Below are 114540 nucleotides of genomic sequence, written 5' to 3' on the forward strand. Positions count from 1 at the left end.
AACCTAACGATTGACGAAGAAAAACTTTCTACTACATCAAATCGGCAAGAAAGAGGGGAAGCTGAGACTTAAATCGACAAAAAAGAATTTATTGTTTAATTTATTGAGGATGAGTCGTTTTTGTTCATTTCCTTCGCCCACTCAGCACTTTCGCAATGATCAGCTTCGTTCGTTTTGCCACTTCATGGATGGACGGCGCATCGAGCAAGTTTTCGGCGATTTCCATTGCTTTTGTTTTTCGGCTTGTTTGGTTGCTTGCTTTTTTCATGTATGATCTTGTGGTCTGCTTCCTCTTTTTTCATCTCCTTTTTCAACATGTCTTCTCGTTGTTGCTCGAGCTCTTCGACGAACAGGCAGAACTCTTTGTTCGTTTTGCTCCACTTCTTTCCCTTTTCGGCAGTTGTTGATGGATGAACATGTCGGTGGCCGCCAGAACGTTGGTGATGGTGTACAGCTGTTCCCGTTCGTCATCGATCCGTTTTTTCGCTGATCGTTTACCGGTCAAAGCGGGGGCGAATGAGCGGAATGAGGAGCCGTTTTATCGTCTTTTTTGGAATGAGCCGTTTGCCCTTTTACATGGTTTCCTCGATGGCATCTATCCCGTCGGTTGAACAAGTTTATTCGTCTCATTCATTATGTGATGAAAATCACATAATGCGCCCAGTCATTGCGTTACAATGGAGGCCAAGGAGGGAACTGTATGCGCGACTTCAATGAAAATCCGTTTATCGTGATTTGGGAATTGACGCGAGCGTGCCAATTGAAATGCCTTCATTGCCGCGCTGAGGCGCAATACCACCGCGACCCGCGCGAGTTGACGTTTGAAGAAGGCAAAAAGCTCATTGACGAGATTTATGATATGGATGAGCCGATGCTTGTTTTTACCGGCGGCGACCCGCTCATGCGGCCGGATGTGTACGATTTGGCAAAATATGCGATTGATAAAGGATTGCGCGTGTCGATGACGCCAAGCGCGACGCCTAACGTGACGAAGGAGGCGATCCGCAAAGCGAAAGAAGTTGGCTTGGCGCGTTGGGCGTTCAGCCTTGACGGACCGAACGCCGAGATTCACGACCATTTCCGCGGTACGAGCGGCTCGTTTGATTTGACGATTCGCGCGATTCAATACTTGCATGAGCTTGACATTCCTGTGCAAATCAACACCGTCATTTCACGGTACAACGTTCATGTGCTTGATGAGATGGTGGAATTGGTTGAGAAGTTGAAATGTGTTCTTTGGAGTGTCTTTTTCCTCGTCCCGACAGGGAGAGGGAAAGAGTCGGATATGATTTCCCCCGTCGAGCATGAACAGGTGTTCCGCTGGCTGTATGAAACGAGCAAACGCGTTCCGTTTGACATAAAAACGACGGCCGGCCAACATTACCGTCGCGTTGTGTTGCAGTCGAAAATGCGCGAAGGGAAAACGGCGAAAGATGGCATTCACTACGAAGATGTCTTGAATAAAGGATTAACCGGGCAAGTCGATGGGCTCGGCCGGGCGCCAAGAGGGGTGAATGATGGCAACGGCTTCGTCTTTATTTCCCATATTGGCGACGTTTATCCGAGCGGGCTGTTGCCGGTCAAAGCCGGGAACGTCCGGGAAACGCCGCTCGCTGACATTTACCGAAATTCGCCGATTTTCCAAGACTTGCGAAACCCAGATAAATACAAAGGAAAATGCGGTGTCTGCGAATTCCGCCATGTGTGCGGCGGCTCACGTTCGCGTGCTTATGCTGTAACAGGCGATTATTTGGAAAGCGAACCGTACTGCATCTATATTCCGAAGGCGCTGCGAAACAAAGGAACAAATTGTTGCTAGGCCAACGATTGATCAACATCACATTTGGATGTTAGGTTGTCTTTCTCTTTTCGAAGGGAGCACCCGCTTTGTTTATGTTTGATTTTGCGCTTGACAAAGAAAGACATTCATTATCCAAGAATGAACGAATTGTCATGGTCACACTTGGGCTGGTTGAGCGCTGACACTCGATTAGCACTACAGGTTAGGTATAAATAATCACTAGACACGTTGTAAAAAATGGTAATAAAATCATAATTTACACTATATTAGCTTATGTTACCATTTATACAAAGCATAAGCGGAGAGTGAAGAAAGAATGTCTTACATGTCAAGCGTGTTGGATCATGATTATGAAAGGGTGCAGTGCGGGCAATGATTCATGTAAAGCCAGATGAGCTAGAAACAGTCGCTGGACATATTCCCGATGCGGAAGATGCGTGTCAGCGGGCGCGGATGACGTTATCGTGGGAGCTCTCTTCCCTTGCGATGAATCTCCCCGGCGTCAGCACGCCCGCAATCGAAGAGCTGAGGGATGAACTCGTTCATTGGCTGCGGCGTTATGAAGAAAAGCTTAATGAAGCCGAAGAGCTGTTGTATCGCACCGCCGCAGCGATGCGTCAAGCCGACCAAACGCTGGCCGACAACATGAAGGAATTCGGATTAGAACTGATTGGTTGGTACGACTTGCAACGCGTGTTCGGGGAGTACGACCCAGTCACTGGAGAGCGACTATCGTTTGGTGATCGGCTGTTGGCAGGAGGAATGTTGATTGCGTCGATTGCTCCTCCCGCAAAAGGAGTCGGCATGGCAGGAAAAGCGGCGACCAAGGGAGCGAAAGCGATCGACACCGCCTCTACCCTGTCGAAAGTGAAGCATGTCGTGCGTTATGATAAAGTGAAAGTGTTCTTCCAAAGGATCTACCATCAAGTCATCAAAGCGCCATTGGTGGAAACCGCTCGCCTGTTCAAGACGCAATGGGACCAATTAGTGCAGAGCATCGCTTCCATTTCAATGCAGCCGGTATATGCGGGAGTGGGTTCAGCGCCTCGGATGTTGATGAATGAGGCGAAAGATGTATCTCGCCATATGATTCAGAAAGTCGATAATGTGATTGAGAAGGGGACGACTAATGTTAAACCTAAAGATTTTAGTCCTCTAGCTCCTGGAGGAGGATTAGCTGCACATGAGGCTCGGGGCGGGCATCTAATTGCCAGACATGTTGGGAAGACAGATGAAGAGTTATTACAACGCTTAAAAGATAATCCTAAAATAAAAGGGGCATCGACTTTCAAAGATCGAGCTACGGCTGAAAGAGTAGCCAGCGAAGTTTTAAACGATCCAAATAACCAGAAAATGATCCAAGAATGGTTAAGCAATCCAAAAGCGAAATCGACTTTGGTTCTGTCTTATCAAGGTACAGAAATTATTGGCCGCGGGGTACAAAGAGGTTCGACGACAGTTGAAAATATGACAAATGCTAAGATAGTATTAAAGAAAGATGGGGCAGGGAATTTTATTTTAACTGGTTATCCAACTAAATAACGGAATGGAGGGTAAGATGCTTGCTGATCAAAAATAATCCGGGAGATCCAGTTTTTCAGTTTCTAGCTGGAACGTTTCATCAAGACATTGATTCGCCTGAGGAAGCATTACAAGAATTGTTAACAGAAGAAAGTAAGGAATATCTTGAGTCTGCGATTGCATTTTTAACGGAATTCATTAATAGCGAGTATTCAGATGATGAAAAGAATGAATACATACAACACTGTGCAGACGGGGTATATTTTCCTGCCCTTGGAGTGACTCCAATCCAATGGCTAAAAAGTGTAGTAGAACAATTAAGGGAAGCTGTAAAAACAAAATAGAATAGTAAATGATTAAGGGCCTTGAATGAGTCAAAACTCTTTCAAGGTTTCTTTTTTATATCAGACTTTGAAAGGTAACATTTTCCTCACGCTATGCCCAAAGCGTTGTAGAATCTCTTGAGATGTTCAGAGATGTAATCTCCAAATCGAGTGATCAAATGTTGTATATCATGTTGAGCCTGATGAAATACATTCGCCCTAACCGCATTCTTTAGTCATTTCCACAAACATTCAATCGGGGTGAATTGCGTCGAATACGTGGAAGATAAATAAGATGAAAAAATTATTCTTCCTCTCCCCAAAACGCTTTGACCATGTTTGCATAATAAATGCATGCGTTATCCAACGCCAAGATGATGCGATGAACGGATAATAACTGTTTTTCCCCTTGTTTTACTTGATCATTTGGCCGCAGGCAACCGTCCCCTTATTGGGCTGTTACCTTTATTTGCTTTGCAGCGCCTATCTGCTGTTTATGAGGCAAGAAAGACGCACAAATGAGCGAGCAGAGGTGATGGCGATTCCATAGCCAACGTGATATTTACAGTAAAATGGAATGTCCTTGAAGCAGTTCAAAAAAGCCTTTCACTAGTCGGATGCCCTCGAAGGATGGGGCACTTTTTTCCTCTATACTAGGATAAAAATATGTATATTTTTGTTGATCTTAAGGATAGATGGCCTTTTAGGACATTCCATTTGTTAGTTTTTCTCATACATACAGTGTATGTGTAGCACAAAAATAAAGTTAGGAAGCCAATTTTGACAAAACCATGACATCAATAAAAAATGTGATAAACATCACAAACTTTCCGCCCTCGGTCACGTATGATGAAACTACAAACGATGCCTAGCGTTTGGAAGTAGAGTCCAGGAGGAAAAAGGAGGGCTTTTCATGAATAAACAAAAAGCATTGTTGCCGATTACGACATTAGCCATGACGTTTTCGTTCGCTGTTTGGGCCGTCTTTTCCCCGCTGGCGAGCACGTTCCAAGAAATGTACGGGTTGACATCGACACAAAAAAGTATTTTAGTCGCCATTCCGGTGCTGCTTGGTTCAATCATGCGTCTGCCGCTTGGCATTTGGACGGACCGGATTGGCGGGCGTAGGCTGTTTTCGCTGTTGTTGTTGTTTTTAATCGTGCCACTCATTGGCGCGGGGTTTGCGGATTCATATGCGATGTTAATGTTTTGGGCGTTTTTCATCGGCATGGCCGGGACATCGTTCGCGATCTCGGTAACGTTCGTGTCGCGCTTGACTCCACCGGAAAAGCAAGGGACGGCGCTAGGGATTAACGCGATGGGCAACTTCGGCACAGCAGTGGCCAGCTTTTCCATTCCGTCAATTGCTGCTACTTTCGGTGTTTCGTGGGCGTTTTGGGGAATGATCATCCCGATCGTCATCATGCTTATTCTCGTTTGGTTTTTCACACCGGATATGCCGAAACCAAAGCAACAAAAAACGATGCGCGAATCGCTGTCCGTGCTGAAATATAAACATACGTGGACGTTGTCGCTGTTTTACTTTGTCACATTCGGAGCATTTGTCGCTTTTGGTATTTACTTGCCGTCGCTCCTCGTTGACTTGTATGGGTTGACACCGGTCGATGCAGGGATGCGTGCCGCTGGATTTACCGTACTCGCTACGCTTGCGCGACCAGTTGGCGGCAACCTCGGCGATAAAATTGGCGCCGAGCGGGTGTTGACGTTCGTCTACGCTGGAATGACAATCGGCGCGTTAGTGATCGCGTTTTGGATGGAAAACATTTGGGTGATGACGGCAGCCTGCCTGTTGTTAGCGGTGATGTCTGGCTTAGGAAACGGTGCGGTCTTCAAACTCGTGCCACAGTTGTTTCCGGCAGAAACGGGGGCTGTTACTGGTCTTGTCGGCGCTTGGGGCGGACTGGGCGGCTTTTTCCCGCCGATTTTAATGGGGATCATCAAAGACGTCACTGGTTCTTACGTGCTCGGGTTTATGCTTCTTAGCTTATTTACGTTGATCTGCTTCTTATTGAATCGAATCGTCTTTGGCAAAAAAGCAGGCGAACCGGCAAATCGGTACGCATCGTAACACCTTAAAGAGGTCAAAAGCATGTGCTTTTGGCCTCTTTTTCATTTGGGAAGACGACGGATTTAACGAAAGAAAGACAAGTGACGGAGGCGGAGATGATCAAGAGGCGAAGGAGGGTTTTCCGTTAGCCAACGTGAGAACGCCCATTATCGTTTTCACAGTAGTGATAAAACATATTGCTCACTGTTTCACAAACCCTTCAAATATGCGTGTTCATTGGTGATAAAAATCACTAGGGGGAAAGCGAAAATGGCGTACGCTCAAGGTGTAAACGAATTTCGCTAGAGGGGGGAAGAACGATGAACCGAAATGTATATGCAGTGTTGTCGACCGTGTTAGCCGCCTCACTTTTAGCGGCGTGCAACAGCGGGGGGGAACAGGTGAAGGCAGAAAGCAAGAACAAAACGGCAGCCACGCAACAGTCGGAGCCGAATGTTATAGCGGCGCACAAAGGGGTGAATCAAGCGCCGGTGCCGTTAAAAATGGAGCGGGTCGGCCCTCATGATGTCCACATCGAAATGACAGCGCAAATCACCGACATTGAAATTGACAAAGGGAAAATTTACAAAGCATGGACATTTAACGGTCAAGCTCCCGGACCGCTCGTCGTTGTCAATGAAGGGGATACGATCCATTTTACGTTGAAAAATATGGACCCGGTCGTCCCGCACAGCATGGATTTTCACGCCGTTCACGCTTCACCGTCAAAAGATTTTATTGATGTGATGCCGAACAAATCGGGAACGTTCACCTATCCGGCAAATAAACCAGGTGTGTTTATGTACCATTGCGGTACGAAGCCAGTCTTGCAGCATATCGCCAACGGCATGCACGGCGTGATCATTGTCAAGCCAAAAAACGGTTATCCGACCGACAAGGAAGTAGATCGTGAATATGTGCTCATCCAAAATGAATGGTATAAATACAACGATATGAACGATTTCCAAAACGGTGTGCCAAGCTATGTCGTCTTCTCGTCCAAAGCGCTCAAACCTGGTGATCCAAATACGAACGGGGATACATTTACCCTTAAAGAAAAGCCATTATTGGCGAAAGTCGGCGAGAAAATCCGCTTGTATATCAACAATGTCGGTCCGAACGAAGTAAGCTCATTCCATGTTGTTGGTACAGTATTCGATGATGTGTACCTTGATGGCAACCCGAACAATCATTTGCAAGGGATGCAGACGGTGATGCTTCCGGCGAGCGGCGGTGCCGTTGTCGAATTTACTGTCACTCGACCGGGAACGTATCCGATCGTTACTCATCAGTTTAATCATGCACAAAAAGGAGCCGTCGCCATGCTGAAGGTAACCGAAACCGGCGAAGACGACGGCACAGAAACGAGCGGACATTAATTGATCCCGTTCCCAAACAGGATGGATGCCGCCCAAAGCCTTATATTTCCTATATTATAAAATGGTTAAGAGAAAATGAAGTGACATGCGTCACTTTCAGTCAAAAAAGCGTCCGCAAGCTAGTTGTCGGACGCTTTTTCAATGCAGATAAGTCAATGGGACAAAATGGCTTGCTCGTTGCTTTGCCCTGGAGGGACGATCGGATAGACGTTTTCTTCCTCGGCAATATTGAAATCAAGCAAGACTGGCCCATCATGTTTTAACGCTTTTTTTATGATATCTTCCGCTTCCTCTTCTGAATCGACCGCATATCCTATGGCTCCGTATGCTTCGGCAAGCTTAGCAAAATGGGGGGATGTAATCTTCACTGCTGAATAACGCTTTTGGTAAAACAGTTCCTGCCATTGACGCACCATTCCTAAGTAGCCATTATTCAAAACGGCGATTTTAATTGGAAGTTTGTAGGCGACGGCGGTCATCATCTCTTGTACATTCATTTGAAAGCTGCCATCCCCGCTGATACAAATCACCTTCTTGCCCGGAGAGGCGACAGCGGCGCCAATGGCTGCCGGAAGTCCATACCCCATCGTTCCGAGCCCACCTGACGTTAAAAATGTCCGTGGTTTTGTAAATGTATAGTGGTGGGCCGTCCATATTTGGTGTTGCCCGACATCGGTAACGACAATGGCGTCTTCTTCCGTCAAAGCTGAGAGCAGGCGAATTACGTTTTGAGGCTTTAAGCGGCTCGTCGATGTATCGAAACGGGGCACTGTCCGCTGCCATTTTGTTACCTCTGCCACCCAGTCTTTCGTATGTTCCCGAACGAGCGGGTAACGAAGCCGACCGGCTAAAGAGCGGAAAAATTGTGTTGCATCCCCGACAATCGGAACATCAACATGGATATTTTTATTGATTTCCGCAGCGTCAATATCGACGTGAATTTTTTTCGACTTCGGTGAAAACCCGCTAATTTTCCCCGTTACCCGATCGCTGAAGCGCACGCCGACACAAATCAATACATCACATTGATGAACCGCCTTGTTGGCCGCGTATGTTCCGTGCATCCCCACCATTCCTAAGTAGAGCGGGTTCGTTTTATCGAAGGCACCGATTCCCATCAGGGAACTGACGACAGGGATTTGGCTTTGCGTGGCCACCTCGCGCACCCACTCCGAAGCGCCGGAATGAATGACCCCACCGCCGATAAACAAGACTGGCTTTTTGGCGTTTTCAATGGCGGTGATGGCCGCTTCGAGCGATTTTCTCCGAATGTTTTTCGGCTTCGGAAGTACGGCTTTTTGCATCGGGTACGCCTCCGCCGTTTCCTGGTGGAGGAGATGGGTGGGAATTTCCACCGTCACCGGTCCCGGCCTGCCATCGAGCGCGATTTCGTAAGCGCGCTGAATAGTGGATGGAATATCATTGATCTTGCTTACTTGCAAATGGTATTTCGTCACTGGCGTACAAAGACTCAACATGTCGAGATCGGGAGCGTATAAATGCTCTTCCGGTGAAGGCCGTCCAATAATGGCAAGCAGCGGTATAGAATCGCTTAATGCGGTGGTGATTCCGGTAATGCCGTTTGTGACTCCTGCCCCGATGATTGCCACGCCGAGCTTCCCTGAAGCGCGGGCATAGCCATCAGCGGCATGAACAGCCGCCTGTTCGTGTTTCATTTCGATATATGACAGGCCTGGATGGTGGTTTAGCACATGGCGTACAGGCAGCATGCTTTCATGGCAGCAGCCAAACATATGGGCGATTCCTTGAACGGCTAACGATTCAACAAGTACATCAGCCCCGAGACGTGTGGGAAGATGAACCATGTTTCCACTTCCTTTTTTAATTTTCTTACATTTTAAACAACGGATGTGAGCACTGTATGTGAATATCATCACATTAGGGTATAAGGGATATCTTTTTCTGTTTTTGCATAAGTGATTAGGCGTTTGGAAAATATAGGTGAGAAGAGAAAATCGGTGCAAATAAGGAAGTGAGATGATGAAATGAGTGGGCCGTCACTACGGAAATTGGAAGCGCACCGTTCTATTCATCATGGCGCCTTTGTCGAAGCGAAGCGTCTGACCGAATTGCTGGAAACGTTGTATACGGATGGGCGTTACGAGCATGCGGCTGAAGTGGCTGATGCCCTTGCGGAGCATTGGGAGAAACGGATCATCGCCCACGCTGAAGCGGAAGAAGAGGGCTTTTACCGCGAAAAAGCAGAGGAGAGAAAGGAGTTGTCCGAAACGATCGCGCAGCTCAAACGTGACCATGACATGATGAGAACGTTGATTGCTGAAATTAGGCAGCGGTTGTCAGAACAGATTGACCGCGAGGTGTTGACCCGCTTTCACGCATTGCTTCACATTAACCGCATCCATAGCGCTGATGAAGAGGCATTGCTCTTTTAGTTCAAGGGAAAGAAAGGAGAGGTAAACCAAAATGAACGAAAAACCTGCCCCGCTTTTGCGCAAACTGAAATACTTCGGGCGGTCGGAAAAAATCGCTAGCCATGCCGAGTTGTCGCCATACGGACGGGACGCAGAGAAAACATACCGCCGCCGCTGGCAGCATGATAAAGTGGTTCGCACAACCCATGGGGTCAACTGCACAGGCTCATGCAGTTGGAAAGTGCATGTAAAAGACGGCATTATCGCATGGGAAACGCAGCAAACCGACTATCCGACAACAGGACCCGATATGCCGGAATATGAGCCGCGCGGCTGTCCGAGGGGAGCGAGTTTTTCCTGGTATATATACAGTCCGCTTCGCGTCCGCTATCCGTATGTGCGCGGGGCGCTGTTGAGGCTTTGGAAAGAAGCGCTGCAACAAGAAGGAGACCCTGTGGCTGCGTGGAAGTCGATTGTCGAGGACCCGGAAAAAGCGAAACGGTACAAACGCGCCCGTGGAAAAGGAGGATTCGTACGGGCGAAATGGGATGATGTTTATACGATGATCGCCGCATCGCTTATTTATACGATTCAAAAATACGGGCCGGATCGCATTTTCGGGTTTTCACCGATTCCGGCGATGTCGATGGTCAGCTACGCGGCCGGGGCGCGGTTTTTGAATTTGATCGGCGGAGCATTGCTCAGTTTTTATGACTGGTATGCCGATTTGCCGCCGGCTTCTCCGCAAATATGGGGGGAACAGACGGACGTCCCGGAAAGTTCGGACTGGTTTAACTCGAGCTACATGATTGTCTGGGGATCCAACTTGCCGCAAACACGCACCCCAGATGCCCATTTTTACGTTGAGGTGCGCTACCGGGGGACAAAAGTCGTCGCTATTAGCCCTGACTATGCCGAATTTGTGAAGTTCGCCGATAACTGGCTGCCGGTGCAGCCGGGGATGGACGGAGCGCTGGCGATGGCGATGACCCATGTGATTTTGAAAGAGTTTTATGTCAATCAATCGGCTGATTATTTTACTGACTATGTTAAAAAGTACACCGATTTGCCGTTTTTAGTCATGCTGAAAAAGCACGGGGATCGTTATGCGGCCGGTCGCTTTTTGCGGGCGAGCGATCTTGGCATGCCGCTTCAGTATGCAGAGTGGAAAACGATCGTTTGGGATGAGCAATCACAGACGTTTGCTGTTCCTAATGGGACGATTGGCCATCGTTGGGAGAACAACGGGAACTGGAATTTGCAACTAAACGATATAGACAATAAACGAATGGGAATTCAGCCGGCTTTAACGTTCCTTGGCCAGCAAGACGATACTGTCATCGTGCAGTTTCCACACTTTGAAGCAGGAAACAAAACAGTGCTCGAACGAGGGGTGCCGGTCAAAGCGATCGAGCAAAACGGAGAGACGGTGTACGTCACGACAGTATTTGACTTATTGCTTGCCAAAATGGGCGTCAACCGTGGGCTGCCTGGTGATTATCCGACTGACTACGATGACATGAAGCCATACACGCCGGCATGGCAGGAAGCGATTACTGGCATTGATCGAAAGACGGCGGCGCAAATCGCCCGCGAGTTTGCCCAAAACGCTCTCGATTCAAAAGGCCGTTCCATGATCGTCATGGGATCCGGCATTAATCATTGGTATCACTCCGATACCATCTACCGGGCGATTTTAAACCTTGTCTTGTTAACCGGATCACAAGGAGTCAACGGGGGCGGTTGGGCTCATTATGTCGGCCAAGAAAAAGTACGCCCGCTCGAGGGTTGGCAGACGATTGCCATGGCTCGCGACTGGGGAGGCCCGCCGCGACTGCAAAACGGGACGTCGTTTTTCTACTTTGTCACCGAACAGTGGAAGTATGAAGATCAAAGCATGGATGAACACGTCTCCCCGCTCGTCGACAAGCCGCGTTACGAACATGGTGGTGATTACAACTATTTGGCTGCCCGGCTAGGCTGGCTTCCATCTTATCCGCAGTTTAATGCCAATAGTATTGCGCTAGTGGAACAGGCAAATGCGAAGACGAATGAAGAAGCTGTTCAGTATGTCGTTGAGCAAATTAAAAAAGGAAACATCAAGTTTGCCATTGAAAATCCGTCCGATCCGGTCAATTTTCCACGCGTGATGTTTGTCTGGCGCGGAAACCTCATCGGCAGTTCAGCAAAAGGACACGAATACTTTTTGAAACATTTGCTCGGAACCCATCATGCCAATTTAAGCGAACAAAATGATGACCTGAAAACGAGCGAGATCGTTTGGGATGAGAACGCGCCGGAAGGCAAACTGGATTTAATGGTCAACATTGATTTCCGTATGGCCGGAACCGGGCTATATTCGGACATCGTTCTTCCAGCGGCGACGTGGTATGAGAAATATGATGTCAGCAGCACGGATATGCACCCGTTTGTCCATCCGTTCAATCCCACCATTGCCCCACCGTGGGAAGCAAAATCGGATTGGGACTTTTTTAAAGGCTTGGCCAAAACATTTTCTGAGCTGGCAGCCCACTATTTTTCGAAGCCGGTGTCAGATGTCGTCGCTACCCCGCTGTTGCATGATACACGCGATGAGATCGCGCAGCCGTTTGGGGTGGTAAACGATTGGAAAGATGGAACGACAGAGCCGGTTCCGGGAGTGAATTTTCCGCGCCTGCATATTGTAGAGCGGGATTATAAGGAAATATACAACAAGTTTGTGGCGCTTGGCCCGATCGTCCGTGAACAAATCGGGGCGAAAGGGCTCAGTTGGGATGCCAAGGAAGAATACAAATGGCTGCTTGATACGCTCGGTTCTTCAGCGCTAGAAGGCCCGTATCAAGACTGTCCGAGTTTGTTGACAGACCGGGATGCCGCAGAAGCCATTTTGGCTCTTTCAAGCACAACGAACGGTTCCTTGGCCCTCAAAGCGTGGGGAGAAATGGAGAAAAAGACGATGCAGCCGTTAAAAGATTTAGTCGTTGAACGAGCCGAGGAACATATTACCTTTCAGGCTATCACTGCTCAACCGCGGCAAGTGTTGACGACCCCTGTCTTTAGCGGAAGCGAAACCGGAAATCGTCGCTACTCTCCGTTTACGACGAACGTCGAACGATTGATTCCTTGGCGGACGTTGACAGGTAGGCAGCATTTCTACTTAGACCATGAAATTATGTTTGAGTTTGGGGAAGAATTGCCGACGTTTAAAGCGCCGCTTCGAAAGCTTGCTTTTTACGACCATGACCGGCGTCCGCGTGTCAGTGGCAAAGAAATCACACTTCGTTATTTGACGCCGCACTTTAAATGGTCGTACCACAGCACATATTGGGATACGCTGCCGATGTTGACGATGTTCCGCGGCGGGCCGACTGTCTGGATGAACAAAGAAGATGCCGCAGAAGCCGGCATTGCTGACAACGACTGGATTGAAATGTACAACCGCAATGGGGTGGTCATCGCCCGGGCAGTCGTCAGCCATCGCCTGCCGCGTGGAGTCGCGTTTATGTATCACGTGCAGGAACGCCATATTAACGTGCCCGGCTCGCCAATTAGCAAACTGCGCGGCGGCACATTTAACAGTCCGACCCGCATCCATGTTAAACCGACGCAAATGATTGGAGGCTATGCGCAATTAAGCTACGGCTTCAATTATTATGGGCCGACAGGAAACCAGCGGGACGAGCAAGTGATGATCCGCAAACTTGAAAAAAGGGAAGTGGATTGGCTTGAGAGTTAGAGCGCAGTTTGGGATGGTCATGAATTTGGACAAGTGCATCGGTTGCCACACGTGTAGCATTACATGCAACAATACATGGACGAATCGTCCCGGGGCGGAATATATGTGGTGGAACAACGTGGAAACGAAACCGGGCATCGGCTATCCGAAAGAATGGGAAAACCAAGATGCGCATAAAGGAGGCTGGGTGCTCAAAGACGGGAAGCTCGAGCTACGCGCTGGCGGCCGGGTGAATAAACTGTTAAACATTTTTTACAACCCCGATATGACGGTGATCGACGATTACTATGAGCCTTGGACATACGATTATGAACAGCTGATCAACCGCCCGGAAGGGGAGCACCAGCCTGTCGCCCGGCCTAAGTCGCAGCTGACTGGCGAATACATGGACATCACGTGGGGGCCGAACTGGGAAGACGACTTGGCCGGGGTATATGAAACAGGAAAACGCGACCCGAACGTAAGAGGCATTGAAGAGAAAGTGAAATTTGAGTTCGAACAAACATTTATGATGTATTTGCCGCGCATTTGCGAACATTGTTTAAACCCGCCTTGCGTCTCTTCTTGTCCATCAGGGGCGATTTATAAGCGAGATGAGGACGGCATTGTGCTCGTTGATCATGATGCGTGCCGGAGTTGGCGGTTTTGTGTGACCGGCTGTCCATATAAAAAAGTGTACTTTAATTGGAAAACGCATAAGGCAGAGAAATGTACATTTTGTTTTCCGCGTATTGAAGCAGGATTGCCGACGGTTTGTTCAGAAACGTGCGTCGGCCGTCTCCGTTACATCGGCATTGTGTTTTACGATTTGGATCAAGTTGAGGCGGCCGCTTCGGTCCAAGATGAAAAGGAGCTGTACCACGCCCATTTGCGCATCTTTTTAAATCCGTATGATCCGGACGTGATTGAAGCGGCACGTGAAGCGGGGTATACGGACGATTGGATTGAAGCAGCGCAACGCTCACCGGTTTATAAGCTTGCCGTCGAGCAAAAGATCGCGCTCCCGCTTCATCCGGAATACCGGACGTTGCCGATGGTTTGGTATATTCCACCGCTCAGCCCGATCATGGGGGCGTTTGACGGTGGACTGGACGACATTCATCCGCATGTGATTTTCCCGGCGATTGACCAAATGCGCATCCCGATTGAGTATTTGGCTAATTTGTTGGCTGCCGGCGACACTGAGGTCATCCGCACGGTGTTGAAAAAAATGGTGGCCATGCGCAGCTATATGCGGGCGGTGAACTTAGGAAAAGAACCGGACCGGAGTATTCTCGAGAAAGTCGGAATGGATGAACATACGGTCAAGGAAATGTATAAGCTTTCGGCTGTCGCGAAATATTCCGACCGCTATGTCATTCCATCTTCCCATTGGGAGAAAGCCGGCAATGCGTTTTACAGTCAAGGGACAGCGGGCTATGCGTTTATGGAGTCTTGTTCCGGCTGCTCTGGATATGATGCGGAAAGTTTTTACCAATTTTATTGGGGGGATGAGGATGGAAGAGCATCAGAAACTATTTAAGCTTGCTTCCATTTTGTTGCAATATCCGGAACGAGAATGGCTCGAAGACGACCGGCTGTTTTATGAAATTTCTCAGCTCGCCAACCATACCGCTCGCAAACGGTTTTTACAGTTTCTTGACTACGCGAAAACAAAAGAGATTGACGAGCTATGTGAGCTCTATGTGAGAACGTTTGATTTGAGCGATCGAACGACGATGTATATCACGTACTACTTGTTTGGCGATCAAAAAGAGCGCGGCCAAGCGCTGTTAAAACTAAAAGAAGCATTTCGGCGCGCTGGTTTGGAACTGACAGGGGATGAGCTGCCAGATTATTTGCCGCTCATGCTTGAGTTTGCCGCTGTCGCCCCAGTCAACGATGCGAAAAACGTCCTTCTCGCCCACCAGAAAGCCATCAAGGGGCTGGCGGACAGGTTGCAGGAGGTCGACCACCCGTATTTCTTTGTTTTGGACGGCTGCCTTGCCGGCATGGCTGCTTTCTTTGAGGAAACAAGAGGGGTGGATATTCCAATGAGAGCGGAGGAGGCCACATGACACTGCTTGATCAGTTTCTTTGGGTGATCTATCCGTATATCATGTTGACGTTATTTGTCGCTGGCCACATTTACCGTTACAATACTGATCAATTTGGCTGGTCGGCCAAGTCAAGTGAGTTTCTTGAGAAACGACGGTTGCGTTGGGGAAGCGTTCTTTTTCACTGGGGCATTCTCTTTGTGTTTTTCGGCCATGTCGCCGGCATTTTAGTGCCGAAGACGTTTTATGAATCAATCGGGATTACCGAGGAGATGTATCATTTTGGGGCGGTCTGGTTTGGCGGCGCTGCCGGGGTTGCGACTGTAATTGGGGTAGTATTGCTTTTATGGCGCCGGTTTAGCGTTCGCCGCCTTCTCCGCCATAGCAGCAAAAGCGATCTCGTTGTATTGCTGCTCCTAACGATTGTCATTTTGACAGGGTTTACAAATACGGTCGGATATACAGCGACCGGGGGAACGTTCGATTATCGAGATACGATTGGCCCTTGGTTTCGCGGTCTTTTAACGTTTCGGCCGCTGCCGCAGCTTGTCAGTGATGCGCCGATTGGATTTCAAATTCATATTCTCTCCGCCTTGCTGTTATTTGGCATTTGGCCGTTTACCCGTCTCGTGCATGTGTGGAGTATCCCGCTGACATATTTAAACCGGCATTACGTCGTCTATCGCCGGATGCGGGCGAAAAAAATTTAGGGAAAAAGCAGGGCTGTCCATAAAGGGGGGTAACTCTTTTAGGACAGCCCTCTAAGTTTTGTTCATTTTATTCAATGCAACAAATGTCTGGCGGGCAGTCTTCACATTGGATTTCCGTTTTTAAATAGTTCAAGTCGTGAACAGTAATTTTCCCTCGCTTCATCGAAATAATTCCGTCTTGCTTTAATGCATTGAGCATCCGATTGACGCTTTCACGCGTCGTGCCGCAAAAGTTGGCCAAGTCTTGGTTTTTTAACGTTAAATCAATGAAGATGCTTCCGTCTTCAAGCGGGACGCCATAACTGTTGCATAAGCGAATAAGTGTTGAATAGAGCGCCCCTTTTTTGCCGTTCATAATCAAGTCACGAAACTTTGTTTGCGTCCGTCGGGCATGCTTGCTGATCCAGCGCATATATTCAAGGGTAAGGGTGGGATTGATCAGCAACTGCTCTTCTAATTCATTTTTATTCATTACCGCTGCTTCACCCGGTTCAATCACTTTGGCGGTCAATAAATAACGTGGATCGTCCGTAAACAGCGTCAGTTCGCCGACAATTTCCCCGCTTCCACAAATGCGGAAACACATTTCTTTTCCGTCCGGACAAATTTTGCTTACTTGCACCTTGCCGGACAGAATCAAATACAGCTCATTGGCGGGCATCCCTTCTTGAAATAAAAACGAATGTTTGCGAAGCGGGATCACTTTTTTCGACGATTGCAGCCATGAGCGCAAGAGGGAAAAATCGCGGTTCGCCGCTGTGCGGCTTTGCCGTTCCATGATTGACACCTCCATTTGTTCGGCTAATTCTATTGTAAAAAAAATCACAGCAGAGACAGAGTGAAAAAAATCACCCTTTGCCACTTTTTTTGTGCAGGTTGTCACAAATTTTTCTAAACCGGATTTTCCCACTCCTATGATACAATCATTGTGAGTAGTGTCACAGCGTTTGTCTGCTTGTTTCCGTATAGTAGATGGGGATGTGGCAAAGAGAGGTTGATTCATGACAGCGTTTTGGTCACCAGTTTGGTTATCGATAAAAGTATCGCTTCTCGCCGGCTTGATTGTCGCGGTCTTAGGGACAGCGGCAGCGAGATGGATGGCGCGCCGTCGGTTTCGCGGCAAGACAGTGGTGGAGACGGTATTTATGCTGCCGTTGGTGCTGCCGCCGTCGGTCGTCGGTTTTTTGCTCGTCGTCTTGTTTGGCCGACATAGCCCCATTGGCCAATGGATAGAATCGTCGTTTCACACCACTATACTGTTTACGCCCGGCGCGGCGGTGATGGCCGCCGTGGTTGTGTCATTCCCGCTCATGTATCAGGCGGCCAAAACCGGGCTTGAAGCGGTCGATCCAACCATTGAAGGGGCGGCGCGCATCGATGGGGCGAATGAGCGCCAAGTCTTTTGGCATATTTCGCTGCCGCTTGCCAGACACGCGTTATTATCCGGGGCGGTGCTGTCGTTTGCACGCAGCCTTGGGGAGTTTGGCGCAACGCTCATGTTTGCTGGCAATATTCCGGGAAAAACGCAAACGATCCCGACTGCCGTCTACATGGCCATGGAATCGGGAAGGATGGAGTTAGCATGGGCATGGGTAGCGGTCACGATTGGATTGTCATTTAGTTTATTGGTCTTTGCGACGAAACTTGGTCGTTTACGGGAATAAAAAAAGCCGCCTGACAACATCGTGCGGCGAACGAAACAGAAAGGAGGGAGCGCGATGAGCGAGCGCAACCGGACGGACGTCATGGATCGCCTGTCTCGCCCGCTTCGCGATTTGCGGTTATCGGTGATCGACCAATGTAACTTTCGCTGCATCTATTGCATGCCGGCTGAGGTGTTCGGGCCGAATTTTCGCTTTTTGGCGGAAGGCGAGCTGTTGACGGTCGAGGAAATGGCGCTTCTATCGGAATGTTTTGTTGAGCTTGGCGTCGAAAAAATCCGCCTGACAGGGGGCGAACCGCTCTTAAGGCGCGATTTGGACGCGCTTGTTGCCCGGCTGTCTGCGATTCCCGGCCTGCGCGATATCGGCTTGACGACCAACGGTGTTCATTTAGTGAAATGGGCGCAGCGGTTGAAAGAAGCCGGGTTGAAGCGCGTCAACGTCAGCTTGGATGCGTTAGATGATGATATTTTCCGCAAAATGAACGGCATCGGCGTCGGCGTCGCTCCTGTGTTAAAAGGCATTGAAGCCGCCCGGGCGGCGGGACTCGGCGTCAAAGTGAACATGGTCGTCAAAAAAGGGTGGAACGACTCGCAAATCGTGCCGATGGCGTCGTATTTTAAAGACTTAGGCATTCCGCTCCGCTTGATTGAATTTATGGACGTCGGCACGACCAACGGCTGGGATTACTCCCATGTCGTGACGAAAAAAGAGATGTATGAGCAAATCAACGCCATGCATCCGCTCGAACCGATCGAAAAAGCGTATTTCGGCGAGGTGGCGAGCCGCTACCGCTACGTCGGCACGGAGGTGGAAGTCGGTTTCATCGCCTCAGTGACGGAAACGTTTTGTCGAAGCTGCACAAGAGCGCGCATTTCTGCAGACGGGAAGCTGTATACGTGTTTGTTTGCCTCGAAAGGCGTGTCGTTGAAAGACAAACTGCGCGCTGGGGCAACGAAAGAGGAACTGAAGTCGTTAATCACCGCGGTTTGGAACCAGCGGACAGACCGCTATTCAGAAGAACGGACGGAAGAAACGGCGAAACAACGGGTGAAAATTGAAATGTCGTATATTGGGGGGTAACAAAGAAGCGGGGCTGCTCTTTCCATCGAAGAAGCAGCCCTGCTTTTTATCGCTCGACGCGCCTGCCTTTACCTTAGAAATGGGGGAATGGTTTGGCTTGCTTACGCCTTCACCGCTGCCAACACGCGTGGGAAGAGGACGTTGTTTTCTAAATGGATGTGGGTAAACAAATCTTCTTCGAGTGCCGCGAGTCGGCTGTAAACGAGCCGATATGTGCCGCACGCGTCTTCCGGCGGGGTGAAGTCGTTTGTGATTTCGCGAATTTCTTTGATCAAATCGCCGGCCGCGTCATGTTCATTGACGAGTTCGCGAACGGCCCGCTCGACCGCCTCTCGGTTTTCCGGCGATGGGTTGTCGGCAAATTGTAAAATGAGCGGAAAAGCTCCTGTTTCTTCTTTAATCAAGTGTTGCTCAAGCTCCATTTTTAACTCATGGAACAGTTTATGCACGCGAGAAAGGTGCGGGTGGTGCATGCCGTGTACGCGCAATACTTTTGTGACATATGGGCTGAGCTGCGGCAGTTCTTCGTTCAAATAGCGGTGGTGTGTGCTGACGATATGATCGACCAAGTCGGTCAGCGGCGCTTCGCTCCAGTTTCCAGTCGGCTTGTTTTGTGCCTCTGCATAAAGGGCGTTCAGCTCGCGAAGGAGCGCTTCGCCATCAAGTCCGCGCTCTTCAATGGCTTCTTTTAACGGGCGCTGTCCGCCGCAGCAAAAATCAATGCGTCGTGCTTTAAATAAGTCGGCTGCTTTCGGAAATTGCGTAACAATATCACCAATCAACGATTGTTCGGTAAAACGCTGTTCCATTTCGGATCCCTCCATTGATCAAATCGTTACAGTTTCAGCATAACGTGTTTGCCGCTAAGGTGTTGTGATGGATCTCACATATACGAAAAAAAGTGGACAGTGATGCGTGTGATAAACATCACAACAGCCTTCTTCTTCTTTATCGTACAATAAAGAAAAGCGGACTTTTGCTGACTGCTTATGGAAGGAAGTGTCCGCTTCATAATCGAAAGAATACATGCTCAGTAGGTAACATACAACATTTTGACAAAAGAATGAGTTCCATAAACAGAAAAAGGGGAGACGGGTATGTGGCCGTTGGTGAAAGGACGGCAGTGGGAGGAGGAAAAAGCAAAACTAGAGCAGCAAATCGCCGAGATGAAAGACCAGCTCACTAGACAGAAGGAATCGATTCACGAGACGGTGGCCGGCTTGCTCGGGGAGTTGCAGGAAATCGTTCATCAACATGAGGTGGTCAACGGACAACATCATGAATTAGGCCGACTCGTTGACCGAACGAAAGAAAAAGTCGATAATGTCAGTATGCTCAGCAAGTCATCATACGCGATCTCCGACCGTCTGTGCGAACAAGGAAACTCATTGGCGGAGACAGCTGGCCAGATGGTCGCGGCAGCAAAAGAAGGCATCCGCATGTCAGGGGAAATGGAGAAGGCGATGGGGCAGCTCGGCAGCGAGATGGAGGCGACGTCGGCCGCAATGTATCGGTTGCGCGGCCGTTCGCAAGAGATTGAACAAATTGTGAAAGTGATTAAAGAAATCGCTGGACAGACAAATTTGATTGCATTAAATGCCTCGATCGAAGCCGCCCGTGCCGGGGAGCATGGAAAAGGGTTTTCCGTCGTCGCTGCTGAAGTGAGAAAGTTGGCTGAGCATACGGCGGACAGCACGGAAACGATTCATCAGTTAACCGATGCCGTGCAGCAGGAAATTGAGCGGTCGCTAGAGCAGACGGAAGCTATTTCGTCTCTGATCGAAACGGTTGTCCAAATGAGCATCCATACAGCTCGCAAATGGTCGGCGATGAGGGAGCTGATCGATCAAGTCGAAAATCGGGCCAAGGACGTGCTAAACTATATTCAAGAACAATACCGCTATGCGGATGAAGTGATGCAAGAGCTCGAACAATCGGCCTCTTTGTTCAGCGAAACGCGGGAGATGATTTTGCGACATATTGCCGATGCGAGTGTCGTTGATGAAAAGTTGGCAGAAGGCATCAAACAGCTGCAACAATGGCAACAACGTTAAAAGAATGATATCGTTGCCGCCAGCCGTAGGATCGAAAGGAGAGAGAGACATGGTCGAAAGACGAACCCCGATTCCCGTAGCGGAAGCGATCAATCGGGTGATGTGCTATGCCGGGGTGGGGGAAGAGGAAACGGTGCCGCTTCGGCAGTCGTATGGCCGCTATTTGGCGGAAGATTTGTGCGCCGACCATGACGTGCCACCGTTTGACCGCTCCCCGTATGACGGATTTGCCATTCGCGCCGCTGATTCGCAAGAGGCGGGGCTGAACCATCCAGTAGAGTTTGAGGTGATTGAGGCAATCGGCGCCGGACAAGTCGCCACCAAGACGGTCGGTCCGTTTCAAGCGGTGCGTCTAATGACTGGGGCACAAATTCCGAATGGATGCGATGCGGTCGTCATGTTGGAGCTGACCAAACAGTATGAACGGGATGGAAAAACGTATATGTCGATTAAGCGCCCGTTCCGCCCAAGAGACAACATCTCGTTTCAAGGGGAGGACGCAAAAAAAGGGACGCCGCTTGTCAAAAAAGGAACGCGCATCAATCCGGGAGTGGCGGCGCTGTTGGCGACGTTCGGCTATGCCGAAGTGAAGGTGGCGAAAAAACCGCGGATCGGATTGTTTGCGACCGGCAGCGAGCTGCTTGATGTCTCTGAACCGCTCGTTCCAGGGAAAATCCGTAACAGCAACGCCTACATGATTGAGGCACAGGCACTAAAAAGCGGCGCTGAGCTGATCTATTTTGGCCAGCTGGCCGATGACCTTGACGCATGCTTTCACGCCGTGCGCGAGGCGCTCGACCAAGTGGACATGCTCATTACGACCGGGGGCGTCTCGGTCGGCGATTACGACTATTTGCCCGCCATTTACGAGCGGCTTCAGGCGAACGTTTTGTTTAACAAAATCGCCATGCGCCCGGGAAGCGTGACGACCGTCGCCGAGTGGAATGGCAAGCTGCTGTTTGGGCTATCTGGCAACCCATCGGCATGCTATGTCGGCTATGAACTGTTTGTCCGCCCGGTCGTGCGGACGCGCTTGTTTTCTACCAAGCCGTATTTGAAGAAAGTGAAAGCGACGCTTGGCGCCGATTTTCCAAAGCCGAATCCGTTCACCCGCTTCGTGCGCAGCCGCGTCGAAGCGATCGATGGGCGACTCATCGTCAAACCGGTCGGCATGGATAAGTCGAACATCGTCACCTCGCTCGCGGCGGCCAACGCCTTGATGGTGCTGCCAGGCGGGACGAGAGGGTTCGCTAAGGATGACGAAGTGGACGTATGGCTGCTCGATGATGACGAGGGATCGAGCGAATGAATGTCTGGCAAGTTGTCGGCTATAAACATACGGGCAAGACAACGCTCGTCGAAAAATGGGTGGCGGCCGCTGTCCGGGAAGGATGGCGCGTCGGGACGGTGAAGCATCATGGCCATGGCGGCGAGCCTGCACGGCCGGAAGGCGTCGATTCCGTCCGTCATGAGCGGGCTGGGGCGGTGGCGACAGCGGTGGAAGGGGACGGGCTGTTGCAGCTGCACCTCCGCCGACCGTTGTGGCGGTTGGATGATGTTTTGGCGCTTTATGCTCCGCTTCGGCTGGACCTCGTGCTGGTCGAAGGATATAAGCAGGCGCCGCATCCGAAAGTGGTGCTTGTGCGCTCCGAGGAAGATTGGGCATCGCTTCAGCACCTCGCTAACATCCGCGCCGTCATCGCTTGGGAACCTCTTTCTCGACCGTTGCCGCACCCGGTGTTTTCGATGGCTGATGATGCCCGATATATCCCATGGTTAATGAATGAGGTGAGAATGCGGACATGACCGAATCGTTATTTTCCATCACGTCCGAGCCGATTTCGGTCGAGGCTGTGATGAAAAAAGTGATGCGTCCGGAAGCGGGAGCAGTTGCTGTGTTTGCCGGCACGGTGCGCGAATGGACGAACGGCAAGCGGACGCTCTTTTTACAATATGAAGCGTACGTGTCGATGGCAGAGAAAATGCTGGCGCAAATCGGGGCGGAAATCGCGGAAAAATGGCCGGGAGCAAAAACAGCGATTACCCACCGGATCGGACGCCTCGAGATCGGCGACATCGCCGTCGTCATCGCGGTTTCCTCGCCGCATCGTGCGGAAGCGTATGAAGCGAACCGCTACGCCATCGAACGGATCAAACAAATTGTGCCGATTTGGAAAAAAGAACAATGGGAAGATGGCAGCGCATGGATTGGCGATCAACTGGAAACAAAAGCATATCCGTCCGGAAAACCGGAGGTGAATGAACCATGATCCGTCTCTTGTTTTTTGCCCATTTGGGTGAACAAGTGGGCGAGCGGCAAGTAACATGGCCGCACGTCCCAGAAACGGTAGGGAAGCTGAAAGAAGAAGTGGAAGCGCGTTACAGCTTATCGCTTGAGCGTGTCATGACAGCGGTCAATGAGGAGTATGCGCACGATGATGCACCGCTTCAAACGGGCGACACAGTTGCCTTTATTCCACCAGTGAGCGGGGGGTGAGAGCGATGGCGAACAAAAGCAAATGGGTGATGCCAAAACAGCATGGCGCTTGGGCGATGCTCATCATCCCGTTTTGGCTCGGCGCCTACGCCGGTGGGGTTTCGTGGATTCACGTGCCGTTGTTTATTGCTTGGCTTGCGCTCTATTTGGCGACATACCCGCTGTTGATGGCAGTCAAAACGAAACGAAAAGAGCCGTACGTACCCGCTGCCATCCGCTATGGCGCCATCGCGGCGCCGGCGCTTGCCGTTTCCCTTTGGCAACGGCCGGCCCTTGTTTTCTTCGGATTGGCGATGATCCCGTTTTTCCTAGTAAACACCTATTATAGCCGGAAAAAGAACGAACGCGCTTTCTGGAATGATGTCGCGGCCATCGGGGCGTTTTGTATCGGTGGCCTAGGTGCCTTTTATGTTGGGCGTGGGGAGTTGACGTTAGAAGCGTTCGAATTGGCTGTGTTTTCCTTCCTCTTTTTCATCGGCAGCACGTTCTATGTCAAAACGATGATTCGTGAAAAGAAAAACGAGCGGTACAAATGGCTGTCATGGGGCTATCACGCCTTGTTGGTTGCCGGTTTGATCGCCACCGGCGAGACGTTTGCCGTTTTGGCTTACGCGCCGAGCGTCGTCCGTGCTGTATACTTATACGGCAAAGCGCTGCCGATCATGAAACTAGGAATCTTGGAAATCGCCAACGCGGCATACTTTTTCATCGCGATGATCGTTCTCTATTCTTGAGTGAGCTCCCCAAATGAGAGACAGCAACGACCATTTGGAGGTTTTTCTTTTCGTTAAGAGACGCAACTCTCAGCACGCTTTGTCTTGTCTGGTCATTGATTGGGTGAGAACAATCATTTTTTCAGTAAAAGAACAGGTAAGAAGATACGAATGGATCAAAGAGGATGATAGAGTTGAGTTGGATATATATGAAAAAAGGGCATCGGGAAAAATCTTAGAAGTCATTCAAAACATGAGCAATTGAGGCGGTACGATGGGCGTTTGTTCAAAGGATTGTTCGATTAGGAAAAAATCAAACATCATGAAATAAATGCATGATAAAGAGGGTGTCTCAAAAGCGATGAGACACCCTTTCTCACTACGAACGACTTCGCGATTCTCTAGTCACGTTTTGTTAGGGAGGAGATGTTCTTTTGAGCCAGTCCTTGATTGTTAGCTGTCTCCCGCTCATCAGTCGATGCTGCACAGTTCGGGTGGACAGCCTTCGCAGGCAATTTCATCGCGCAAGTATTGCAAGTTGTGGACACGAATTTTTCCTTTTTGCACGGAGATGACGCCTTTTTTCCGCAAGTCACCGAGCATGCGGTTGACAACCTCGCGGGCGGTGCCGCAAAAGTTGGCGAGCTCTTGGTTGGTGAGCGGAATGTCGATCAAAATGCCATCTTCCTTCATGACGCCATAGCTGTTGCACAAACGGATGAGCGTCGAATAAAGCGCTCCTTTTTTGCCGTGCAAAATGAGATCGCGGAATTTCGTCTGTGTTTTGCGGAAGTGGAGGCTCATCCATTTCATAAACTCGATCGCCAACTTCGGATTGTCAGAGAGCTCTTTTTCAATCACCTCGCGCGGAATAGCGGAAACGACGCTGTCTTCGAGCGCTTTCGCCGTCAGCATATAGCGGGCGCCGGGACAAAAGAGCGTCAGTTCGCCGATCAAATCCCCTTGGCTGCAAATGCGCAACGTCAGCTCCTGTCCATCCATGTTCGTTTTGCTAATTTGAATTTTGCCTGATTGAATATAGTAAAGCTCATCTGCTTTTTCCCCTTCTTGGAACAAGTACATTCCTTTTTTGACCGGAATCGTGCGGTAAATCGCCGAAAGTAACTCCCGCAGTTCTACAGATACATGTTCCATCCCATCACAACCTTCTATATCATATACCGTTATAAAAAATTTTACAGTAAGAAAAAGGGAAGTCAATATAAGGACAGTGGAAAGATTGAAAAATTGTTGAACATTCTCGGAACCGTTTGTGACAAATTGGGCGTCTGAGCGGAGAAAGAGCATAGATGGAAAAGTATGATTTCGCGATTGCTTCTGTTTTCATTGTTTCACCGTTTAGCGAACAAAGGAGAGAAAAAATCTTCAAAAATTATTAAATATACATTTGATTTTATTTTTATGCAGTATTATAATGAGAACTACATGAAGCATACAGGTAGGTGGACGGGATGAAGGTGGCGATTATTGGGGCGACAGGATACAGCGGTGCAGAGCTGTTCCGCCTGTTGCAAGCTCACCCGCACGTTGATCGCTGTGACGTCTACTCGTCGTCACAAGATGGGGTGCATTTATCGGAAAGCTTCCCGCACGTCGGGGCGGTTGACGGGGCGGTATTGCATAAACTTGATATCGAAGCGCTTGCCAAGTATGACGCGGTTTTTTTCGCTACGCCGCCCGGAGTATCGGGAGAGTGGGCGCCAGCGCTTGTTGACCGCGGAGTGAAAGTGATTGATTTGTCGGGAGATTTTCGCTTGAAGGATGGAGCGGTATACGAGCGATGGTACGGGCGTGAGGCGGCGCCGGCTGCGTATTTAAAGCGGGCGGTGTACGGATTGACAGAGTGGAACCGGGATGCGGTGCGCGAGGCCGAGCTTCTATCGAATCCAGGCTGTTATCCGACGGCGACGTTGCTTGGTTTAGCACCGCTTGTAAAAGAAAGACTCATTGAAGAGGACTCGATTATCGTTGACGCCAAGTCGGGTGTATCCGGTGCGGGGCGAAAAGCCGGGCTTGGGACGCATTTTTCGGAAGTAAACGAAAACGTGAAAATTTATAAAGTGAATGCCCACCAACATATTCCAGAAATTGAGCAAATGCTTGGAACGTGGAACGGAGCGATGAAGCCGATTACGTTCAGCACCCACTTGATTCCAATGACAAGGGGCATTATGTCGACGATATACGCGAAGGTGAAGCAGCCGTTTTCGCTGAACGACTTAATAGATTTATATAAAACAAGTTATGAAGATGCATCGTTTGTCCGCATTCGCCAGCCAGGACAGTTCCCGGCGACGAAAGAAGTGTACGGCTCCAACTATTGCGATATTGGCCTCGCTTATGATGAGCGGACAGGACGGGTGACGGTCGTGTCAGTGATCGATAACTTAATGAAAGGCGCTGCTGGGCAGGCAGTGCAAAATTTCAATCTGATGATGGGATGGGATGAGGTCGAGGGCCTATGCTTCCTGCCGACTTATCCGTGAGCGTGAGGGAAGGGGGAACGAAACGATGACGGTAACGAAACAAACGGCGCAAGTGACGGCGCTTGCTGGTGGAACGGTCGTCACGCCGAAAGGGTTTCAGGCGGCTGGGGTGCATGCCGGGTTGCATCATTCCAAAAAAGATATAGGGGTGATCGTTTGCGACGTGCCAGCTTCGGCTGCCGCTGTGTATACACAAAGCCATTTTCAAGCTGCACCGCTGAAAGTGACGCAAGCAAGCCTTGCGGTTGAGCAAAAATTGCGGGCGGTTATCGTCAACAGCTCGTGCGCGAACGCCTGCACCGGTGAACAGGGCCTTCGCGATGCGTATGAGATGCGCGACTTATGTGCGAAACAGTTTGGCTTCGCTCCGCACTATGTGGCGGTAGCATCGACCGGTGTGATCGGTGAACACTTGCCGATGGAAAAAATCCGTGCCGGCATCGAAAAGCTCGCTCCCGGAGCGATGATAGCGAACGCTGAAGCATTTCAAACAGCGATTTTAACGACCGATACGGTGATGAAACACGCGTGCTATGAAACGAAGGTCGATGGCAAAACGGTTATCGTTGGTGGGGCAGCGAAAGGATCGGGGATGATTCACCCGAACATGGCGACGATGCTCGCGTTCATTACGACCGACGCCAACATTTCGTCGCCAGTGCTGCAGGCGGCGCTGCGTTCGATTACCGATGTCTCGTTTAACCAAATTACAGTCGACGGCGATACGTCGACGAACGATATGGTTGTTGTCATGGCGAGCGGTTTGGCCGGAAACGATGAGCTGACGCCGGACCACCCGGACTGGGAAAACTTTTACGAAGCGCTGCGGAAAACGTGCGAAGATTTGGCGAAACAAATTGCCAAAGACGGCGAAGGGGCAACGAAGCTCATTGAAGTGCGCGTTCACGGAGCGAAAACGGATGATGAGGCGAAAAAAATCGCTAAGCAAATCGTCGGGTCCAATTTGGTAAAAACAGCTGTCTACGGTGCGGATGCCAATTGGGGGCGGATCATCGGCGCGATCGGTTATGCTGATGCTGATGTTGATCCTGCAAATGTCGATGTTGCCATCGGGCCGATCGTGATGTTAAAAGGGAGCGAGCCGCAGCCTTTTTCGGAAGAGGAAGCGGTCGCCTACTTGCAAAACGACATGATCGTCATTGATGTCGACCTTCATTTAGGTGAGGGCTTTGGCATTGCATGGGGCTGCGACTTAACATATGATTACGTGAAAATTAACGCCAGTTACCGGACATAAGGGGAGAGGAAAATGGAGAACACGGTCGTGATCAAATGCGGCGGCAGCGTGCTTGATGAGCTATCTCCCGCTTTTTTTGCCAGCGTGAAAACGATGCGCGAACAAGGGATGAATGTCGTCATCGTCCACGGTGGCGGGCCGGAGATTGGAAAGATGCTGAAACAGTTGAACGTGCGAAGCGAATTTGTCAATGGTTTGCGCAAAACGACGAAAGAGGTGCTTGCCGTTGTGGAAATGGTGCTGTCCGGTAAAGTGAACAAGCAGCTCGTCACGATGTTCAAACAGCACGGTTTACCGGCAGTGGGCATTTCAGGGGTAGACGGAGGGCTGCTTGAAGCGGAACCGATTGACGGGATTAAGCTTGGCTACGTCGGCCGCGTCACAGCTGTTCGCGTCGATTTGCTGCAAACGCTACTTGCCGCAAACTACATACCGGTCATTTCACCGCTTGGCGTTGGTCGGAGCGGACAAACGTACAACATTAATGCGGACACGGCAGCAGGGGCGATCGCGGCAGCCATCGGCGCCAATCAGCTCGCGTTTGTGACGAACGTGCCCGGCCTTTTGCAAGACGGGACGCTCATCGGGGAAGCAACAGCGGAAACGGTCGAGCAGCTGCTCAAAGACGGTGTCATCACCGGCGGGATGATCCCGAAAGTGAAAGCGGCGCTCTCCGCCTTATCCGATGCGTTGCCGAAAGTGATGATTGTCAGCGGCAAAACGCCGTTTTATGAGCAAGGAACATGGCACGGGACAACAATCCGTAAAGAAGTGGGGGCATATTTATGAGCGCACTGTTTCCAACCTACAACCGTTGGAAAATTTCTGTTCAATCGGCAGAAGGGACGGTTGTGACTGATGTCAATGGAAAACAATATCTCGATTTCGTGTCTGGCATTGCTGTTTGTAACCTCGGCCATCGTCATCCGCACGTCAAGAAAGCAATTGAAGAGCAGCTGAACCAATATTGGCACGTATCAAACTTGTTTACGATTCCGATTCAAGAAGAAGTCGCCTCCCAGCTTGTTGCCCACAGCGCCGGCAATTACGTCTTTTTCTGCAACAGCGGAGCCGAGGCGAACGAAGCGGCGTTGAAACTGGCACGCAAACATACGGGAAGGCATAAAGTCATCACATTTCATCAGTCGTTTCACGGCCGAACGTTTGCGACGATGGCCGCGACCGGGCAAGAGAAAGTGCATAGCGGATTTGGTCCATTATTGCCGGAATTTATACACTTGACGTTTAACGATGCGAGCGCGCTCGAGAAAGCGATGAACGATGAGATCGCGGCAGTGATGCTCGAGATCGTTCAAGGAGAAGGTGGTGTCCGCCCGATTGATCCAGTGTTTTTGCAAACAGCTGCCGAGCTATGTCAAAAATACGGTGCGCTCTTGATCATTGACGAAGTACAAACCGGCATCGGTCGGACCGGGAAGCCGTTTGCGTATCAACATTTTGGCATTGAGCCGGATATTATGACGGTCGCCAAAGGACTGGGCAGCGGCATTCCGGTCGGTGCAATGATCGGCAAGGCGTTTTTAAAAGATTCATTCGGCCCTGGAGTGCACGGGTCGACGTTTGGCGGCAACCCGATCGCGATGGCCGCCGCCAAGGCGACACTTGAAGTCGTGTTCGATTCGGCATTTTTACAAGAGGTTCAAGAAAAAGGAAGCTACTTGCTTGGGCGGTTAAACGAGGCGCTCTCCCCGCTTGAAATTGTCAAGGACGTGCGCGGACTCGGACTGCTTGTTGGGGTGGAATGTCAAACGGAAATCGCTCCACTGTTGCCTTTGATTCATGAAAGCCGCTTGCTCGTTTTGCCGGCCGGACCGAAGGTGATCCGACTGTTGCCACCGCTTGTCGTGACGAAAGACGAAATCGATCAAGCAGTGGATATTTTAACGGCAACATTGAAGAATGCCAACGCCTCGGCTGTCTTGTAATCAAATCAGGCAGTTGACGGCTTCATTTTTATTCTTGTTTTTGCATAAAAATTCTCTAACGGTTATAAAAATTAAACGATGAGGTGGCGCTAATGAAAGCGTATTTGCATCTGGCCAGTGGAAAAACGTTCAGCGGTAAGCTTGCCACCCCGCTTGAAAAAAAGGTGAGCGGGGAGATCGTTTTTTTTACCGGTATGACTGGGTATCAGGAAGTGCTGACCGACCCGTCGTATAAAAATCAAATCATCGTCTTTACGTACCCACTGATCGGCAATTACGGCATCAATGATGAAGATTTTGAAAGCAAACGCCCGCATGTGGCAGCGGCCGTCGTCTATGAGGCGAGCAACGAAGGGTTTCATTATGGAGTGAAATACAGCTTGGCTGAATATTTGCGGCACTGGAACATTCCGCTGCTTACTCACGTTGATACGCGCGCCCTTGTCAAAGAAATTCGCATGGAAGGAACGATGATGGCAGAACTAAGCTCGTCGCCCATCCCAGCGGTGATGGATGAAGAGACAACATTTCCTGTGTGCGCCGTGTCGACGAAAAAGATGGAGACGTACGGCCAAGGCGGACCGCATATCGTGCTAATCGATTTCGGTTATAAAAAATCGATTTTACAGTCGCTCGTATCACGCGGCTGCCAAGTAACCGTCGTGCCGCACGATACGGCGCCGGAAGCGATCGATGCGCTTAAACCGGATGGCCTTGTCCTCTCAAACGGCCCCGGAGATCCGAAACAGCTAAGCGTTCGGCTTCCAGCCATTCGCCAGCTTATCGACCGGTATCCAACTTTAGCCATTTGCCTCGGCCATCAGCTTGTTGCCTTGGCGTACGGGGCGGATACGGAAAAGCTTCGCTTCGGGCACCGCGGCGCCAACCAGCCAGTGTGGGATGCTGTAAAACAAAAAGTGATGATCACGTCGCAAAACCATAGTTATGTCGTCAAAGAGAAAAGCCTTGAGGGCAAGCCGTTTGCCATTCGTTTCATCAACATCAACGATGGCTCAGTGGAAGGCATGATCCATCGCGATAAACCAATTTTGTCGGTGCAGTATCATCCGGAAGCTCATCCGGGGCCGCAAGATACCGGCTATATTTTCGATGAATTTTTGCAAACCGTCGCAAAGGGAGAGAAAGTATATGCCTAAAGATTCCTCGCTTCAGTCGATTCTCCTGATTGGGTCGGGGCCGATCGTCATCGGCCAGGCCGCTGAGTTTGACTATTCTGGGACGCAGGCATGCATCGCCTTAAAGGAAGAAGGATACCGTGTCATTTTAGTGAACAACAATCCGGCGACGATCATGACCGATGACGTCCATGCTGATGCTGTGTATTTTGAGCCGCTCACCGTCGACGCGATCGAAGCGATCATCGCCAAAGAGCGTCCGGACGGGCTGCTGGCGACGTTTGGAGGCCAGACCGGGCTCAACTTGGCGTTTCAACTGTATGAAGCCGGGGTGCTCGAAAAATACGGGGTGAGACTGCTCGGAACACCGATTGAAGCGATCAAGCGCGGAGAAGACCGCGAAGCGTTCCGCGCGTTGATGCATGAGCTTGGCGAACCAGTGCCGGAAAGCGAAATTGTGACAAACGTCAAAGAAGCGGTCGCGTTTGCTGAACAAATCGGTTTTCCGATCATTATTCGTCCCGCGTATACGCTCGGCGGGACGGGCGGCGGCATCGCAGAGAATATGAAGCAGTTTATTGCATTGGTAGAAAAAGGGCTAGCGGAAAGCCCGATCCGGCAATGTTTAATTGAGCGGAGCGTCGCTGGATTTAAAGAAATTGAATATGAAGTGATGCGAGATCAGTCAAATACGTGCATTACGGTTTGCAATATGGAAAACGTCGATCCGGTCGGTGTCCATACGGGCGACTCGATCGTCGTCGCGCCGTCGCAGACGCTGACGGACGAAGAGTACCAAATGCTCCGCTCTTCAGCAGTGAAAATCATTTCAGCGTTAGGTATCATCGGCGGCTGCAACATTCAGTTCGCCCTTGATCCAAATAGCAAACAATATTACTTAATCGAGGTGAATCCGCGCGTCAGCCGTTCGTCGGCGCTTGCGTCAAAAGCGACCGGCTACCCGATTGCTCGCATCGCAGCCAAGCTGGCTGTTGGCTATACGCTCGCCGAGCTCATCAACCCGGTGACGAAAACAACGTACGCCAGTTTTGAGCCCGCATTGGATTATGTCGTTGTCAAGTTTCCGCGCCTGCCGTTTGACAAGTTTCCGCATGCCGACCGGAAGCTCGGCACGCAGATGAAAGCCACCGGAGAAGTAATGGCGATCGATCGCAATATGGAACGGGCGTTCCAAAAAGCGGTTCAGTCGCTTGAGGGCAAAAATAATGGATTGTTTTTGTCGGAACTTTCGGCAAAAACGAATGACGAACTAAAACAGCTGCTCGTCAATAAAGACGACCGCCGCTTTTTCGCCATTTTAGAACTGCTTCGTCGCGGTGTGACGGTCGAAACCATTCATGAGTGGACGAAAATTGACCGTTTCTTCCTTTGTACATTTGAACGGCTCGTTGCGCTCGAAAAGCAGGCGGCAGCCGTTACGCTCGATACGATCGATGAAACGATGTTCCGTTTCTTAAAAGAAAAAGGGGCAAGCGATGCTTTTTTGGCCGAAACGTGGAGCGTAACCGAGCTTGAGGTGCGCAACAAGCGGAAAGAACTTGGCATCGTGCCATCATACAAAATGGTCGATACGTGCGCAGCCGAGTTCCATTCGGAAACGGATTATTATTATTCCGCGTATTTCGGCGAAGATGAGCGAAAACAAGCAAGTGGCAAAGAAAAAGTGCTGATCATCGGCGCGGGGCCGATTCGTATTGGCCAAGGGATTGAGTTCGATTACAGCTCCGTCCATAGCGTGTTCGCTTTGCAAAAGGAAGGCTATGAGACGATCATGATCAACAACAACCCGGAAACGGTGTCGACCGATTTTGCCATTGCCGACCGCTTGTATTTTGAGCCGTTGACATTAGAGAGTGTCCTCGATGTCATTGAAGCGGAACAAATCCAACATGTGATCGTTCAATTCGGCGGTCAGACGGCGATCAATTTAGTGAAAGGACTCGAAGAAGCAGGGGTACGGCTGCTTGGTGTCACCTACGATATCATCGATCAGCTTGAAGATCGCGACCGCTTTTACCAGCTGCTTGAAGAGCTCGACATTCCGCATGTGCCCGGTCTGATGGCGAACGATGCTGAAGAGCTCGTAGCCAAAGCGGCGGAGATCGGTTACCCGGTGCTGCTTCGTCCATCTTATGTGATCGGCGGTCGCGGCATGTTTATCATCCGGAGCGAGGCGCAGCTCGCCGCATTGATCGAACAAGGTGAGTTGACATACCCGATTTTGATCGATGCGTATTTGGACGGAAAAGAGGCGGAAGCGGATATCGTGACAGACGGGACGGACATTTTGCTTCCGACGATTATCGAACATGTCGAAAAAGCCGGCGTTCATTCCGGTGACAGCTACGCTTGGCTGCCGGCGCAGACGCTCACCGAGGAAGAAAGAGCCAACATCGTCGACTATGCGAGGCGGATCGCCAAAAAGCTTGGTTTTAAAGGAATCATGAATATTCAATACGTTATTGCTGACGGAAACGTATATGTGCTTGAAGTGAATCCACGCGCCAGCCGGACAGTGCCGATCGTCAGTAAAACGACTGGCGTGCCGCTTGCGCAAATTGCGACAAAGTTATTGCTTGGGAAATCACTTGTCGACATTCCAGGCGGAAAAATGAGCGGATTGACGGTTATGCCATACGTCGTCTTGAAATATCCGGTCTTTTCAACTTACAAGCTGCCAGGAGTTGACCCAACGGTTGGGCCGGAGATGAAGTCAACCGGAGAAGGCATCAGCATTGCCATGACGAAAGAAGAAGCAGCGTACAAGGCGTTTTATGCCTATTTGCAAAAGAAAGCGAATGCGAATGAGCTATATGTTATCGGCGACATCGACGCGGAGCTGGCGGCGGAGATTGAAACGAAACAGCTGAATATCGTTACGGATGTTTCATTTGCCGACTGGGTGAAACGCGACGGAGCGCTGGCAGTGATCGACTTGCGCAAGGAGGAAGGCGAGGCGCCGAAACGGATGGCTGCGTTGTCCCAACAATTACTCGTCTTCACGGAGCGTGAAACGCTCGATCTCTTTTTACAGGCGCTCACTGTAGGTCAGCTCGATGTACAGCCGATCAGCGGTTGGATTAAAAAGAAAAAACAGGCAGAACAGGCGGTGATCGCATGAATACAGTGATGTCATTAAAAGGGAGAGACTTTTTAACGCTTCTTGATTTTTCTACAGAAGAGATTTTTGACTTGCTGGCGTTAGCAGGCGACCTAAAAGCAAAGCAAAAAGCCGGCATGCCGTATACGCCGCTTGCCGGCAAAACGATGGCGATGATTTTTGAAAAACCATCGACGCGCACGCGCGTATCGTTTGAAGTCGGCATGATTCAACTTGGCGGCAGTGCGCTTTATTTAAACAGCAACGACTTGCAGCTCGGTCGCGGTGAAACGATCGCCGATACGGCTCGCGTCCTGTCGCAATACGTCGATGTCATTATGATCCGGACATTTGCCCACCAAAAAGTCGAAGAGTTGGCCGAATACGCATCGATTCCGGTCATCAATGGCTTGACGGACGACGATCATCCGTGCCAGGCACTGGCGGATTTGCTGACGATTTATGAAGTGAAGAAAACGTTCCAAGGTATCAAGCTCGCTTATGTCGGGGATGGCAACAATGTTGCCAACGCACTCTTGGCGGCTGCGGCGAAAGTCGGCATGGATGTGGCCATCGCTTGTCCACCGGGTTATGAGCCGAAGGCAGCTTATGTAGAAGCGGCGCGCCAAATCGGGGAAAAAACAGGCGCGGCGGTCACAGTGACGCACGACCCGCTCGAGGCGGTGGCGGGAGCGGATGCGATTTATACGGACGTCTGGACGAGCATGGGACAGGAGAGTGAGAGCGATGAGCGGCTGCAAGTATTTCAGCCATATCAAGTAAATGAAGCGCTCGTTAAAGCAGCGAAACCGGACTATATATTTTTGCATTGCTTACCAGCCCATCGCGGCGAGGAAGTGACGGCCGGTGTCATGGACGGTCCGAATTCGATGGTCTTTGAACAGGCTGGCAATCGCCTTCACGCACAAAAAGCGATTTTAGTGTCGGTTTTATAATGGAAAGAACGATGTCCTGCCAAGTGTGGCGGGACATCTTTTTTATTCGGGGCGGCGCAACTGATGATTTTCGGAGGTAATGGAACGATTACAGGCGAAGCAACCCACTGTGCTTGCTGTCTCCCGGCTAACAAGCCATCATTTTCCTTCTTATGAATCGTGGCGCAACGGGGAATGATAACAAATGCAATCGAAGCAAGGGGGATGAAACAAATGGGCCAACCGCGCCATTTTAAACCTGGGGATAAAGCGCCGAACAACGGTGTTTACATTGAAATCGGCGAAACAGGTGACAATGTAAAAAATCCGAAAAAGCTGAAACTAAAAGCCGGCGATACGTTCCCGGAAACGTCGAATCATAACCGGCATTGGACATATTTGCGCAAACCTTAATGTGCGAAAAAAGCCATTCCGTTTTGGAGTGGCTTTTGATTTGCCGTGCGCCGTGCAATCCGCTATAATGATTTATAGTCAAAGAAGGTCAAATGGAGGGAACGGCATGGACGCAAGCCGTTTGACAGAAAAACTGCAAGAAGCGCTCATGGCGGCGCAGTCGCTCGCCAAAGAACGCCATCATCAACAGCTTGATGTTGAGCATCTTCTGAGCGCGCTGCTTGAACAAGAAGGTGGCTTGGCGCCGCGGCTGTTGGAACTTTCCGGTGCCGATCGGAACAAGGTAGTCGGTTTTCTAAACGAGCAGCTTCGTCATAAGCCGGAAGTGCACGGGACGGAGGGGCAGCTATACATTGCCCCGGCGTTGGCGCGGCTGCTTGACGAAGCAGAAGCCGAAGCGAAACGAATGCAAGATGAATACGTGTCGGTTGAGCATGTGCTGCTCGCTTTGCCGTCCGGTGCTGAGCATATCGCCCGGCGTCTGGCGTCGTTTGGGTTGACACGTGAAGCGCTGTTGACAGCATTGACAAAAGTAAGGGGGAATCAACGCGTGACAAGTCCGCATCCGGAAGCGACGTATGAGGCGTTGACAAAATATGGGCGCGATTTAGTCGCCGAAGTGAAGGCGGGAAAAATCGACCCGGTGATTGGCCGTGACAGTGAAATTCGTCGCGTGATTCGCATTTTGTCACGGAAAACGAAAAACAATCCAGTGCTGATCGGCGAACCGGGCGTTGGGAAAACGGCCATTGTTGAAGGGCTCGCCCAGCGCATCGTCCGCAAAGACGTTCCGGAAGGGCTGAAAGACAAAACGATTTTCGCGCTTGATATGAGCGCGCTTGTTGCCGGGGCGAAGTTTCGCGGCGAATTTGAGGAGCGGCTGAAGGCGGTACTGAACGAAATCAAAAAAAGCGATGGCCGTATCATTTTGTTTATTGATGAGCTACATACGATTGTTGGTGCCGGTAAGGCAGAAGGGGCGATCGACGCCGGCAATATGTTGAAGCCGATGCTCGCCCGCGGCGAACTGCGCTGCATCGGGGCAACGACGCTGGATGAATATCGACAATATATTGAAAAAGACCCAGCGCTCGAGCGCCGTTTCCAGCAAGTGCTCGTCGAAGAGCCGAGCGTTGAAGATACGATTTCGATTTTGCGTGGATTAAAAGAACGGTACGAAGTGCACCATGGCGTGAAAATTCACGACCGTGCGCTCGTCGCGGCCGCAGTATTGTCTGACCGTTACATTTCCGACCGCTTTTTGCCTGATAAAGCGATTGATTTGGTCGATGAAGCGTGCGCAACGATCCGCACGGAAATGGAATCGATGCCGTCCGAGCTCGATGAGGTGATGCGCCGCGTCATGCAGCTTGAAATCGAAGAGGCTGCCTTAAGCAAAGAAACAGATGAGGCAAGTCGGACACGGCTTGAGGCGCTGCAAAATGAACTTGCTAACTTGCGCGAGAGAGCGAACGCCATGAAAGCAAAATGGCAACAAGAAAAAGAGACGCTCGATCGTGTCCGCCGCGTGCGCGAGGAGCTCGAACGGGCCAAGCGCGAGCTTGAAGAAGCAGAAAACGACTACGATTTAAACAAAGCGGCCGAATTGCGCCATGGACGCATCCCGCAGCTTGAGAAACAACTGAAGCAGCTCGAGCAGGAAGCAAGCGGCCAAGGAGAAGGAAAGCTGTTGCGCGAGGAAGTGACGGAAGAAGAAATCGCCGAAATTGTTTCACGTTGGACCGGCATTCCACTCACCCGCCTTGTGGAAGGGGAAAGAGAGAAGCTGCTCCGTCTCCATGAATTGCTGCACGAGCGGGTCATCGGCCAAGACGAGGCGGTCGAACTTGTCGCTGATGCCGTCTTGCGGGCGAGAGCGGGCATTAAAGACCCGAATCGCCCGATCGGTTCGTTTCTTTTTCTCGGCCCGACCGGTGTCGGCAAAACAGAGCTCGCCAAAACGCTCGCCGAAGCGCTGTTTGACAGCGAAGAGCAGCTAATTCGTCTTGACATGTCCGAGTATATGGAAAAGCATGCCGTTTCCCGCCTGATCGGGGCGCCGCCTGGTTATGTCGGCTACGAGGAAGGCGGTCAGCTGACAGAGGCGGTGCGGCGCAAGCCATATTCCGTTTTGCTGCTTGATGAAATCGAAAAAGCGCACCCGGACGTGTTTAATCTTTTGCTGCAGCTGTTGGATGATGGACGGCTCACTGACTCGCAAGGACGGACCGTCGATTTTAAAAACACGGTCGTCATTATGACGTCTAACATCGGCTCGCCGCTCTTATTAGAAAGCCGCAACGGCGAAATCGAAGAAGAGACACGGAAACAGGTGCTTGATCAACTGCGCGCCCATTTCCGCCCCGAGTTTTTAAACCGGATCGATGATGTCGTCTTGTTTAAGCCGCTGTCAACGAATGAGGTCAAAGGCATCGTCGCTAAGTTTGCCCGCGAGTTGTCGCGTCGTTTGGCCGATCGGCATATTGAGCTCGTGCTGACGGAAGAAGCGAAACAGCATATCGCCGAAGCCGGCTTTGATCCGGTATACGGCGCCCGCCCCTTGAAGCGGTTTATGCAAAAGCAGATTGAAACCCCGCTTGCCAAAGAGTTGATCGCCGGGCGGGTGAAAGATTACAGCACTGTCACGGTCGATGTCGAAAACGGCCAGCTTGTGATCCGTCCGTCCGCGTAAAAACGTTTTTAGGCGAAGGGGCTATATCACTGACGGGAGAGATGGTTTCTTTTGACGGCAACGAAAAATGGTGCGGCGGTCCAAAAGGTGTCCCGATATAGTGTTCGGGGCACCTTTCTTTTCTTTCACCGATCGTCAAGGGTATAATGAAAAGAAAAAAGAAAGGAGAGTGCTTGGTTGGCGCGGGAACGAAAAATTTCGCTGAATGAGCTGTTTGCCCAAACGAAACAACTTCTCCTTGAACACGGATATGAAGGATTTACGTTTGGCTTGCTGGCTGAAAGGCTTGGAGTGGCGCGGAGTGCAATTTATAAATATTTTGAGAACAAAGAGGAATTGATTACTACATATATGGTAAATGAAATGGAAGAAGTGTTCATAAAATTAGAACATATACATGTGTATCCTACCTTTGATGAGCAATTTCGTTTTCTGCTCGATTTCATCTTATATCATAATGATCTTCATGAAATGATTTCGATTGGAAAACGAATTCCAGAAAACCATCCAAAAGTGCAGGAAAATAAACAGCGTCTCGCCCAGTTTCACAAGAGAATGTATGAAGAGCTAGAGCATTTAATCAAACGGGGAAAACAGGAAGGGAAAATAAAGCCGCACCTTCCGAACCAAGTAATTCTTGGTTATATTTTTCAGTCAGTCTCTGTTCCTCATTTTCCCGGCATCTCTCTTGCTGAATGGGTGGAAAGCATTAGGGAGATCATTATGTACGGGGTCATGAATAGAAATTGACAGTTATGTCACTTTCCCATTATCATTAAGTTGTATTTAAAGTGACAAGTTTGTCACTTTTGTTGATCAAACGAAATGGAGGATGAGTAATGAATCGATGGTTGCAGACGGTGACAGACCGGGTAACGACGAAAAAAGGAATGTGGTGGACACTAGTCGTATGGTTTATTGTCACTGTTGTGTTGGCCGTTGCGGCGCCGAGTGTAAAAGATTATGAAGTATCGAGCATTGAATCACTGCCGGAAGATGTACAGTCGATGGTGGCGCAAAAGAAAATCGATCAATACTTTGCGAATAGCGACGGCATCCCTGCGATTTTTGTTTTTCGTTCTGATGACGAGCCGATTTCAACAGAAGAATTGCAGCGTTTGTTGGCCGATATTGAGAAAAACCACCAAGAAGCACTTGAACAGCTTGTTCCAATTGCTTCCCTCCCACCGCAAGCCGCAGCACGGTTTTTTGCTGAAGATGGGAAAATCGCGGTTGTTCCAGCGATTTATCAGTCTTCATTGGAATCGAAAGAAATTCGCACGATCAATGACGATATTCAGAAACTCGTCCATAGCGAAAGCGATGTAAAGCTTTATATTACTGGTCCGGCTGGCATCGCGGCGGATACGCTGGAATTGTTTTCGCGCGCCGATGTTGTGCTCATGCTCTCAACAGTTGGACTGATTCTAGTGCTGCTGATCATCATTTACCGCTCACCACTATTGGCGCTCATTCCGCTTGTTGTCGCTGCGTTTGTGTATGAAGTAGTCGTGCAGCTGCTCGGGCTGTTAGGGCGAGGAGGACTTGTCATCTCCAACCAAACGGTTTCGATTATGTCCATTTTGCTGTTCGCTGCGATTACGGATTACTCATTGTTTATCTTTTCCCGCTACCGGGAGGAGCTGAAACGGTACGAGAACAAGTGGGAGGCGATGAAGCAGGCGATGCGCGAGACCGGGCTGCCTGTCCTGTTTTCAGGGGGCACCGTATTGGCAGCGATGCTCGTGTTGTTTTTCGCCAAGCTAGGGGATTATCGAAATTTTGCCCCGACGTTTGCTCTCACGATGGCCATCATCATGATTGCTTCGGTCACGCTGATCCCGGCTTTGTTCACGTTGTTCGGACGTAAAGCGTTTTGGCCGAACATTCCGCGTGTCGGTGATGCCAAAGAGAAAGGAATGCGGACATTTTGGGAAAAAGTTGGTCGGTTTGTCGTTCGCAAGCCGCGTCTGACCGTGGCTCTCATCAGCTTGCTCCTTGTGGTGATGGCTGCTCATACGTCAGCATTGCGCTATGAGTATGATCTAATCAAATCATTCCCGGAAGATATGCCGTCGCGCCAAGGATACGAATTGCTCGAGAAGCATTTTGCTAAAGGAGAGTTGGCGCCAACAACGGTCTTGTTTGAGGGGAAAAATGCCTTGACGCCACAACAAATGAAAGAGTTGCAGGAACAACTCGAGAAACAGCCGCTTGTCAGTGAGGTGCGTCCGGCCGGCACAGCGGATGATGGACGTGTGGTCTCGTTTACACTTACATTTCGGGAAAACCCATACGATGTCAAAACGATTGATGCGTTAGACCGGATCATCGATCGGAAGGAAACGATCATCAAACAAAGCGGGCTTGATGGACGACTTTATTTCGCCGGAGAGACGGCAGCGAAAGTGGATGAGCGGGTCGTAAACAACCGCGATATGGTTGTCATTGTCACGTTGGAGACACTTCTTATTTTCCTTCTGCTCATTGGGTTGACAAAGTCCGTAAAACGATCGCTGTATATGATCGGAACGATTCTCGTTTCGTTCGCGGCGGCACTTGGTCTTGGCATTTGGTTGACGGATTTGTTGTTTGATATCAAAACTGTCAGCGACCGTGTGCCGATTTATGCGTTTGTGTTTTTAGTGGCGCTTGGTATTGACTACAATATTATACTCGTGTCGCGCTTCCAAGAAGAGTGGAGAACTCATTCCGTCAACGGGGCGGTCGAACGAGCGGTAGCCCATACTGGCGGCGTCATTTCTTCCGCTGGCCTCATTTTGGCGGCGACGTTTGCCGTGTTGATGACTCAGCCTGTACAACTGTTGTTTGTGTTCGGTTTCCTCGTGGCCATCGGTATTTTACTTGATACGTTTCTTATTCGCGGGATGCTGCTGCCCGGGCTTATTGTCTGGATAGAGAACGGACGGCAGCGAAACGTTCAAACGGGCAACGAATAATGTACAAAAGAACGGACATAAAAACAACGCCTTGGAGTTTTAACAGCTCCAAGGCGTTGTTATTGATCAAAGGTTTTCTAGATTAATGATGGTGCCCGGCTGGCTCGTCCGGAATCAAGGCTGCTACTACAACGATCAAAATCGTAGCGACGACACTGATGATCGCGCCGGTCGTAAAATCATAGCTAATGCCTTGCATCGAGCCCATAACATAGGTCGCCATTTGCACGAGCAAAAACGTCCAGAAAAATGTCCAAAACAGGCGCATCTTGTTTCCTCCTATCTTCGCATCATTTCTTCCCTTATCTTATCACAATTTGTTCATTTAGGCATATACCCGGACGTTTTTTTTCGTCGGGCATATCGTATACTGTACAATTATGTATCGCCAAACAAGGGTGAATGGAAACGATGGCAGGACAACAACGGTTTTTCCAACTTGATGGGCAATGGTGCATCGTTCACGTGCCGGAGCGCCCGAACGGGTTTGCCCTTTTTTTAATGGGGGACGGCGATCATTTCGTGAACGAACAGACGAGTTTTTGGCTCGAGCATCCGGGGCGGCGCCAGTGGCTGGAGGAGTGGCTTGAACGTGGGTATACGGTGTTTTACTCTCATTTGTACGGCCGGCATTGGGGAAGCCCAAAAGCAGTCCGGCTGGCGCGTCAGCTTATCTACTCAGTACTGAAAAGCGAAATTGTCAACAAGCGCATTTATATCGTTGCCGAAGGAATGGGCGCACTTGTCGCCTCGCAGCTGCTTGGCGCCATGCCAAGGCAAATCCGCGCCGTCGCCATGATCAACCCTTGCCTTGATGTACGTGCGCAGCTCAGCTATGCGCAGGAACATTCGTTGATGTATCGACGGATGGTGAAAGAAATCGCGCTTGCCTATGGCATGAAGGAAGAAGAGGTGCCGGAGGCTGTTCCGTCCCTTTTTCTCAGCCCTCATGATGTTCCGGTGACGATTTGGCAGCTCGCCGGTGTGAGCGAATATCCGTCCGCACTGCACAGCCGCAAATACGAACAATGGATGAAAACGATGAACGATCGAGTGCGCGTCGTTTATCATTTACTGGAAAGGCGGCGCCAGCTGGCAGCGCAAATCGGACAATTTTTTCGCCAGTACAATGAGCTCCCGTAAACAACGAAGGCAGACGCATCGCTTGGTTGCGTCTGCTATTTTTTTATGAAATCGACGAGTGAAGAGATCTTTTTGACAAGCGGTTTTAACTGTTGCAAAGAGTCCGTCAGCACGCTGACATTTTCAAACAGTTTCATAAAATCAATGTTTGGCAGCGGGAGCGGATCTGTCTCCTCCCGCTCTTCCCGCCGGTCGGTTTGGCGTGGGGGGAACGGGCCGAACATGAGGCGAGAGAAGCGATCATGCGGCTCGCGATGCTGTTCTGGTGTTGGATTGTTCGCCATGTAGCGTCCTCCCTTTCGTACCATCTTTACTTGTCATTGTATTGTATGAGCGGAAATGAAAAACGGTTTGGACAAATGCCTTTAAGTACAGAGAAGCGCCTGAATTCTCTTTGCTTTTCTTTCAAGGGGATCTCCGCTTTTCTATTGCGCACATGCGCTCTTTCCGATAAAATTAGTACCAAGTAATAATAATTGGTTATGTGGATTGATTGTATATTGGGAATTACGCTGTATTCAAAAGGATTTTCGGTTATTTTGCAAGGAAAAAGGAGATGAGTAGCATGGGAGCAGGAATTATCGGCGTTGGTTACTATGCACCGGAAAAGGTGTTGACAAACGCTGACTTGGAAAAAATGATGGACACATCAGATGAATGGATTCGAACGCGCACGGGGATTGAAGAACGGCGCATCGCTCCAGATGAGATGGATACATCTGACATGGCGTATTTTGCTGCTGAGAAGGCGCTCGCTCACGCGGGCATTTCCGCGAAAGACATTGATTTGATTTTGGTAGCTACCGTTACTCCGGACCGCCCGTTCCCGTCTGTTGCGTGCATGTTGCAAGAGCGCCTCGGTGCTGTCAACGCTGCAGCGTTGGACATTAGCGCTGCCTGCGCCGGGTTTATGTATGGGGTCGTGACGGCGAGCCAATTCATTGACAATGGTGCATACAAGTATATATTGGTAGTAGGCGCGGAAAAACTATCAAAAATTATTGACTGGACCGACCGGAATACGGCAGTGCTGTTTGGCGATGGCGCCGGGGCGGTCGTCATGGGGCCGGTGTCACCCGGACGCGGCATTTTATCCTTTGAATTAGGCGCTGACGGAACGGGAGGAAAACATTTATATCAAGACGAATATATCATCATGAACGGCCGTGAAGTGTTTAAGTTCGCTGTCCGGCAAATGGGAGAGTCAAGCTTGAATGTGCTCGAAAAAGCTGGCCTATCGAAAAATGATGTTGACTTTCTGATTCCCCACCAGGCGAACATTCGCATTATGGAGGCAGCCAGACAGAGGCTCGAGCTGCCGGAAGAGAAAATGTCAACAACGATTCGCCGATACGGCAATACGTCAGCCGCGTCCATTCCAATTTCACTCGCTGAGGAATTTGAAGCGGGGAAAATTAAAGATGATGATGTCATCGTCATGGTTGGATTCGGCGGCGGGCTGACGTGGGGTGCGATCGCCTTGCGCTGGGGCCGCTAACAACTTTTAGATTATCGGAAAAAGGAGAGACGAAGCGATGGAAAAAAGACGAGTTGTCGTGACCGGGATGGGGGCTGTCACCCCACTCGGCAATGACGTCGAAACAACATGGAAAAACATCATTGCCGGTCAGTCTGGCATCGATATTGTCACTCGTGTCAATCCCGACGATTTTCCAGCGAAAGTGGCGGCGGAAGTCAAAGATTTTGACCCGACGGTGTTTATGGATCGCCGCGAGGCACGGAAGATGGATCGTTTTACACAATACGCCGTGGCCGCAGCGCTTATGGCGGTGAAAGACGCCAATCTGGAAATCAATGAACAAAACGCTGAACGAGTCGGTGTCTGGATCGGATCTGGTATCGGCGGGATGGAGACGTTTGAGCAACAGTTTGAAACTTTCCAGAAACGCGGCTACCGTCGGGTGAGCCCGTTTTTCGTGCCGATGATGATTCCGGATATGGCGGCTGGACAAGTGTCGATCATTCTCGGGGCAAAGGGAATCAATTCGTGCACAGTCACTGCTTGCGCGACTGGAGCCAATTCGATCGGCGACGCGTTTAAAGTCATTCAGCGCGGTGATGCCGACGTGATGATCACTGGCGGAGCCGAAGCGCCGATTACGACAATGTCGTTTGCCGGCTTTTGTGCGAACACAGCGCTCTCGACGAATCCAGATCCGAAAACGGCAAGCCGCCCGTTTGATAAAAACCGTGACGGATTTGTCATGGGCGAAGGAGCAGGCATCATCGTTCTTGAAGAGTTGGAGCACGCGTTGCGTCGCGGAGCGCCGATTTATGCCGAAATTGTTGGCTACGGCGCCACCGGAGATGCTTACCATATTACGGCGCCGGCGCCGGGCGGTGAAGGGGGCGTGCGGGCGATGCGCCAAGCGCTCCATGACGCTGGCTTGCAGCCGGAGGAGATCGACTATATTAATGCCCACGGCACAAGCACAGAGTACAATGATAAGTATGAGACGTTTGCCATTAAAGAAGTGTTCGGTGATCATGCGTATAAGCTCGCCGTCAGCTCAACGAAGTCGATGACCGGCCACTTGCTTGGGGCGACCGGTGCGGTGGAAGCTATTTTCTCGGTGTTGACGATTCGCGATGGTATCATTCCGCCGACGATCAACTACGAAACGCCAGATCCGGAATGCGATCTTGACTATGTGCCGAATGAAGCACGCAAGCAAGAAGTGCGCGCAGTCTTAAGCAACTCATTTGGATTTGGCGGCCATAACGCGACATTGATTTTCAAAAAATATGTGTGACGAACGGAAATGAGAGCCTTCGGTTGAACGAAGCTGCCCCCGTTAGGCATAACTAACGAGCGGCAGTTCGTTCAAAGCGAGGCTCTTTTTTGATTGGCGCATCCCGCTCTGTTTCCGCCTTTGTTCACCGTCTTTTCTTCTCCAACATAATGTAAGAGGGAGGGGAGGAGAGACGATGGGACTGTTCCCAACTGACCGGTGGCTCGAACAAGACCAGGGGGATCCGCTTCGGCTATGCGCACGGTTGGTTCCGTTTTTTGGGGATGCGTCAGCGCGTGATATTCATCAATATTTGCGTCTGTATGGCATGTATCGAAGTGCTCGGCAAGCCGTTCGGCTTTTGCCGGACATGAAGGCACAGCGTCTATGGGAGCGGGTCGGCCGCCAATATGACCGGCAGCGCGCGGCATGGGACGGACCGGACGTTCCGGTGTTTTTGCTGCCGGCGGATGATGAGAACCCGAAACTTGCGCGTGAGTTTCACGGAAAAGGCGGCGTGGCATTTGCCGATAAGCTGTTTTTCTTTTTGCTGTCCGATCATCGTGACGACGAGATTGCTGCGCTCGTAGCGCACGAATACAATCATGTCTGCCGACTGCAAAAACTGCCGGATGGCGGCAAAGAAGCGACGCTGTTGGATGCCGTGATTATGGAAGGGCTGGCAGAACATGCGGTTGCTGAGACGGTCGGTGCCGAGAAGTGCGCAAGCTGGACGGCGTACTATACAGATTGGGAGTTAGAGCGATTTTGGCGCCGCTACATCGCTCCAAACCAAGACGTGGCCGTTTCGCATCCACTTAGCACCCGGATTTTGTACGGGATTGGTTGGTATCCGAAAATGGGCGGCTATGCGGTGGGACACGCCATCGTTCAGCGCTGCCTTGGGCGGGGGCATTCATTGACGAAACTGATGGCGATGGAGGCGAAACAAATCGTTGCTTTAGCTGGTTTTGACATCATCAAATAAACAGGTTGTCCATCGGGGCGGCAAACGAACAGTCATGTTGTCCACCAGGCCGACATATATGTAGAGCAAGGAAGTGGACAAGAAGGAAGGGAAGCCCGATGGTCCGCCTGTTTTTTTATTTGGTCGGTTTCGGTTTTTCGGTCGTGGGCGGTATGGTTATTATCGCGTATTTAAACATTATTACCCCGGAACGAGGCTTCAGTGACTATATGGTTTATATCGCGACAAGAGCAGAATGTTATTTATTGCCGCTTGGTTTGCTTTTGATGTGGGGAAGTTTGTCGTTTCCAGGCCGTAGCTCATAGAGGGGAAAAGAGGGCGAAATGGAATAAAATTCTGCCCCTCTGCCTATACTGATGGACAAACACGTCTGGAAGTGAGGGGTATTACATGCTTTACTTGCATGACATTTGGGTGAACTGGTTTGAAGGCGAGGAGAATGGATACAACGTCTGCCATTTCCATGAATGGCGCAAAGACGATCAAATCGAGCTGCTTGACCAGGTACCGCTTTTAAAAGTGTCCCCGGCTTTGTTCCATTATATTGAAAACAGCTTGTCCGACCTTCCGAAACCGCTTTTAGACGATGTTTATCAAAAAGCGTATATCCGCAAAAACCATGAACGCATCCAGCTGGACTATTGTTTCATCGTGACGGATGGGGTCGGCATTTTGGCCGTCGATACGATCGGATACCACATTCCGATCCGTAAAAGTCGGCTCATTCCGCGGCAAGAGCAACTTGTTTACGAAATGGCAGCCGAGGCAGAGGAACAAAAATATCCGTTGCCAAAGTATGAAAAAGAATATCATATTTTATCACCGGCCCCGGAACTGATGTGCGGGCTAACGCGGAAGGAGCGGCAGCTGAAACAATTGCTGTTTATGGCGCTCGATCAGCTGTATTCAACGAAAAACAGTGCGGAAGTGCGCTATTGGTATACAGAGTGGGCACCGGAAAAGTATTCGGACATTCAAAAAATGTCGTTTGAAGAAGCATGGGAACGGTTGTATGAAGAAACAAAATACGGTTGGTCGGAACGCCACGAGCAGTTGTGCGAAAACTTGATTAAAGGTCAGCCATTTTTTGAGAAGCTTTGGGAAACACAGCAAGAACCGAAAGTGAATTAAAAAACGGGCAGGCGCCTCGTGCCTGCCCGTTTTTGTATGGCTGCATTATGCTGATTTTTTACCGACGCCGCCCAAGCCCCATGGCTTGTTCCATTTTGCGCACCATTTCCGAGGCGACACGGTTCGCTTTTTCCGCCCCTTCGTCTAGGACGCGGTCGAGCTCTTCACTTTCGAGCCAATGATAATACCGCTCTTGGATCGGTTGGAGCGTTTCAATGACCACTTGGGCCAAATCGGATTTAAAGACCCCGTATCCTTTTCCTTCGTATTGCCGCTCAAGTTCGTCAATCGGCTGACCCGATAAAATCGAATAAATGTTGAGCAAGTTCGAAATGCCCGGTTTCGCTTCCTTGTCATAGCGAATCGTTCCTTCTGAATCGGTCACAGCACTTTTAATTTTCTTTTCAATCGTTTTGGCGTCGTCAAGCAGCGTAATAAACGATTTCGGGTTTGGGTCAGATTTGCTCATTTTTTTCGTCGGATCGGTAAGCGACATAATGCGGGCGCCGATTTTCGGGATGCGCGCTTCCGGGATAGTGAACAGCTCGCCGTACCGTTTGTTGAAGCGCTCAGCTAAATCGCGCGTCAGCTCGATGTGCTGCTTTTGGTCTTCGCCGACTGGGACAATGTCCGTGTTGTAAAGCAAAATGTCGGCTGCCATAAGCGGTGGATACGTGAGCAACCCGGCACTGACCGCCTCTTTACCGGCTGATTTGTCTTTAAACTGCGTCATCCGCTCCAGTTCGCCGATATAGACGATGCATTGCAGCATCCAAGCCGCTTGGGCGTGCGCCGGCACCTCCGATTGAACGAACAGCGTCGCCTGTTTAGGATCGATGCCGACTGCCAAATATAAGGCAGCGAGACGGCGAATGTTTTGTTGCAGTTCGTTCGGATTTTGCGGAACAGTAATGGCATGTTGGTCGACAATGCAAAAATAGCAGTTGTACTCATGCTGCAGTTCGACAAATTGTCGCATCGCACCAATGTAGTTGCCAAGGGTAATGACGCCGCTTGGCTGAATGCCAGAAAAAATGGTTTTCATCTGCGATCACTCCTCCACCAAGAAAATAAAAAAGCCTACCGCCCCCTTTAATAGGGACGGTAGGACCGTGGTGCCACCCTACTTATTGCGCCTGATGCGCAATCGCTCAGCCCATGCTTTGCGCATGGCCCCCTGTAACGCGGGGAAACGTCCTCACCTACTGCATCGCTGGTTCAGCGGGAAGCTCGAAAGCCCATTCCATATGGCTAGCCGCTTGTTCGCACCACCCACAAGCTCTCTGAAGGCATCGCCATATGTACTCTTCTTTCTCATCGCCCATCTCGCTATTTGCTCTTTATTATATGAAAAACAACCAGCTGTTGCAACCTTATTGGATTGCATACCCGGCGGCGATCATGATGAGAAATAGAAAGAGACCGGAAAACAGCAGCGGGTAGGTGGCCACAAAGTGCCGCGGGCCACGCGATTCCTCTGTTTCCTGTTCCGAAGCCGCCTCTTCGAGATACTGTTCCGCCTTTGTTCCACTTTTGCGCCATCGGCGAAATCCGTAAGCAAATCCGCTGAAAAATCCGCGCTCGTAGACGAACAAAAGCCCGCCGAGCGACAGCGGAACAAGAGAGAGTAAAAAAGCCACGTTAATGAAGGCAACTGCTGTCCACGTCCCTTGCCAAGAAATGATCAGCCCGCTCGCTAGCAACATCGCGGCAATGAGCCATCCGGTTCGAACAGCAATCTGTTTCACGTCGTTTCTCCCGCCTTTCTGCTTGCCGATTTTATTGTACCATAAAACGATCAGGTGAAAAGATTGTTAAAAAAGTTATATCAAAAAATACACCTCTATCTTGGAAACAAAGGAGTAATTTGTTCTGGCGATGATAAAAAAAGGAAAAAAACTATATTGTAAGCGTTTTCTAAAGCATCTATAGAAATTTATTATTTACAAGGTTGGCAAAAGTTTGTACAATGCAATTAAGTCGATATTCCTATATTTTATAAGTAATTAGAAAACTTTTTATTGAATAAAACAAAAAATTCTTTTCAAATATATTAATAGTCGGTATAATAGGCTTGTAGGTACAATCTTCTGAAACCTAATAGTTCAGAAGATTTGTAATAAAATACATAAGTTTTAAGGGGGGTTTTTAGTGAAGAAGCGATTTTCTTTATTCCTCGTTCTGCTTCTCGCGCTGTCTACGTTCTTAGCAGCGTGTGGCGGGGGCGGGGACGACAAAGCCCAAGGCGGTGAAAGCGGCGAAAAGCCGGCGGAGAAGAAGGAGCAAGTGCTGAACTTGCTTGATTCTTCAGAAATTCCGTCGCTTGACTCAGCGCTCGCTACCGACCAAGTATCGTTTATCGTGTTGAACAACGTCATGGAAGGTCTGTACCGTTTAGGAAAAGACAACAAGCCGGTTCCTGGGGTGGCGGAAAGCCATGAGGTGAGCGAAGACGGCAAAACGTATACGTTCAAGCTTCGCAAAGATGCTAAATGGTCGAACGGTGACCCGGTGACGGCGCATGACTTTGTGTTCGCTTGGAAACGGGTGCTTGATCCGAAAACGAAGTCTGAATATGCGTACATCATGTACGACATTAAAAATGCGGAAGAAGTCAACACCGGCAAATTGCCAGTTGACCAGCTCGGTGTCAAAGCGCTTGACGACTACACGCTCCAAGTGGAGCTGAAAAACCCGGTTCCGTATTTCGTCAGCTTGACGGTATTCGGTTCGTTCATGCCGCAAAACGAAAAATTCGTGACAGCTCAAGGCGACAAGTACGGTTTGGAAGCGAACACGACGCTCTACAACGGTCCGTTCGTCTTAAGCGAATGGAAACACGAGCAAGGCTGGACATATGAGAAAAACCCGAATTACTGGGATAAAGATACAGTTAAGCTCGAAAAAATCAATGTGAAAGTCGTAAAAGACACCGCAACGGCTGTCAACTTGTATGAAACGAAACAAGTTGACCGTGTCGGTTTGTCGGCTGAATTTGTTGATAAGTATAAAAACGACAAAAACTTCAAAACGGAATTGGAGCCATCTCTCTTCTGGCTGCGCATGAACACGAAAAATGAGCCGTTAAACAATGTGAATGCGCGCAAAGCAATTGCGATGGCCATCGACCGCCAAGCAATGGTGGATACGCTGCTTAACAACGGTTCGATTGTAGCGAACTTTACTGTCCCGAAAGATTTCGTTACAGGCCCGGATGGCAAAGACTTCCGCGATGCAAACGGTGACTTAGTGTCGTACAATGTGGACGAAGCGAAAAAACTGTGGGAGCAAGCGAAAAAAGAGCTTGGCAAAGACAATTTCACGATTGAGCTGTTAAACTATGACAGCGACAGCTCGAAGAAAATTGGCGAGTACATCAAAGAAGAATTGGAGAAAAACTTGGAGGGCTTGACGGTCAACATTAAACAGCAACCGTTCCAACAAAAACTTGACCTCGAAAGCAAAATGCAATTTGACTTGTCATTCTCTGGTTGGGGTCCGGACTATCAAGACCCGATGACGTTCCTTGATTTGTGGACGACAAATAACCCGCACAACCAAACGGGTTGGTCGAATGCTGAATACGACAAGTTGATTAAAGATGCAAAAACAACGTTGCTTGGCGATTTGCAAGCTCGTTGGGATGCGATGCTGAAAGCAGAAAAGATCGTCTTTGAAGAAATGCCGATTGCTCCGCTCTATCAGCGTGGCCTCGCTTACCTAGAACGCGAGTATGTAAAAGATATCATTACTCACCCGTTTGGCGGCGACTACAGCTACAAATGGGCCTATATCGAGTAATTCGTTTTCTAAAGAATGCCAAGGAGAGTATATGCGAGGGCATATACTCTCTTTTTGGCTGTCAAGGCGAAAAATGTCGAAAAAAGCAAAATGTTAAGAGATTATTAACAGTAAAGTTTAGGAAATCAATAGGGGAGGTGCAGCCATGGCGCGGTATACGATTCAACGGATCGTGTATATGGTGATTACGTTGTTCATTATTGCCACCCTGACGTTCTTTTTAATGAAGCTGTTGCCTGGTTCGCCGCTGCAAAACCAGGAAAAATTGACGCCAGAACAGCGGGCGCTCATTTTAAAAGAATATGGGTTGGATAAGCCAGTGCCTGTGCAGTACGTGCAATATTTAGGCAATTTGTTGCAAGGGGATTTAGGGGTTTCGTTCCAGTACGACAACCGTCCAGTGACAGAATTGATCGGTGACCGGATCGGCCCATCGGCCCAGCTAGGGTTTCAAGCGATTGTGTTTGGCACGATTGTCGGATTAGTGCTTGGTATTTTTGCAGCTATTCGTCATAACAGTTGGGAAGACTATACGGCCACGGTCATTGCTGTCATCGGAATTTCCGTTCCGTCGTTTGTGTTGGCTGGATTTTTGCAATATTTTATCGGCGTGAAGCTACAGTGGCTGCCGGTCGCTTTTTGGGAAGGGTTTAAATATACGATCATGCCGACATTGGCGCTATCCGTCGGTGTTATTGCCAACATCGCCCGTTTTATGCGGACTGAAATGCTTGAAGTGTTAAGTTCTGATTACATTTTAACGGCTCGGGCAAAAGGGATTAGCAATGCCGGGGTTGTGGTTAAGCACGCCATCCGCAATTCGCTTATCCCCGTGATCACCATTCTCGGTCCGATGGCCGTGAACTTGATGACAGGGACGCTCGTTATTGAGAAAATTTTTGCGGTTCCAGGGCTTGGTGAGCAGTTTGTTCGTTCCATCGAGTTGAACGACTATCCGGTCATTATGGGAACGACGTTGTTTTACTCGGCATTATTAATCTTTGTCATTTTTATCGTGGACATCCTCTATGGAATTGTTGATCCACGCATCCGGTTAGCGGGAGGGAAGAAATAATGGCGAAACAACAATACGATCAGCTTTCACCGGAATGGTTTCAGCCCGCCCCGCCGAACGTCGGCGAACAAGAAAAAATCAATCGTCCAAGCTTGACGTTTTGGCATGACGTATGGCTTCGCCTGCGTGAAAACAAAGCGGCGATCGCCGGGATGATCATGATTGTCATTTTGGCTTTACTGGCGATTTTTGCGCCGATGGCCAGTGAACGTTCATATAAAGCACAAAACTTAAGCCATGCGAAACTGCCGCCGAAAGTCCCGGTTTTGGAGAATATTAGCTGGCTTAATTTAGATGGAAAAGACCCTAATGGCGTCGACGTCTATAAAGAGCGCGGCGTCAAAGAGTACTACTGGTTTGGTACCGATGATTTAGGCCGCGACTTATGGGTGAGAACGTGGTATGGCACCCGCATTTCGCTTTACATAGGATTACTCGCTGCTGTGATTGATTTGTTTATCGGCATTGCCTACGGCGGTATTTCCGGTTATTACGGCGGCCGTGTCGATAACGCAATGCAGCGGGTCATTGAGATTTTAAACGGTATTCCGTATTTGATCGTCGTTATTTTATTTATCTTAATTTTTGAGCCGGGGATTATTTCGATTACACTGGCGATGGTCATCACCGGTTGGACGACGATGGCGCGTATTGTGCGCGGGCAAATTTTGAAGCTAAAAAACATGGAATATGTGCTCGCTGCACGGACGCTAGGAGCGTCTAACTCACGGCTCATTTTTAAACATTTGATTCCGAACGTCATGGGCCCGATTATTATTACGACAATGTTTACGATTCCATCGGCCATTTTTACGGAGGCGTTTTTGAGCTTTATCGGCCTTGGTATCCGTCCGCCGGAAGCATCGCTCGGCTCACTCGTTAACGAAGGGTATAAGTCCATTCAAACGTACCCGCATTTAATTATTATCCCGTCGATCGTCATTAGCTTGCTTATTCTGAGCTTCAACCTTGTCGCTGACGGGCTGCGCGATGCGCTTGACCCGAAAATGCGCAAATAATGGATGGAAGGGGTGAAAACGATGGAGAAAATTTTACAAGTGAACGATTTACACATTTCCTTCGATATCCATGCCGGCGAGGTGCAAGCGGTCCGCGGTGTGACGTTTGATTTGTATAAAGGGGAAACGTTGGCGATCGTCGGTGAGTCGGGATCTGGAAAATCGGTGACATCGAAAGCGCTCATGCGCTTGTTGCCGACGCCGCCAAGCCGCATTAAACAAGGGGAAATTTTATTTGAAGGAAAAGACTTGACGAAGCTGACGGACAAGGAAATGCAGGAGATTCGCGGGAAAAAAATCTCGATGATTTTCCAAGACCCGATGACATCGCTCAATCCAACGATGACGATCGGAAAACAAATTATGGAAGCCATTTTAAAACATCAAAATTTATCAAAAGATGAGGCACGCAAACGGGCGATCGAGCTGTTGCAACTTGTCGGCATTAAAAACGCCGAATTGCGCATGAAACAATATCCGCATCAATTTTCCGGCGGAATGCGTCAGCGCGTTGTGATCGCTATAGCGTTAGCGTGCAACCCGAAAATTTTAATTGCTGATGAGCCGACGACCGCGCTTGATGTAACGATTCAAGCACAAATTTTGGAACTCATGAAAGACCTTCAGAAAAAGCTTGGCATGTCGATCATTTTTATTACCCATGATTTAGGAGTCGTTGCTAACATGGCCGATCGTGTGGCGGTCATGTACGCTGGTAAAATCGTCGAAATGGGCACGGTTGATGAAATTTTTTACAATCCGAAGCATCCGTACACATGGGGTCTGCTTGCGTCGATGCCGAGCCTTGACCATAAAGATACCGAGCTGTATTCGATCCCGGGTTCGCCGCCAGATTTGTTAAACCCGCCAAAAGGTGATGCCTTCGCGCCGCGCAACCCGTACGCGTTAAAAATCGACTATGAGCTTGAGCCGCCGATGTTTCAAGTGTCGGACACGCATTATGCGGCGACATGGCTGTTGCACGAGCTGGCGCCGAAAGTTGAACCGCCGGCCATTGTGCGCGAACGGATGAAACAGTTTGCTGACATCGTTGCCCGGAAAGGAGGCAAACCGCGTGGCTAAACAAAAACTGCTTGAAGTGAAAAACTTAAAACAATACTTCCCAGCCGGCCGCGGTGAAGTCGTCAAAGCAGTCGACGGGGTGACCTTTGACATTTATAAAGGAGAAACGTTCGGCCTTGTCGGAGAGTCGGGCTGCGGCAAGTCGACAACAGGGCGGACGATCATTCGGTTATATGATGCGACAGACGGGGAAGTGCTGTTTAACGGCGTCAGTGTGCACGGAAAAAAATCAAAAAAAGAGCTAAAAGAGTTAAACCGGAAAATGCAAATGATTTTCCAAGACCCGTATGCCTCCCTCAACCCGCGAATGACGGTTGCTGATATTATTGCCGAGGGCATTGATATCCATGGGCTGGCAAAAACAAAAGAAGAGCGGATGCAGCGCGTCTATGAGTTGCTCGAGACGGTCGGCTTAAACCGTGAGCATGCCAGTCGTTATCCGCACGAGTTTTCCGGCGGTCAGCGCCAGCGGATTGGTATCGCCCGAGCGCTCGCGGTCGAACCGGAATTCATCATCGCCGACGAGCCGATTTCCGCCCTTGATGTATCGATCCAAGCGCAAGTCGTAAACTTGTTGAAGCGACTGCAACGCGAAAAAGGGTTGACGTATTTATTTATTGCCCATGATCTATCGATGGTGAAGTACATCAGCGACCGGATCGGAGTCATGTATTTCGGGAAAATGGTCGAGCTCGCCGAGTCGGAAGAGTTGTACCGCAACCCGATCCATCCGTATACAAAAGCGTTGCTCTCCGCGATTCCGCTTCCGGATCCGGAAACGGAGCGAACGCGCAAACGGATCGTCTACGACCCCGCGCAGCATGGTTATAAAGACGGGGAAGAACTCGAATTTCGCGAAATTACGCCAGGGCATTTCGTGCTTTGCTCAGAAGAAGAGTATAAGCGGTATCGGGCGATGTATGCCTAAACAGCGCGATTGACTGAAAGGGACTGTTCCTATGAGCACGAAAAAGCGCCGTCTCTTCACCGACGCTTGATGCGAACGGAGAAGCAGGCGGCGCAATATTATACACTTGTTTCTGGCGTTATTTTTTTCCTCCGACGAAATTCCACCCTTGCTGGATGCGGCGTGAAGCCTCAACATGTTTCTCTCTCTTGTTTCGGCCGAATAACCGTTCTCCAATCGTGTTGCTCATGCTCCCCATCAAGGCAGTGATGCCGACGATCAGTGCTGAAGCAATGACAAAGTCAACAAAATAGTCGGCCATATGTTCTTCCTCCCTTTTTCTCTTCTATTTTGATTGTAGAGGATTTTCCTCCCTATTGGAAGGGGGGCAAAGAAAATTGCATTAATCGTTGAAAAACTATATCTTTTTCCGTGGATTTATTGTATAATATATCATGTTAAAGTCATTTCAATTTGTAAATGATTAACAAGACGGCCGGCCACTAGGCAGGTGGTATAGGCCGTATCACTATGCCGTCAAGCGTATGAAAGTGGCATAGTTGTATGCGCCCGTCAGCTGACGGGCGGGGGAAGCAAGGGATTCCTTGTAAAAAGGAGTGATCAAAATGGTCAAGCTATACACATCACCGAGTTGCACGTCGTGCCGGAAGGCGAAGGCGTGGCTCGAGAAGCATGATATTCCTTATGTTGAACGCAATATTTTCTCCGAGCCGCTCACGGTCGAGGAGATTAAGGAAATTTTACGGATGACGGAAACGGGGACAGATGAAATCATCTCGACCCGTTCGAAAGTGTTCCAAAAGCTGAACATTAACCTCGAATCCTTACCGTTGCAAGATTTGTACGAGCTTATTCAAAAAAACCCGGGCATTTTGCGCCGGCCGATCATCATCGATGAAAAACGACTTCAAGTCGGTTATAACGAAGATGAAATCCGCCGCTTCCTACCGCGCAAAGTGCGTGCGTATCAGCTCCGCGAAGCGCAGCGGTTAGTGAATGGATGATAAAAACTTCTACATGGCTTGCCATGTAGAAGTTTTTTATCAATGTCTAATCATCGCCATTTGACCGTGCGTGTTCGACGGTTGGCCGCAAAGCCGAGCAGAACGGCAAGAATGGCCCCTGAGAGCGGGAAGAAGAGTTCCCAACGCGGATCGTAAAACGGGCGCAGCTGTTCTTCGGCGGCGATCATTTTTCCAGCAGTATAGGCCAATAAGGCGCCGCCGATATAAATGAGAGGCGGGAATCGCTCCATGGCATAAAGGATGATTTTGCTGCCTAAAATGATGATAGGAACGGAGCAAAGAAAGCCGAAGACGACAAGCTCGAGATGCCCTTGGGCCGCTCCGGCAATGGCGATGACGTTGTCCATGCCCATGACGACATCGGCGACAACGATTGTCCGGACAGCTTTCCAAAGCGATGGTTCAGCTTTAATCGCAGCCTGTTTTTCGTCTTTTTGCCTGATAAGCTTTAAGGCGATCCAAAAGAGGATAAGGCCGCCAACAAGCTGTAAAAACGGAATCGTCAATAGCCAAACAACGGCTGCCGTCAATAAAATACGGACGGCGATCGCCAACGCCGTGCCAAGGACGATGGCGATATTCCGTTTTTGTTCCGGCAAGTTGCGGCTCGCTAACGCAATGACAACCGCATTGTCCCCACCTAGAATGACATCGATGCCGATGATTAATAAGATCGATACGATATATTCATCCACCATAGGCGTCCCTCATTCCGTCCGTGTTCATCACCATTATAGTAGGGCATGGCCGGTTTCATAACCAATTTTTAAAAACGCGTTTTTTTATTTCCCTTCTTTCGCTTTTTATCATAAAATATAAATTACAAGATATGAGTTTTCATTATAAATAAAATGTTTGAGGGCACGATCCCTTCCCTTTTTTATTTCTTTGTTTAGAAGGGAGAGTTGAGAAGATGGAAATCGAACGTATCAATGATCATACGGTGAAATTTTACATTTCGTATGTTGATATAGAGGAGCGCGGTTTTGACCGTGAAGAAATTTGGTATAATCGGGAACGAAGCGAAGAACTATTTTGGGAAATGATGGATGAGGTCCATAGCGAAAGTGATTTTTCGCTCGACGGTCCGCTTTGGATTCAAGTGCAAGCATTGGAAAAAGGGCTTGAAGTTGTCGTGACGAAAGCGCAGTTGTCCAAAGACGGGAGTAAGCTTGAGTTGCCGCTTCCGGAAGAAAGATGGCGTGAGTTTTCACTGTCAGCCGATGAGAAGCTTGAGTCGTTGCTCAGCCATCATTTCCATTTTGGACGAAACAATGACGCCGAAGACGGCCAGGAGCAAGACGTTCTTCAATTTGTCATTTCGTTTAAAGACATCGAAGACGTGATCTCCTTGGCACATCGCGCTGATTTTTCCGGCCTGTCGAACCGCCTGTTCCAGTTTGAAGGGCGTTACTATTTGTTTGTCGAATTTGGTGAACAATATACTGAGCATGACATAGACAATATGCTCAGCCTTCTGTTGGAATACGGGAACGATTCGCAGCTGACGATTTATCGTCTAGAAGAATACGGGACCGAGATTATGAGTGATAATGCGCTTGAAACAGTAAAAAGATATTTTCCGGCCCCATAACGTCTCCATACCGCCGATTTCGCTGCCAGAAATCGGCGTTTTCTTCGTTAATGAAGGGAAGGGTAGCCATCATGAAAAGCAGGTGGAGGGGTTTCGTTGAGAAACACATCTAGAGTGGCGATTCTCATCGTCATTGTCGGTGTACTGCTGACATTGACGCACGATTATTGGGGAGGAAAGCTGCTTGGCATTTTTAGTGTGCTCATCTCTTGTTCAGTGGTATTTATCGCATTTGTCATTTCACTCGAGAATCGAAAACCAGCGCAAACGATCGCTTGGCTGGCAGTGTTAGGCAGCTTTCCGTTTCTTGGATTTTTATTTTATTTATTGTTTGGGCGTAACTATTGGCAACAGCGGCGCTTTAAAAAGAAAGCTGAATCTGATGAAGCAGTGTTGCTGAAGTTTCAAGAGCCGTCGCCGATCGCCATAGAGCGGCTGCCGATGGCACCCCATCAGCGCCCGTTGTTGCATCTTGCCTATCGCATCGGCCAACATCCAGTTTCATTGGCGTCACAAACGGCGGTGTTGACGAACGGCGAAGAGACGTTTGCCGCGATTTTTGACGAGTTGGAAAAAGCACAGCACCATATTCATTTGGAATACTATATCGTCCGTCATGACGAAATCGGTCAAAAACTGAAACATGTCCTGATGGAAAAGGCGTGCCAAGGTGTGCATGTTCGCTTTTTGTATGACGCTGTCGGAAGCTGGAAGCTGTCGAACGCATACATTGAAGAGCTGCGTGCAGCTGGGGTGGAGATGATTCCGTTTTCACCGGTGCGTCTGCCCTTTTTGAGCAACCAAATCAACTTCCGCAACCACCGAAAAATTATTGTCATCGACGGAGGCGTCGGCTTTGTCGGCGGGCTGAACATCGGTGATGAATATTTGGGAAAAGACGAATATTTTGGGTTTTGGCGTGATACCCATTTGTTGATTCGAGGCGAGGCTGTTCGGACGCTGCAACTTATTTTCTTGCAAGACTGGTATTATATGACGGGAGAGCGATTGTTGACGCCGGAATATTTATCACCACCGCTCATTGTCGAGGAAGGCCAGGGCGGGGTGCAGCTCATTGCCGGCGGGCCGGATCAAAAGTGGGAAGTGATTAAACAGTTGTATTTTGCCATGATTACGTCAGCGAAACGGTCGATTTGGGTCGCCTCGCCGTACTTTGTTCCGGATGAAGACATTTTAACGGCGCTGAAAGTGGCGGCACTAAGTGGCATCGACGTCCGCCTGCTGGCACCGAAGCGCCCGGACAAAAAAATCGTCTTTTACGCCTCGCGCTCGTACTTCCCAGAACTGTTGGAAGCCGGAGTGAAAATTTACGAGTACGAAAAAGGGTTTTTGCACAGCAAGGTGATCGTCGTCGATGGAGAGCTTGCCTCGATTGGCACGGCAAACATGGATATGCGCAGCTTTCATTTAAACTTTGAAGTGAACGCGTTTTTGTATTATACGGACAGCACAAACAAACTTGTGAACGATTTTTTGGAAGATTTCCGTCATGCTTCCCCAATTGATTATGTACAGTTCCAGCAGCGCCCATTCCGGGTGCGGATTGTTGAATCGGTTTCGCGCCTGCTGTCGCCGCTATTGTAACGATATGTTTTGAGTGCTTGAGATGCAAGTCCGCCGGCTTGGCGGGCTTTTTTTATTGGCCTGTTCCCCATCGGCAGGAAAAACGTGGACGTTTGCCGAAACAATAAACGGACGAAGGCCGACAATAAGAGAAAGGGAGGGGGTTTCTTGTTTGTCGCCATCTCAGCCGATGGCCGGACGATTTCGCTTGCTGGGGTGGAACGGTGGAACCGGGAGCGGCTTATGCAGCTGAGAAACGGTGAACCGTTTTTTTGTCCCGCCTGTCGGAAAGAAGTTGTGTTGCGATCCGGCCGCCGTCGCCTGCCGCATTTCGCCCACCGGAAAGGCACGGTCTGCCCGTTCGAGCATGAACCGGAATCGGAGCGGCATTTAACCGGAAAGCGTGATTTGTTCACATGGCTCGTTCGTCAAGGGATTGAAGCGAAGCTTGAGCCATATTTGACCGCTATCGGGCAGCGTCCTGATGTGTTATTCCGTTATGGTCCCCGTCTGTATGCCCTCGAATATCAATGTTCCACGATTGATGAGTCGCTGTTTTACGAACGCAATGACGGCTACCGCCGCCTCGGCATCCATCCGCTTTGGGTGTTAGGGGCTCATCACTTACGACGCTCGCCGAAACGCCCGAATGAAGTGTCGCTCTCCCGCTTTCAATGGCTGTTTGCTCACCGCTTTTCGTTTTCTGCTGTCCCTCACATACGGTACTATAGTCCGGAAACGAAACGTTTCCTCTTTCTTTCCCGTCTTGTGCCGCTGTCGGTGCGCCGCACGTTGGTCACCGTCGATTCGCTTCCTCTTTCTTCACTGTCTTTCGCCACTTTGACTGCCTATGCGCAGCCGCTTCCGCCGACATTTTGGAAGCAATGGCTTGAAGGCAAGAAACAATGGCGCCAAACGTTCCCGCTTTATCCGAATAAGGTGACACGCCGCATTTGTGCTGATTTTTACCATGCTGGCATCGTTCCGTCGCTGTTTCCGATTGAAGCCGGCTGGCCATTGCCGCATGGTTATTTATGGGAAACAGCTCCGTTCATTTGGCAAACATACGTCCTTCTGCCGCTTCTTCGTCAGCAAGGGAAGCCAATGGCGCTGACGGCACTCTTCCGGTGGATTGACGAGAAAATCCGCACCGGGCTGCTCGCTCCACGTCGACTGCCTCTTGTCGGTCAGGACAATTACCGGCAGGCAGTCCATGAATATTTGCATTGGTTAAGTTTGCTCGGTTATCTTCGCTATGAGGGGAGAAGAAGGATTTGTTTGACTAAGCCGCTGTTGCTTCCAGCAACATTCGAAGACGTCATCCGCCAAGATGCAGTTTTTTTTGAGCAAATTTGCCAGACACCGACGCTTGCATCATATCGGACGATGCTTGAGTTTGGAGCTGACGTGAAAAATGAGCAAAAAACAGGAAAAGGGAGCGAAAATGGTGAATAATAATTCGTGTATCGATTGTTTAAGGAGGGACTATGACGGTGGAAGAGAATAAGGCAAAGAAATCGCTCCCGTCCCGGAGCGAAATCCCTGTCGAGGAAACGTGGCGGCTCGAGGACATTTTCCCAACCGATGATGCGTGGGAACAGGAGTTTCAGCAAGTAAAGGCGATGATTCCAAAAATCAGCGAATACAAAGGGCGGCTTGGCGAATCGCCGGAAGTGATGTATGAAGCGCTGCAATACCAAGATGAAGTATCGATGCGTCTCGGCAAGCTGTATACATACGCCCATATGCGCTATGACCAAGACACGACGAACTCGTTTTACCAAGGGCTCGACGACAGGGCGAAAGGGTTGTACAGCGAAGCATCGAGCGCGATGGCGTTTATCGTGCCGGAAATTTTAGCCATCGATGAAGCGGTGCTGCGTTCGTTTTTAGAGCAATACGAACCGCTTCGGCTGTATGAGCACGCGTTAGACGAAATCACGCGCCAGCGCCCGCACGTCTTGTCCGCTGAAGAAGAAGCGCTGTTGGCACAGGCTGCTGAGGTGATGCAGGCGACATCGTCGACGTTCAGTGCGTTAAACAACGCTGACTTAACGTTCCCGACGATTCGCGACGAAAATGGGGATGAAGTGGAAGTGACGCACGGCCGGTTTATCCGATTTTTAGAAAGTACCGACCGCCGCGTTCGTCGCGATGCGTTTCATGCAGTATACCATACGTACGAGAAGTTCCAGAACACGTTTGCCAACACACTTGCGGGCACGGTGAAAAAAGACAACTTTTTCGCTCGCGTCCGCCGCTACAAATCAGCACGAGAAGCGGCGTTAGATGCGAACAATATACCGGAAAGCGTCTATGATAATTTAATTGCCACAATTCATGAGCATTTACCGCTTTTGCACCGGTATGTGCGGCTGCGCAAAAGCGTACTAGGGCTTGACGAGCTGCATATGTATGACTTATATACTCCGCTCGTGCAAGATGTGAAAATGGAAGTGACATACGACGAAGCGAAGCAATATATGCTTGACGGGTTGGCGCCGCTTGGCGAGGAATATGTGTCGATCGTCAAAGAAGGGCTTGAGAATCGATGGGTCGATGTGCGCGAAAATAAAGGAAAGCGAAGTGGAGCCTATTCGTCAGGAGCGTATGGCACCCACCCGTATATTTTGCTGAACTGGCAAGATAATGTGAACAACTTGTTTACGCTCGTACATGAGTTCGGCCACTCAGTCCATAGTTACTATACGCGCAAAACGCAGCCGTATCCGTATGCTCATTATTCGATTTTTGTCGCTGAAGTGGCGTCGACATGCAATGAGGCATTGCTGAACGATTATTTGTTGAAAACGATCGATGATGAGAAAAAACGGCTATACTTGCTGAACCATTATCTTGAAGGATTCCGCGGTACCGTCTTTCGACAAACGATGTTTGCCGAATTCGAGCATTTGATCCATCTGAAGGCGCAAGAAGGAGAGGCGCTGACAGCACAGACGCTCACATCGCTCTATTATGACCTGAACAAAAAATATTTCGGCGATGATATGGTGGTTGATGAGGAAATTGGTCTTGAATGGGCGCGCATCCCGCATTTTTATTACAACTATTACGTATATCAATACGCGACCGGCTTCAGCGCGGCAACGGCGCTTAGCAAGCAGATTTTAGAGGAAGGCGAGCCGGCGGTGAAACGGTACATCGAGTTTTTAAAAGCCGGAAGCTCTGATTATCCGATTGAGGTGCTGAAAAAAGCTGGCGTCGATATGACGAGCGCTGAACCGATTCGTCAAGCGTGTCAAGTGTTTGCAGAGAAGTTGGAAGAAATGGAGCGCTTGCTTGGAAAATAAAGAGGATGTGGCGTTATGGCCACATCCGTTTGGATGAAAACCCTTTAAACTGATGGCGGCGGTTCCAAGCTGTCAATAACCCGAGCAATGTGAGAAACAAGAAAAGCATCGTCGCCCAAAGAGGGAGCAGTTGCATAAGTCCTAAAAGATTGAGGAAAAACGCAGTCACAACAGCCACGATCCAAAGGAATAAAACGATTCGTCTTTTCATAAACGCCTGCCCCTTTTCGTTTGCTTCTAATTGAATCATATGTGCATTGGCTATGTAATCATGACAAGTGTCAAAGGCGAGGCCAATTATGACAATAATGTGAACAAACGAGCAAAGCGGTTGTCAATTTGTGTGGCCATTTGTTAAGATAAAAGCGTGAACGGAAGACAAAACTGATACCCCTTTGTTTGACCGTGAACAATTTCTCCCATCCCCTTTGTTGTCTTGACAACAAGAAGAAAGCCCGGCGTCAGCCGGGCTTTCTTCTTGTTTAAGACCGCGCATCTTCGATATAGCGCCAAAACGTTCCGTGTTTGACAGGCACCCGCTCCACTTTTTGCTTCAGCTGCAGCTTTTTCATTTCTGTTTCCGCTTCTTGGATAGTCCAGTTGTACACAACGGCAACTTCTTTCGTGGCGACAAATTTAAAATGGCTTAAAAATGACTCGAGCGGAGGGGGAGAGGACGGCTCGGGATGGAAGCCGAGCATTTCGGCGATTAATTCGACGTAAATGTCGTACGGATAGCATCCGGAAATTTTTATGCCTTCGTCTTCAATGTTCTCATTAAACAACACAAGTGTCGGCGTTTCGTCGACATCCATTTCCGAGGTGATTTTTACATCACACTGGAGCGCTTTCGCTGCCCCTGGTGAATGAATGTCGCGCAGGAATTCATCCACATCAAGTCCGGCTTCGGCGGCACATTCCGCCAGTACATTCAAGTCAGCAACGTTTTGTTTTTCGAGAAACAGCTGTTCCTGCAGTTTGCGCAAAAAACGAATGCCGGCCTGTTTTCCTTGCATTTCCGCCGCTTTAATGGCGAGTGATGGGGCAAACGGACTCGAGATCGGGTTCTCCAGCCAGACGCTTCCGTCGCATGGCATGCCGGAGCGACTAGCTGTCCATTCCCACGCCTTGGCCATCGCTTCCAATTTTGCTCCTTTGCGCGCGTTCCATGTCGCCCACTTTCCGATCAATACGTACCTTATGGTAAAAAAACGGCCGTATTCAATCTTCAGCTTTTTGATGATCGGTTCAAGCCCCCAGCATTCCGGGCATAAAGGATCAATAAATAAGTAAAGCTCCAGCGGTTTGTTCGTGTTGCCTAGCGGCTGGGAAGGGGCATAAGACGACGCCGCTTTCCCAGCGAACTTCTTATTCAAGGGAATGCTCCTTTCTGTCCAAATGATCCGGGGTATTGACCATATGGTGGGCGGTGAGAACAAGCCGGTGATAAAACTGTTCGCGCGCCGGCCCGGACAAGCCGATTTCATCCATCGCCGCCCGCATACAGGCAAGCCATGCTTCCGCCCGTTTCGGTGTAATTTCAAACCGAAGATGACGCGCCCGCATCATCGGGTGGCCATGCTCGGCGGTATAAAGCGGAGGCCCACCCAAATATTGCGTTAAAAACTGTTTCTGCTTACGGGCGATTTCCGTGAAATCGTCCGGAAAAATCGGGCGCAAGTCCGGATGTGCGGCTACGCGTCGGTAAAACGCTTCGACAAGTTTCGTAATCGTTTCCTCTCCGCCGATCGCCTCATAAAGGGTCTGCCATTGTTCTCCCATTGCGGATGCTCCTTTTGTTTGAAAGTCATTCGTCGTCGTTTGATTGCTATTTTATCAACAGCAGACGTTTATCTCAAACAAAGTGACTTGAACACGGCGATTTACGCACGATAGCTTCGCAGTACGCGCTCAACGTACGCCTTCGTTTCGGCAAACGGTGGGACCCCGCCGTAACGGTCGACGCGGCCTGGCCCAGCGTTATAAGCAGCCAAGGCAAGGGTGGTATTCCCGTCGTATCGGTCAAGAAGCTGACGCAAATATTTTACCCCGCCGTCGATGTTTTGCGCAGGATCAAGCGGATTGTCAACCCCAAGCATTTTCGCCGTGCTCGGCATGAGCTGCATTAACCCAAGCGCCCCGGCTCGGCTTTTTGCGTCCGGGCGGAAGTTGGATTCGTGGCGAATGACAGCACGGACGAGCTGCGGGTCGACATCATATTTTTTGGCCGCAGCGTCAATGAGCGCATCAATCGAAGACGGCGCGACCGAGGATGATGTCGCCTGACTGTCCCGTTTAGTGGAATCGCTGCTGCTAGCAGGCGTGGAATTCTGCAACCCATGAGCTGACGATTCCGCTTGGCTTTCGAGGTACTCGGCAAGCAAGTTGGAAAACAATGATGGAACAGGTGATGACAATAAGCTTGAGCTCCTGGATGAGAGCGTTTGGAGTGATTGCCATTCGACAAGCAGTTTTAACGGTGAAACGGTCATCATCTTTCCTCCATTTCGTACTTGCGTGCATAAAAGCGGGCGATTTTATTTGGTGCCGGGCGGCGTGGAATGCCGAGCGTCCCGAGCAAGCGCAAAAATCGCTCTTCGCCCGCTTCAGCGTTGTCTGTCTCATATTCAAGTTCGTAATCTTCGCTTTGCAAATAGCGGTTATGGTCAAGGCATAACGTGCCACCTTCATGCGGCCATTCGGCACGGTCAGTGACGAGGGAGCCGAAGCAACGGACATCATGCGGGTCGACGTTCATTTCCCTAAGCAGTACTGCGATCGCTCCCTGTGGAGCTGCGCCGGCGAGCAATGCCTCTGCTTCGGACGGCGTGAGCGGTTCGTGCGTTTCTAAGATCGTTCCGTCGGTTTGCGTTTGTTTTAACGTCAAGGTAAAGCGCCCGTCTTTCACCCGGATGCGCAATGCAGCCGCCTGTTCTTTTAAGGCGAACAAAGGGGTGTCAAAGTAATGATTTTCTTGGCGACGGAAAGCGCCATCATCGAGGCGGAAAGCAGCACGAACCGCGTCGAATTCCGCTGCGGTCAACAAATTTTTTAATTCGATTTCCACTTCTTGATACATGATTGATCTCCTTCGAGCAAGACATCGTCTCTTTCTATTATCAGTTGTTTTGCGGTGAATATCAATTATTTCGTCTGCATAGGGTGAATATGGTAAAATAATGGGCGGATGGTTGATGCGGAAGGAGAGAAAGTATGAGCAACAAAGTGACTGTTGAACGGGCGGAGCGGAAAGACGGTCGGCTTTGGCTGTACGCTGACAATGTCCCGGTTCCGCTTGCCCATGTAACGCCAAAACGCCATATGCTCGTCGATTCGGATGCATTGGCGTTTGTGTACATTTTGGAAACCGATGACCGTTTTCTTTATGTCATCATTCCGAAACAGTGGTGGCCAGAGTTGAAAGCGGCATTTGCCGAGGGTGAACCGATCTGGCTTGAGAGCGAAGGGATGGCGCTCGAACTCGAACAGTTTGGCGAAGAATTAGCTTACTTGCTTGAAAATATTCGCGACAACGCCAATTATGGCGAGACGTTTGAACAAGCGGTGCAAGAAGTGTTTTTTGCCGAGTAAGCAAGCCGGGTGCCTGCCTTTAAGGGGGGACGGGGTTGGAGCGCAGGTCTCCAAGTAGGCCGTTGAATGCTCCAAAAAGAGCGGCAGAGGCCGAAGCAGATGAAAAACATGTGGGCAGGTGATACAATGGTAAAACATTGGGATTTGTTTTTAGCCCCGTATAAACAGGCGGTCGAAGAGTTGAAAGTAAAATTAAGGGGGATTCGTGCTCAGTTTGAGATGAGTGAGACGCATTCGCCGATTGAATTTGTCACTGGGCGGGTGAAGCCCATTGCCAGCATTTTAGATAAAGCACAAAAGAAAAACATCCCGCTCGACCGCCTCGAGGAAGAGATGCAAGATATTGCAGGGCTGCGTATTATGTGTCAGTTTGTCGATGATATTAAAACGGTTGTCAAGTTACTGCGCCAACGCAACGATTTTACGATCGTTGAGGAGCGTGATTATGTCACGCAAAAAAAAGAAAGCGGCTATCGCTCATATCACATTGTAATCCGCTACCCGGTGCAGACGATTCACGGCGAGAAAAACATTTTGGCCGAAATTCAAATTCGCACGTTGGCGATGAATTTTTGGGCGACGATCGAACATTCGCTCAATTATAAATATAGCGGCCGTTTTCCGGAAGATATTAAAGCACGGCTGCAGCGTGCGGCAGAAGCAGCCTACCGCCTTGATGAGGAAATGTCGAAAATACGCTTCGAGATTCAAGAAGCGCAAGCTGCTTTTTCACGAAAACAAGAAGCAAAAGGGGAAGGGCAATGAAACGAACGGACGCACCGCTGGCGTTTGCCATTACCTCAAAAGGGGATGATACTTCGAACGCCCTCGCGCAGAAGATGAAAACGTATTTGCTTGATTTCAACTTGCGTTACGATGAAGAGGCCCCTGACTTAATCATTTCCGTAGGTGGGGATGGAACGCTTTTATACGCGTTCCATCGCTATTGCCACCGGTTGGACAAGACGGCGTTCGTCGGCATCCATACCGGTCATCTCGGTTTTTATGCTGACTGGGTGCCGGAAGAAATTGAAAAGCTCGTCATCGCTATCGCCAAAACGCCGTACCAGGTCGTTGAGTATCCGTTGCTTGAGGTGACGATCCGCTATCTTAACGGCGGGAGCGAGGCGAAGTATTTAGCGCTCAATGAATGTACGGTGAAATGTGTCAGCGGCACGCTCGTCATGGATGTTGAGATCCGCGGCGACTTGTTTGAACGGTTTCGCGGTGACGGGCTGTGCATTTCGACGCCGACCGGCAGCACGGCATATAATAAAGCGCTCGGCGGGGCGATTTTGCATCCATCGCTTGAAGCGATTCAAGTGACGGAGATGGCGTCGATCAACAACCGCGTCTTCCGGACGATCGGTTCGCCACTCGTGCTGCCGGCGCATCATACGTGTCTGCTAAAGCCTGTCAACAATGTCGATTTTCAAATTACGATCGACCATTTGTCACTATTGCACAAAGAGGTCAAATCGATTCAGTGCCGGGTCGCCGATGAAAAAGTGCGTTTCGCCCGCTTCCGACCGTTTCCGTTTTGGCGGCGGGTGCGTGATTCGTTTATCGCTGACTGACAACAAATGTCCGATTGTTGTTGCCTGATCAGCGTTCAGCTGGCGTGCTGGAGTTGGATTAGCCCGCCGCCCAACGGCGAAAATTTGCAACTATAGACAGAGAGGTAGACGACCATTGCCGCCATTTACGTTGACATTTTCAATCAATGAACAGCATGATGGAAAACTGCTGCGTCAATTTTTGCAAGAGAACGGCATTTCGCGGACTGCGCTCACCGATATTAAATTTCACGGTGGGGCGCTCTACGTTAATAGCCGTCCAGTCACGGTCCGCCACGTGTTGCGCGCTGGTGAGACGCTCTCGGTCGTCTTTCCGCCGGAGAGGACAAGCGACTGGATGGACCCTGAAGAGATGCCGCTAGATATCGTGTATGAAGACGAGTACGTCCTTGTTGTCAACAAACCGGCGGGGTTGGCGACGATTCCGTCGCGCCACCACCCAGGCGGAACGCTTGCCAATGGCCTATTGCATCATTATCGGCAGCAGCAGCTTGATTCGACCGTCCATATCATCACTCGGCTTGACCGCGACACGTCCGGGCTTGTACTCGTCGCGAAGCATCGCCATGTTCATCATTTGCTGTCGACATTGCAGCAAAAAGGACAAGTTACTCGCACGTATGAGGCCGTGTGCCATGGCGTGATCGACGAGGAGGAGGGGACGATTGACGCGCCGATCAGCCGGCAAAACGACAGCATCATCGCCCGTGAAGTGCGCGAGGATGGAAAGCGGGCCATCACCCATTTCCGTGTGCTTGAGCGGCTTTCTGGCTATACATACGTTTCGCTTCGGCTTGAGACAGGGCGTACGCATCAGATCCGCGTCCATTTGGCTTATCTTGGCCATCCGCTTGCCGGCGATGAGCTGTACGGAGGAAGCCGGGAGATGATCGGCCGCCAAGCGCTGCATAGCCGACAGCTGTCTTTTTTTCACCCGTTTGCCAGACAGCTGTATACGTTTACCGCTCCGCTTCCCGATGATATGGCACGCCTCATTGAGGCGGCGCGCAAGTGAAAGTCAGGTCAAGAAAATGTACGGAACTTTTCTGGTACGTGCGGCATCGACGATGGGACAGAGACCGTCGTCATCTCCGGATAACGCAACGCAGTCAGCGCGCCGCCAAATACACAGCCTGTGTCGATGTTGACGGTTCGACCGACAAAGCGCGGTTTTTCCACCGGAGTGTGGCCGTACACAATCCACGCATCGCCGCGATACCGTTTTGCCCAGTCGCGGCGCACAGGTGTACCGTCCGGGTTCGTTTCGCCCGTGATGTCGCCGTAAAGGACAAACGTCTTCACTTTTTTATCCATCCGGCCGATATAATCGTGGCGAATGCCGGCGTGGGCGATGACGAGGCGTCCCTCATCTAAAACAGCATAGAGCGGTGCTCCTTCATATAGACGAATGAACTTGCGGCGGATCATCTCTTGTTCGCTCGGAGGCAAAGCACGGTACTCAGCGACCGTCGTCTCGAGCCCGTGGGTGACTTGTACATTTCGCCCTAAAAAAAAGCGGTATAATTTATTGCAATGGTTGCCGGGCACATAGTGGGCAAGCTTGCGGTCGACAAGGGCGCAGACGATGTCAATCATTTTCAGCGACTCAGGACCGCGGTCAGTCAAATCACCGACAAAACCGAGCTTCCGACCGTCTGGATGAATCGGTATCCCTTTGTCCCATACATAACCGAGTTTTTCCGTTAATGCGGTAAATTCGCGATAACAACCATGAATGTCACCGATGATGTCGATGTGCATGTTGCGTGCTCCTTTCCTGTTGGGTGTAGTTACTAACAGCGTGCCCGTCCGACGGAAGGAACAGACATTTTGAGTTAGGCAAAAAAGCAAAGCCGCTTACCGGCAAGCAGTAAGCGGCTATTCGTCGTCGCTAGCGAACATAAATTTTCTTGTCCGCGAATGGACGTTTAAGACGAGTCCAATGGCCAGCATATAAGTGGCGAGCGAGCTTCCCCCGTAACTGATAAATGGCAGCGGCAGCCCCGTAATTGGCAAGAGTCCGATCGTCATGCCGATGTTTTGAAACACTTGAAACGTAATCATGCCCGCTACACCGGCGCATAAACAGCTGCCGTACAAATCGTTGCTCTCTAGCGCGGTATGAACAAGGCGATAGACAAGCAGGAAGAAGAGTGAGACGACGATGCTTGAGCCGACAAACCCGAACTGTTCGGCGATGACGCCGAAAATAAAGTCCGTATGTGCTTCAGGCAAGTATACTTGCAAATTGCCAAGTCCTTTCCCATACAATTCCCCTGACCCGATGGCCATAAGCGAACGGACGAGTTGGAACCCTTGTTCGTTTGAATACTCATACGGGGCAAGCCAGCCGTAAAATCGGTTTAACTGATAGTCTTCTTTAATGATATATTGATGAAAGAAATCAGGAAAATAAAAGTAAATAAAGACTATCGTCGCCACAGCTGCCATTCCGGAAAAGACGATGCCGAAAATAATGCGCCAACGGATGCCGGAAATAAGCACCAATGTGGCGGTGATGGCGACAAACACCATCGACATTCCCATATCCGGCTGTTTAGCAAGCAAAAAGAGTGGCGGCAAAACAGTAGCGGCGATTTTGCCGAGCAATTTGAAGTCATCGCCAACCGTCGGATCGGGATATTTTTCCCGATGATTGACAATGATACGGCTGAGAACGATGATCATAAAGATTTTCATCAGCTCAGACGGCTGGAAGTTCCCGCCCGGCAGGCTGTACCAGCTCGTTGCCCCTTTGACCGTCACAGTCCCCGGGACGTTCAGCTCAAGGCCAAGCAATAGCAGCATCCCGAATCCATACAAATACCAAGCGATTTGAAACAGACGGTCATAGTCGATAATCATCGTCAAGGCAATGACGACTGCACCAATGGCGTACCATTGCAGCTGCTTGGCGGCGAAGTTGACATTTTGCAGTTTCTCTGGCAACAGCACCTCCGCGCTATGGATGGCGATGGCGCTGACGACGGCCATTAAGAATAAAACAAACAACAAGTGGTAATCGAGCTTCGATTGGGAAAAACGATCATGATCCATGGAACGATCCTCTCCATTTAAATGTACCATATACCATATTAACGAATTCGGCTTGTTTTGCAAAGTGGGAAAAATCGTCGTCGGCGCCAAGAAAGCGGGAAGCAAAAGAGCGGCAGCTCATTTACATTGTCCGCGGCATATCCTATAATAGAATTAACACCTGGTGCTAATATTAAATAATAATTAGGAGGATGAACGAATGACATTATCATTGGAAGGACGTACATATGTCGTCATGGGGGTGGCGAACAAGCGGAGCATCGCCTGGGGAATCGCCCGTTCGCTCCACGCTGCCGGTGCCCGACTCGTATTTACATACGCCGGAGAGCGGTTTGAAAAGGAAGTACGGGCGCTTGTCGATACGTTGGAAGATGAACGTTCGCTTCTGTTGCCGTGCGATGTGGCAAATGACGAGGACATCGTTCAATGTTTTGCGCAAATTAAAGAACAAGTCGGCGTTATTCATGGTGTCGCCCACTGCATCGCCTATGCCAATAAGGATGATTTAAGCGGCGAGTACATGAAGGTGAGCCGCGACGGCTTTTTGCTTGCTCATAATATTAGCGCCTATTCCCTCACTGCGGTGGCACGCGAGGCGAAAGAGCTCATGACCGAAGGCGGCAGCATCGTCACTCTCACGTACTTAGGCGGTGAGCGCGTTGTGCAAAACTACAATATCATGGGAGTGGCGAAAGCGTCGTTGGATGCGAGTGTCAAATACTTGGCAAACGATTTAGGCAAATACGGCATCCGCGTCAACGCCATTTCCGCAGGCCCTATTCGCACGCTGTCGGCCAAAGGAGTGAGCGATTTCAACTCGATTTTAAAAGAGATCGAGGAGCGCGCACCGCTCCGTCGGACGACGACGCAAGAGGAAGTCGGCGATGCAGCGCTGTTTTTGTTCAGCGATTTATCGCGTGGCATCACCGGGGAAATCATTCATGTCGACTCTGGATACCATATTTTAGGATACTAAAAAAACGAGGCAGCCGCCCTAGTACGTGGGGCGGCTGTTTTTTGTCCGTCTGAGGGCAATTATCGGAATGGAAGGCATACATATATAAAGGTAAGGCAAGCGTGAAAGGGGGATTGGCGTGCGGAAAGAAAAAGTTGTAGAAACAAAGCCGCTGCTTTACATTGTGCAGCCAAAGGACATGCGGGCCGTGGCGCATATGCAAGAAACGTTTACATGGGCGAATCGCTCTCACCAGAAGAAAACGGACGGTGTCGCTCAACAGGTTGGGGAGGAGCAGAGAACGTTTTTCGTCAAAAAAAGGGAGTTTCAAGCGATGACGCTTGATGAGAAACTTGCTTTTTTAACGGATCTGCCTGCCCATTTGCCGCCGCTCAAATGTGAATTTGCCACGAAAGAGCAAAGCTATGAAGGGGTGCTGAAACGGTGCACGGCGACCGAATTGACGGTCGTCGATGAACAAGGAGACGAAACGGTCATCGAGCGCACGCAGCTTCTTTCTGTGACGATGATCGGGTTTGTGCAATAATCGATGATCAATGCCCCTCGAAATCAGGAGATCTTTTTGTCTCGATGCCGTTGTTTAAGACGTTAAGAAGTCGGCGGGCACAAATGTTGGTTGCTGTGCATTGTCCGCCGACTTACGGTGGTGAGCTGCGTTCCTAGGGGCATCTGCCGTTCTGGGAACGCTCGTTTTTTACAACGAATCGAGCCGTCTCTCGATTTCCTCCCATTTTGCCTGTTCATAAGCCATTGCTTCCGCCAGTTCCGCTTCGGTGATAGGCACGTTCCGGATATATTTTTCCACCGCCAGCTCATGCAAATCATACGGAAACAGTAGATCGATAAACAGCACCTTTTTTTCCTTTTTCGTCAGCGGGCGCACGTCCTCATACGCTTCAAGCACGATATCGGCTTTTGTTTTTCCTTTCTCGTCTGTTTCAAAAAGAAACGGTGCCATCATTTTACGGACATCGCGAATTGGCAAGTCGAAGGCAGTTGTATCGAGATCGATGATCCAGACGTTTCCGTCTTCTCCACGCAGCGAGTTCCCTGTCCCATAGTCTTGGTGACAAAGTGAAGGTCGTTTCTTCATTTGCTCAACCCATGTCTCGTAATACGATTCTAGTAGTTGTTGCAACACTTCCTCCCCTTTTTCAATAAAGCGGTCGATTTCGGCCAAATACAGGCGGGAAAACGGATCGTCGCGATCCAATTTGGCGAGCTGCTTCCATGCCTCGAGTTGCCGGCATCGCTTCATATAATGCTTCGGCCATTTGCCGAGTTTACTGAATACCGGAACACCGGGCGGTGGTTCGTAGCCGACTGACTGCTCATGAAAATGAGCAAGGGCTTCGATCATAGCAATTAAATCGTCGTGGACGTTCAAATCAAACGGTGTTCCTTCAATCCAGTCGTACAGCACAAATAAAAACGGGCCGTATTGTTTAAACAGGCGGTGGTTGCGTGTCTCAATGATGCGCGGAACATAAAGCCCCTTTTTTGCCAAAGTGTCTTGTGCGTAAATCGAGAAGAGGGCCTTTTTTTTCGGACGGTGAATGCGTTTTAGGCATTTCGGCCCGTCATCGGTATACACTTTCCAGACGAGTGCCATTTGTCCGCTTTGTATGACGTCAATCGCTTTGGCTTCGACGTCCCACTGCTTTAACAGTAACCGCGCCATGTGGACGAGCCGTTCGTTGGTGACTGGCGACGTGGTTGAATAAACGGTTTGATCAGCCATCATCAGTCCCTGCTTTCCTTTTTTTTTCTACTGTATGGTCGATGACGGCTGCTGTCTATAGCCATTTATCCCGAGTTAAAAAAAATGGGTGAACGTCCAGCCGGTTCATCACCTAGAAGGGCGTTTGACGGATGCCCGTTTGCTGCATAGGCATGCACAGTGGGAAAGGAGCACACGTATGATATAAAAACAAACTTTTGCCTGAACTTTTTTAGAAGACGGGGGAAATTTCATGAAAATCGCCATGATTGCGACGGAAAAACTGCCAGTGCCGCCCATCCGGGGAGGGGCGACACAAATTTATCTCGATGCGACAGCGGCGATCATGGCGCGAAAACACGACGTCACTGTGTTGTCGATTCGCGACCGTGATCTGCCGGACGTGGAGAAAAACAAAAATGGGGTATCCTATCGACGTTTCTCCCAAGAAACATATATACAAGAAGTGGCCAACCATTTGCGCACGGAAACGTATGACGTCATTCACGTATGCAATCGGCCGCGCTGGATTCGCCACATCCGTGAAGCTTCACCAGACAGTGCTCTTGTGTTAAGCATCCATAATGAAATGTTCCGCGACGATAAAATTTCCTATGCCGAAGGAGTCGATTGTATCAACGCAGTCAAACAAATTGTAACTGTGAGTGACTATATCAAGATGACCATTTGCGATCGCTTTCCACAGGCGATTGGAAAAGTAGCGACCGTTTATTCAGGGGTCGATGTCGAGACGTTCCAACCGAAATGGACAGCGCAAGGGGAGAAAATCTATGCGGCTATCCGCCGTGAGCTCGGGCTCGAGGGAAGAAAAGTTGTGCTGTTTGTCGGGCGATTAAGCAAAGTGAAAGGCGCCCATTTGCTTCTTGAGGCGTTGCCGTCAATCATCAAAAAGCACCCAGAAGCGGTGATCGTGTTTGTCGGCTCGAAATGGTTTGGCGACAACGAGGTGAACAGCTACGTCCGTTACTTGTATACCCTTGGGGCGATGTACGAAAACAATGCGATGTTCATTCAATTTGTCAAGCCGGAGCAAATTCCACAGCTGTACACGATGGCTGATTTGTTCGTTTGCCCGTCCCAGTGGCAAGAGCCATTGGCACGCGTTCATTATGAGGCGATGGCGGCCGGGCTGCCGATCATTACGAGCAATCGCGGGGGAAACCCCGAGGTGATTGAGAACGGCAAAAATGGTTATATCGTCAAAGATTTCAGCAACCCTGAAGCGTACGCAGCACTCATTAATAAGCTGTTTGACGAACCATCATCTTCCATCCAAATGGGCAAATACGGGCGGCAGAAGGTCGAACGGGAATTCAACTGGGAAGTGGTAGCCGCGAAGTTGTTGCGCGCTTACGGGGAAGAAAGGGGGTAAAGCGGTTGCAGTCACAATGGATTGCTGACAAAGTACTCGAACTGTATCCGTACGAAGTTGAGCAGATTGAGCTTCAGGTGATGCGGCCGAAGGAAACGGTCTGGACGGTTGCTACAGATGAGGGAGAGAAAGTGTTGCGGCAACGGGCGACGCTGCCGGAGCGGATGCTGTTTTATGCCGAGGCGCATTGGCATTTGCAGCAGCGGCAGTTTCCGATTGCCCCGTTATGCCGGACGAAAAACGGCGGTCTATGCGTCGCAGGAGGGGAGCAGGCATACGCGCTATACGATGCCGTCAGTGGCAAGGAAGTGGGCTATTACAATGTCGAACAGCTTGAAAATGCGTTCGAATTTCTTGGTTTGTTCCACGCCGCCTCGCAACAGTTTTCTCCAAGCTCGAAGGCGAAAAAACGAAACCGGCTTGGAAAGTGGCCAAAGGCGTATACTTGGAAATTGCAAGAGCTGTCTGGCTACAAGAAAATGGCAGCCGCATTTGCCGATGATCCGTTTTCTGTCCTGTTTTTTGAAGCCGCTGACGCAATGATCGCCGCAGCTGAAGAGGCGACCAAGCAACTAGAGAGCGACGCCTACGCTGAATGGACAGCCGGACCGAACCGGTGGACAGGATTTATCCATAAAGATATTTCCTTGTCACACCTTATCGAAACGGAGGAGACGATGATGATGAGTTATCTTCCCGCAGTCGTCATCGACTTGCCGGTGCGCGACATTCAAGTGCTGCTCCATAAAATCATGAAAAAGATGGCGGTGTGGGATGAAGAACTGGCTGCACGGCTTCTGCAAGCGTACCATCGCGTCCATCCGCTTACCGACGATCAATACAGGCTGCTCGAAGCGGAGCTGTTGTTTCCACACTTGTTTGCTTCTGTCGCCCGCAAGTATTATTTAAAGGCGAAAGACAATTGGTCAGATGAAAAATATATGTGGGAGATACAGACGGCTATTACGGTTGAGCGGTCAAAACAAGACGCGCTCCGCCGCACGCCGCTGCCATCGCTTTTGTAAAGGAGGTGCATGAGGTTGGACCACATTCCGAAACTCGATTTGCAGCCGTTTCGTTTTTCCCCGCCTGGGCCGATGGGATGGGGATGGATAGAAGATGATGAGTTTTTCGATCAGCTATTGCTTGGATTAGAGGAAGAAGGGGAAGACGAGGAAGAAGAGGAAACAGACGTTGACTTGCCGCCTGTCCTTGTTGAGTTGGGCACGGAAGGGGAAGGACAAGAAGCTGTTATCCCGCTGCCACTAAGGCAACTGGAGAAGAGCAAAAAAGAAAAGCGAACCGTTAAGCGGAAAAAAGAAAGCCGTCGGGAAACACGGCTGAAAAAGACGGTTCAAAACGAAGAGCTGGTGTCAGTGAAACAAGCAGCAGACGATACCCTTCAAAAACAGAGCCAGCAGGAGAAATGGAAGACGAACGAGGTTCAAAGCGAAATACTGGAGCTAGTGAAGCAATCGGTAGCAGACAGTGGACAAAAACAGCGTCAGCTAGCAGAGCAAGAGAGCAAAAAGGCTTTGCAACAGGCAGTTCAGCGGCAGGTGGCCGTTCCATTTGTTCTTTCTTCCACCTATGCCAACCGTCCAAAAGCAGCCGGGACAAACAAAAGCAGCAATATGTTTGCGATTGGATAAGACAAAAGGATGCTGCCTCATAGGGCGGGCATCCTTTGTTTTTGTCTGTTCTGTATACCCAGAAGGCATTGCTGCTAGAGGGAAGAAGTTTGGCTCTTATGGCTGGCGAGCGCTTCCGCATAAACAGCCTCAAGACGGCTGGCGACATGTTTGAACTGAAAATGTGTTTCCACAAGTTTTCGTGCTGTTTTGGCCATGCGTTCGGCATGTTCTTTTTGTTCAAGCATGTAGCTGATGGCCTCGGCAAAGGCTTGCTTGTTCGTGTAATCATCAATGACGATGCCCGTTTGTCCGTGTCGGACGATTTCGGCGTTGCCACCGCGGTTGGTCGTCACGACTGGAATGCCAGCGGCCATCGCTTCGTAATGGACGCGGGCGAGCGGCTCGTGCCATTGGGAGCTGCATACAAATACATCGGCCATTAACAGCAGTTTTGGAATATGAAAGTGCGGAATGTAATTCGTGAAGATGACGTGGTCACCTAACGGCGCAGCGAGTTGATGCAACCAATCAATATATTCGTTTCGGCTGTTGTCGCTAAACCACTTCCCACCAGTGATGACAAGCACTGCCTCGGGATGGCGTGTCAGCAGGGACGGCAAGGAGTGAATCAGGACATGTGGGCCTTTTGTTTTGCTAAGACGACCGATAAATAAAATGACTTTTTTGTCGACGAGTCCATGTTCCTCACGCAAAGATTGGCGGATGCGCGCCCCTTCTTCCGTCCAAACCGGAACGTATTGATCTAAGTCCACTCCGGAATAAATCACGTTAATTTTTTGAGGATCAACCGGATAGCGGCCTGTCACTGTCCGTTTAATATATTCGCTAACGGCGGTAAGCCGCGTACAAGCCATCAGTGCCCGTTCAGCTTCCGTCGGCGTGATTTTCAGCGGCGAAAACATGTCGTTATGGAGACTCAGCACAAAGGCGCTGTGCGGTGCTGCGGTTTGGTAACTAGCGAGAGGCGCAGGGCGATTGAACACGTGGACGACGTCGAAACGGTTTGCAGCTAGCGCGCGCGCTACATCGGCTTCGTATGTCATCTTCGGAAAACGGATATAGTGGATGTTTTCGACCGTCTCTTCAGATGGCAAGAGCGGATCGGCTACAGAAAAAATGGTTAGTTTGTGGGAGCGGGCAATGAACGGTGCGATTCCGTCAATCATGACTTGAATCGCACCGCCCTTTATTGCTGGTGAAGGCAGTTTTTCCGTGCAAACGTAGGCGATGTTCATGGCTGCTCACCCTTGTATAACGAACGGATGTATTCGATTTCTTTTTGCAATCCATCTATGAGCGTGATAGTCGGTTCGTATGCGAGCAGCTGTTCTGCTTTTGTCAAGTCGGCCCATGTCTGTTTCGGCTCCCCGCGGGCGGCGGACGTATAGTGGATCGTCGCCTTTCTTCCGGTCAACACTTCAAGCAAGTGAATCACATCATTCACGGATGCACGTTCTTTCCCGCCGATGTTGATCGTTTCCCCGATTACATGATCTCGTTCGAGCGCGGCTGCCGTCCCGTCGATGCAATCGGAAATATAGGTGAAATCGCGCGATTGCGTTCCGTCGCCGAATACGGTGAGCGGCTGACCAGCGAGCAGTTGGCGAATAAAGCGGTGGAACGACATATCGGGGCGTTGGCGTGGCCCGTAAACGGTAAAATAGCGCAAAATGACAACTGGTACGGCAAACTCGCGGAAATAGACGCGGCATAAATGCTCGCCTGTGAGCTTTGTAATGCCGTATGGAGAGAGCGGAACTGGTTCGAGTGTTTCCGACAGCGGACCACTCCGTTCACCGTAAACGGACGAGGTTGAAGCATAGATGAACCGTTTGAGGGGCAAGTCTTTGCACGCTTCCAACAGCCGTTGTGTAACGGAAATGTTGTGCACTGCATAGTCGGCAAAGTCCGTTCCCCAGCTTGTTCGCACGCCGGGCATACCGGCTAAATGGTATACGGCTTCCACATCTTTTAACAATGCTGGCAAGTCGGCTGTCAGCAAATCCGTCTCAACCAACGTAAACCGCGGATGGGATTGCAAATGGGCGATGTTTTTCATCTTCAGCGGCGCCGGTGTTGGCCCGATAAAGCCGTCGACGCCGATGACTTGGTGTTGATCGTTTTCGAGCAGTTTTTCACATAAATGAGAGCCGATAAATCCGGCCGCTCCAGTGACGAGAATGTTCATGGACGTCCCACCCCCACGTAGCGCAAGCCGCTTTGTTCGACAGCGCGGCGATCTAAGCAATTTCGTCCGTCAAAGACGAGTGTCCCGTTCATTGCCGCTTTCACTTCTGACCAGTCAAGTGTGCGAAATTCGTCCCAGTCGGTGGCGATGATCAGGGCATCTGCGTCTTGGATCGCTTCGTGCACCGATTGTACTTGTATGACATTGGCAAGCGGCGCCGTTAGCGTCGCCTTCGGATCGTAGGCAGCGACCGTGCAGCCCGATCCACTTAACTGACGGATGAGCGCTTCGGCGGGGGAAAAGCGAGTATCGTCTGTATTCGGCTTAAAGGCGATGCCAAGCACGGCTATTTTTTTACCGTTCAACGGAGCAAGCTCTTTATTCAGTTTGTTGAGACAAACGTCAATTTGAGTGGCGTTGACAGATTGGACTGCCTGTAGCAAGCGGGGCTCGACATCACGCGAGCGCGCTGCATGTTCGAGTGCTTTCACATCCTTGGGGAAGCAGGAGCCTCCATAGCCGAGACCAGCTTGCAAAAAATGCGGTCCTATGCGCGGGTCGAAGCCAATCCCGCGGGCGACGTCGTTGATATCGACGGCAAATGCGTCGCAAATGCGCGCCATTTCGTTGATAAAGGATATTTTGGTTGCTAAAAAGGCGTTGGCGGCATATTTGATCAGTTCCGCCCCGGTGAGGCTTGTCGTGACGTAAGGAGCGTTGATGCCGGCATACATGGTCTGCACGACAGCAAGCGACCGATCGTCATCCGGCTCGAGGCCGACAACGATTTTGTCCGGATGAAACATATCGTAAACAGCCGACCCTTCGCGCAAAAACTCCGGATTGGATACGATGCGGAATAAATGTGGGGCTACTCCTTTTCGGATGAGTTCAGCGCGCATCCATTCATTCGTCCCCGGAGGGACAGTGCTTTTTGTGACGATCGTTTTGTACGATTCGATCGTGGCGGCTAAACGGTCGAGCACCGCTTCGATATAGCGTAAGTCGGCGCTGCCGTCCGGCCGCGGCGGAGTGCCGACGCAAATGACAATGACGGCCGCCCGTTTAATATAATCCCAGCGGCCGCTAAATGTTAAATAGTTACAATTTTTAGTGATTAACTCTTCTAATCCCGGCTCATAAAACGGAACTTCTCCGTTGTTGAGCAGGTGAATTTTCCGTTCATCATGGTCGATGCAATGCACCTCATGCCCAAGTTCAGCGAGGACGGCTGCAGTGGTCAGTCCGACGTAGCCAGCGCCGATGATGCAGATATTCATGCTAATAGGCCTCCTTCACGAAATCTTCTTTTATAGCGTATTAACGGACAAGTTTTGTTTGCTATGGCAAGCGCCTAAAACGCCGGAAATAAAGCAGCCTATTTTGGGAAGACAATCTCCCATGTCATTCGGAAACGAATACGACAAGGATATAGAGGACAAGGAGGGGGAGTGGTGGTCAAAAAGGTGATCATCCCCGCGGTCGGTTATGGGACAAGAGGCTTGCCGGAGCCATAAGTCCATCCAATAGTAATAGCGGTTTTTTCGATGAACATAATATTGCTTTGTTTTAGTTTAGAAAATTTAGGGGCATGAAATCCTGTCTCGTATCGTTTGGAATGAAGCAAGAGGGGAAAATCGGTTTGCGCCTCATTTAGCTGCTTGAGCACGTACCGCTGGCCTGTTTTTCTTTTTTGTATAAGCCATATCTTTTCGTTCTTCCGTTCGCCGATGACGTCAGTTTCGATTTCCAACAGGCTGTAATTGTTGAAAACATCAAATAACAGGCGAGATCGTCAGTTCCTCTTAGCGCAATGGTCGATTAGTAACAGTTTATGTAAGAGAAAAAGAAATGGTGTAGACAAGCGCACTAGTCAGCGAGAAGACGGCACTGCCTAAAATGAAGCGCCGGCTGCGCTGTTTGGACGCCAGCCGGCGATGTTGTTTTCTCTCGTTATTCCACCTCGTCATCCAAATTCGTTGATGAGGATGACTGCATGGAAGCAGGGAGATCGATTGCAGTGATCGTGGTTGCATCGAGGGTAAGCGTGTGCCCTCCATCTTCGTAAAAACGGTCAACCAACAGCGAAACGGTGTTTGTCTGCGGCTCGAAACCGAGAAAAAGCGCATTGTAATACGTCTCATTCGCAGTGTGCACGTTCACTTCAGTGTCGGGCAAGAGCGCAGTTAACTGTTCGTAAAGAGTGCCAGGCAGTTGGGGCAGTTGGGGGCGAACCGGCTGCTGGGTTGGTCGTCGGGTCGGTCGCCGCTCGAAAAATACATGATACATTGTGTCGCCTCCTTTCTTGTGTTAAAAACCTATACTTCATCATATGATTGGCGTAGGAGAGCGTTTGGGTAAACGTCCGTACGAAGACGAATTCGCCCGCCGCTACATGAAAGAGAAGGGGAAAAGAGACTTCCTTTTGCGGTCATGGGGAGTGGAGAGGGGGAGGAATGTGGATAGTCCGTTTTCGTTTGTTCTTCTTTGTTTGGCTAGCTTCCGCCTGACGAGGCTCATCGTGTATGATACGATCACCAACTGGCTGCGTCAGCCTTTCCATGAATGGGTGGAAGAGGAGCTTCCGGATGGAAGAAAGGAAGTATTTCTCGTTTTGAAGGGAAACGGGGTGCGCCGCTGGTTCGGCGAATTGTTGAGCTGCTACTGGTGCACTGGGATATGGTGTGCAGCGTTTTGTTACGCTGGTATTACGCTGTGGCCGGGCGTTTTTCAACCGCTCATCGTGTTGCTTGCCATTGCCGGCGGGGCAGCGATTATTGAGACGGTTGTCGGCAAATGGCTCTCATAGAGAGACATTGCCGACTTAGGCCGCGATCGGCCAATGAGGATTGACCATTGATGCGACCGATTGTCAATAGCTGTTTGACGAGAAGGGGACACCGTTCACCTCAGGAATGAGAAAACCGGCCTAAGAGCAGGCCGGCTAAGAAAAGAAGACGCGCCGCCGAGCGATGTGAAGCGAAGGAAAGAACCGTTTACCATTGGATGGCGATATGGTTGGCTGCGGGTACGCCTTTTGGCAATTCAGAGCAATACACAAAACCATCGACTGTCAGCGATCGAGCGCTGCCGGACGGGCGGACGGCGATCTCAAATTGGGAAAAACGCCGTTCTTCTCCGGGTTCGAGCGGAGAACCATGGAGCGGGGCGATCCAATATTCGCCGTTTTGCCGCACTTTCTCTCGCCAGTTTTCTTGGATGAACGTCCAGCTTTCCCCGCTGTTTCCGGCAAGCAGTTCCTGTTCCGCACGGGCGCTTTGGGGCAGCACAATTTTTCCGCTCAGTACTGCTATTTTCGGCGGCGAGAGACGGAGGCAAACAATGAGATGGTGAAGTGGTGTTGTCCCGCTGTTGCGAATGATGAAATCACCGATCACGGTCATTTCTTCTTCGTCAAGATGTGGCGGAATGACAATGGAATAGTGAAACAGCGCCGAGACCGAGGCAACCGGTTCAGCCATTGTTTGTTGCCATTCAGAGCGCTGATGTTCTGTCTCTTCCAAAGCGATTTCGTACATCAACAGCTGGCGTTCCAAGGCGGCGATTTTCTTCTTATACGTTTCAACATTGGTCGTTTCTGCTTCACGGAACTTTTCTTTCCAGTAGGCGCTACGCATTTTTTCCTTGGCCAGCTCGGCTTCAAGTTGCTGCAACTGTTCCTTGCATGAGGCGGCTTCCGAGCGGTAGTGGATGATTTGCTGCTGCAGACGGAGGTGTTGGTCATCGTTCGTGTTTTTCACTTGCTTTCCACCCCTTCCATTTTTATCTTATGTACGCACGGCCGGCAAATGCCATATAAAAAAGGCTGTTGTTGGGAACAACAGCCTGAACGGTGCAGGACGTTACATTGCCGGGAATACGTCTGGGCATTGCGGCGGGAATTTCTTCGTCGGGCAAAGCGTGACGCCTTCAGCAAGTTCTTCCCGCGGCTGGCAGAAACGGGCTTCGACTTCGATTTTGACATCAGCTTCCATTTGGACTTCGAGGCACAAGGTGATGGAAACGTCGAGCTGGTTAAAGTTGTCTGTGCAAACTAGGCTCGTGTCGCATTCGAAGAAAGAAATATGGCAGTTGAGTTGCGTGCCTTCTGGAGCGCATAAAATGAATGTTTGCGCTGTCGCAAACGGAATCGGCGCCGATTCGCAAATGACCGTGCCGGTCGGGCTGACGATTTGCACGACGACGTGTCCTTTGACGAGCGCTTTGACTTTTTGCAACGTGACAGTCTCACCAGAAGGAAGAGTGACGTTTACAGGCTGCCGGCCGTTTGATTGCGTAATTTCCTGGCAAATCAAGGCGTCGTGATCAACGGTTGGGTCGATCGGATTTCCTTCAGCATCGGATAAGAAGCACCGGATCGTAAAAGATTGCGGGTCTGCCGATTGCGATGCCAAGAATTCGCAAATCGTTCCCTGCCGAGGGCAATTGGCCGATGGAAAAATTGTTTCCAAATCGTCGCCGCTGAAGCTTCGTAACGGTACATCAACTTGGCGCGTCACCCAGTCGTAAATTTTACGGGTTCTGATGCATACTTTTTCTTTATCGCGACGGTGATAATGGCCCATTTTCTTCGTTCCTCCTATCGTTCATTTGTTCCCCAACTCCTGATGGTTTGGGACTACTGTATACTATGAACGATATGGGTAAATGTGTTGGGACAGATGCGGATTTTTTGCTGACGCACACTAGAGAACGAAATGAAGGGGAGATGACGAATGAAAGAGAAACAAAGGGCAATAAATACAGAGAAAAAAGGAATGGATGAACGGCTGGTTGAACAGATCGCCGAACTGGAGCGTCGATTGAAAGAGGTGGAAGCAGAAAATATTGTCTTGCGGGAATTGGCCTACCAAAGTGAGCAGCGTTACGAACAAATCAAACAGCTCATGAAAGAAAACAACGAGCTGCGCCGTCAACTGCAACAACTGCCACAGTCGGAAGAGACGAGCGATGTCTACGAGGAAGAGCAGCCGGACAGTTGGTTTTTCCATACACTAAGGCACGAAAACGCGATCGTCCCCATCCAGAGCGATACAAAGAAAAATGAAAAATGAGAAGCACCCTTGACTTATAGGGCCATACAATAACAGTAGTTATACATTTTTTTCTATACGGGGGGATGAAGCCATGAGGAAACCAACTTCTCCGAAACGGAAGGCAGTGGTACTTTCCTCGGCAACCCAGCCTGTGCGTCGTCCACGGGGCTGCGGCTGCGGCCGGCCGATCGCAAAGAAATAGCAAACGGCCGTGAGAGACGCCTATACCCTGCTTCCCTTCATTGCATAGTCTAACAGTGCAACTAGGCGAAAGGAAGGGGGGATGGGCATGTCGGATCGAAAAAAAGCAAAAGTCATCCAGGTTGATAAGTTGATCATTCACGCCGATGATGTGGTGATTGTGCCACGTCGACGCATTCGTGATCCATGGTTGTTCCCGCATCGTGTTGATGATGAAATCGAAGCCATCGAAGATGTGCGGGATGAAAAAGGGCGCGATGAAGAGAAACATGGTCGGGACGAAGGGGAACGGAGACCGTTCTCATGGATTTAGTGATGAGATAAATGGGGGATATGAACGGTGGAGCGTTTTAAAAATTACGGTCTTTGGATTGCGATCGGGTCGTTTGCTGTGCTGATGCTTGAGACGTTTGGCATTGATATCGACCTTGGTAAATATGAGCAGCTGTATCAAGCACTGTTAAGCATTTTAGTGATGGCCGGCATTTTAAACAATCCATCGCTCGGCCGCGGCTATTCTGACAAAATCGACAAAAAGTCATAAACGGTAGGGGGCGCCTGCAGTCAACGGCGCCCTTTTTGTGTCCGAAAAGGTGGAACGTGAGGCGGAATGTTTTACAGCAAATTACAATTATAATTTGACACCGAAAAGCCACTATAAACATTGTCAACCCCAACTTCTATACATGGTGAGGAGGACATAAATCATGACGGTTGCTACACAAGTAAAACAAACATTAGCTGGATTAAAAGCCGCCCAAGCGAGCTTCGAGACGTTCGCGTTGCAAACGGAAAACCAAAATGCAAAACAGCTTTACCAGCAAGCTGCTCAGCAAACGCAAGCGGTCATCGATTTAGTTAACACGCGCGTGCAAGAAATTCAAAACGAAGAGCCACAATATAAACAGCAGTAACTTTTTGTCGGGGCAGATGTTGTGGTTCGGGCGGAAAGGTTGGCAGTACGCCAACCTTTCCCCAAATTGACGGAAATACATAAAAAGAATGGATTGATGGCGATGAAACAATGGTGGTTGGTCGTGATGGCCGCTCTCATGGTAGCCAGCGGCTGTGCGAAAGAGGAAACAGAACAAAAACAATCGTTGCAAGGGACGAATTTGATGCGGGCTCAAACATCCGGGACAGCAAAAGGAACTAAGCTTGACCAAGGGCCGGCCGAGCGGGCCGCCGACTATTTACGTAGACGTGAGGATATCCGGGATGTCGTGGTGGTCAACAGCGGAGACCGGCTGCTTGTCGCATACCAAATTCCCCATATGCAGCGATGGAACCGAAAGAAGATTGAAAAAGACGTTGAAGGTCGATTGCGCGATATGTTTCCTGGTTACAAGGTGATTTCCTCGAGTGATTTGAAAATCTTTTGGAAAACGCAGCAATTAAAAACAAAGATGAGTAACAAGAGCTTGGATCATCGAGAGGTCAACCGGGAAATCGGACGCATTGAAAAGCTGAGCAAAGAGCAGACATAAGAGGTGTCATTATGGCGAATGAAAAGAGGAAAAACTTAACTCCAGTTCAACAAGAGTATCACTTATTTGAAAAGGAACGGGAAACAAAGCGCCCGATCGTCCGCAACTGTGCCCGTGCTTTTCTCGTTGGCGGGATTATTTGTACGATCGGACAGGCGATCTCTTATTTTTATATGTATTTCTTTGACTTCACTGAGCAGACGGCAGGGAACCCGACCGTAGCGACAATGGTTTTTTTGTCAATGATTTTAACCGGGCTTGGCGTTTATGACCGGATCGCTCAATTCGCGGGAGCGGGGAGTGCTGTGCCCGTAACGGGGTTTGGCAACGCCGTTATTTCCGCGGCGATTGAACATCGAACAGAAGGATTTGTGCTCGGCGTCGGTTCTAACATGTTCAAACTCGCCGGTTCGGTCATTTTGTTCGGCACGTTTGCCGCGTTTGTCATCGCCCTCATCAAAACGATTGCCATACAATGGGGGGGATTGTAATGCTGAAAGGGCATCGCACATGGGTATTTGCGAACAAGCCAGTCATTGTTGCGACTGCTGCAGTTGGTGGACCGTTTGAAGCAAACGGCCGTCTCGCTGACGATTTCGACTTTCTTCATGAAGATTTATGGCTTGGCGAGGACTCGTATGAAAAAGCGCACCGCGTCTTGTTCGAGGAAGCGGCATTTCAAGCGATGGAAAAAGCCGGTTTGGAGAAGGAAAAGGTGCAATTTCTCATCGCTGGCGACTTAATTAACCAAATGACGCCGACAAGTTTTGCCGCTCGGACGCTCGGTGCACCATATCTCGGCGTTTTCGGCGCTTGTTCCACGTCAATGGAAGGGCTGGCGCTCAGCGCTTTTATTACAAATTATGGTGGGGCAGATTATATATTGACCGGGGCATCAAGCCACAACACCGCCGTCGAAAAACAGTTCCGCTATCCGACGGAATACGGCGGACAAAAACCACCGACGGCGCAGTGGACTGTCACTGGCGCGGGGGTGGCCATCGTCAGTCCAAAAGGGGATGGACCGCGTGTAACGGCGGCGACGATCGGCCGTGTCGTCGATATGGGAATGACGGATCCGTTTAATATGGGCGGTGCGATGGCACCAGCAGCGGTCGATACGATTGAGGCACATTTGCGCGATATGCAAATTGACGCATCCCACTATGACTTGATTGTCACTGGCGACTTAGGGAGAATTGGGCGTCAAGTTTCCCTTGATTTGCTGCGTCAGCACGGCATCGATATCGATGAGGAACGCTATCAAGATTGTGGGCTGCTCATTTACCGCGACGGGCAGCCGGTGCTGTCCGGGGCAAGTGGGGCAGCTTGTTCCGCTGTCGTCATTTACGGCCACTTGCTCAAGCGGATGCGACGCGGCGAGCTGAAGCGCATTTTAGCTGTAGCGACAGGGGCATTATTGTCGCCATTGTCGTTCCAACAAAATGAAACGATTCCTTGCATCGCCCATGCGGTAGCAATTGAGTATAGAGGTGAGGCGTAGCGTGTTGACCATGTTTTTTTGGGCGTTTGTCGTCGGTGGGTTGATTTGCGTTATTGGCCAAATTTTGATGGATGTTTTTAAATTAACCCCCGCCCATACATTAACAATTCTTGTTGTCACCGGGGCGATTTTAGACGGACTTGGTTTGTACGAACCGCTTATCGATTTCGCCGGTGCCGGGGCAACGATTCCGATCACGAGCTTTGGAAACTCGCTCGTCCACGGGGCGATGCAAGAAGCAGAAAAGCATGGAATTGTTGGCGTGTTGACTGGCATGTTTGAAGTGACAAGTGCCGGCATCTCTGCCGCCATCGTCTTCGGATTTATCGGGGCGCTTTTGTTCCGCCCGAAAGGATAGGAGGAGCGTTCATGACGGTTGCTTCGCAAGTGAAACAAACGTTAGCGAGCTTAAAAGGCATTCATGCCGGACTGCAGCAATTGGCGCTCACATCGCAGGATGAAACAGCGCAACGGACGTTTCATGAGGCGATGCTCACCACCGAGGAGATCATCGCCAAGCTGAAAAAACGGATCAGCCGACTTGAGTTCGAGGAGCCGCAATATCATGGAAAGTAAGGAGCATGATCCATGCCTGTATGGTTAGAAGTCGCCATTCGTTCCTTTTGTATTTTGATCGGACTGTTTATCATTACTCGCATTCTTGGCAAAAAGCCGTTGGCAAAGCTGTCATTTTTCGAATATATTGTCGGCATTACCGTGGGGGATATTGCCGGAACAATGTCTGTCGATTTGGAAATTTCTCTTCAGGAAGGAATTACAAGTATTTTAATTTGGTCGCTCATTCCGGTGTTGGCCGCCCGCATTTCGTTGCGCAACAAAAAGTTCCGCGATTTTGTCGAGGGCAACTCGACGGTTTTGATCAAAAACGGCAAAATTTTAGAGGAAAACTTAAAGCGGGAGAAATACACAGCTGACGAGTTGCTTGAGCAGTTGCGTAAAAAAGATGTGTTCCGTGTCGCCGATGTCGAGTTTGCAATACTGGAGCCGAACGGTGATTTGAACATCTTGTTGAAGCGGGAAAAGCAGCCGCTTACGGTTGGTGATGTATTTCCGAACCCGCCGCAGGAAAAAGAGCCACAAACCGTCATTATGGATGGAGTGATTTTGGACGAGCCACTCTCTACGTTGGGACTTGGCCGCGGTTGGCTGAAGGAGCAACTTGATAAGCAAGGAGTAGCAGTCGAAAATGTCTTCCTCGCCCAAGTCGATTCATATGGACAGTTAACGATTGATTTGTACGATGACAAAATCCAAGTGGCCGAACCGCAGGAGAAAAAGTTGTTGTTGGCTGCAATGAAAAAAGTACAAGCTGATTTCGAGTTATATGCGTTGCAAACCGATTCGAAAGAGGCAAAAGCGCTGTACGAAACAAATGCGGTGAAAATGACGGAGCTCATCCAAAAAGTCGAGCCACTGTTGCGAAATTAATATTGAGGAGGATCAGATCATGGAGAATAAACGGACAAAAACAACGGATGAGGAAATTCAAATTCAGCTTAAAGCAGATGGCCGCCCTGAACGAGCGCGAACGACCGACGAAGAAATTTCGATTCAATTTATGTTCGATGGTGGCAGGCTGACCCACCAACCGAAAGATTACGAAGAGATCGAATATTAAGTGTTGTGTGATCGAGAAAGGTGTCCCAAATGTACGGGACACCTTTCTCATTGCTGCGTATACGCCAAAACAATGGCCCGAAAATGGTTGCAGCGCCTTGTTTTTCATGATGCAGGAAAGGGCGATCAAGCGGGCAATGATTGCAAAAAGGCGCGCACCTCTTCGGGGGTTTTCGCGTTGGCGCTATGCAGATGGGCGATTTTTTCCCCGTTTTGGAACACAAGCAAGCTCGGGATGCCGAGCACTTGATATTTCTCGCCAAGCTCCGGGAATTGGTCGCGGTTAATCTCAAACCAATCATATTGATCGTAATCACGAATGATGTCATCGATGAACATGTTCAAGCGTACACAATCAGGGCACCAAGTGGTGTAAAATTTGATGACAGCTGGTTTGCTGCCAGAAATAGCCGCTGTGAACTGATCGTTCGTTTCAATGGCTTTCATGCGTGTTCCCTCCATTTCATGTTGTCATCCTTTACTTTACCATATGGTGCGGTAAAAAAGAACAGGAACGCCTTCACATTCGGCCCCCCGTCTTGCATACAACAGAAAGAAAGGGGGGAAAGGTGTGAGCAAAGAGCTGGAAAAGGCGCTGGAAGCATGGGTGGCATCAAGGAAAGAAGGACACGAACAATTCATCCGTCTGTTTGAACAGTGGGGGAACGATTTCAATAAACAGCTGCAAGAAATCGAAAAACTAAACAATGGGTTTTTACAAAGCGTACAAGGCAACCTAAATTACATTGAACAATGGTTTGCGAAAAAGGAAAAGGAGTTTGCTATGCTGTTCCGCTTATTTGGATGACAAAATGGCGCGTGCGCCCATACGCTACCTCGAGCCGATGAATACAATACAGTAAACGAAGAAGGAGGTGCACGAGGATGGGCTTCTGCGGCTATGGAGGCTACGGTTATGGTGGCTACGGCTATGGCGGCTATGGCTATGGCGGTGGCTTTGTGTTGATTGTCGTCTTGTTCATCTTGTTGATCATTGTCGGCGCTGCATTTGTCGGCTAATGGAAAAAACGAATCCGATACGGGTCGTTTCGGTGCTGCGGAGCGGCTCGTATTTTTCTTTCCTCATTTGATGCACCTTCTTGTAGAGGCATCATACGATATACAGGGAGAAGGAGGCGGGAAGATGGATCAGCAATTTTTTAAAAACATTGAAAAGAAAACAGGCGTCAATATGAAAGATATTTTTGAGCTTGCCAACTCGCTGCAAAACGCCAATTTCAGCGATGAAAAAACAGTGCGCCAAGTAGTGAAGCGGGTTGCTCAAATCGCTAATCGGAGAGTGCCGAAAGAACTTGAAGACCAAATCGTCAAAACGATCGTCCATAGCGGCAAACAAATTGACTTTAATACGATCGCCAATATGCTGAACAATAAAAAATAAGCAAAAGGGAGCTGTGCAGATGCAAGCTCCCTTATTATTCAAGCGATTTCACCATTGTGACGTGCGGAATGCCGGCGTCCATAAACACGTCGGATATCACCTCATAGCCGAGTTTTTTGTAAAACGGTTCGGCGTGAGTTTGGGCGTTCAGCTTCACTTTTTTCGCCCCTTTTGTTTTCGCGAGCTGTTCAATGGCCGCCATCACCATTTGTCCAACGCCGCGGCCGCGGTAGGACGGCAAAACGCAAATGCGCTCAATTTTGCCAACCCCTTCGTCGATGAAGCGCAGTCGGCCGGCCGCGACCGGTTTTTCGCCATCATATAAAACAAGATGGGACGATTCTTGCTCGAACGCATCGATTTCGTCCTCTTCCGGCACGTTTTGTTCCTCGATAAATACGAGCCGGCGGACGTGCAAAGCGTCCTCGTACAAGGAGCGATCTTTTGTTGTTCCAATGGCGATGTTCATTATACCGTTTCCTTTCCTCCAACGACAAATGTGTCATACACGGTCCATGATCCGTTTTCGAGCTGGTAAAGGAGATGGAAGCGGTCGATCGTCTCTTCAAAATGTACGTGTTGCAGCTTCACTTGGCTGTAGACATCGGCGTATTCCGCCCCCGGTAAATCACGGCCGATCGTAATGTGCGGCACGAATGCAAATTCTGGCTTGCCGGCGAACAGGCCACTGTGCAGCTGTTCATGGAGGTGCTTAAGCACGTCGTTTGGCTCCACTTTCAAATAAATGATGTTGCTCGTCGGGTAAAACGAGCTGAATTTTGTCACTTTGATGGGGATTGGAGGAGTTTCCGCTGCGATACGGTGCAATTCTTTCGTCATCTCTTTCAATTGCCCCTCATTCGCTTCAAACGGATATTTTAACGTGATGTGCGGCGGAATAAGAGCGTAATGGCTGTCATACCGTTTTCGGTAAGAGTTGGCAAAATCTTGAATGCATTTTGATGGAAATAATACAATGCCGTACTTCATCCCGATTTCCCTCCTTAGATGGTTGTTTTTCTATGTGTTTACAGCGACAAAATAGCGGATACAGCTCTCGGTAAGTCAGGCTGCCAATACGTCCACGCATGACCGCCGGCAAACTCATGGTACGTATAGGCGAATTGTTTTTCCATAAACAAGTCTCGCGCCACCCGATTTGGTGTAATAAAGTCGCGCACATGGCCGTCCGTTGTTTTCACGGCTGTTTCTTCCGTGCCGACGGAATGGTAAATCGAAAGAAGTGACGGATCACGGAACGCGCGGATACGCGCCAGCACTGAGTCATCGATATAAGGGGACTGCATGGCGATGTTTCCAAATGTATGCGGATACAACAATCCAGCTAGCAACGAGATCGTTCCACCGAGCGAATCGCCGATCAGCGCCCGGCCTTTGCCCATTTGATAGGTCGGTAGCTCATGGTCCAAAAACGGAACGAGTTCATGAGCTAAAAAACGAATGTACGCTTCGTGTTTTTGCCCCGCTGGGTGATATTTCTCGTAGCGGTCGTTCACATTCCGATATGGGATGCCGACGACGATCGTCCGGTCGATCGTTCCTTCCTCCATGAGCGTTTCGATGACGCGTTTCACTTTTCCATACATAAAATAATCTTTGCCGTCTTGAGCGATTAGTAAAGAATATTTGTGAAGCGGAGAAAAATTGCTTGGCAAATAAACAAGTAGTTCGATTTTCTCTTGAAGTTCTCCGCTGTAAAGCGCATAATCACGCATTATTCCTGCTGCGATTGCCATGACCATCCTCCATGAAAACGGTAAGTTCACCTGTTATTGTAACATATTTGGGCGAAAAGATGTTAATGAAGGGCTCGAATTTTTCATCAATTTGCCGAACATTGCCAATGTCAAAAAAATGACTTGCAAAAACGGCCGGAATGCGTTACATTTTTTTATAAATTAACAAAATTGAATATACGTCCTATTCTTATCAAGAGAAGCGGAGGGAACTGGCCCTGTGAAGCTTCAGCAACCAGCCGGAAATCGGCCAGGTGCTAAATCCAGCGAATTGAGTATTCAATTCGGCAGATAAGAAGAAGCGTGACCATGGATATGGAAAAGTCTTCTTCTTAGAAGACTTTTTTATTTTCCTTTTTTTGGGTGATTGATCCGCTGACTTGTGAGTCGATCCGAAAACGAGGTGCTTGGCTGCCGAGACAAGCAGCGGTACGCTTCAGACACCCTATCCGTCGGAAGGGAATTTTTCGGCAGAAGGAGAGAGATGAGATGAAGAAACTGGAGACATTGTTGGCGCAAATTGGCAATCGGAGCGAAACGGTGACGGGGACGGTCAACCCGCCGGTTTATTTTTCCACCGCCTACCGCCATGCCGGCATTGGAGAGTCCACCGGGTTTGACTACATCCGCACCGGCAATCCGACGCGCAAAATCGTCGAAGAGGCGATCGCGAGGCTTGAAGGTGGTGACCAAGGCTATGCGTTCAGTTCCGGCATGGCCGCCATTCAGACAGTGCTCGCCTTGTTTGAGAGCGGAGACGAGTTTCTCGTATCGGCCGACCTTTACGGCGGCACGTACCGACTGTTTGAGCGCGGCTGGCGTAAATACGGCCTCGGATTTCATTACGTTGATTTTGCTGATTTGGATGCCGTGGAAGAAAAAATCACGGAACGGACGAAAGCAATCTTTTTGGAAACTCCAACAAACCCGCTTATGCATGAGACCGATATCCGCGCCGTCTCAGAGCTCGCTAGGCGGTATGGGCTTTTACTGATCGTTGACAACACGTTTTATACGCCAGTGCTTCAACGCCCGATCGAACAAGGGGCTGATATTGTCATCCATAGCGCCACGAAATATTTAGGCGGCCATAACGACGTCTTAGCTGGTCTAGTTGTTGCTAAGGGCGAAGAGCTCTGTCAGCGCTTGGCGGAGTACCATAACGCCATCGGCGCCGTTTTGTCGCCGTTTGATTCATGGCTGTTGATTCGCGGGATGAAAACGTTGGCGCTGCGGATGCGCCAGCATGAAGAAAACGCCAAGCGCATCTGCTCCTTTTTGCGTGAACACGAAGAGGTCACTGATGTGCTATACCCGGGAAGAGGGGGAATGTTGTCGTTCCGGATTGCCGATGAAAAATGGGTGAACGGTTTTTTGCGATGTTTGCGTCTCATTACGTTCGCGGAAAGCCTAGGCGGGGTCGAAAGCTTTATCACGTATCCGGCGACGCAGACGCACGCTGATATTCCGGAAGAAATCCGCATCCAAAACGGTGTTTGCAACCGTCTGCTCCGTTTCTCGGTCGGTATCGAGCATGCCGACGATTTGATCGCTGATTTAGCGCAGGCATTGAAAAACATGAAAGAGGTGTGAGCGATGGAACGGGAATGGTCGTTTTCGACGAAATTGCTCCATAACAAATGGAAAGTCGATCGACATACAGGGGCGGTGAGCGTGCCGATCCAGCATGCATCCACGTTCCATCAGTTCGATTTCGACTCATTCGGCAAATACGACTACAGCCGCTCCGGCAATCCGACGCGCGAGGCGCTTGAAGAAACGATTGCCGCATTGGAAGGCGGTGTGCGCGGGTTTGCATTTGCTTCTGGCATGGCTGCCATTTCCACAGCATTTTTGCTCCTGTCAAAGGGCGACCATGTGCTCGTGACGGAAGATGTCTACGGCGGCACATACCGGATGATTACCGAGGTGCTTAATCGCTTTGGTATCGAATATACGTTCGTTGACATGACGGACCTTGAAGCAGTGGCGGAAAACATCCGGCCGAACACAAAGGTCATTTATATGGAAACGCCGTCCAATCCGCTCTTAAAAGTGACCGACATTCGCGGTGTCGTCAAGTTGGCGAAAGCGCATGGCTGTTTAACTTTTCTGGACAATACGTTCATGACCCCAGCGTTGCAGCGGCCGTTGGATCTCGGCGTCGATGTTGTGCTTCATAGTGCGACGAAGTTTTTAGCCGGCCATAGCGACGTCGTTGCCGGGTTGGCGGTCGTAAAAGACGAGGAGCTCGGCAAACAGCTATACAAATTGCAAAACGCCTTTGGCGCTGTCCTTGGCGTCCAAGATGCTTGGCTTGTGCTGCGCGGTGTAAAAACACTCCATGTCCGGCTGAAACAGTCGTCTGAATCAGCGGCCGCCCTTGCTGCCTATTTGACGCGCCATCCCAAAGTAGAGGAAGTGTACTATCCAGGATTGTCCCACCACCCGGGCCATGCGATCCAGCGCAATCAAGCGGCTGGGTTCGGCGCTGTGCTGTCGTTCCGCCTGGCGGATGAAGAAGCGGCCCGGACGTTCGTCCGAAACGTTCGCTTACCGGTGTTCGCCGTCAGTCTTGGCGCTGTTGAATCGATTTTATCGTATCCAGCGAAAATGTCACATGCCGCCATGCCGAAAGACGAGCGGCTGCGACGCGGCATTACCGACGGACTGTTGCGGTTGAGCGTCGGGCTTGAGGATCTCAACGATTTGATCGCCGATTTTGAGCAGGCGCTATCATTTGTCAACGAGCGCTCGTCGATTCCGGCGCGATGAAAGAAAGTAAAAAAATGGCTATGCTGTAACAGCATAGCCGCAGCTTGTCGACAAAGTCGACAAGCTGTTTTATTATGAAGGTAAGACGAGGGAGAAATGGAGGAAAGGAACGATGCTTCGGCCACACCAAGAAGATGGGCGCTATACCGAAACCACGGTGAAACTGGATGATCTGGTTCCAGAGGATCACTTGGTAAGAAAGCTGGATGCGGCCATTGATTTTTCTTTTATCTATGATGTGGTGAAAGATCTCTACTCTCCTGATCATGGACGTCCGAGCATTGATCCAGTGATGTTGTTTAAAATGTATTTGATTCAGTATGTATTTGGGATTCGCTCCATGCGTGAAACCGTCGAACAAATCCGAACCAACGTCGCCTACCGTTGGTTTTTAGGACTTAGTCTTCATGATCCCGTTCCTCATCACTCGACGCCAAGTAAAAACTATGCGCGTCGTTTCGCTGGAACGGATGTATTCCATCAAATTTTTTCACGGATTTTAAAAGAAGCCTTTGAACACGGATTGGTAGATTCGAGTGTCTTGTACGTAGACTCCACTCATGTCAAAGCAAGCGCCAATAAAAAAGAAGTTTACAACGGAAATGGCAGAAGTCGAAGCCAAAGCCTACCAACAGGAACTCGAAAAAGAAATCGAACGGGATCGGATCGCTCATGGAAAATCGCCGTTGCCATCTGAGAAAAAAAAAAACGGGAAGTAAAAGTAAGCAAAACGGATCCGGAGAGCGGACTGTTGGTGAAAAATGAACGGGAGCGAGTGTTTGCCTATTCGTATCATACAGCTTGTGATCGCAACGGATGGATTCTACAGACCTACGTGACGGCAGCCAACGTCCATGACAGTCAAGCGTTTTTTGTGCTGTTCGAACGAGTGAAACGGGAAATCCAATCATGTCCGGAAGCCGTGTGTGTAGACGCAGGATATAAAACTCCTGCCATTGCCAAGTATTTACTCGAACAAGGGGTAAAGCCGATTTGGCCGTACACTCGCCCGAAAACAAAAGATGGATTCTTTCGGAAATCAGATTTTGTGTATGACGAATATTTTGATTGTTATCTATGCCCCAATGATCAAGTTCTATCTTACTCTACTACGAATCGGGAAGGGTACCGGGAATACAAATCGGACCCGGCGGTGTGCCGAAGCTGTCCGTATCTTCATCAGTGCACGCAAAGCAAGAGCTACACCAAAGTAGTCACTCGCCACGTATGGCAGGACTACTATGAAGAAGCAGAGCATTTGCGGTATGTTCCGGAATACCGGGAACTCTATGCCCTCCGAAAAGAGACGATTGAACGGGATTTCGCCGATATGAAAGAGAAGCATGGTCTGCGCTGGACGCATTACCGGGGATTGGAAAAAAATGAGGCGCAGGCGATGCTTGTTTGTGCTGCCATGAATTTAAAAAAACTGGCGAATTACCTATGGAAGGCGAAGCACCGCCCTTTCTTTTCCTTTGCATGGCTTCCCATCCTACCCACTTTTTTTGAAAACATAGTCTATTTATGGAACAAAATGGGTTTCAGACATTCGTCTGAAACCCATTTTGTCAACAGTCTGTGGCTATGCTGTAACAGCATAGCCGTTTTTCATTGTTTGATAAGGTATGTGAGGTTTCGGCGGATGCATACCTTATACTCTTTGTTGTTACAGCTCGCGAACAAAGTTAATGGCCGAAAGTTGAATCAAGACCGTTCGTGTTTCCTGCTCATATTCACCTGCTTCGGCTTGCAGTTGAATAATTCCATTCCCAACAGCAGTCAATTTTCCTTCAAACAAGTTGTTATCGGTTGCGACTTGGAGCGTCTCGCCGATCAAGCGGCGGAGCTGCAGTATCAATAGGAGCGAAAAGTTCATCGTTTCCTCCCTCCTTTCAGTCTAATAGGGCGACGGCTTGAATGTTGGTAAACGGAAGGTAGACGAAACGGCCGAGCGCATCTTCAAGCACAACATAATCGATTCGGACTGCCCTGACGGTGCCGGTCACGAGCCCGAAATTGACCGTAATTTCTACCGTTTCACCGATCAAGTCGTTAAGTTCATCGCGAATATCGCCTATTAACGATGTACCGGTATGCAGCGCGTCACAAATCTTCTGCAACAACTCCCTTTCATCTGCTAAAAGAGCACGCTGTTCTTGTCCCTCACCACGCATTCTTTTCAAAATTTGTTCCACATCACCTTTGCGCTCTTGTAACAAAGAATGGATCTGTTCCAATGTCGAATCGTCCAAATCTAGTTTTTCAAGCCATGTACGGATTTTTTTCATCTCTTTTGACGCATGGTGTAAATGTTTAGAGCTCAATGTGTTTTCCTCCTTCCTGTGATTTCGATACGTTAACTACGTATATGCACCGTGCTCTTATTCGACACGGGTACGTATCCACGGAAAAAAGAACGATTTTTTTTAGTGGCAGGTATGGGGGAAAGGTCGAATTTTGTTAGGAAAGATGGTAGAGGGGAAAGTAATATTATCCTATTTTTTTACAAATCAACGATCGCCTCTCACCGCTAAGAAGAAAACTGGATATATAGTATAAGAAGAAAACTGGATAGTAGAAGAGGGGATTGATGATGGAATCAAAGCGAAAAAGCGATTTTATTAGCGTCGTCATTCCATGCTATAATGCTTCCCGTTACATTCAAGATTGTCTTGACGGGCTTGCTAGGCAAACATACCAACAGTTTGAGGTCATTATTGTCGATGATGGTTCCACGGATCAAAGCGAAGAAACGGTAAAACAATGGATGGAACAACATTCGCCATTTTTTTCGATCATGTATATTAAGCTACCCCGCAACATTGGCTTTGCCGGGGCGGTAACGGTCGGCTATTTTTCAAGCATCGGAGAGTACATTGCTGTTCATGATGCCGACGATATTTCCCACCCTGAGCGGTTGGAAAAACAGCTTTCCTTTTTGCGCGAGCACCCAAACATCGCCTTAGTCGGCACCAAATACGCTTTCTTTCCCGACGGCCATTTTGAGCGCCAAACCCCCGCTAACTGGCTGGCGTACGGAAGCGACAACATCCGCCGTGTATACGCCCAAGGCAAACATTGCGTTTGCCACGGAACGATTATGTTCCGCGGTGAAGTATTCGACCGGCTCGGCGGGCCGACAAGACGCATTCGAGGTGCGGAAGACTATGAGTTTATCGTCAAGTTTTTAAACGCGAAGCTCGAAATCGATAACTTGCCTGATATCCTTTATTATTACCGCAGCCATCCGAAGCAACGCTCGCGTCAATTTTACGGGAAAAGAGGTTGAGGATGATGCGTGTATTGATGGTGCTAGACGGCCTTGATTTCGGAGGAACAGAAACACACGCCTTAAGTTTGGCAAAAGAAATGGCAGCCCGCGGTATTCACATCGCTGTCGCCGCCCGAAATGGGGCGCTCGCTTCCCGCTTCGAGGCAGTTGGCTGTCCGCTTTACTTCATTGATTTTCCAACGGTGATCAACATTGACGAGCAGCGAAAAGAACAGATCATTGAGCAGCTTGAGGCGGTGATAAAGAAGGAAAACATCTCGATCGTTCACACCCATCAAACCCCATCCGGCATCCTCACTGCCCTTGCAGCGAACCGTTGCGGCGTCCCGGTTGTCTTTACCGCTCATGGCACATACTATCCACTTTCCGAATTGGAAACGATGCTCCGCTTAGCGTCAGCTGCTATCGCTGTCAGCCCACCTGTCGAGCGCCATATCCGCCCGATGATCGCGAAGCGGTTTCTCATTCCGAACGGCATTGACACGAACGAGTTCGCACCGCTTGGCCGTCAGGGACGGCAGGCGCTCGGCATCCCAGACGATGCCCTTGTCATCGTCTACAGTAGCCGGCTCGCCTGGGCAAAAGCGCGCATTTGCTTTATGGTGTTAAAAGCGTGCAAAGATCTCAAACCGCTGTTTCCGAACTTGTACGTCGTTGTTGTCGGAGACGGTCCGCGCTTTTCCGACGCCGAGAACCTTACCCGTCTCATCCACCAAACGTGTCGCGCGACGTTTATTCATCTTGTTGGTGAACAAGGGGACATGGCGCCATACTATTCGCTTGCCGATCTTGTCGTCGGCACTGGGAGAGTCGCCTTAGAAGCAATGGCATGCGGCAAACCGGTGCTTGCCGCCGGCAACCACGGCTACTTCGGCCTCGTCGAACCAAACTCCTATAAGGACGCATGGGAATGCTACTTCGGCGATCATGGCTCACGTCAAGATTGCAGCCGCTACATCCTTTCCCAAGACATGAAACACCTTCTTCGATCCCCCTTATATCTCGAACAGCTCGGCCAGGCCGGGCGGGAGTGGGTCATGCGCCAGTTCAATATTCAAACGTGTGTGGATCAAGTGCTTAACGTCTATGAATCATTGCTGAAAGGGGAAGCGAAACAATGAAAAAAGTGCTGTATATCGGTTGGCTTGGATTTCAAAACATCGGTGATGAACTGTTATGGAACGTCTTCGCCGCCTCGGCTCGCCAGTACGCCCCAGGCGTTCAGATCGTTCCGTCAACGCCTAAGGTCAATTGGAAAGACACGAGCCCTTATGACGCCATCGTCCTCGGCAGCGGTTCGCTCTTGCTTCCGGGCTATATGGCCGTTTTGCGTCAAGCGCACGAAGCAGGAAAACCAATCTGGATATGGGGAACCGGCATCGACTGGATCGGCCCGATGGAAACGGACGCCTTGCGCGCGGGTGCCAAGCCAGCACTCAACCATCATTTTTCCGCCAAAGACGCCGAACTCTTTCGCACGGTCCTTGCCTCGGCCGCCTTTGCTGGCATCCGTGGCCCACTCAGCAAAGCGGCCTTGGACACGTTAGACGCTTGTCCTCCAAACGTCCGTGTCATCGGCGATCCCGGACTGCTTCTATCACCCGCTATGCCCGCTGAGCAGCCAAAGACAGAAAAAACAATCGGCATTAACTGGGGGACGACGTATAACCGCTTGTTCGGGCAAAACGAAGCGCTCGTCGAAGACGCACTCGTCCGCGCCGCCAAAACGTGGATTGACGCTGGTTACCGGATTTACTTGTACATCGTCTGGCCGAGCGATCGCTCCGCCTGCGAGCGGCTGTACAAGAAAATCAATTGCCCGGAGCGCGTCACCTTCGACCGCACGTTATACAACGAACAACAGCTCATCGAGCGGCTCCGCCCATTGACAGCCACCGTCAACTTTAAGCTCCATGCCAACTTGTTGTCCCTTGCTGCTCGCGTTCCGGCCGTCATGCTCGGCTACCGGTTTAAAGTCTTCGATTTCGCCGCCTCGCTCGGCTTCGAACAGTATGTCATTTCCACCGCTAGCCCGCAGCTTGACACGGAATTGGTCAAAACAGTGGCCCTCGCCGAAGAACAGCGCAGCCGCATCATTGAGCAATACGAAGCCGCCCGCCGCCAATACACTCCGCTCTTGCTCGAACCGTTCCAACACGGATTATTTGTTTAGGGGAAGGCGCCTTCCCCTTTTCATTACCTTTTTTCATCATGAACATCGATTTTTTAAAAAAAGTTGTTGACAACCTGTATGCTCGTCTATATAATTAAAAATGTGTTCGATAGCGAACAACAAAATATGATTCCGTAGCTCAGCTGGGAGAGCGCCACCTTGACAGGGTGGAGGTCGCTGGTTCGAGCCCAGTCGGAATCATCAAGTGAAATCCCTTGAGCCACAAGGCTTCAAGGGATTTTTTATTTCTGTTGTCATTCGTTATTTTTGGTGTTTTTGGTGACTTGGTGTGATTTTTGGAGTGATTGATTTAAAACTTTATTCCTCCTCAAACAATTGTTCGAATTTTTCGGCTGCTGTTTCTTGTATGCTTGGAAGCAAATGAGAGTAAGTATCCATTGTCATTTTGATACTCGCATGTCCTAACCGTTCCGAAACGACCTTCATATGAACATTTTGTTGTAACAGCAAAGTTGCATGTGTATGCCTTAATGAGTGCAATGTAATATCCTTTTCTAATTTCATCTTTTTATAAGTATTTCGGAATGCCCGTGTTAAGTTATCTACATACACACTTGTTCCGTTTACTGTGCAAATAACTAAGTTGTTGTCCTCATAGTTTTCGTTCTCTGCTTTTTCAATTTCTTGTATTTGTTTATGTTTTTTCAATTCCTCCACAAGATAGTTGCTAATAGCAATCACTCTTGTAGATTGCTTCGTTTTTGTAGAGTGTTGAACCGTTCGTTGATGTTTAAGAAGTGTTTTATTTATTCTGATTGTTTTTCTTTCAAAATCAATATCGTCCCACGTTAAAGCGAGCAATTCTCCGCGTCGCATTCCGGTATGAGCCAGAATTTTAAAGGCAATGGCATAGCGAGTTGTCTTTTCCGCTATCTTAATAAATTCTTTTAATTCTTCAACTGTAAATACCTCAATTGGTTTTTTCTCTCTGTTCACGCGGTTTTTCAATCTGATCGGCGACATTTCGTCGAATCAATTCCAAATTAACAGCATCATTTAATCCTTTCCGTAGTATGCTGTAAATTCTTTTTACATAACCGCTGGAATATCTCTGATGAAGGCTATCAATAAACCGTTGAACCATTAAAGGAGTAATATCGTTTAGTTGCAGGCGTGTTGATTATCCAATAAAATCCAAAGGGTATAGAAAAAAGAGCACCTTTCCTGTAGAATGTGAGTAGCGACACAAACAAACCCAGGAGGTGCTCTCTATGAACAAGCATACCACACTCCCGAATTTGATGCAAAAACTTGTTTCGGATGAAGAGATTCAACTGATTGCCGAAGCGGTTGGGTATCGTGATTCGTCTCGAACCTTTACGTTGCGCGAGTTGATTCACTTCTTCCTGCTGGCCGCCATGCATCAATGGAAAAGCTTTCGCCACGGAGCCGATGTGGGGCCTCTGTATGGATTGCCGCGATTCCATTATTCAACTGTATCCAAGAAAGCGAAAGAAGTTCCCTATGACATCATGAAACGCTTGTTGGCGTTGATCATTTCCAAGTGCAACCGCCAAACCCGCCGTTCGCTTCGGTTTCCCAAACCGCTTCGGGTGGTGGATTCGACGACCGTCACGGTCGGGAAAAACCGCCTGCCATGGGCGCCGTATCACGGCGAACGCGCCGGAGTGAAGCTGCACGTCGCGTATTCGCCGGAATCCTCGTTGCCGGCAGACGTGGTGGAAACCATCGGACTGCGTCATGATGGCCCGGTGGGAGAACAGTTGACGAACGCTCAACAAGTGCTGGTGGAAGACCGGGCGTATTTCAAAATCGAACGCCTCGATCGATTTGTGGAGCAGCATCAGCTCTTTGTCATTCGGATGAAGGACAACATCGAACTTCATCAGAAAAAAAGCTTGAAACGCCTTTCCAGCACATCCTCATCGGTTCAAGCCGACTTCACGTGCCAGTTGGGGACGAAACAATGCCGCTCCACCAAGCGTCACCGGGTGGTGATCTTTCGAGATGCGAATGGCCGCGACATTCGGGTCGTGACGAACCTCTTCCATGCGTCTGCGGAAACCATTGCCGACATGTACCAACAACGTTGGACTGTTGAGGTCTTTTTCCGTTGGGTGAAGCAATATCTGAATGTCCCGACCTTGTTTGGCACGACGGAAAATGCGGTATACAACCAACTGTTTGCGGCGTTCATCGCGTATGTGTTGCTGCGATGGCTGTATGATCAAACCAAAAAACAGACGAACGTCTCTCTTTCCTTCATTTCGTTCGTTCGCCGTTTTTTCTCTGGGCAGCTTCCTCTCGATTGGAAATCCGGGATGGCCGCTGCTTTGTTTGAGTATGCCCAAATTTATGGAAGGCGTATGTCTAATTTTGGATAATCAACACTCGTGGTATAATTATTAACTAATTAACAAACAAAACGTACTTTTAGCACATCCATAGTCTTGTTTTAATTAAAAAGCACTCTGCAAATATAAGCAGAGTGCTTCCATGGAATGGATTATCCCCTACAGATAGACAGTAAAAAAGAGAACAGTTGATATGATGTTCTTAGGAGTCTATCTGGGAGGGATTTTTATGGCGAAGACTAGGGATTTGAATATAAAATAAGGCAAATCTTTTAACAATTTATTTACAAAAAATTTTTTGCGATAGAATTCAATTAATCAATTGAATAGTTAAATTTGTTTTTAGATGGGGATGAAAAATTGAATCCGAGAGAGTTTAAAGATTTCGTTTATGAACAGTTTGCGCGTATTGGAAAGACATTATCCAGTCCAAAAAGAATCGAGTTGTTAGACTTACTAGCACAGGGCCCAAAATCAGTGGAAAGATTGGCAAAAGAAACAAAAATGAGTGTTGCTAACACTTCACAACATTTACAGAATACATATGCTAAGTCTCTATACCTATATTTCGAAGCAATAGACTGTGAAATTACACAGATTGATTTATATGGTTCGAATCATCATGTTTATAGTATTGATGTAGTCAAGCTTAATAACAGGAATGGAATAACAAGCTTTCATGATAACGACATACATAATGTTACTGTGTTTGAGCCTCTTCCAGGTCATGGATCTTCATACGATCGAATGTTGGATGTTGGTTGCATGTTTAGACATTTAAGGTTAAATTTATGAGGTGTCTCGAGATAAATTACAAAGTAGGAAAATTACATTCTTTTCTGCGTTCTTTTCTGCGGGAATTGCATTTAATCATGATGAAGATATTGATTATTAAACAATAGATGAAACGATGAAGATGGGGTACAGCAACGATTCATAAAATATGGGGTCATAAGATGATTTATTTTAACCGAAATAATCTTCGGTACAGTAATTACGCTTAAACTGCTGTCTTTTATTTACCGAATTGCTTGGTACGCAAGGCATTCTACCGTAGTGGTCCGAAATAGAATAAATTGTTGCCGTACTTCTATTTCATCTTTTATAATCTATAAGCTATGTGAATAAGAAATTCCTTCGAAACAAAGTCTGAAAGGGATTTTTATAGGTTGTTAGATACATGGACTACATTATATCAAATTTTGGTTTTTAAAGGAGGTAGTTGGTAATTTTAATGTAAAATAAATATAAAAAGTATTGGAGAGGACTTATGATGGGTTTAATTATGACATTTGTAATGATACTTGTTTTTATTGCTTGTACTGTTGGTATTACTTTGAGCATTAAAAACAAGAACATTCTCAATAAACCAAGTTGGGGTATACTCATCTCTCTTGTTTTTCAATTACTTTTATTTACATTCACGAGTGTTGATTATCCAAAATTAGACATACGCCTTCCATAAATTTGGGCATACTCAAACAAAGCAGCGGCCATCCCGGATTTCCAATCGAGAGGAAGCTGCCCAGAGAAAAAACGGCGAACGAACGAAATGAAGGAAAGAGAGACGTTCGTCTGTTTTTTGGTTTGATCATACAGCCATCGCAGCAACACATACGCGATGAACGCCGCAAACAGTTGGTTGTATACCGCATTTTCCGTCGTGCCAAACAAGGTCGGGACATTCAGATATTGCTTCACCCAACGGAAAAAGACCTCAACAGTCCAACGTTGTTGGTACATGTCGGCAATGGTTTCCGCAGACGCATGGAAGAGGTTCGTCACGACCCGAATGTCGCGGCCATTCGCATCTCGAAAGATCACCACCCGGTGACGCTTGGTGGAGCGGCATTGTTTCGTCCCCAACTGGCACGTGAAGTCGGCTTGAACCGATGAGGATGTGCTGGAAAGGCGTTTCAAGCTTTTTTTCTGATGAAGTTCGATGTTGTCCTTCATCCGAATGACAAAGAGCTGATGCTGCTCCACAAATCGATCGAGGCGTTCGATTTTGAAATACGCCCGGTCTTCCACCAGCACTTGTTGAGCGTTCGTCAACTGTTCTCCCACCGGGCCATCATGACGCAGTCCGATGGTTTCCACCACGTCTGCCGGCAACGAGGATTCCGGCGAATACGCGACGTGCAGCTTCACTCCGGCGCGTTCGCCGTGATACGGCGCCCATGGCAGGCGGTTTTTCCCGACCGTGACGGTCGTCGAATCCACCACCCGAAGCGGTTTGGGAAACCGAAGCGAGCGGCGGGTTTGGCGGTTGCACTTGGAAATGATCAACGCCAACAAGCGTTTCATGATGTCATAGGGAACTTCTTTCGCTTTCTTGGATACAGTTGAATAATGGAATCGCGGCAATCCATACAGAGGCCCCACATCGGCTCCGTGGCGAAAGCTTTTCCATTGATGCATGGCGGCCAGCAGGAAGAAGTGAATCAACTCGCGCAACGTAAAGGTTCGAGACGAATCACGATACCCAACCGCTTCGGCAATCAGTTGAATCTCTTCATCCGAAACAAGTTTTTGCATCAAATTCGGGAGTGTGGTATGCTTGTTCATAGAGAGCACCTCCTGGGTTTGTTTGTGTCGCTACTCACATTCTACAGGAAAGGTGCTCTTTTTTCTATACCCTTTGGATTTTATTGGATAATCAACACGCCTGAGCATCGACCATATTTTCAGAATTTACATAATGGACAAATAGAGTTAAAAACAATAGAAAAAAACGATATAGGACCCTATTGCTAGTTTATATAACTTCTCATTGGTTGACTTTCGCAAAAGAAAAATAGAAAGTGAAACAATCATAAAATCTAAAAAAATATAATCCCTAACATGGCAGCTGCAACCCCTTTGTTAAACATGCAGTTTTTATATTATGGACTAAATTTGCAGAAACAATGGAGATGATTCTTATCATGTAATGATGTAACAATCTCAAAAGAGTCCATAAATTCTCCACATTTTATTGTTTTAATATGTTAGAGGAATGAAAATATCGCAAACAGGTTTCAGGAGGAATAATTTATGTAAAAAGTCCATTACAGGAACCTATAGATGGTATAAAAATAGAGTTTGTTAAATTTAAATAAGATCAAAATATAATATTTTGCTAACCCAAGTCTTGATAAAATCTATAAAATTTAAATTTGATAAAGTGGGGGAATAACAACATAATGTGCGGTTTTATTGGTTGCATTCATGATCATCCAAGAATCATCGATGAAAAATGGAAAGAAACGTTTCAAGAAATGAATAATATTATTACTCATCGCGGTCCTGACGATGATGGTTATTTTTTGATGAATACGTGAATTTTGGATTTCGACGCTTGAGTATTATTGATCTTGAGGCAGGGCATCAGCCATTGTCCTATGAAAATGAGCGATATTGGATCATATTTAATGGGGAAATCTACAACTATGTGGAATTGCGAGAAGAATTGCTTGCAAAGGGATATAAATTTACTACTCATTCCGATACCGAAGTCATTATTGCTCTTTATAATGCTGAAAAAGAAAAAGCTGTAGAAAAGCTTCGAGGTATGTTTGCTTTCGTCATCTGGGACAAACAAGAGAAAACCATTTTTGCGGCACGTGACCCGTTTGGCATAAAACCATTTTTCTACATGGAACAGGGGGATCGTACCTTTTTTGCTTCCGAAAAGAAAAGTATTTTGCTCGCGCTTGAAAATGATTTACTAGATTATGATTCACTGCAGCATTATTTGACATTCTAATATGTACCTGAGCCAATGACGATGTCTGTTGGCATTCGAAAGTTGGAGCCGGGTCACTATGTGAAGAAAAAAATCGGTGAAAAATTAACCATTCATCGCTACTGGAAAGCCAAATTCCAACCTATCATCAAATCAGAAGATGAACTTGTCAAAGAAATTCGCGACGCGCTGTTTGATTCCGTGAAGGTACATATGCGCAGCGATGTACCGGTCGGCTCATTTTTATCAGGAGGAATTGATTCATCATTCATTGCAGCGATTGCGAAACAATTCAATCCTCATCTCAAGACGTTTTCTGTCGGTTTTGAGCGGGAAGGCTTTAGTGAAATTGATGTGGCAAAGGAAACAGCGGAAAAGCTAGGCGTTGAGAATATTAGCTATGTCATTTCACCAGAGGAATATATGGAGGAATTGCTGAAAATTATGTGGCATATGGATGATCCACTTGCTGATCCCGCTGCAGTGCCGCTTTATTTTGTTGCCCGGGAAGCAAGAAAGCATGTAACGGTCGTTCTTTCCGGTGAGGGAGCTGACGAGTTATTTGGCGGTTACAATATTTACCGTGAGCCGCAGTCATTGGAACTTTTTGAACGAATGCCAAGTGCGGTTAAATCAGCGTTGAGAGTGATTGCGGGACTACTCCCGGAAGGAATAAAAGGAAAAAGCTTTATTGAGCGCGGTACAACACCAATGGAAGAACGATATATCGGCAATGCGAAAATGTATAGCGAAACAGAAAAACAAGAGCTGTTAAAAGGATATAAGAGGGGATTAGAACATACAAATATTACAGCTCCTTTTTATAAAGAAACAACTCATTATCCTCCTGTAAACCGGATGCAATATATTGATATTCATACATGGTTGCGAGGCGATATTTTATTGAAAGCGGACAAAATGACGATGGCCCATTCATTAGAGCTGCGAGTTCCATTTTTAGATAAAAAGGTATTTGAAGTAGCGGCAAAAATCGTTCCAGAAATGAAAACGGCAAACAGCACGACGAAATATATTTTACGAAAAGCAGCAGAAGGAATTGTTCCAGATCATGTTTTAAATCGCAAAAAACTAGGATTTCCAGTGCCAATTCGTTATTGGTTAAAAAATGAGATGTATGATTGGGCGAAAAATATGATAAAAGAAAGCGAAACAGATCATTTATTTAATAAAGATGTATTGTATCGTTTACTAGACGAACATTACAGAAATAAAGCAGACCATAGCCGGAAAATCTGGACCGTCCTTGCTTTTATGATTTGGCATCAAGTATATGTGGAAAAGAAATACGATTTTACAAATGTATATAAAAAGACAAGCAGTCGCTACCAGCCTAATTTGACTGATTTGCGATGCCTGTCTTTCTTATTTGCACCCAAGCTTCTAAAAATTTAGCTTTGGGTGCTTTTCTATTTTTGGTAATTTAGAACATAATTAGTAATATTAGTATTACCGTTTCTTAACATGAAGATGAGCCGATTGAGTATAAAATATGAGTTATTTTTATTATTTTGTTTTCTACATAATTTCTGCAAATTTATTTATTAAGATACATTTATCTAGTTGTTAGAATAATTGATTTAGGAGAGGATATGAAAACTGTAAGAATCAAAAATTGAAACGGCAAGAGTCAGGAATACGGATTCTGTAATTTTTAATTAAATCGTCTATGATGTTAGTCAAACAGTTTCTATTGTGGAAGGGAAGAAAGAAGTCACAACCGGCATCCATATAATTGAAGAAACTGCTTCTGTATTTCAACAAATTGTAAAAACTATAAATGAAATCTCATTCGCAAGAGGTTGTGTTAAACACAAACAATATTTGGTCTCAATCACAAACAATTAATTATAAATCCAATCAAGAACTTTACTTTTGCAACGTCTTCACTGACAGAAGAAGTACAAGAATTAAATCATTTAGTCGCTAAACTCAATATATCGGTCAATAACTTAACTTTACACTGCCAAATGAGGTGGTTGGAAGCGAATGAATAATAAAAAGCGAGTTCTTCAAATCGTAAAGCGTCTTAGAGCGATGGGCATACCAGCAGAAATAACGAAATCAAGATTAGCTATATTAGCTGCTATGTTAGAAAATTCAGGGAAAAAGAATAGAAAGGAGACTTTAGTAAGTAAATGGAAGCCATTAAACCTCTAAATCCAATTGCACTGGAATTAGGTCCTTTAAGTATTCGTTGGTACGGAATTGTTATTGGTATAGGACTCTTGTTAGGATTGTATATTGCTACTAATGAAGCAGTAAAAAGGGGATTACAAAAAGAGGTATTTACTGACCTTGTATTATGGGCTGCCCCTATAGCTTTGATATGTGCCAGAATTTATTACGTCATCTTTAATTGGTCGTATTATTCGCAACACCCCGATGAGATTATAGCCATATGGAAAGGCGGAATCGCCATTCATGGGGCTTTAATAGGTGCTATTGTCACAACTGTCGTTTTTGCAAAGAAAAAGAATTTGAGCTTTTGAAATTGGCAGATATCGCAGCACCAAGCATTATACTGGGGCAAGCGATTGGACGTTGGGGAAACTTCATGAATCAGGAAGCACATGGAGGACCTGTATCAAGAGAGTTTTTAGAAAGCCTTCAGCTGCCAGATTTTATTATTAATCAAATGTATATCGAAGGAAGTTATTATCATCCAACATTTTTGTATGAGTCTCTATGGAACTTGATAGGTTTTCTGATTTTATTGACATTACAACGTTTAAACTTAAAACGTGGAGAAGTATTCTTGACTTATGTTATATGGTATTCAATTGGCAGATTTTTCATTGAAGGGATAAGAACGGATAGTTTAATGCTAACAAACAATTTAAAAATGGCTCAAGTTTTATCTGTCGTTTTAGTGATTACAAGCACAGTTCTTATATTATACAAACGAACTAGAAAAGATTTGACGGCTAGGTATAAAGATTAGATCGAACTATTCATTTCGAGCTTGGTGTAAAAGTAGGCCTGCAAGATAAAATTGAAGTGGACCGAATTCCTATGAAGAGGGAAGAACCAGTATACTATCTTCGACCAAGTCCAAATTATTGTGTAAATTCCCCTTTGATAGACAACAGGAACCTGATGACTTGATGTATAGTAGGCAAGTCCGGCAAGCCTCCTTGCCGGTCGCCTTTCTGGACAAATGATCATGTTGTCAAGGAGCTTTCGCGGTAGATCCTCGCTTCGCTCCGGTATTCCACGTTCTCCTTGAAACGTCAAAGGGGTGAGCCGTTATCCCTCTCTTTTCATCGCCGGAGTCTCTTCATTCACCGAGCGGGCTTCTTGTTCTTTCGTTTTCTGCAATGCCAATAGCCAGACAATCTAAACCCTTCTTCGAGGATTTGATTCAGAACTTGTTCGAGTAGCTTAATCAATCTTTGATCTTTCAGCAATAACCCGTGCAAAAGTTCATCATTTACGGGAATATGATATTGAGCCATGGTTGCATTCCTCTTTATGTTTGGTGTTTTTGTCCCACTGTTTATTCTACCAAAGGGGAAGCAACGTGGTTCTTTTTCTATTCCCTTTTTACGCAATTATACGGACTTAACTTAGAAACCCACATACTACACACCGCAGAAAAATCTGCACAAAACTTGCGATGATGTATAAAATTTTGTGTAAAGCATTTTGCTAGACCAAAAGAAAAAAGGTAGGGTATTCTCTGATTTGGACCAAAACATTCCAGAGAAAGGAGAACCCTACCTATGTCTAAAAGTATACCGAATGTAGACTGGGCAAATCAACTGGAAAGTGTTATTCGTCAGTTTGTAAAGGAAAAATTAGAACTGATCATGCGGGAAGAAATTAAAAATTTCCTCGAAATTGAACAGGCTGGAACGTCGAATATGAGAAACGGCTACTATCAGAGAAATCTAGATACGCAATACGGTCGGATTGAAGGTCTTTTGGTTCCAAGAGACCGAAACGGGGAATTTCAAACACAGTTGTTTGCCCCTTACCAACGGCACACGGGCTGGCTGGAGGAAGCAATCATTAGGATGTACCAAAGTGGCATGAGCACGCGTGAAATTGGCAAGTTTATCGAACGAATTCTAGGAAGCACCTATTCTCCTGCGACGATCAGCCGGATTACCGATGTCGTGAAGGAAGACATCGAGAAATGGCACGCTCGTCCACTACACCAGCGTTATTCGGTCTTATATTTGGACGGCTTGTACGTGAAACTTCGCCGGGATACGGTAGAGAAAGAAGTTATTTATGTGGTATTGGGGGTGAACGAAGAAGGGTATCGTGAAATTCTTGATTTCTTCGTAGGAGGACAAGAAAGCGCCTATGTATGGCAGGAGATTCTCCAACAGCTCTACAAAAGAGGCGTCAAGGAAGTGCTTCTTGGCGTCTTCGATGGCCTTCCGGGGTTGGAGGAAGCCTTTAAGGCGGTGTATCCGAAAGCCGATGTGCAGCGCTGTGTCGTGCACAAAGTCCGCAACACCCTCAGCCGTGTTCGGAAAAAAGATCAATTCGAAATGGCGGAGGACCTGAAACTCATTTATCGTTCTCCGAATAAAGAAATCGCATTGGAGATGTTTCAACAGTTTCAATCCAAATGGTCTCACAAATACCCAAGGGAAGTCCAATCTTGGGCAAATGAGTTGGATGTCCTTCTCACCTTTATGGACTATCCAAGCAGTATTCGAAGTGTGATTTATACGACCAATGCCATCGAACGAACGATCAAGGAGATTCGGAAACGCCTAAAACCGATGAACAGTTTGAGCAGTTTAGAAGCCGCTGAAAAAGTCGTATATTTGACGATACAGGACTTTAACGAGAAATGGGCAGGGCGAAAGTTGCGAGGATTTGCCGAAGCGCAAGAAGCCCTTCAACGAATGTTTGAAGAACGTTATTGTTAACCAAATATTGTAAATAAACAAAATAAGGGGATTTTCCCTTTCCACACAAGAGACTGAATATTCAGTCTCTTGTGTGAAGGAAACCGGTTCCCTATCCATTCCAAATCCATTTCAGAGATACCCTATCTATCTTACATTACACAAAATTCTTGACGGTACCAAACTTTGCACAAGAGGTACTTTAACACAATTAATTTATTTAATTTTTATTAACTCACTTAAATAAAAAACCTTTGAAATATCGCGTGTTTTCAAGACATATTTAATTTTGGTTATCTCATTTTACATAGTTTAATTAACTTATTTTTTCCCCTTCTATTTTGACAGGATGGAGGTCGCTGGTTCGAGCCCAGTCGGAATCACTAAGAGTGAAAAGCTTGAAATCCTTGCATGTATCAAGGATTTCAAGCTTTTCGTTTTTATAGCATTTACTCAAATGACGGTCGTGCCATTTTGGTACCGAAGCATTTTTCGTTTGATTTTGATAGCAGGGCATCGATCTGATTGGATGCTTCCTTTTCAATTAAGATATAAATGGTTAACTATCATGATGTTTTTGAAAAAATAAAGCAGCATCATTTCATATGCTGCTGGTAGGTGATTTATTTGCTATTCACTTCAACGTAAGAAGGAATCGGACAAGCCTCTTGCTTTAAAGAACTGTACTGTGAATGTGGATCAATCTCCACATCTTTTGTGCGCGCTTCAAACCAAGAGGTGATCAACGGCTGTAGAGAAGAATCGATATCTAATAACGTTGTTACGTGAACCGGGTGTGCACGATTGGTCAGTTTTACACTCATGACACCAAACATTCGCTGTAGCAAAGAACGCTCAAATTGCAATTCAAGCAACTTTGCGCGTTTCGTTACGAGTGTTTCTACTGTAAAGGCACCTGAGCGAAGCTGCACATGTGTATCTTCTAACCGAAACGCTGTATGACGGTATTCTCGAATGCGGTTGATATAAGTAAACACCAACACAATCGCACCAAGAATAAAGAAAAGTGGTTTCCAAAATCCAATGGCAGCAACGAGGCTTGCAAAAATAGGCGGCCGAAGCCAAATCAACTTTTTTGCTTTAGGGGATGCATAATGTGTCATACTACGCAGTTGAAATTCTGGCAGCATGATGGCTATTAATTCATGTGCTTTTTCCGTCGGTAAGTACGGGAAAAATTCATTAAGGTTTTGGTCCTCACTCGGCAAAATTTCCCCTGCTGAAATCAGCTTAATGGTTGTCACACCGAGCAACTTTTGATAGCCGTTTTGTTTGTAAATGACCGCTTGTACTTTGTCTTTACGAATGGAAAAGCTTTGTTTAGAAAGCCAGCCTTTTTGTACATAAATGCGTTCATTGTCCATTGAAATGGTATATTGATAGTAGCTATTAAACGTTTTAAAGACGCCGATACCGACAGCTGCGAATACGGCAAGTAAGACGAGCAAGATGAGCAGCCATCCTGAAAGATGAGACATCACCGTATCTACATTAATGTATTTCTCTGGATGTACATCTGACCATATATTTAAGCCAATAGGAATGATGGCTAAAAAACTGAAAGACAAAAGGGACGCTTTCAAAATATCACGAATGGTAGTAGTAAAAAGAACTTGACGTTCAGATACATGGATGGCTTCCCCAACCTGTTTCTCTTGATTCCCATTTCGTAAAACATAATCCTCTATCTTGATGCAATCTGCTTTGCTTACAAATTTCAATGTCACATCGCTAGTCGCTTCACCTGTTTCCATTGTGATCGATTGTACGCCAAATAATCGTTGCAAAACATTTGCCTGCGTTTGCACATTCTCAAATTTTTCGCGCGGTATAAATTGCTCTGATTTAGAAAATAGGCCCTTATGTATATGAATACCATCTTCAGCAAATACCACTTTAGTAAATAATGTCTCATAGATGCGAAACAGGAAACTGAATCCGAAAACCGCAATCGCACCCCATTGCACAATATTCATGAACATAGAGTTACTACCTGCATTTAGGAATAAAATGAACAGTATAAACAGATTGTTTTTGATAAGGTCTAGCATGTCATAGAATAGTTTTAGCTTGGAATAGCGAAACGTCATCTTTCATCAAGCTCCTTTAAACGGGCAAGCTTCGAAATATCATCGCGGAGCTTTATGGCAACTTCTTCCTCAATATGTGGAATGGTAACGCCGCCTTGCATCGTTTTAATTTCAATGGAGCGGACACCATATTTTCGCATAATGATGCCTTGAATCAATTCAATGGATTGTATTTTTGTCATCGGCACTACAACTTCCACTTTTGTCCAAACCCCGCTTTTAATGTATAAAAAATCATCCGTTAGCCCGTATCGAAACGTTTTATAGTATATCGGTGAGCTTACAAAATACGTCCACGGAATACCAATGATAGTAATGATAAACAGGGCGATCCAAACATACCGTAGCCAGTTCCACCAGTTAAAATAATCTGTGGAAAAATAAAGTCCAGTTATAACGACAAGGGAAATGAGTGATGTAATCAGTTCATTTAAATTGCGCACCTTCATCGCTTTAGGTGAGATTTGTTGATACTGTACTTCCATACGGTTCTCTCCTTTAAGTTGGAAAATTATCCATGCAATTTCACTTACGGTAAGTGATAAAAAAAGTTTCGTTTGAATAAGCTGTGATTGAAATTTTTGTAAAACAGCTATTTCGAAAAGTGAGAGATCTTTGAAGGAAATGTTTTGGGCTATGAGATACATTTTTGCTCTTCGCATAGCCCACAGGATATGAGTATGAGATGAAAAACAAACTTCAACAATCGGGCGATTTTTTTGAAGAAAGATGGAATGATATATGACTTTTTTTTAGGTTTAGGGAATTTCATTAAAATTCAAGGCTCACGTTTTTTCTAAACGTGAGCCTTGAGTCATTCTTCTGTATTTGCATTTTTTCACTTATTCATTCTGCTCGTATCTATTCAATGTGTGTTATTTTAGATTATCATTTAAAACGCTCTCCTCTAACACAGTAAATTTATCACCGTATACCTTGGTAATATGTTTTTCTCCCCATGCACATAAAGAGTCTAAAATCTCTTTTAAACTCCATCCATATTCGCTAAGTTCATATTCCACTTTTGGAGGAACTTGGTTATAAACAATGCGATTAATGATCCCATCTGCTTCTAACTCGCGTAGTTGTTGAGTTAACATTTTTTGTGTAATGCCGGGCATAAGACGTTTTAGCTCACTTGTCCGTTTTTTTACCGTGTGTTAGATGGCAAAGGATTACGCATTTCCATTTTCCGCCTATCACTTCTAATGTTGCTTCAACGGGAATATTATACTTCTTTTTTTGCATTTTTCTTCCTCCTAACCGATAGGTACTAAAAGTATCTATAGTACTTTTAAGTGTCTATATTACTTAAAAGTACGTACTTTCCTGAGTAATTTATATGTATCATAATAACATTTGCCGGCCGGTTTTCACCATCCTCTTTTGTATATCGTTTGTTTGCATAGATGGAAACAATGATTAGGAGGCAAAAAAATGACTTTAGATAAAAAACGAAGTACATTGGCATTGCTGGCATTAGCAGTGAGTGCCTTTGCCATTGGGACAACGGAATTTATTAGTGTAGGACTATTACCACTTATATCTCAAGATTTACACGTTTCTGTTTCAACGGCGGGGTTAACCGTTTCCTTATATGCTTTAGGGGTAACCTTTGGAGCACCGATCCTGACATCTGTGACATCGAATATGTC

General features: G+C 48.5%; 116 protein-coding genes, 1 tRNA gene, 5 pseudogenes, 1 riboswitch and 1 other annotated feature (1 of these 124 only partly in view). Of the genes and pseudogenes, 84 read left to right on the forward strand and 38 right to left on the reverse strand.

All coding sequences use genetic code 11. From position 1 onward, the window contains the following. Positions 1-124: 124 nt before the first annotated feature. Positions 125-268: a hypothetical protein gene (locus IC804_RS13705; protein WP_155121005.1), complete on the reverse strand. Its 144-nt coding sequence runs from the start codon at positions 266-268 to the stop codon at positions 125-127. A 142-nt stretch (positions 269-410) separates the two neighbouring features. Here IC804_RS13705 and IC804_RS13710 point away from each other — a divergent pair, with 142 nt between their 5' ends. From IC804_RS13710 to IC804_RS13735, 6 genes are all read left to right on the forward strand, one after another. Further along, complete coding sequence (locus IC804_RS13710; RefSeq protein WP_081157017.1) at positions 411-611, forward strand: hypothetical protein; 201 nt, start codon at positions 411-413, stop codon at positions 609-611. Positions 612-700: 89 nt separating this feature from the next. Further along, positions 701-1819 carry a TIGR04053 family radical SAM/SPASM domain-containing protein gene (locus IC804_RS13715; protein ID WP_011886914.1) on the forward strand — a complete coding sequence of 373 codons (1119 nt, stop codon included), beginning with the start codon at positions 701-703 and terminating at the stop codon, positions 1817-1819. A gap of 354 nt (positions 1820-2173) precedes the next feature. Continuing rightward, complete coding sequence (locus tag IC804_RS13720) at positions 2174-3343, forward strand: RNase A-like domain-containing protein (protein WP_081157019.1); 1170 nt, start codon at positions 2174-2176, stop codon at positions 3341-3343. 20 nt (positions 3344-3363) lie between these two features. After that, positions 3364-3666 carry a contact-dependent growth inhibition system immunity protein gene (locus IC804_RS13725; protein WP_008879021.1) on the forward strand — a complete coding sequence of 101 codons (303 nt, stop codon included), beginning with the start codon at positions 3364-3366 and terminating at the stop codon, positions 3664-3666. Between the two features lie 892 nt (positions 3667-4558). Next, positions 4559-5734: an MFS transporter gene (locus IC804_RS13730; RefSeq protein ID WP_081157021.1), complete on the forward strand. Its 1176-nt coding sequence runs from the start codon at positions 4559-4561 to the stop codon at positions 5732-5734. Positions 5735-6033: 299 nt separating this feature from the next. Further along, entirely contained in the window at positions 6034-7092 is a 1059-nt protein-coding gene (locus IC804_RS13735) for a multicopper oxidase domain-containing protein (protein ID WP_008879019.1), read from the forward strand. Positions 7093-7244: 152 nt separating this feature from the next. Here the strand turns inward: IC804_RS13735 and ilvB are convergent, their stop codons facing one another. Next, on the reverse strand, positions 7245-8918 hold the full coding sequence (gene ilvB, locus IC804_RS13740; RefSeq protein WP_008879018.1) for a biosynthetic-type acetolactate synthase large subunit: 1674 nt from the start codon (positions 8916-8918) through the stop codon (positions 7245-7247). 180 nt (positions 8919-9098) lie between these two features. Between ilvB and IC804_RS13745 the strand changes: the two genes are divergently transcribed. The 5 genes from IC804_RS13745 to narI are packed head-to-tail and all read left to right on the forward strand — an operon-like array spanning position 9099 to position 15967. Next, positions 9099-9506, forward strand: coding sequence for a hypothetical protein (locus IC804_RS13745; RefSeq protein ID WP_011886917.1), 408 nt, complete (start codon positions 9099-9101; stop codon positions 9504-9506). Between the two features lie 31 nt (positions 9507-9537). Beyond that, complete coding sequence (locus tag IC804_RS13750) at positions 9538-13221, forward strand: nitrate reductase subunit alpha (protein ID WP_011886918.1); 3684 nt, start codon at positions 9538-9540, stop codon at positions 13219-13221. Further along, on the forward strand, positions 13211-14743 hold the full coding sequence (gene narH / locus IC804_RS13755) for a nitrate reductase subunit beta (protein WP_081157023.1): 1533 nt from the start codon (positions 13211-13213) through the stop codon (positions 14741-14743). Before IC804_RS13750 ends, narH begins: the two co-directional genes overlap by 11 nt. Continuing rightward, positions 14718-15278, forward strand: a complete 561-nt coding sequence (gene narJ, locus IC804_RS13760) for a nitrate reductase molybdenum cofactor assembly chaperone (protein ID WP_011886920.1) — start codon at positions 14718-14720, stop codon at positions 15276-15278. The genes narH and narJ overlap by 26 nt, the downstream gene beginning before the upstream one ends. Continuing rightward, positions 15275-15967 (forward strand): respiratory nitrate reductase subunit gamma, encoded by a 693-nt coding sequence (gene narI / locus IC804_RS13765; RefSeq protein WP_011886921.1) that lies wholly within the window; start codon positions 15275-15277, stop codon positions 15965-15967. Before narJ ends, narI begins: the two co-directional genes overlap by 4 nt. Before the next feature lie 67 nt (positions 15968-16034). On the opposite strand, the gene IC804_RS13770 is transcribed toward narI, so the two are convergent. Beyond that, entirely contained in the window at positions 16035-16745 is a 711-nt protein-coding gene (locus IC804_RS13770) for a Crp/Fnr family transcriptional regulator (RefSeq protein ID WP_008879012.1), read from the reverse strand. Positions 16746-16968: 223 nt separating this feature from the next. On the opposite strand from IC804_RS13770, the gene modB reads away from it, so the two are divergent. Both modB and moaA read left to right on the forward strand, forming a co-directional pair. After that, the gene (modB, locus tag IC804_RS13775) at positions 16969-17631 is read left to right on the forward strand and encodes a molybdate ABC transporter permease subunit (protein ID WP_011886923.1); all 663 of its coding nucleotides are present in this window, start codon (positions 16969-16971) and stop codon (positions 17629-17631) included. 54 nt (positions 17632-17685) lie between these two features. After that, the gene (gene moaA, locus IC804_RS13780; protein ID WP_008879010.1) at positions 17686-18711 is read left to right on the forward strand and encodes a GTP 3',8-cyclase MoaA; all 1026 of its coding nucleotides are present in this window, start codon (positions 17686-17688) and stop codon (positions 18709-18711) included. Positions 18712-18812: 101 nt separating this feature from the next. Here the strand turns inward: moaA and ric are convergent, their stop codons facing one another. Continuing rightward, positions 18813-19520: an iron-sulfur cluster repair di-iron protein gene (gene ric / locus IC804_RS13785; protein WP_081157025.1), complete on the reverse strand. Its 708-nt coding sequence runs from the start codon at positions 19518-19520 to the stop codon at positions 18813-18815. A 288-nt stretch (positions 19521-19808) separates the two neighbouring features. On the opposite strand from ric, the gene IC804_RS13790 reads away from it, so the two are divergent. Genes IC804_RS13790 through IC804_RS13815 form a run of 6 tightly spaced genes read left to right on the forward strand, consistent with a single transcriptional unit; the run spans position 19809 to position 23996 of the window. Continuing rightward, complete coding sequence (locus IC804_RS13790) at positions 19809-20765, forward strand: methyl-accepting chemotaxis protein (RefSeq protein WP_081157027.1); 957 nt, start codon at positions 19809-19811, stop codon at positions 20763-20765. 49 nt (positions 20766-20814) lie between these two features. Further along, positions 20815-22074 (forward strand): molybdopterin molybdotransferase MoeA, encoded by a 1260-nt coding sequence (gene glp / locus IC804_RS13795; protein ID WP_081157029.1) that lies wholly within the window; start codon positions 20815-20817, stop codon positions 22072-22074. Further along, complete coding sequence (gene mobB, locus IC804_RS13800) at positions 22071-22571, forward strand: molybdopterin-guanine dinucleotide biosynthesis protein B (protein ID WP_081157031.1); 501 nt, start codon at positions 22071-22073, stop codon at positions 22569-22571. The genes glp and mobB overlap by 4 nt, the downstream gene beginning before the upstream one ends. Beyond that, positions 22568-23035: a molybdenum cofactor biosynthesis protein MoaE gene (locus tag IC804_RS13805; protein WP_081157044.1), complete on the forward strand. Its 468-nt coding sequence runs from the start codon at positions 22568-22570 to the stop codon at positions 23033-23035. The genes mobB and IC804_RS13805 overlap by 4 nt, the downstream gene beginning before the upstream one ends. Continuing rightward, positions 23032-23262, forward strand: coding sequence for a molybdopterin converting factor subunit 1 (gene moaD, locus IC804_RS13810; RefSeq protein WP_008879004.1), 231 nt, complete (start codon positions 23032-23034; stop codon positions 23260-23262). Before IC804_RS13805 ends, moaD begins: the two co-directional genes overlap by 4 nt. A gap of 5 nt (positions 23263-23267) precedes the next feature. After that, complete coding sequence (locus tag IC804_RS13815; protein WP_081157046.1) at positions 23268-23996, forward strand: YwiC-like family protein; 729 nt, start codon at positions 23268-23270, stop codon at positions 23994-23996. Between the two features lie 450 nt (positions 23997-24446). Here IC804_RS13815 and IC804_RS13820 read toward each other — a convergent pair whose 3' ends face one another. Beyond that, positions 24447-25130, reverse strand: a complete 684-nt coding sequence (locus tag IC804_RS13820) for a Crp/Fnr family transcriptional regulator (RefSeq protein ID WP_008879001.1) — start codon at positions 25128-25130, stop codon at positions 24447-24449. Between the two features lie 317 nt (positions 25131-25447). Between IC804_RS13820 and argC the strand changes: the two genes are divergently transcribed. The 11 genes from argC (at position 25448) to IC804_RS13875 (ending at position 40944) form a co-directional block, all read left to right on the forward strand. Continuing rightward, on the forward strand, positions 25448-26482 hold the full coding sequence (gene argC / locus IC804_RS13825) for an N-acetyl-gamma-glutamyl-phosphate reductase (RefSeq protein WP_008878999.1): 1035 nt from the start codon (positions 25448-25450) through the stop codon (positions 26480-26482). Between the two features lie 25 nt (positions 26483-26507). Further along, a complete protein-coding gene (argJ, locus tag IC804_RS13830) occupies positions 26508-27740 on the forward strand; it encodes a bifunctional ornithine acetyltransferase/N-acetylglutamate synthase (RefSeq protein ID WP_008878998.1) in 1233 nt (410 codons plus the stop codon). 12 nt (positions 27741-27752) lie between these two features. Next, entirely contained in the window at positions 27753-28529 is a 777-nt protein-coding gene (argB, locus tag IC804_RS13835; RefSeq protein ID WP_008878997.1) for an acetylglutamate kinase, read from the forward strand. Further along, positions 28526-29686 carry an acetylornithine transaminase gene (locus tag IC804_RS13840; protein WP_081157048.1) on the forward strand — a complete coding sequence of 387 codons (1161 nt, stop codon included), beginning with the start codon at positions 28526-28528 and terminating at the stop codon, positions 29684-29686. Before argB ends, IC804_RS13840 begins: the two co-directional genes overlap by 4 nt. A gap of 92 nt (positions 29687-29778) precedes the next feature. Further along, on the forward strand, positions 29779-30843 hold the full coding sequence (locus IC804_RS13845) for a carbamoyl phosphate synthase small subunit (protein ID WP_008878995.1): 1065 nt from the start codon (positions 29779-29781) through the stop codon (positions 30841-30843). Continuing rightward, the gene (locus tag IC804_RS13850) at positions 30836-33964 is read left to right on the forward strand and encodes a carbamoyl-phosphate synthase (glutamine-hydrolyzing) large subunit (protein WP_011886931.1); all 3129 of its coding nucleotides are present in this window, start codon (positions 30836-30838) and stop codon (positions 33962-33964) included. Before IC804_RS13845 ends, IC804_RS13850 begins: the two co-directional genes overlap by 8 nt. Further along, a complete protein-coding gene (argF, locus tag IC804_RS13855; RefSeq protein WP_008878993.1) occupies positions 33961-34899 on the forward strand; it encodes an ornithine carbamoyltransferase in 939 nt (312 codons plus the stop codon). Before IC804_RS13850 ends, argF begins: the two co-directional genes overlap by 4 nt. A gap of 213 nt (positions 34900-35112) precedes the next feature. After that, positions 35113-35292: a YjzC family protein gene (locus tag IC804_RS13860; RefSeq protein ID WP_008878992.1), complete on the forward strand. Its 180-nt coding sequence runs from the start codon at positions 35113-35115 to the stop codon at positions 35290-35292. A 106-nt stretch (positions 35293-35398) separates the two neighbouring features. Then, positions 35399-37984, forward strand: a complete 2586-nt coding sequence (clpB, locus tag IC804_RS13865) for an ATP-dependent chaperone ClpB (protein WP_011886932.1) — start codon at positions 35399-35401, stop codon at positions 37982-37984. Between the two features lie 177 nt (positions 37985-38161). Beyond that, a complete protein-coding gene (locus IC804_RS13870; protein ID WP_008878990.1) occupies positions 38162-38734 on the forward strand; it encodes a TetR/AcrR family transcriptional regulator in 573 nt (190 codons plus the stop codon). Positions 38735-38823: 89 nt separating this feature from the next. Further along, positions 38824-40944 (forward strand): MMPL family transporter, encoded by a 2121-nt coding sequence (locus IC804_RS13875; protein ID WP_081157050.1) that lies wholly within the window; start codon positions 38824-38826, stop codon positions 40942-40944. A gap of 82 nt (positions 40945-41026) precedes the next feature. On the opposite strand, the gene IC804_RS13880 is transcribed toward IC804_RS13875, so the two are convergent. Further along, positions 41027-41212, reverse strand: a complete 186-nt coding sequence (locus tag IC804_RS13880; protein ID WP_008878986.1) for a YjzD family protein — start codon at positions 41210-41212, stop codon at positions 41027-41029. Between the two features lie 134 nt (positions 41213-41346). On the opposite strand from IC804_RS13880, the gene IC804_RS13885 reads away from it, so the two are divergent. Continuing rightward, positions 41347-42087 (forward strand): alpha/beta fold hydrolase, encoded by a 741-nt coding sequence (locus IC804_RS13885; RefSeq protein WP_008878985.1) that lies wholly within the window; start codon positions 41347-41349, stop codon positions 42085-42087. 35 nt (positions 42088-42122) lie between these two features. Here IC804_RS13885 and IC804_RS13890 read toward each other — a convergent pair whose 3' ends face one another. Beyond that, on the reverse strand, positions 42123-42371 hold the full coding sequence (locus IC804_RS13890; protein WP_008878984.1) for a hypothetical protein: 249 nt from the start codon (positions 42369-42371) through the stop codon (positions 42123-42125). 281 nt (positions 42372-42652) lie between these two features. Here IC804_RS13890 and IC804_RS13895 point away from each other — a divergent pair, with 281 nt between their 5' ends. From IC804_RS13895 to IC804_RS13915, 5 genes are all read left to right on the forward strand, one after another. Continuing rightward, the gene (locus IC804_RS13895; protein WP_008878983.1) at positions 42653-43585 is read left to right on the forward strand and encodes a beta-ketoacyl-ACP synthase III; all 933 of its coding nucleotides are present in this window, start codon (positions 42653-42655) and stop codon (positions 43583-43585) included. A 37-nt stretch (positions 43586-43622) separates the two neighbouring features. Next, positions 43623-44861: a beta-ketoacyl-ACP synthase II gene (gene fabF / locus IC804_RS13900; RefSeq protein ID WP_011886935.1), complete on the forward strand. Its 1239-nt coding sequence runs from the start codon at positions 43623-43625 to the stop codon at positions 44859-44861. A 175-nt stretch (positions 44862-45036) separates the two neighbouring features. Beyond that, entirely contained in the window at positions 45037-45828 is a 792-nt protein-coding gene (locus IC804_RS13905) for a DUF2268 domain-containing putative Zn-dependent protease (RefSeq protein WP_011886936.1), read from the forward strand. Between the two features lie 98 nt (positions 45829-45926). Continuing rightward, positions 45927-46133 (forward strand): YuzI family membrane protein, encoded by a 207-nt coding sequence (locus IC804_RS13910; protein ID WP_008878980.1) that lies wholly within the window; start codon positions 45927-45929, stop codon positions 46131-46133. A gap of 85 nt (positions 46134-46218) precedes the next feature. Next, positions 46219-46959, forward strand: a complete 741-nt coding sequence (locus IC804_RS13915) for a YjbA family protein (protein ID WP_008878979.1) — start codon at positions 46219-46221, stop codon at positions 46957-46959. A 58-nt stretch (positions 46960-47017) separates the two neighbouring features. Here IC804_RS13915 and trpS read toward each other — a convergent pair whose 3' ends face one another. Together trpS and IC804_RS13925 are read right to left on the reverse strand one after the other, a co-directional pair. Continuing rightward, a complete protein-coding gene (gene trpS / locus IC804_RS13920; protein ID WP_011886937.1) occupies positions 47018-48004 on the reverse strand; it encodes a tryptophan--tRNA ligase in 987 nt (328 codons plus the stop codon). A gap of 49 nt (positions 48005-48053) precedes the next feature. Further along, positions 48054-48286: a binding site (T-box leader), on the reverse strand. A 46-nt stretch (positions 48287-48332) separates the two neighbouring features. Then, a complete protein-coding gene (locus tag IC804_RS13925) occupies positions 48333-48707 on the reverse strand; it encodes a DUF3899 domain-containing protein (RefSeq protein WP_008878977.1) in 375 nt (124 codons plus the stop codon). Between the two features lie 403 nt (positions 48708-49110). Here IC804_RS13925 and IC804_RS13930 point away from each other — a divergent pair, with 403 nt between their 5' ends. From IC804_RS13930 to IC804_RS13950, 5 genes are all read left to right on the forward strand, one after another. Next, positions 49111-50760: a peptide ABC transporter substrate-binding protein gene (locus IC804_RS13930; protein ID WP_029761526.1), complete on the forward strand. Its 1650-nt coding sequence runs from the start codon at positions 49111-49113 to the stop codon at positions 50758-50760. A gap of 145 nt (positions 50761-50905) precedes the next feature. After that, positions 50906-51835, forward strand: coding sequence for an oligopeptide ABC transporter permease (gene opp3b / locus IC804_RS13935; protein ID WP_008878975.1), 930 nt, complete (start codon positions 50906-50908; stop codon positions 51833-51835). Further along, positions 51835-52854: an oligopeptide ABC transporter permease gene (gene opp3C, locus IC804_RS13940; RefSeq protein ID WP_008878974.1), complete on the forward strand. Its 1020-nt coding sequence runs from the start codon at positions 51835-51837 to the stop codon at positions 52852-52854. The genes opp3b and opp3C overlap by 1 nt, the downstream gene beginning before the upstream one ends. A 21-nt stretch (positions 52855-52875) precedes the next feature. Beyond that, the gene (locus tag IC804_RS13945) at positions 52876-53937 is read left to right on the forward strand and encodes an ABC transporter ATP-binding protein (protein WP_008878973.1); all 1062 of its coding nucleotides are present in this window, start codon (positions 52876-52878) and stop codon (positions 53935-53937) included. Beyond that, positions 53930-54865, forward strand: a complete 936-nt coding sequence (locus tag IC804_RS13950; RefSeq protein WP_029761528.1) for an ABC transporter ATP-binding protein — start codon at positions 53930-53932, stop codon at positions 54863-54865. The genes IC804_RS13945 and IC804_RS13950 overlap by 8 nt, the downstream gene beginning before the upstream one ends. Positions 54866-54983: 118 nt before the next feature. Here IC804_RS13950 and IC804_RS13955 read toward each other — a convergent pair whose 3' ends face one another. Continuing rightward, positions 54984-55166: a hypothetical protein gene (locus IC804_RS13955; protein WP_008878971.1), complete on the reverse strand. Its 183-nt coding sequence runs from the start codon at positions 55164-55166 to the stop codon at positions 54984-54986. Positions 55167-55470: 304 nt separating this feature from the next. On the opposite strand from IC804_RS13955, the gene spxA reads away from it, so the two are divergent. Continuing rightward, on the forward strand, positions 55471-55869 hold the full coding sequence (gene spxA, locus IC804_RS13960; protein ID WP_008878970.1) for a transcriptional regulator SpxA: 399 nt from the start codon (positions 55471-55473) through the stop codon (positions 55867-55869). A gap of 50 nt (positions 55870-55919) precedes the next feature. On the opposite strand, the gene IC804_RS13965 is transcribed toward spxA, so the two are convergent. After that, a complete protein-coding gene (locus IC804_RS13965) occupies positions 55920-56588 on the reverse strand; it encodes a TerC family protein (protein WP_081157052.1) in 669 nt (222 codons plus the stop codon). A 215-nt stretch (positions 56589-56803) separates the two neighbouring features. Here IC804_RS13965 and mecA point away from each other — a divergent pair, with 215 nt between their 5' ends. The 4 genes from mecA (at position 56804) to pepF (ending at position 62379) form a co-directional block, all read left to right on the forward strand. Next, entirely contained in the window at positions 56804-57484 is a 681-nt protein-coding gene (gene mecA, locus IC804_RS13970; protein WP_008878968.1) for an adaptor protein MecA, read from the forward strand. Between the two features lie 96 nt (positions 57485-57580). After that, complete coding sequence (gene cls, locus IC804_RS13975; protein WP_008878967.1) at positions 57581-59089, forward strand: cardiolipin synthase; 1509 nt, start codon at positions 57581-57583, stop codon at positions 59087-59089. Positions 59090-59236: 147 nt separating this feature from the next. Beyond that, entirely contained in the window at positions 59237-60523 is a 1287-nt protein-coding gene (locus tag IC804_RS13980; protein WP_035498520.1) for a competence protein CoiA, read from the forward strand. A 32-nt stretch (positions 60524-60555) separates the two neighbouring features. After that, on the forward strand, positions 60556-62379 hold the full coding sequence (pepF, locus tag IC804_RS13985; RefSeq protein WP_011886942.1) for an oligoendopeptidase F: 1824 nt from the start codon (positions 60556-60558) through the stop codon (positions 62377-62379). Positions 62380-62392: 13 nt separating this feature from the next. On the opposite strand, the gene IC804_RS13990 is transcribed toward pepF, so the two are convergent. The 5 genes from IC804_RS13990 to IC804_RS14010 form a co-directional block, all read right to left on the reverse strand. After that, positions 62393-62590, reverse strand: coding sequence for a hypothetical protein (locus tag IC804_RS13990; protein WP_011886943.1), 198 nt, complete (start codon positions 62588-62590; stop codon positions 62393-62395). Positions 62591-62861: 271 nt separating this feature from the next. Further along, positions 62862-63755 (reverse strand): ClpXP adapter protein SpxH, encoded by an 894-nt coding sequence (gene spxH, locus IC804_RS13995; RefSeq protein ID WP_081157054.1) that lies wholly within the window; start codon positions 63753-63755, stop codon positions 62862-62864. After that, on the reverse strand, positions 63748-64161 hold the full coding sequence (locus IC804_RS14000; RefSeq protein ID WP_008878963.1) for a globin domain-containing protein: 414 nt from the start codon (positions 64159-64161) through the stop codon (positions 63748-63750). The genes spxH and IC804_RS14000 overlap by 8 nt, the downstream gene beginning before the upstream one ends. Positions 64162-64262: 101 nt before the next feature. Next, complete coding sequence (locus IC804_RS14005) at positions 64263-64871, reverse strand: lytic transglycosylase domain-containing protein (RefSeq protein ID WP_029761533.1); 609 nt, start codon at positions 64869-64871, stop codon at positions 64263-64265. Further along, complete coding sequence (locus tag IC804_RS14010) at positions 64871-65458, reverse strand: CYTH domain-containing protein (RefSeq protein WP_008878961.1); 588 nt, start codon at positions 65456-65458, stop codon at positions 64871-64873. Before IC804_RS14010 ends, IC804_RS14005 begins: the two co-directional genes overlap by 1 nt. A 134-nt stretch (positions 65459-65592) precedes the next feature. Here IC804_RS14010 and IC804_RS14015 point away from each other — a divergent pair, with 134 nt between their 5' ends. The 4 genes from IC804_RS14015 to IC804_RS14030 all read left to right on the forward strand — a co-directional run bounded on the left by IC804_RS14015 (position 65593) and on the right by IC804_RS14030 (position 68562). Then, on the forward strand, positions 65593-65970 hold the full coding sequence (locus tag IC804_RS14015) for a UPF0738 family protein (RefSeq protein ID WP_029761534.1): 378 nt from the start codon (positions 65593-65595) through the stop codon (positions 65968-65970). Positions 65971-66096: 126 nt separating this feature from the next. Then, the gene (locus tag IC804_RS14020; protein WP_029761535.1) at positions 66097-66735 is read left to right on the forward strand and encodes a GTP diphosphokinase; all 639 of its coding nucleotides are present in this window, start codon (positions 66097-66099) and stop codon (positions 66733-66735) included. After that, positions 66732-67547, forward strand: a complete 816-nt coding sequence (locus IC804_RS14025) for an NAD kinase (RefSeq protein ID WP_081157056.1) — start codon at positions 66732-66734, stop codon at positions 67545-67547. Before IC804_RS14020 ends, IC804_RS14025 begins: the two co-directional genes overlap by 4 nt. 115 nt (positions 67548-67662) lie before the next feature. Further along, positions 67663-68562, forward strand: a complete 900-nt coding sequence (locus IC804_RS14030) for an RluA family pseudouridine synthase (protein WP_011886948.1) — start codon at positions 67663-67665, stop codon at positions 68560-68562. 8 nt (positions 68563-68570) lie between these two features. Here IC804_RS14030 and prpE read toward each other — a convergent pair whose 3' ends face one another. Continuing rightward, positions 68571-69308 (reverse strand): bis(5'-nucleosyl)-tetraphosphatase PrpE, encoded by a 738-nt coding sequence (gene prpE / locus IC804_RS14035; protein WP_011886949.1) that lies wholly within the window; start codon positions 69306-69308, stop codon positions 68571-68573. Between the two features lie 117 nt (positions 69309-69425). Then, positions 69426-70604: an FtsW/RodA/SpoVE family cell cycle protein gene (locus tag IC804_RS14040; protein WP_041264261.1), complete on the reverse strand. Its 1179-nt coding sequence runs from the start codon at positions 70602-70604 to the stop codon at positions 69426-69428. Positions 70605-70803: 199 nt separating this feature from the next. On the opposite strand from IC804_RS14040, the gene fabI reads away from it, so the two are divergent. Both fabI and IC804_RS14050 read left to right on the forward strand, forming a co-directional pair. Continuing rightward, positions 70804-71580, forward strand: coding sequence for an enoyl-ACP reductase FabI (gene fabI / locus IC804_RS14045; RefSeq protein WP_008878954.1), 777 nt, complete (start codon positions 70804-70806; stop codon positions 71578-71580). A gap of 118 nt (positions 71581-71698) precedes the next feature. Further along, complete coding sequence (locus tag IC804_RS14050; protein ID WP_081157058.1) at positions 71699-72106, forward strand: CotO family spore coat protein; 408 nt, start codon at positions 71699-71701, stop codon at positions 72104-72106. A 168-nt stretch (positions 72107-72274) separates the two neighbouring features. On the opposite strand, the gene IC804_RS14055 is transcribed toward IC804_RS14050, so the two are convergent. Then, positions 72275-73324, reverse strand: coding sequence for a spore coat kinase CotI (locus IC804_RS14055; protein WP_008878952.1), 1050 nt, complete (start codon positions 73322-73324; stop codon positions 72275-72277). 229 nt (positions 73325-73553) lie between these two features. Between IC804_RS14055 and IC804_RS14060 the strand changes: the two genes are divergently transcribed. From IC804_RS14060 to IC804_RS14070, 3 genes are read left to right on the forward strand one after another with little or no spacing between them, the layout of a single operon-like run. Next, a complete protein-coding gene (locus IC804_RS14060; RefSeq protein WP_008878951.1) occupies positions 73554-74693 on the forward strand; it encodes a glycosyltransferase family 4 protein in 1140 nt (379 codons plus the stop codon). Between the two features lie 5 nt (positions 74694-74698). Further along, on the forward strand, positions 74699-75718 hold the full coding sequence (locus IC804_RS14065; protein WP_008878950.1) for a CotS family spore coat protein: 1020 nt from the start codon (positions 74699-74701) through the stop codon (positions 75716-75718). A 9-nt stretch (positions 75719-75727) separates the two neighbouring features. Then, on the forward strand, positions 75728-76345 hold the full coding sequence (locus IC804_RS14070; protein ID WP_081157060.1) for a hypothetical protein: 618 nt from the start codon (positions 75728-75730) through the stop codon (positions 76343-76345). Between the two features lie 74 nt (positions 76346-76419). On the opposite strand, the gene IC804_RS14075 is transcribed toward IC804_RS14070, so the two are convergent. From IC804_RS14075 to IC804_RS14100, 6 genes are all read right to left on the reverse strand, one after another. Next, positions 76420-77583, reverse strand: coding sequence for a glycosyltransferase family 4 protein (locus IC804_RS14075; RefSeq protein ID WP_011886954.1), 1164 nt, complete (start codon positions 77581-77583; stop codon positions 76420-76422). Next, positions 77580-78536 (reverse strand): NAD-dependent epimerase/dehydratase family protein, encoded by a 957-nt coding sequence (locus IC804_RS14080; protein WP_008878947.1) that lies wholly within the window; start codon positions 78534-78536, stop codon positions 77580-77582. The genes IC804_RS14075 and IC804_RS14080 overlap by 4 nt, the downstream gene beginning before the upstream one ends. Further along, on the reverse strand, positions 78533-79816 hold the full coding sequence (locus tag IC804_RS14085; RefSeq protein WP_029761540.1) for a UDP-glucose dehydrogenase family protein: 1284 nt from the start codon (positions 79814-79816) through the stop codon (positions 78533-78535). The genes IC804_RS14080 and IC804_RS14085 overlap by 4 nt, the downstream gene beginning before the upstream one ends. A gap of 206 nt (positions 79817-80022) precedes the next feature. Then, complete coding sequence (locus tag IC804_RS14090) at positions 80023-80289, reverse strand: hypothetical protein (protein WP_011886955.1); 267 nt, start codon at positions 80287-80289, stop codon at positions 80023-80025. Between the two features lie 79 nt (positions 80290-80368). Further along, entirely contained in the window at positions 80369-80506 is a 138-nt protein-coding gene (locus IC804_RS14095; protein ID WP_190300614.1) for a hypothetical protein, read from the reverse strand. Next, positions 80490-80825: a hypothetical protein gene (locus tag IC804_RS14100; protein ID WP_011886956.1), complete on the reverse strand. Its 336-nt coding sequence runs from the start codon at positions 80823-80825 to the stop codon at positions 80490-80492. Before IC804_RS14100 ends, IC804_RS14095 begins: the two co-directional genes overlap by 17 nt. 169 nt (positions 80826-80994) lie before the next feature. Here IC804_RS14100 and IC804_RS14105 point away from each other — a divergent pair, with 169 nt between their 5' ends. Further along, the gene (locus tag IC804_RS14105; RefSeq protein ID WP_029761542.1) at positions 80995-81345 is read left to right on the forward strand and encodes a DUF1360 domain-containing protein; all 351 of its coding nucleotides are present in this window, start codon (positions 80995-80997) and stop codon (positions 81343-81345) included. Positions 81346-81532: 187 nt separating this feature from the next. Here the strand turns inward: IC804_RS14105 and IC804_RS14110 are convergent, their stop codons facing one another. Together IC804_RS14110 and IC804_RS14115 are read right to left on the reverse strand one after the other, a co-directional pair. Beyond that, on the reverse strand, positions 81533-82297 hold the full coding sequence (locus IC804_RS14110; RefSeq protein WP_081157062.1) for a hypothetical protein: 765 nt from the start codon (positions 82295-82297) through the stop codon (positions 81533-81535). Positions 82298-82399: 102 nt separating this feature from the next. Beyond that, complete coding sequence (locus IC804_RS14115) at positions 82400-83122, reverse strand: BMQ_0737 family morphogenetic spore coat protein (protein WP_008878942.1); 723 nt, start codon at positions 83120-83122, stop codon at positions 82400-82402. A gap of 150 nt (positions 83123-83272) precedes the next feature. Here IC804_RS14115 and IC804_RS14120 point away from each other — a divergent pair, with 150 nt between their 5' ends. The 11 genes from IC804_RS14120 to IC804_RS14170 all read left to right on the forward strand — a co-directional run bounded on the left by IC804_RS14120 (position 83273) and on the right by IC804_RS14170 (position 88424). Then, the gene (locus tag IC804_RS14120; RefSeq protein ID WP_081157064.1) at positions 83273-83611 is read left to right on the forward strand and encodes a spore coat protein regulator protein YlbO; all 339 of its coding nucleotides are present in this window, start codon (positions 83273-83275) and stop codon (positions 83609-83611) included. Positions 83612-83882: 271 nt separating this feature from the next. Beyond that, positions 83883-84107, forward strand: a complete 225-nt coding sequence (locus IC804_RS14125; RefSeq protein WP_008878940.1) for a hypothetical protein — start codon at positions 83883-83885, stop codon at positions 84105-84107. Positions 84108-84134: 27 nt separating this feature from the next. After that, positions 84135-84338 (forward strand): hypothetical protein, encoded by a 204-nt coding sequence (locus tag IC804_RS14130; RefSeq protein WP_008878939.1) that lies wholly within the window; start codon positions 84135-84137, stop codon positions 84336-84338. A 163-nt stretch (positions 84339-84501) separates the two neighbouring features. Then, positions 84502-84708, forward strand: a complete 207-nt coding sequence (locus tag IC804_RS14135) for a DUF1657 domain-containing protein (protein ID WP_008878938.1) — start codon at positions 84502-84504, stop codon at positions 84706-84708. Positions 84709-84804: 96 nt separating this feature from the next. Then, complete coding sequence (locus IC804_RS14140; protein WP_081157066.1) at positions 84805-85281, forward strand: YhcN/YlaJ family sporulation lipoprotein; 477 nt, start codon at positions 84805-84807, stop codon at positions 85279-85281. Positions 85282-85292: 11 nt separating this feature from the next. Next, positions 85293-85772 carry a stage V sporulation protein AC gene (gene spoVAC / locus IC804_RS14145; RefSeq protein WP_008878936.1) on the forward strand — a complete coding sequence of 160 codons (480 nt, stop codon included), beginning with the start codon at positions 85293-85295 and terminating at the stop codon, positions 85770-85772. Next, positions 85772-86785 (forward strand): stage V sporulation protein AD, encoded by a 1014-nt coding sequence (gene spoVAD / locus IC804_RS14150; protein WP_081157068.1) that lies wholly within the window; start codon positions 85772-85774, stop codon positions 86783-86785. The genes spoVAC and spoVAD overlap by 1 nt, the downstream gene beginning before the upstream one ends. A gap of 1 nt (position 86786) precedes the next feature. Next, complete coding sequence (gene spoVAE / locus IC804_RS14155; protein WP_008878934.1) at positions 86787-87143, forward strand: stage V sporulation protein AE; 357 nt, start codon at positions 86787-86789, stop codon at positions 87141-87143. An 11-nt stretch (positions 87144-87154) separates the two neighbouring features. Then, positions 87155-87361: a DUF1657 domain-containing protein gene (locus IC804_RS14160; protein WP_081157070.1), complete on the forward strand. Its 207-nt coding sequence runs from the start codon at positions 87155-87157 to the stop codon at positions 87359-87361. Between the two features lie 12 nt (positions 87362-87373). Next, on the forward strand, positions 87374-88234 hold the full coding sequence (locus IC804_RS14165) for a DUF421 domain-containing protein (RefSeq protein ID WP_081157072.1): 861 nt from the start codon (positions 87374-87376) through the stop codon (positions 88232-88234). Between the two features lie 19 nt (positions 88235-88253). Further along, positions 88254-88424: a hypothetical protein gene (locus IC804_RS14170; protein ID WP_008878931.1), complete on the forward strand. Its 171-nt coding sequence runs from the start codon at positions 88254-88256 to the stop codon at positions 88422-88424. A 125-nt stretch (positions 88425-88549) separates the two neighbouring features. Here the strand turns inward: IC804_RS14170 and IC804_RS14175 are convergent, their stop codons facing one another. Then, the gene (locus tag IC804_RS14175) at positions 88550-88870 is read right to left on the reverse strand and encodes a thioredoxin family protein (protein WP_008878930.1); all 321 of its coding nucleotides are present in this window, start codon (positions 88868-88870) and stop codon (positions 88550-88552) included. A gap of 124 nt (positions 88871-88994) precedes the next feature. Between IC804_RS14175 and IC804_RS14180 the strand changes: the two genes are divergently transcribed. From IC804_RS14180 to IC804_RS14190, 3 genes are all read left to right on the forward strand, one after another. Continuing rightward, the gene (locus tag IC804_RS14180) at positions 88995-89231 is read left to right on the forward strand and encodes a hypothetical protein (RefSeq protein ID WP_008878929.1); all 237 of its coding nucleotides are present in this window, start codon (positions 88995-88997) and stop codon (positions 89229-89231) included. Between the two features lie 77 nt (positions 89232-89308). Continuing rightward, complete coding sequence (locus IC804_RS14185; protein ID WP_008878928.1) at positions 89309-89443, forward strand: YjcZ family sporulation protein; 135 nt, start codon at positions 89309-89311, stop codon at positions 89441-89443. 124 nt (positions 89444-89567) lie between these two features. Beyond that, entirely contained in the window at positions 89568-89825 is a 258-nt protein-coding gene (locus IC804_RS14190; RefSeq protein WP_008878927.1) for a sporulation-specific transcription regulator SpoVIF, read from the forward strand. 34 nt (positions 89826-89859) lie between these two features. Here IC804_RS14190 and IC804_RS14195 read toward each other — a convergent pair whose 3' ends face one another. The 3 genes from IC804_RS14195 to IC804_RS14205 are packed head-to-tail and all read right to left on the reverse strand — an operon-like array spanning position 89860 to position 91582. Continuing rightward, complete coding sequence (locus IC804_RS14195) at positions 89860-90294, reverse strand: GNAT family N-acetyltransferase (protein WP_081157074.1); 435 nt, start codon at positions 90292-90294, stop codon at positions 89860-89862. After that, positions 90294-90815 carry a YjcG family protein gene (locus IC804_RS14200; protein ID WP_029761546.1) on the reverse strand — a complete coding sequence of 174 codons (522 nt, stop codon included), beginning with the start codon at positions 90813-90815 and terminating at the stop codon, positions 90294-90296. Before IC804_RS14200 ends, IC804_RS14195 begins: the two co-directional genes overlap by 1 nt. Before the next feature lie 38 nt (positions 90816-90853). Beyond that, the gene (locus IC804_RS14205) at positions 90854-91582 is read right to left on the reverse strand and encodes an alpha/beta hydrolase (protein ID WP_008878924.1); all 729 of its coding nucleotides are present in this window, start codon (positions 91580-91582) and stop codon (positions 90854-90856) included. A 187-nt stretch (positions 91583-91769) separates the two neighbouring features. Continuing rightward, positions 91770-91880, forward strand: a riboswitch (SAM riboswitch). A gap of 191 nt (positions 91881-92071) precedes the next feature. Between IC804_RS14205 and IC804_RS14210 the strand changes: the two genes are divergently transcribed. From IC804_RS14210 to IC804_RS14220, 3 genes and pseudogenes are all read left to right on the forward strand, one after another. Next, the gene (locus IC804_RS14210; RefSeq protein WP_008878923.1) at positions 92072-93175 is read left to right on the forward strand and encodes a methionine biosynthesis PLP-dependent protein; all 1104 of its coding nucleotides are present in this window, start codon (positions 92072-92074) and stop codon (positions 93173-93175) included. Positions 93176-93178: 3 nt separating this feature from the next. Beyond that, positions 93179-94357 (forward strand): cystathionine beta-lyase, encoded by a 1179-nt coding sequence (gene metC, locus IC804_RS14215; protein ID WP_008878922.1) that lies wholly within the window; start codon positions 93179-93181, stop codon positions 94355-94357. A gap of 112 nt (positions 94358-94469) precedes the next feature. After that, positions 94470-95822 (forward strand): annotated as a pseudogene (locus tag IC804_RS14220) (IS1182 family transposase); the annotation flags it as partial. Between the two features lie 427 nt (positions 95823-96249). On the opposite strand, the gene IC804_RS14225 reads toward IC804_RS14220, so the two are convergent. Next, the gene (locus tag IC804_RS14225) at positions 96250-96681 is read right to left on the reverse strand and encodes a hypothetical protein (protein WP_008878920.1); all 432 of its coding nucleotides are present in this window, start codon (positions 96679-96681) and stop codon (positions 96250-96252) included. Between the two features lie 266 nt (positions 96682-96947). Here IC804_RS14225 and IC804_RS14230 point away from each other — a divergent pair, with 266 nt between their 5' ends. The 4 genes from IC804_RS14230 to IC804_RS14245 all read left to right on the forward strand — a co-directional run bounded on the left by IC804_RS14230 (position 96948) and on the right by IC804_RS14245 (position 100023). Further along, positions 96948-97646, forward strand: a complete 699-nt coding sequence (locus IC804_RS14230; RefSeq protein ID WP_008878919.1) for a glycosyltransferase family 2 protein — start codon at positions 96948-96950, stop codon at positions 97644-97646. A 2-nt stretch (positions 97647-97648) separates the two neighbouring features. Next, positions 97649-98770 (forward strand): glycosyltransferase family 4 protein, encoded by a 1122-nt coding sequence (locus tag IC804_RS14235; protein ID WP_011886967.1) that lies wholly within the window; start codon positions 97649-97651, stop codon positions 98768-98770. Continuing rightward, a complete protein-coding gene (locus tag IC804_RS14240) occupies positions 98767-99822 on the forward strand; it encodes a polysaccharide pyruvyl transferase family protein (protein WP_081157627.1) in 1056 nt (351 codons plus the stop codon). Before IC804_RS14235 ends, IC804_RS14240 begins: the two co-directional genes overlap by 4 nt. 128 nt (positions 99823-99950) lie before the next feature. Beyond that, positions 99951-100023, forward strand: a tRNA-Val gene (locus IC804_RS14245). 117 nt (positions 100024-100140) lie between these two features. Here IC804_RS14245 and IC804_RS14250 read toward each other — a convergent pair. Together IC804_RS14250 and IC804_RS19115 are read right to left on the reverse strand one after the other, a co-directional pair. Further along, a complete protein-coding gene (locus tag IC804_RS14250; RefSeq protein ID WP_190300615.1) occupies positions 100141-100791 on the reverse strand; it encodes a site-specific integrase in 651 nt (216 codons plus the stop codon). Then, a complete protein-coding gene (locus IC804_RS19115) occupies positions 100754-100927 on the reverse strand; it encodes a hypothetical protein (protein WP_190300616.1) in 174 nt (57 codons plus the stop codon). Before IC804_RS19115 ends, IC804_RS14250 begins: the two co-directional genes overlap by 38 nt. A gap of 127 nt (positions 100928-101054) precedes the next feature. Between IC804_RS19115 and IC804_RS14260 the strand changes: the two genes are divergently transcribed. Together IC804_RS14260 and IC804_RS18715 are read left to right on the forward strand one after the other, a co-directional pair. Continuing rightward, positions 101055-102188, forward strand: coding sequence for an IS4-like element IS5377 family transposase (locus IC804_RS14260; RefSeq protein ID WP_015374614.1), 1134 nt, complete (start codon positions 101055-101057; stop codon positions 102186-102188). Between the two features lie 330 nt (positions 102189-102518). Beyond that, positions 102519-102704, forward strand: a pseudogene (locus IC804_RS18715) (ArsR/SmtB family transcription factor); the annotation flags it as partial. An 888-nt stretch (positions 102705-103592) separates the two neighbouring features. On the opposite strand, the gene IC804_RS14270 reads toward IC804_RS18715, so the two are convergent. After that, positions 103593-104726, reverse strand: coding sequence for an IS4-like element IS5377 family transposase (locus tag IC804_RS14270; protein ID WP_015374614.1), 1134 nt, complete (start codon positions 104724-104726; stop codon positions 103593-103595). Between the two features lie 617 nt (positions 104727-105343). Here IC804_RS14270 and asnB point away from each other — a divergent pair. The 4 genes and pseudogenes from asnB (at position 105344) to IC804_RS14290 (ending at position 110795) form a co-directional block, all read left to right on the forward strand. Beyond that, positions 105344-107298 (forward strand): annotated as a pseudogene (asnB, locus tag IC804_RS14275) (asparagine synthase (glutamine-hydrolyzing)). Between the two features lie 594 nt (positions 107299-107892). Next, positions 107893-108063, forward strand: a complete 171-nt coding sequence (locus IC804_RS14280; protein WP_158083267.1) for an Lmo0850 family protein — start codon at positions 107893-107895, stop codon at positions 108061-108063. Then, positions 108042-108847 (forward strand): annotated as a pseudogene (lgt, locus tag IC804_RS14285) (prolipoprotein diacylglyceryl transferase). The gene IC804_RS14280 and the pseudogene lgt overlap by 22 nt, the downstream one beginning before the upstream one ends. Before the next feature lie 781 nt (positions 108848-109628). Then, positions 109629-110795 carry an IS256 family transposase gene (locus tag IC804_RS14290; RefSeq protein ID WP_190300617.1) on the forward strand — a complete coding sequence of 389 codons (1167 nt, stop codon included), beginning with the start codon at positions 109629-109631 and terminating at the stop codon, positions 110793-110795. Between the two features lie 602 nt (positions 110796-111397). Here IC804_RS14290 and IC804_RS14295 read toward each other — a convergent pair. The 3 genes and pseudogenes from IC804_RS14295 to IC804_RS14305 form a co-directional block, all read right to left on the reverse strand. Beyond that, the gene (locus IC804_RS14295; protein ID WP_223812823.1) at positions 111398-112771 is read right to left on the reverse strand and encodes a PH domain-containing protein; all 1374 of its coding nucleotides are present in this window, start codon (positions 112769-112771) and stop codon (positions 111398-111400) included. 110 nt (positions 112772-112881) lie between these two features. Further along, entirely contained in the window at positions 112882-113370 is a 489-nt protein-coding gene (locus IC804_RS14300) for a PH domain-containing protein (RefSeq protein WP_008878903.1), read from the reverse strand. A gap of 390 nt (positions 113371-113760) precedes the next feature. Beyond that, positions 113761-114133, reverse strand: a pseudogene (locus IC804_RS14305) (winged helix-turn-helix transcriptional regulator). A 189-nt stretch (positions 114134-114322) separates the two neighbouring features. Here IC804_RS14305 and IC804_RS14310 point away from each other — a divergent pair. After that, a protein-coding gene (locus IC804_RS14310; RefSeq protein WP_029760340.1) for an MFS transporter crosses the window boundary here: on the forward strand, positions 114323-114540 show its start. 976 nt of this gene lie beyond the right edge of the window; 218 of the gene's 1194 nt are visible here — the first part of the coding sequence; it begins with the start codon at positions 114323-114325; its stop codon lies beyond the right edge, outside the window.

This window comes from Geobacillus sp. 47C-IIb (assembly GCF_014679705.1).
Taxonomy (GTDB): domain Bacteria; phylum Bacillota; class Bacilli; order Bacillales; family Anoxybacillaceae; genus Geobacillus; species Geobacillus thermodenitrificans.

Bases quoted from the DNA above. Each gene is read 5' to 3' on its own strand.
- argJ (WP_008878998.1), top strand. From the start codon at position 26,508: ATGACGGTAACGAAACAAACGGCGCAAGTGACGGCGCTTGCTGGTGGA.
- moaA (WP_008879010.1), top strand. From the start codon at position 17,686: ATGAGCGAGCGCAACCGGACGGACGTCATGGATCGCCTGTCTCGCCCG.
- IC804_RS13895 (WP_008878983.1), top strand. From the start codon at position 42,653: ATGGGAGCAGGAATTATCGGCGTTGGTTACTATGCACCGGAAAAGGTG.
- IC804_RS13770 (WP_008879012.1), bottom strand. From the start codon at position 16,745: ATGGAACGGCAAAGCCGCACAGCGGCGAACCGCGATTTTTCCCTCTTG.
- IC804_RS14190 (WP_008878927.1), top strand. From the start codon at position 89,568: ATGGATCAGCAATTTTTTAAAAACATTGAAAAGAAAACAGGCGTCAAT.
- moaD (WP_008879004.1), top strand. From the start codon at position 23,032: ATGATCCGTCTCTTGTTTTTTGCCCATTTGGGTGAACAAGTGGGCGAG.
- IC804_RS13850 (WP_011886931.1), top strand. From the start codon at position 30,836: ATGCCTAAAGATTCCTCGCTTCAGTCGATTCTCCTGATTGGGTCGGGG.
- ric (WP_081157025.1), bottom strand. From the start codon at position 19,520: ATGGAACAGCGTTTTACCGAACAATCGTTGATTGGTGATATTGTTACG.
- IC804_RS13965 (WP_081157052.1), bottom strand. From the start codon at position 56,588: ATGGTGGATGAATATATCGTATCGATCTTATTAATCATCGGCATCGAT.
- spoVAD (WP_081157068.1), top strand. From the start codon at position 85,772: ATGCTGAAAGGGCATCGCACATGGGTATTTGCGAACAAGCCAGTCATT.
- IC804_RS13945 (WP_008878973.1), top strand. From the start codon at position 52,876: ATGGAGAAAATTTTACAAGTGAACGATTTACACATTTCCTTCGATATC.
- argB (WP_008878997.1), top strand. From the start codon at position 27,753: ATGGAGAACACGGTCGTGATCAAATGCGGCGGCAGCGTGCTTGATGAG.
- prpE (WP_011886949.1), bottom strand. From the start codon at position 69,308: ATGCACATCGACATCATCGGTGACATTCATGGTTGTTATCGCGAATTT.
- IC804_RS14020 (WP_029761535.1), top strand. From the start codon at position 66,097: ATGGTAAAACATTGGGATTTGTTTTTAGCCCCGTATAAACAGGCGGTC.
- IC804_RS13720 (WP_081157019.1), top strand. From the start codon at position 2,174: ATGATTCATGTAAAGCCAGATGAGCTAGAAACAGTCGCTGGACATATT.
- IC804_RS14005 (WP_029761533.1), bottom strand. From the start codon at position 64,871: ATGACCGTTTCACCGTTAAAACTGCTTGTCGAATGGCAATCACTCCAA.
- IC804_RS13805 (WP_081157044.1), top strand. From the start codon at position 22,568: ATGACCGAATCGTTATTTTCCATCACGTCCGAGCCGATTTCGGTCGAG.
- IC804_RS19115 (WP_190300616.1), bottom strand. From the start codon at position 100,927: ATGGTTCAACGGTTTATTGATAGCCTTCATCAGAGATATTCCAGCGGT.
- IC804_RS14070 (WP_081157060.1), top strand. From the start codon at position 75,728: ATGAGGTTGGACCACATTCCGAAACTCGATTTGCAGCCGTTTCGTTTT.
- spxA (WP_008878970.1), top strand. From the start codon at position 55,471: ATGGTCAAGCTATACACATCACCGAGTTGCACGTCGTGCCGGAAGGCG.
- IC804_RS13990 (WP_011886943.1), bottom strand. From the start codon at position 62,590: ATGAAAAGACGAATCGTTTTATTCCTTTGGATCGTGGCTGTTGTGACT.
- IC804_RS14015 (WP_029761534.1), top strand. From the start codon at position 65,593: ATGAGCAACAAAGTGACTGTTGAACGGGCGGAGCGGAAAGACGGTCGG.
- IC804_RS13790 (WP_081157027.1), top strand. From the start codon at position 19,809: ATGTGGCCGTTGGTGAAAGGACGGCAGTGGGAGGAGGAAAAAGCAAAA.
- IC804_RS13735 (WP_008879019.1), top strand. From the start codon at position 6,034: ATGAACCGAAATGTATATGCAGTGTTGTCGACCGTGTTAGCCGCCTCA.
- fabI (WP_008878954.1), top strand. From the start codon at position 70,804: ATGACATTATCATTGGAAGGACGTACATATGTCGTCATGGGGGTGGCG.
- IC804_RS13885 (WP_008878985.1), top strand. From the start codon at position 41,347: ATGGAAACGATGGCAGGACAACAACGGTTTTTCCAACTTGATGGGCAA.
- argC (WP_008878999.1), top strand. From the start codon at position 25,448: ATGAAGGTGGCGATTATTGGGGCGACAGGATACAGCGGTGCAGAGCTG.
- IC804_RS14175 (WP_008878930.1), bottom strand. From the start codon at position 88,870: ATGAAAGCCATTGAAACGAACGATCAGTTCACAGCGGCTATTTCTGGC.
- IC804_RS13820 (WP_008879001.1), bottom strand. From the start codon at position 25,130: ATGGAACATGTATCTGTAGAACTGCGGGAGTTACTTTCGGCGATTTAC.
- IC804_RS14075 (WP_011886954.1), bottom strand. From the start codon at position 77,583: ATGAACATCGCCTACGTTTGCACGGAAAAACTGCCTTCACCAGCAATA.
- metC (WP_008878922.1), top strand. From the start codon at position 93,179: ATGGAACGGGAATGGTCGTTTTCGACGAAATTGCTCCATAACAAATGG.
- IC804_RS14185 (WP_008878928.1), top strand. From the start codon at position 89,309: ATGGGCTTCTGCGGCTATGGAGGCTACGGTTATGGTGGCTACGGCTAT.
- IC804_RS13905 (WP_011886936.1), top strand. From the start codon at position 45,037: ATGGGACTGTTCCCAACTGACCGGTGGCTCGAACAAGACCAGGGGGAT.
- IC804_RS14200 (WP_029761546.1), bottom strand. From the start codon at position 90,815: ATGAAGTACGGCATTGTATTATTTCCATCAAAATGCATTCAAGATTTT.
- IC804_RS14195 (WP_081157074.1), bottom strand. From the start codon at position 90,294: ATGAACATCGCCATTGGAACAACAAAAGATCGCTCCTTGTACGAGGAC.
- IC804_RS14060 (WP_008878951.1), top strand. From the start codon at position 73,554: ATGAAAATCGCCATGATTGCGACGGAAAAACTGCCAGTGCCGCCCATC.
- IC804_RS14160 (WP_081157070.1), top strand. From the start codon at position 87,155: ATGACGGTTGCTTCGCAAGTGAAACAAACGTTAGCGAGCTTAAAAGGC.
- spoVAC (WP_008878936.1), top strand. From the start codon at position 85,293: ATGGCGAATGAAAAGAGGAAAAACTTAACTCCAGTTCAACAAGAGTAT.
- IC804_RS14125 (WP_008878940.1), top strand. From the start codon at position 83,883: ATGTCGGATCGAAAAAAAGCAAAAGTCATCCAGGTTGATAAGTTGATC.
- IC804_RS14210 (WP_008878923.1), top strand. From the start codon at position 92,072: ATGAAGAAACTGGAGACATTGTTGGCGCAAATTGGCAATCGGAGCGAA.
- narI (WP_011886921.1), top strand. From the start codon at position 15,275: ATGACACTGCTTGATCAGTTTCTTTGGGTGATCTATCCGTATATCATG.
- IC804_RS13915 (WP_008878979.1), top strand. From the start codon at position 46,219: ATGCTTTACTTGCATGACATTTGGGTGAACTGGTTTGAAGGCGAGGAG.
- IC804_RS13715 (WP_011886914.1), top strand. From the start codon at position 701: ATGCGCGACTTCAATGAAAATCCGTTTATCGTGATTTGGGAATTGACG.
- IC804_RS14270 (WP_015374614.1), bottom strand. From the start codon at position 104,726: ATGAACAAGCATACCACACTCCCGAATTTGATGCAAAAACTTGTTTCG.
- IC804_RS14040 (WP_041264261.1), bottom strand. From the start codon at position 70,604: ATGGATCATGATCGTTTTTCCCAATCGAAGCTCGATTACCACTTGTTG.
- IC804_RS14260 (WP_015374614.1), top strand. From the start codon at position 101,055: ATGAACAAGCATACCACACTCCCGAATTTGATGCAAAAACTTGTTTCG.
- IC804_RS14085 (WP_029761540.1), bottom strand. From the start codon at position 79,816: ATGAATATCTGCATCATCGGCGCTGGCTACGTCGGACTGACCACTGCA.
- IC804_RS14140 (WP_081157066.1), top strand. From the start codon at position 84,805: ATGGCGATGAAACAATGGTGGTTGGTCGTGATGGCCGCTCTCATGGTA.
- IC804_RS14170 (WP_008878931.1), top strand. From the start codon at position 88,254: ATGGAGAATAAACGGACAAAAACAACGGATGAGGAAATTCAAATTCAG.
- IC804_RS13880 (WP_008878986.1), bottom strand. From the start codon at position 41,212: ATGCGCCTGTTTTGGACATTTTTCTGGACGTTTTTGCTCGTGCAAATG.
- IC804_RS14290 (WP_190300617.1), top strand. From the start codon at position 109,629: ATGTCTAAAAGTATACCGAATGTAGACTGGGCAAATCAACTGGAAAGT.
- ilvB (WP_008879018.1), bottom strand. From the start codon at position 8,918: ATGGTTCATCTTCCCACACGTCTCGGGGCTGATGTACTTGTTGAATCG.
- mobB (WP_081157031.1), top strand. From the start codon at position 22,071: ATGAATGTCTGGCAAGTTGTCGGCTATAAACATACGGGCAAGACAACG.
- IC804_RS13705 (WP_155121005.1), bottom strand. From the start codon at position 268: ATGAAAAAAGCAAGCAACCAAACAAGCCGAAAAACAAAAGCAATGGAA.
- IC804_RS14300 (WP_008878903.1), bottom strand. From the start codon at position 113,370: ATGGAAGTACAGTATCAACAAATCTCACCTAAAGCGATGAAGGTGCGC.
- trpS (WP_011886937.1), bottom strand. From the start codon at position 48,004: ATGAAAACCATTTTTTCTGGCATTCAGCCAAGCGGCGTCATTACCCTT.
- clpB (WP_011886932.1), top strand. From the start codon at position 35,399: ATGGACGCAAGCCGTTTGACAGAAAAACTGCAAGAAGCGCTCATGGCG.
- IC804_RS14100 (WP_011886956.1), bottom strand. From the start codon at position 80,825: ATGTATCATGTATTTTTCGAGCGGCGACCGACCCGACGACCAACCCAG.
- IC804_RS14120 (WP_081157064.1), top strand. From the start codon at position 83,273: ATGAAAGAGAAACAAAGGGCAATAAATACAGAGAAAAAAGGAATGGAT.
- IC804_RS14055 (WP_008878952.1), bottom strand. From the start codon at position 73,324: ATGATGGCTGATCAAACCGTTTATTCAACCACGTCGCCAGTCACCAAC.
- IC804_RS14165 (WP_081157072.1), top strand. From the start codon at position 87,374: ATGCCTGTATGGTTAGAAGTCGCCATTCGTTCCTTTTGTATTTTGATC.
- fabF (WP_011886935.1), top strand. From the start codon at position 43,623: ATGGAAAAAAGACGAGTTGTCGTGACCGGGATGGGGGCTGTCACCCCA.
- argF (WP_008878993.1), top strand. From the start codon at position 33,961: ATGAATACAGTGATGTCATTAAAAGGGAGAGACTTTTTAACGCTTCTT.
- IC804_RS14080 (WP_008878947.1), bottom strand. From the start codon at position 78,536: ATGAACATTCTCGTCACTGGAGCGGCCGGATTTATCGGCTCTCATTTA.
- IC804_RS13815 (WP_081157046.1), top strand. From the start codon at position 23,268: ATGGCGAACAAAAGCAAATGGGTGATGCCAAAACAGCATGGCGCTTGG.
- IC804_RS14235 (WP_011886967.1), top strand. From the start codon at position 97,649: ATGATGCGTGTATTGATGGTGCTAGACGGCCTTGATTTCGGAGGAACA.
- IC804_RS14230 (WP_008878919.1), top strand. From the start codon at position 96,948: ATGATGGAATCAAAGCGAAAAAGCGATTTTATTAGCGTCGTCATTCCA.
- IC804_RS14135 (WP_008878938.1), top strand. From the start codon at position 84,502: ATGACGGTTGCTACACAAGTAAAACAAACATTAGCTGGATTAAAAGCC.
- IC804_RS13860 (WP_008878992.1), top strand. From the start codon at position 35,113: ATGGGCCAACCGCGCCATTTTAAACCTGGGGATAAAGCGCCGAACAAC.
- IC804_RS13890 (WP_008878984.1), bottom strand. From the start codon at position 42,371: ATGGCGAACAATCCAACACCAGAACAGCATCGCGAGCCGCATGATCGC.
- IC804_RS14205 (WP_008878924.1), bottom strand. From the start codon at position 91,582: ATGGCAATCGCAGCAGGAATAATGCGTGATTATGCGCTTTACAGCGGA.
- IC804_RS13910 (WP_008878980.1), top strand. From the start codon at position 45,927: ATGGTCCGCCTGTTTTTTTATTTGGTCGGTTTCGGTTTTTCGGTCGTG.
- IC804_RS13875 (WP_081157050.1), top strand. From the start codon at position 38,824: ATGAATCGATGGTTGCAGACGGTGACAGACCGGGTAACGACGAAAAAA.
- IC804_RS13730 (WP_081157021.1), top strand. From the start codon at position 4,559: ATGAATAAACAAAAAGCATTGTTGCCGATTACGACATTAGCCATGACG.
- IC804_RS14280 (WP_158083267.1), top strand. From the start codon at position 107,893: ATGAATAATAAAAAGCGAGTTCTTCAAATCGTAAAGCGTCTTAGAGCG.
- IC804_RS14095 (WP_190300614.1), bottom strand. From the start codon at position 80,506: ATGACGAGGTGGAATAACGAGAGAAAACAACATCGCCGGCTGGCGTCC.
- glp (WP_081157029.1), top strand. From the start codon at position 20,815: ATGGTCGAAAGACGAACCCCGATTCCCGTAGCGGAAGCGATCAATCGG.
- opp3C (WP_008878974.1), top strand. From the start codon at position 51,835: ATGGCGAAACAACAATACGATCAGCTTTCACCGGAATGGTTTCAGCCC.
- IC804_RS13710 (WP_081157017.1), top strand. From the start codon at position 411: ATGAACATGTCGGTGGCCGCCAGAACGTTGGTGATGGTGTACAGCTGT.
- opp3b (WP_008878975.1), top strand. From the start codon at position 50,906: ATGGCGCGGTATACGATTCAACGGATCGTGTATATGGTGATTACGTTG.
- IC804_RS14025 (WP_081157056.1), top strand. From the start codon at position 66,732: ATGAAACGAACGGACGCACCGCTGGCGTTTGCCATTACCTCAAAAGGG.
- IC804_RS14000 (WP_008878963.1), bottom strand. From the start codon at position 64,161: ATGGGAGAACAATGGCAGACCCTTTATGAGGCGATCGGCGGAGAGGAA.
- narJ (WP_011886920.1), top strand. From the start codon at position 14,718: ATGGAAGAGCATCAGAAACTATTTAAGCTTGCTTCCATTTTGTTGCAA.
- IC804_RS13955 (WP_008878971.1), bottom strand. From the start codon at position 55,166: ATGGCCGACTATTTTGTTGACTTTGTCATTGCTTCAGCACTGATCGTC.
- IC804_RS13840 (WP_081157048.1), top strand. From the start codon at position 28,526: ATGAGCGCACTGTTTCCAACCTACAACCGTTGGAAAATTTCTGTTCAA.
- IC804_RS13750 (WP_011886918.1), top strand. From the start codon at position 9,538: ATGAACGAAAAACCTGCCCCGCTTTTGCGCAAACTGAAATACTTCGGG.
- modB (WP_011886923.1), top strand. From the start codon at position 16,969: ATGACAGCGTTTTGGTCACCAGTTTGGTTATCGATAAAAGTATCGCTT.
- IC804_RS13745 (WP_011886917.1), top strand. From the start codon at position 9,099: ATGAGTGGGCCGTCACTACGGAAATTGGAAGCGCACCGTTCTATTCAT.
- IC804_RS14295 (WP_223812823.1), bottom strand. From the start codon at position 112,771: ATGAATATTGTGCAATGGGGTGCGATTGCGGTTTTCGGATTCAGTTTC.
- mecA (WP_008878968.1), top strand. From the start codon at position 56,804: ATGGAAATCGAACGTATCAATGATCATACGGTGAAATTTTACATTTCG.
- IC804_RS14010 (WP_008878961.1), bottom strand. From the start codon at position 65,458: ATGTATCAAGAAGTGGAAATCGAATTAAAAAATTTGTTGACCGCAGCG.
- IC804_RS14240 (WP_081157627.1), top strand. From the start codon at position 98,767: ATGAAAAAAGTGCTGTATATCGGTTGGCTTGGATTTCAAAACATCGGT.
- pepF (WP_011886942.1), top strand. From the start codon at position 60,556: ATGACGGTGGAAGAGAATAAGGCAAAGAAATCGCTCCCGTCCCGGAGC.
- IC804_RS13845 (WP_008878995.1), top strand. From the start codon at position 29,779: ATGAAAGCGTATTTGCATCTGGCCAGTGGAAAAACGTTCAGCGGTAAG.
- IC804_RS14115 (WP_008878942.1), bottom strand. From the start codon at position 83,122: ATGGGCCATTATCACCGTCGCGATAAAGAAAAAGTATGCATCAGAACC.